Genomic DNA, 85,721 nt, shown 5'->3' with positions numbered 1-85,721 from the left:
GGGATTCAGACCCATTCAAAAGAGATGGATTGTGGAAAGAACATTCTCATGGATGGATTACAATAGAAGGCTCTGCCGAAACTATGAACTAACATTCGACTCGGCAGAGGAAATGGTCAAATTAGCCACTATAAGATTATTATTGAGGAATATTTAAACAGGCTCTAAAAAAACAGAATAATACAGATATTTATCAGTGTCCTGACCAGCACTTTCATTCTTTTCGTCCATCCTACTGCAAGTCTTCAATAATATTCGGCTTCAAAAGAAGACAATTAAAGGGATTTTTTGTACTTTTGCGCCTCAATAATAGTAATTTGTAATTTTGTAATTGTAAATTGTAATTAGATACTATGTTCGATAATTTAAGCGAGAGACTTGAAAGGTCGTTTAAAATTTTGAAAGGTGAGGGAAAAATCACCGAAATCAATGTTGCGGAAACCTTGAAAGACGTACGTAAGGCACTTTTGGATGCCGACGTGAACTATAAGGTTGCCAAAAATTTCACCGATACCGTTAAGGAAAAAGCCTTGGGACAAAACGTGCTGACAGCCGTCAAGCCCAGCCAGCTGATGGTAAAAATCGTGCATGATGAACTGACTCAGCTCATGGGTGGCGAGACTTCTGAAATAAACATCGATTCCAAGCCTGCCGTTATTTTGATGTCTGGTTTGCAAGGCTCCGGTAAAACAACTTTCTCCGGAAAGCTGGCTCGTATGCTGAAGAGCAAGAAAAACAAAAGACCGTTATTGGTGGCTTGTGACGTATACCGTCCTGCTGCCATCGAGCAGTTACGCGTACTGGCTGAACAAATTGACGTACCGATGTACTCGGAACCGGACAGCAAAAATCCGGTAGTCATTGCCCAAAATGCCATCCAAGAAGCCAAAGCCAAAGGCTATGATCTTGTAATCGTCGATACCGCCGGGCGCCTGGCTGTAGACGAAGAAATGATGAACGAGATTGCCGCTATTAAGCAAGCCATCAATCCGAACGAAATTCTGTTCGTAGTGGATTCGATGACCGGTCAGGATGCTGTAAACACCGCCAAAGAATTCAATGAACGACTTGATTTCAATGGTGTAGTATTGACCAAGTTGGATGGTGATACCCGTGGTGGTGCCGCCCTTTCTATCCGTTCGGTGGTTGACAAGCCCATCAAGTTTGTAGGTACTGGTGAAAAGTTGGATGCCATAGACCAATTTCACCCCTCACGCATGGCTGACCGTATCCTCGGTATGGGTGACATCGTATCTTTGGTGGAACGTGCGCAGGAACAATATGACGAGGAAGAAGCCAAACGCCTGCAAAAGAAGATTGCCAAAAACCAGTTCGACTTCAATGATTTCCTAAGCCAGATTGCACAAATCAAGAAAATGGGAAACTTAAAGGAACTCGCCTCCATGATACCAGGTGTAGGCAAAGCCATCAAGGATATAGACATTGACGACAATGCCTTTAAGAGTATTGAAGCCATCATTTACTCCATGACTCCGGAAGAACGCAGCAATCCGGCCATTCTGAACGGTTCACGTCGCCAGCGCATTGCCAAAGGTAGCGGTACGAATATTCAGGAAGTAAACCGCCTGCTGAAACAGTTTGACCAGACCCGCAAGATGATGAAGATGGTCACCGGCAATAAAATGGGCAAGATGATGCCGAAATTAAAAAGATAAGATAATAGCCTATGACACTGATTGATGGAAAAGCAATTTCAGAGCAAGTAAAGCAAGAGATTGCAGCAGAAGTAGCCGAGATAGTGGCTCATGGGGGGAAACGCCCACATCTGGCCGCTATTCTTGTAGGACACGATGGAGGTAGCGAAACCTACGTCGCTGCCAAAGTGAAAGCATGCGAAGTTTGCGGATTCAAATCCTCCCTTATCCGTTACGAAGTAGATGTTACAGAAGAAGAGCTACTTGCCAAAGTACGCGAATTAAATGAGGACGCAAATGTGGATGGTTTTATTGTACAGCTTCCCTTGCCCAAACATATCTCCGAGCAAAAGGTTATTGAAACCATCGATTACCGCAAGGACGTAGACGGTTTCCATCCCATCAATGTGGGACGGATGTCTATTGGTCTTCCCTGCTATGTATCCGCTACCCCCAACGGTATCCTTGAACTGCTGAAGCGTTATCAGATAGAAACTTCAGGTAAGAAATGCGTGGTATTGGGCCGCAGTAACATTGTCGGCAAACCCATGGCTGCCCTAATGATGCAGAAAGCTTATCCCGGTGATGCCACAGTAACCGTATGCCACAGCCGCAGCAAAGATTTGATAAAGGAATGCCAAGAAGCAGACATCATCATTGCTGCATTGGGACAACCGAACTTTGTTAAGACAGAAATGGTCAAGGAAGGTGCTGTCGTTATTGATGTAGGTACTACCCGTATACCCGATGCTTCCAAGAAATCCGGATTCAAGTTGACCGGTGATGTGAAATTTGATGAAGTAGCTCCTAAATGTTCATTCATCACTCCCGTACCGGGAGGCGTAGGTCCGATGACCATCGTTTCCCTTATGAAAAATACATTGCTCGCCGGCAAAAAAGTAATCTATCAATAATAAGGTAATGAAAATGCTTGCCATTTTAATTGCTGCTTTACATAGCATGGGGATGTGTCAAAACTAAGACACATCCCCTTCTTTTTTTGTCTATGCGACTATTTTTTTAGCAATTAGGTAATAAGGCTTAATATTCGTCGTATTTTGAGTCACACGTGGTCTGATAAAGATAAATATAGTGTGTGCACTCCTTCTCTTTCCTGCTTTTAGTAGTTTTGTACACATTTTTTTGACATTAAAAGCTATAGCAAAGAAGGTAAAGTCCATTGTAACCTTGTCTTCTCCCACATGCCGGAACCTTTTGTATGCCATGTTGTGTTTCATTTGTCCAAAAACTGCTTCCGGTTCTATACATCGCCTTCCCCTCTGCCTGATGCCTTCTTCCGGGAGTAACCTTTCCCGTGCCTGCCGTTTGTATTGGTTTAACTGGTGGTTGACTTCTATAATATGGTTCTCCCGAGCTTTAAAGTAACTGCCACGCAAAGGACACCCTTCACGTCTTTGTGCTTTATACCGGGCACTTTCGGTGATGTATCCGCTCTCTGTTTTGTCACGTCCAGTTCCTATACGGTTCATGTGCTGCCCCATAGGACAAACTTAATAATCCCCCCCGCATTGTAATGGAGACTCTCCGCATGGAATGGATTGGGGGTATAACGGGGAGGCTGTTCTTTATGGAAGTGGTTGTACTTGACAAAGGCTTCTATCCCATTATCTTGCATGAACCGATAATTTTCTTCCGATCCGTAACCGGAGTCTGCCACACCGACAGTTAGTAAGCGGTTATAGCGTTGCTCAAAGGAGTGGAAGAAAGGCATGAGGGTCAGTGTATCGGTTAGGAAACAGTCGGAAGTCTATGAGGAATTGGTTCCCGGTACCTATTTGCAGATTATATCCGGGTTTGGTCTGCCCATTTCTCATGGCGTCTTCTTTCATGCGCATGAAGGTGGCATCAGGATCGGTCTTGGAGTAGGAATTGCGTTCTCCAAGAGTATCAAAATGGTTGTCGTATTCCATCAACTTGTCACGGTACTGCTCAAGTTCCCGGACCTGTTTCTTCTTTTCCCGGATGACTTTCTTTTGTTCCTTGTCCTTTGTTACAGGCTGGTGTTCCAGCACCTCTTTAAGTCCATTCACTATATCTGAGAGCATGGCGGGAGTGAACTCTACGGGTGTTTCTTGCATGGAGTTCTCTTGGGCTATGACTTCATCCACCTGCTCCAGGAGAATGCGGATCTTATCCATCAGCTTTGTACGGTTCTTTTCGACTGTCTTGCGCCAGACAAAAGTATATTTGTTGGCTTTGGACTCAATCTTGGTTCCGTCGATATACTCTACATCAAGGCTGATGAAACCTTTGTCGGCAAGGACAAGAACCAACTGCGTGAATACGTTGTTTATCTCCTCCTTTACACGGTTACGGAAACGGTTGATGGTTATGAAATCCGGATGCTCATGACCGGCAAGCCAGATATAATGAATGTCACGCAAAAGAAGCTTCTCTATTTTACGACAGGAATAGATATTATTCATGTAAGCGTAGATAATTACCTTGAGCATCATTTTAGGATGATAAGCTGAGCGCCCCGTTTCTTTATAAAGCTTCTTGAAATTATCAAGATTGAGATTATCAACAACTGCATTGACTATGCGGACAGGGTCGTCCGCAGCTATGTTTTCATCAATTCTTCCAGGAAAAAGAACTGTTGGGTTGGGAATGTAAGGACGAAAATGTAACTTTGCCATAACGAAAAATTTTATGCCTAAAGACACAAAAACTTTGGGTAATAACAAAGCCCGGGCTTGTGAAAGTCAGGTCTTTGTGCATAAAAAGAGGTTGTGCCAGCGTTTTGACACTCCTCATGCTATTATTCGTAGATGACATGATGCAGCATCAGGTACAAATAAATGCAGTATATGTATCTGAAGGAAAATATGACTACTTCTCCGGTATTCGTTCGCAGGCACCTACTAGAATCTGTCAAATCGCAGACAATACTATCCTCTGTTCATCTGCAGAAACGACTTTCGCATTACTCTGTTCCATTATACTTACGGCATCAAGGTTACCTCTTCCAATATCGTAACTATATTAATAAGAATACCATCCTGCAAGATATCCAAAGTGCCAAAGTACGCCAACCAGATGCCATCATTATCTGCATACATTGAGAAGAGGAATATCAGTCCCTTCCCAACCGTGAACAACGCGAGCCAGCCAATTGGTTGCTCCAACAAGGCATAACACATACTATCGGTTTACCCCCTCACGTCATTTAATCGACGGAACTACGTACCAACAGTACTGAACAGCACATCATAGTCTACTCCTTGGGAAATTTCATCTCCAATATGAGTAAGACTAGCACTGACAGCGGCCTCATTATCACTTTGCAGTTGGAAAAACATCCTCTCTCCCTACCCACCTGTCCCTCTTACATCGGTCAGAGTCAGACACCCCTGCCATTTTTCCCGCAAAACATTTAACACCGGAAACCCGTAAATACCTGGAAATCTTCATTAAAAGTTCCCTATAGCTGCTCTAGCAGCACAATGTAGATATTTACGAGAAGAAAAAATAATGCAGAAATCTCAAAAAAAAACGTTTCATTCTTTGCATTATTAAAAATTATCCCTACCTTTGCACCGCATTTAAGAAATGCACTAACATGGTGGCTGTAGTTCAGTTGGTTAGAGCGTCAGATTGTGGTTCTGAATGTCGTGGGTTCGAGTCCCATCTGCCACCCGCAAAAGAGGAAATTCAAAAGAATATTCCTCTTTTTTTGCTATTACCCTCACCCCGCCAGAGAACGGGTCAGTAGAAAATTGTTCCAAAACAATGCATTATCCGGATTATTGATGTTGATTGGAATCTTTTTGAATTCATGGCAAATGGGGCTATTGGCTGTAAGTAGCAACATAATAAGTACGTTGACAGCCCTTATCTCAGGACTTCACTACCCCTTTTATCCTTTCTGTATGGATGCTGTTGGGATTGTGCAGTTGGCTGATGCCTGACATGCTACTCGTCTCTGATACAGAAACACCCGCTTCTTCCTCCATAAATTACTTACAATGTTTCAATATGGGTATAGGCCAGGTGATGTTTCAAGGAAACATGATGACCGGACTATTTTTCCTTGCAGGCATTCTCGTGAATTCCCGGAATGCAGCAGTATATACCATATTGGGAGCACTTCCCCCTCCTCCTAGCCATATTATTGGGAGTGGATTCCAAAGCTTTGAATATGGGTCTGATGGGATATAATGGCGCATTGTGTGCCCTTGCTTTAGGAGGTAAAAGCTGGATGAGCTGTATATGGGCTGTATGTTCCGTTTTACTCTCTGTTGTATTGCAAATTGTGGGAATGAATTGGGGAATTATTACATTGACCGCACCTTTCGTTCTCTCCGTATGGCTGACAATGGGAATAAAAATCTCTATCTCTTTTTCAAATTAGGCAGAAAGCAAGCCACTAACCCCAACAAAGGCATAAAAGCGCATACATTATAAACAGCCTCGATACCATATTTATCAGCCATACCTCCCAACACAGCCGAAGCGATACCGGCAATTCCAAAAGCGAAACCAAAGAACAATCCGGAAATCAAACCCAACTTATTGGGTAGCAATTCCTGGGCGTACAGCAATATGGCAGGAAAAGCGGAAGAAAGCATCAGACCGACACAGAAACTCAGCACTACCGTCCATGCAAGCCCTACATGAGGCATCATCATACTGAATGGAGCCGTTCCAGGAATGGAAGCCCAGATAACATACTTACGTCCGACCCTATCACCTACGGGACCTCCCACCAATGTTCCGATGGCAGTGGCCACCAGAAAGACAAACAAAAAGAACTGTGAGTCTTGAACAGTGACACCAAATTTATGAATCAGATAGAATGTATAGTAGCTCGTCAAACTTGCCATATAGATATATTTGGAGAAGATAAGTATCAGCAAAATACTTATGGACAACACCGTCATCCTTGAAGAAAGGGGACGTTCTATCTTTCCTGCCACAAACATCGGGCTTTTCTTGATGTGGTTCAAGTAGGAACGAAACCAACGGCATATAGGAATCATTACCACGATAGCAATCAAGGCAAAAGCCGTGAAAAAGGCAATGTATCTCCTCCCGTAAGGAGCTACCAGCAAAGCCACCAGCAACGGTCCAAGTGAGCCTCCCAAATTCCCACCCACCTGAAACAGAGACTGCGCCAGTCCGCGTTTTCCGCCGGAAGCCAGAAAGGCAATGCGCGATGCCTCTGGATGGAGTACAGACGAACCGATACCCACAATGAATACCGAAGCCAGCAACCAATACAGATTAGTAGCAAAAGCCAGATTCATGATACCGACCAAAGTAAAGCCCATACCTATCGGCAATGACCAGGCAATGGGGCGCTTATCAAAGAACAATCCCATTAGAGGCTGAAACACGGACGCCGACATCTGATACACTAACGTAATCAGACCAATCTGGACAAAACTCAAGGATAAATCCTCCTTGAACAAAGGGTATACCGCCGAAATGACTGATTGCAGCATATCGTTCAAGCAATGCGAAATACTCAATGCTATAAGAATTGGAAAAGCAATTCTACGGATAGTAGGCCTCTGATTCTGTATCATCTTATATTGTCTATTACAAAAACGGTGCAAAGGTACGTAAAAAACACATATCCAATCCACATTTAGACAAAACTCCCCGATTCCCTGCGCAGTTCAGCCGAGAATCGGGGAGTTTTATCTTTACCGGTTATCTTTATCAGTTCAGCAATCCCGGATTGGCTTCTGTCGCCTCTTTCGGAATGGCCAATGTATAACGAGCATCATCTTCTTCGAGTACATAACGCGTACCGCCAAGCACTTTCTCCAAACGCGGACGGGTGGAACGACGAAGGTCAAACCAGCGATGTCCTTCAAAAGCAAGTTCACGGGCACGTTCATCTAATATTTCCTGTACCAACGCTTCCTTATTCATGGCATTGACAACAACGATTTTCGCTTCGTAGGCCTCCGGTGCATAACGTTTCCGCATCAGTTCCAGCAGGCGGGTACGTGCCTGAGGCAGTTGTCCAAGTTGGGCGGCAGCCTCGGCAGCCGTCAGATATATTTCACCTACACGGAAAGTACACAAGTAGTTATTGCTTCCCGCCTTCTTATTCTTCCGAAAACCTTTTTCATCCGTTTCAGCAAAATATTTGTCCAGCCGAAGGTCGTTCTCAGCATAAAGGGAGAGAAAAACCGGAGTAGCTAGAGCAGCCCCATTGATTGTACTGCTCAGAGGTGTCTCCAGTGGAGTAATATTTTCCACGGAATTATAACTGTTAGGAAGAGTTGCAGCGGCATCATTCAAATCTACCAATACAGACTTCACGGCAAGCACTGCCTCAGCAGCATCCCAAGCCGCCTGCCACTCGCCCTTGTAAAGAGACACGCGTGACTGAAACGCCTCTACCGAAGCCGCATTGAAACGATATGAATATCTCTGTTCCCATTCTGCCTTCGTGACCAGTTTGCGTGCCTCGTCAATATCTGCTTGGATGGAAGTATAAACTTCTTCCACCGTATTGCGTTTCAGGACTTTCTCCAAATCCGTATCCAATTTCAGCGGTACCGATTTGGCATCCAAAGCTCCCTCCTTAGTATAGGGCTGTCCATAAAGATTTACCAATAAGAAATGTACATAAGCACGGAGCATATACGCTTCTCCTACAAGCTGATTTATCTCTTCCTCAGTGGCTTCCTTAATATCACTTCTGCTCTCAATAACATGATTGGCAATAAAAAGCACATTGTAATACTTGGCCCATTCAAACGATGAGGTATAGGCATTGGGAGCAAGGTCGTTCCAGCGCTCTATATCCATATAATAGTTCTGGTCGTATTCATTGTCACGCACCTGCATCTCGTCGGAACGGAAACAAGCCATTCCCCGGTCACTGAATTTACTCACGTCCTTATAAGAACGGGCAAGCAACGCTCTGTACTCAGCCAAAGAATTGGGAATGACACTACCGGTAGGCTGTATATCCAGGTAGTTGTCGCATGCCGCAAGCAGAAGCATGCAGGCCATTATCATCAGACTTATTGTTTTCTTCATTTTCTTTCTGCTTTTGAAGTTAGAAATTCAAGTTCAAACTGAATGTAACCGATTTGGGTACGGGAGTCGCATAAGGGTTGTACATCGACTCCGGATCCATGTAGTTATTATATCCCGAACCGAATACAAAGAGATTACGTCCCTCTACCGATACTGTTGCCGAGTTCATCCCCAGACGCTTTGTCAGGAGTTCAGGGATACGGTAGCCCAGACGCAGATTCTGCAAACGCACGTAGTTCAGCTTCTTCACCCAAATGTCCAAGTCCCTCCAGATGGGTTTGGCATCATACCAGGAATACTCCTCCGGGTTGGAAGCGCTTGTCATAAACGCCGGGAACTCAGTATCCGGATTCTCCGGTGTCCAGCGGTTCAAGACATCGCGGTTATAGTTCTTACCATAGTCAGGATTGATGATTTGATACGTAGGCTGTGTGCGTACATACCCGCCAAATGTCAAAGAGAAATTGACATTCAGTTCCCAGTTCTTATAGCTGAAGGTATTAATCAAACCTCCCGTATAAGGAGCATCGCTACTCCCGATATACGAGTAGAAGGTTCTCTCTTCGGCTGCAGTGACATCGGAAGAGGCAATGCCTATCCCCCACTCGTCCTTCAGGCGGTAGAGTTCCTTCAAGGTCACTTTCTCCCCTTCCGGGTTATAGAACATCATGTTACCGGTTTCCTTATCCACACCCGCAGTCTTCAAGGCGAAGATTGCTCCTACGGGATAGCCTTCACGACCCGGAGTGGTCTGCTGCTCCGGTATGTTTTCCTGTAGCACCTTATTGCCGTTATAAGCAAAATTGAAATTCGTGTACCAGGAGAAGTTCTTCGTCGTTATGTTACGGGTAGACAAACTGATTTCCACACCTTTGTTTTCCATACTTGCCCAGTTGACGTTCATGGAAGTAAAGCCCGTCTCTAAAGGAAGCATGCGCAGAGCTATCAAGTCGGTACCCTTACGGTAATAATAGTCCACGCTCAGGTTGATGGCTTGGTTCAATACAGAAAAATCAAAGCCGGCATTAACCGATTGCGTCTTTTCCCAACGTAATTTCTTGTTAGGAGCGGAATTAATGACAATCATGTCTTCCGACACACCGGGCAGAATGCTTTCCGACCGGTAGGTGCCCAACAGGAACGGAGAGGTATTCTTGTCAATGTTCCCCTGCAAACCGTAGGATGCACGGAACACCAAGTTATCCACCCACTTGGCCTGCTGCATAAACGGTTCTTGTGACAGACGCCACAAGGCACTGACAGAATAAAGAGGAAGATAGCGGTACTTCTTATCCACACCGAAAAGATCGGAACCGTCAAAACGGATACTTCCTCCCACCGTGTAGCGATTCAATAAAGAGTAAGAGGCCGTAGAGTAGAAAGATACATAAGCATTCTCCTTATACGTCGTCTGATGGAGCGGAAAAGACGTGGCGTAACTTTCGTTGGGAAAAATCACCGGTTTGGTCGTCAACGTCTTGCGGTCGAAGCCATACCCTGCCGAGAACAAGGTTTCATACCAGGTCTTGCGCAGCTCGGTACCCGCCATCACTTCCAGTTCATGAATATCATTGAAGCTGTCGCGATATTCTCCCATCGCCTTCCAAGTAATCTGTGAATTGGAGTTCTCATAAGACTTCTGCATACCTCCTTCGGGCAGGAAGTGTTTGGTTTCTCCGCCCTGGGAGTATTCGCTCAACTTATAGTAATAGCGCATAGCATAGCTTTCCCAGTCCGCTATTTCTTCTCTGGAAGTCTTTTCCAACTGATAGCCAAACTGGGAAGTCAGTTTCCACTTGTCATTGAACCGTAGCTCTGCATCAAATATAGATGAAAAAGAATTCACCACGCTTTCATTGGACGTGTTCTGCCGTTCTTCAAAGATGTTGAATCCTAAATCCTTATCAGTGTTGTTCTGAATATCGTAGTCGTAATTATAGTTGCCATTCTTGTCATAAAGTTCAAAATACGGATTAGCCTTGCGTGAATAGAACACGGGATTCGACATACCGTATGCATCTGTCAAGTAATTGGTATTTTTGCGACGGTTGGCAAACATGGAGGCATCCACTTTCAGTATACTGTTCACCTTATAGGAAGTCTTTCCTACCAAGTTGAAACGGTCCATACCCACACCGTCCACATTTCCATCCTCTTTATAATAACCGAAAGAGGTATAATACGTAACCCTTTCCGTACCGCCGGAAAGGCTCAAGTTATATTCCTGGCTGAAAGCATCGCGGAAAAGGATATCTCCCCAGTTTGTATTAACACTCTTCAAACGGTTGATGGCAGCTTGTGTATCACTGCTCAAGGCATCCCATCCTCCATTCTGAAAAGCAGACAACTCATTGTAATTGGAAAGAATATTATATACGCCTCCTTTATGATTGTCCGGAGAATAGTTATCACGGATTATATCCATTTCCAATCCTACTTTCTCCGCTGAGTTCAGCAAGTTCAACCGGTCAAGGCTCAATGTAGGAGTATAGGCAAACCGGGACGAGAAACTGATAACCGGTTTACCGACCTTCCCTTTCTTTGTTGTAATCACAATGACGCCATTGGCTGCCCTCGCACCATAGATGGCAGTGGCTGCCGCATCCTTCAGGATGGTGATATTCTCAATATCTGCCGGATTCAAGCCTGCAATGGAAGATTGCTTCATGTTGGTGATGTCATTCAGCTCATCCGGTTCGGGAACATCCGTTCCCTCCAAAGGAATGCCGTCCAGCACCCACAAAGGGTCTTGTGTACCATTCAATGAAGCGGTACCGCGAATGCGTATCTTTGCCGGAGCACCCGGAGCACCGGAAGTCGGGCTGACAGAAAGTCCGGCAATTTGTCCGGCAAGTGCCTGGTCGATACTTTTTACCGCACCGATGGTCTCGTCCGATATATCCAGTTTGGATACCGCTGCCGTCAGCTTGCGGCGCTCCACTGTCTGGTAACCCGTCACAACAACGGCATCGAGCATTTGGGAAGATGCATGAAGTGTTATTTCATAATGTTCCTTTCCCGGAACAAGCTTCACTTCCAATACGTCATATCCCACGTAGCTACAAAAGAAACGGGTTATCCCCGCAGGTATAGCGATAGAGAACTGACCATCCACATCAGTGATGACCCCCATTGTAGTCTGAGCACTCCCCGCTTTTTTCAAGTCTTCCGCAGTCACATAAACGGAAGCACCGATAAGCGGTAGGTTATCCTCTGAAGATATTACTACGCCCCGGACTTTTTTCTCTGCAGCAAAAGCAGATGACAAAGCTCCTACAAGGCATAGCAAAACGATTAATACACGTTTTTTCATGCGTTACATATAAAATAAATTAATACTCTATTGAAAAGATAAATCACTTTACTCCTAATGCTGTATTGATACGCAAAATCAAATCCTTATAATGATATTTAATGGCTATATCCGATGTACTCAAACGGCTCTGAAGCAGTTCCTTGATGCGGAGCAACTCACCACGCTTCACAGAAATGACATCAGATACGCGGTTTATCTGCGAACCGTAGAAGTTCAGTTCGCGGTGGGCACCCATACGGTCGGCATCCAAGGTCTTACCGGCATGCTCGTCACAACTGCAAAGGGCAGTCTGATGGTCTAGCAAGAAGTGGTTGTCCATCAGTTTTTTGTTTATTTTCACTCCTTCGCTTTCGGCAGCTGCTGTAATCAGTGCATCTACGAAGTTCTTCTGCAAGGCGCGTGTCATGACGTCCGGCAAGGCACCGCGTTCCGTAGTGGCAAAGATGTTGCGATGCAGGCCATCCATCAGCTCTACTACCGTGAAAGCCTTTTTGCCGTTCACCGATTCGTTCTCCAACATACGCATCAGGCGGTTGTTGCCCAGCAAATCCCAAAGGATATAGGATTGGGCATTCTTCAGCACTTGTGTCGGTGCATTCTCCACTACGCCCAGCGGAGTGTTGCGCAGCAAGTAGGTGTACTCTCCCACTTCCGTGTCGAACAGCCATTTGGGATAGGTCAGCACTTCGTCCAGCAGGAACTTCAAGGCTGCTTGCTGCTTCTCTTTTTCTACGAAGGTATAGGTTTTCTGTCCGTCGCCCACAACGGTGTTTTCTATATAGATACCGCCAATGTTTGCCAATACATGATAAAGATAATTGTTCCATTGGTTGATAACCGCATAGTATAGGCGGGAAGCTTCTTCATAAGTCTGTCCCTTCTCGCCGGTAGTAGTCCATTGGATGATTTGAGGAACAATACGCTTCAAGTTCTCAATGCCCAGCAGAGACGAGCGGACAGCATCATCTCCCAAATCTTCATTCTGCGCACGCGGGTCTACTGCATCACGTACATCCTGCGCCTCACTATATTTATATAAACGGTCTGCATGACGGCTCAGGAAGTCGGCAAGCAAATCCTTCTCTGCCTCTGGGGTTTCTTTACCATACCAACGATAGCCGTATTCTATGGCAAACATATCATACGGACCGATATGGGGAGAAAGCGCCGTAACACCGTCACCCGGCTGTGCCACATAGTTGAAACGTGCATAGTCCATGATAGAGGAGGAAGTGGTATTCATACAGTCCGTAAATGTTCTGGAACGCAGGGAATCTGTCGGAAAAGTCCAGGAAGCAATCATATTGTGACGCAAGCCCAGCGAGTGACCCACTTCATGGCATGCCACAAAACGCATGGCATCACCCATCAGTTCATCCGGCAGCCTTACTCCTCTTGCTTCGGGACGTACGACACCGGTTTGCACTGTAATCCATTCCTGAAGCATGCCCAGCACATTATGCCACCACATGATGTCCGCTTCCAATATCTCACCCGAACGGGGGTCGAGGATAGAGGGACCCATGGCATTGGCTTTGGTGGAGGCGGCATAGGTCAGCACGGAGTAGTTCACGTCATCCTTATCCACATTCATGCTGTCCGTCAACTCCCTTGCAACGATGGCATTCTTGAATCCGGCACGTTCAAAAGCAGCCTGCCAATCCTCGATTCCCTGCTTGATATATTTCCGCCAACGATAGGGAGTGGAGTTCTCAATGTAGAACACAATCGGTTTGGCCGGTTCCACCAATTCACCGCGAAGGTAACGCTCCCGGTCTTCTGGTTTCGGTTCCAGACGCCAGCGAGTGATGAACGGTTTCTTGTCTACACGCTGCTGACCGTCACTGTAATTCAATAACGGATTGGTAAAATAACCTACACGCGGACTATCCAGACGTCCCATCATCGGTTTCTCCGGCAACAGCAACAGAGAGGAACTGACTTCGACCGTAACAAACACAGTCGTTGTTCCCTCGGTCACCTTAGTAGTCAGTTCGGAAGTAGCTACCACATTGTTCTCAAAAGCTTTGATAGATAAAATGCGGGAGAGATTCTTGATGGCTGAAGTTCCCAGGTTGATATTCGTAAAGACATTATTGATACTCGTCTCCGTACCATCATAAATATCGTTGACCTTGACCACTATCATGGTAGAGTCGTTATTGAATGCCTCTATCTTGAAGCCAGCTATCAGCGGAGAAATATAATTATCTAGTACAGAATGCCGTATGGCATCCTCATCCGGTGCCAACGGAAGCGGACGACTCTGACGTACCAACAGTTTGTTGGCAGCCTTATCCAATTCAAAACGCACCATCTGATTTTCGTAATTCGTACCACGGTTTACACCCGCCTCATTCAGTTCGGAAGGAACACGCTGTAATTTATTTACTACCAGCATATCACGTCCCAGCAGCCTTGCCGGCACTTCAAAGTAATAATCGCTCTTCTTCTGGTAAACATTGAACATTCCCTTGCAGGCAATAGCACCGGAACCTGTCAATTTCTCATAGTCGCTCTTGGATTGAACGCTGTCCTTGGCTTCACTCTTCTTTTTCTTACGGAACCATCCCATAGCTTCGGGAGAAGCAAAATCAGATGTACCGGCATACAACAATACGGCAGGCTCACACATGAGTACTCCCGCAACTGCCACGACTGGCAGGATTGTCTTCAATTTCATCAATTCAAACTCTAACTTTAATGCAACAATAGTCCGTTAACTCTCTCTGACGTATGTTAATAAATACCAACCGCCAGTCTGTTCCACCTCCATAGAACGGTAAACGGGGCGCAAAGATAGTAAAAGTATATTTTAAAAGTCACTAAACAACGCTCATTTATGTTTTTCCATAAACAATATGAAGACTTTTACATATATATCACTTTTTCTCCTATCCTCTATCATTTCTTCTTCACATAAGATTTTGTACCATTGATACCAAATTATCTTCCCCAAGTGGAGGCAAAACAATGATAATATTGTATCTTTGCACCGTTTTTAACTTAGAAAATAAATAAGATAACAACAATATGATAGCTAAAATCAATCAGCTTCTGCAGGAAGTAGAGGCGCTGAAAGCCGCTAACGCCGAGGAATTAGAGGCACTCCGCATCAAGTACCTCAGTAAAAAAGGAGCCATTAATGACTTGATGGCAGATTTTCGCAATGTAACCGCCGAACAGAAAAAAGAGGTGGGTATGCGCTTGAACGAACTGAAAAACAAAGCACAAGAAAAGATTGCCGCTTTGAAAGAACAGTTCGAAAGCCAAGATACCGGCTGTGACGATATTGACTTGACCCGTTCAGCCTACCCGGTAGAATTAGGAACCCGCCATCCGCTCTCCATCGTGAGAAACGAAATCATCGATATATTTGCCCGTATGGGATTTAACATTGCCGATGGACCGGAAATGGAAGACGACTGGCACGTATTCTCCTCCATGAATTTTGCCGAAGACCATCCGGCACGCGACATGCAGGATACATTCTTCATCGAAAATGATACAGAAAACGTATCACACAGCATCATTCTTCGTACACACACTTCCAGCGTGCAAAGCCGTGTTATGGAGACTACACAGCCTCCTATCCGCGTACTTTGTCCGGGACGTGTATACCGTAATGAAGCCATCAGCTACCGCGCACACGCATTCTTCCACCAAGTAGAAGCCTTATACGTAGATTGCAATGTGTCTTTCACTGACTTGAAGCAGGCCTTATTGCTCTTTGCTCAAGAGATGTTCGGCAGTGACACCAAGATTCGTCTACGTCCTTCCTATTTCCCCTTCACAGAGCCGAGTGCCGAAATGGATATCAGCTGCAACATCTGCGGCGGCAAGGGCTGTCCTTTCTGCAAGCATACGGGTTGGGTAGAAATTCTGGGATGCGGTATGGTAGATCCGAATGTATTGGAGCTGAACGGAATAGACAGCAAAGTGTATAGCGGATATGCCCTGGGTATGGGTATCGAACGCATCACCAACTTAAAATACCAGGTGAAAGATCTTCGTATGTTCTCTGAAAATGACACACGCTTCTTGAAAGAATTCGAGAGTGCTTACTAAATATAGTGAATAACGGTTAGTGATTAGTGATTAATAAGTTGCGCATTCTCAGCATATCATTAATCATTAATCATTAATCACCCATCACTAACCACTCATCGCTAACCACTATTTTTCGCTATGGCAAAAGACAAACTTGTAACCTCCGGCTATTGCCTTATCCTGGCTGCCAATTTCCTTTTGTATTTTGCCTTTTATCTGATACTACCGGTTCTTCCATTCTACTTGACTGAGGTATTCCATACCGGAAATGCAGCAGTAGGTGTCATCTTGTCATGCTATACCATTGCCTCACTCTGTATACGCCCGTTTTCGGGATACCTGCTCGACACACTGGCCCGCAAGCCTCTTTATCTGGTGGCATATTTCATCTTTATCACCATTTTCGCAGGTTACATGTTGGCGGGAGTCCTATCCATATTCATTATGTTGCGGGTTGTCCACGGCCTTGCATTTGGAATGGTTACTGTAGCAGGAAATACAATTGTGATTGACATTACCCCTTCATCCCGTCGCGGCGAAGCCGTAGGATATTATGGACTGATGAACAATACAGCCATGAGCTTCGGTCCAATGATTGGCCTTTTCATGCATGACATATATTCTTTTGAAACGATTTTCACCTGCTCGCTCATATCGGGAACTATCGGTTTTGTTGCCGCATGCCTCGTCAAGACCCCACCCAAACAACCCGTCAAACGAGAACCTATCTCATTGGACCGCTTTGTGCTACTGAAAGGTATCCCGGCAGGAATCGCACTTCTCTTGCTTTCCATACCATATGGCATGACAAGTACTTATGTAGCCATGTATGCCAAAGAAATAGGAATTACCTTGAATTCCGGATTGTTCTTTACTTTTATGGCCGTCGGCATGGCAGTGTCCCGTATGTTCTCCGGCAGACAAGTGGATAAGGGACGTATCACCCAAGTCATAACTTTAGGGTTGTATCTAGTATGTAGCTGTTTCTTCATATTGTCCACCTGCGGACTATTGATGAAGACCGTCCCGGAACTGACAAACATATTGTTTTTTATGGTTGCCCTCCTATTAGGAGTAGGCTTCGGAACAATGTTCCCCGCCTTCAATACGCTGTTCGTAAACCTGGCTCCCAACAACCAGCGCGGAACAGCAACCTCTACCTACCTGACTTCATGGGATGTAGGCATTGGCATAGGTCTGACAGCAGGAGGTTATATCGCACAGATTACCTCCTTCGATATGGCATATTTTTTCGGAGCTTGCCTCACGGTTATCTCCATCTTCTATTTCAATCTGAAAGTATCTCCTCACTATCATAAAAACAAATTAAGATGAGAAAGAAAGAGCGTTATGAAAAAATCCTTGCTTGGTTTAGGGAGAACGTTCCTATAGCCGAAACAGAGTTGCATTATGACAATCCGTTCGAACTGTTGATAGCGGTTATTCTCTCTGCACAGTGTACGGACAAACGCGTCAATATGATTACCCCTGCCCTTTACCGGGACTTTCCTACTCCCGAAGCACTCGCTGCTACTACTCCCGACGTGGTATACGAGTATATCCGCAGCGTGTCCTATCCAAACAACAAGGCCAAACACCTTGTAGGCATGGCTCAAATGCTGGTGAAAGACTTTCACAGTGAGGTCCCCGATACTCTTGAAGAACTGGTAAAACTACCCGGTGTAGGCCGCAAAACAGCCAATGTCATCCAATCTGTCGTTTTCAATAAAGCGGCTATGGCAGTAGATACACACGTGTTCCGGGTCAGCCATCGCCTAGGTCTCGTATCTGATAAATGTACAACTCCGTTCAGTGTCGAAAAAGAATTGGTAAAACATATACCGGAAACAGACATCCCCATAGCTCACCATTGGCTTATCCTGCACGGTCGATATGTATGCCAAGCGCGTACTCCCCAATGTGATAACTGCGGTTTGCAATTAATGTGCAAATATTACTGCCAGAAATATAAAGTTAGCAAAGAGAGCGGCAAAGATAAAGAATAAACAACGGTTTAATAGCAAAAAAAAGAAATAAATACTAACTTTGCGCTCACAAAAAAGAAATTAATAACACTTTTAAATAATATAGAATATTATGACAATTGATCAATTTAACTTTGCCGGGAAAAAGGCATTTGTCCGTGTGGACTTCAACGTGCCCTTGGACGAAAACTTCAACATTACAGATGATACCCGTATGCGTGCCGCTCTTCCTACATTGAAGAAGATTTTGGCCGATAACGGTAGTGTAATTATCGGTTCTCACCTCGGTCGTCCGAAAGGTCCTGCTGACAAGTTCTCTTTGAAGCACATTCTGAAGCATCTCGAAGAGTTGTTGGGTGTTGAGGTGCAATTTGCTAACGATTGCATGGGTGAAGAAGCTGCAGTAAAGGCTGCTGCTCTGCAACCGGGTGAAGTGTTGTTACTTGAGAACCTCCGTTTCTACGCTGAAGAGGAAGGCAAACCCCGCGGTTTGGCTGAAGATGCAACAGACGAAGAAAAGAAGGCGGCCAAAGCAGCTGTTAAAGAAAGCCAGAAAGAATTCACCAAGAAATTGGCTTCCTATGCAGATTGCTATGTAAACGACGCATTCGGTACCGCTCACCGTGCACATGCTTCTACTGCATTGATTGCTAAACATTTCGACAAGGACAACAAGATGTTCGGTTACTTGATGGAAAAAGAAGTAAAAGCTGTTGATAAAGTTTTGAACGATATCCAACGTCCGTTTACTGCCATCATGGGTGGTTCCAAGGTTTCTTCTAAGATTGAAATCATTGAAAACCTGCTGAACAAGGTAGACAACCTGATTATTGCCGGTGGTATGACTTATACTTTCACCAAAGCTATGGGTGGCAAGATTGGTATTTCTATCTGCGAAGATGACAAACTGGATTTAGCTCTTGACCTGATGAAGAAAGCAAAAGAAAAAGGTGTAAACCTTGTTTTAGCTGTTGATGCCAAGATTGCCGATTCTTTCTCCAACGATGCCAACACCAAGTTCTGCCCGGTTAACGAAATTCCTGATGGATGGGAAGGTCTTGATATCGGTTCTGAGACTGAAAAGATTTTTGCAGATGTCATCAAGAACTCCAAGACTATCCTTTGGAACGGCCCGACGGGGGTATTCGAATTCGAGAACTTTACTCACGGTTCACGTGCTGTAGGCGAAGCTATCGTAGAAGCTACCAAAAACGGTGCTTTCTCACTCGTAGGCGGCGGTGACTCTGTTGCTTGTGTCAACAAGTTCGGCTTGGCAAGCGGTGTATCTTACGTATCTACTGGTGGTGGTGCATTGCTCGAAGCAATCGAAGGAAAAGTTCTTCCTGGTATCGCTGCAATCAACGAATAAAAATAAGTAAAGCACATATAAAGCTGCACTTAATTTTCGGAAAACACAAACCGAACATTTGAGTGCAGCTCTTCTTTTTGTCTTATTATATCTATTAATAATGAAAATCACAAAGAAAAACATCATACTACTATTAGCCTTGATGCTGACTACACTTGCCCATGCACAGGCTTCCATTGGAGAAAAAGCAAAGAAAGACTTGATACAAAAAACGTCCTTCGGTGGCTACGTCATAGGAAAAGCAACAATCACCGACCAAGACTTGGATGCAAGCACCAAAAGCCATACAGACTTTGACATAAGATTAGTACGCGCCTATGTGGACGGTAAAGTTCTGGATTTTAAATATAAACTACAATTAGAGCTGAACGGCAAACCGGGAGACTACGCTAACGAAAAAGGTGTGCGCATTGTGGATGCCTGGGCGGAATGGCAAAAGTACAAATTCTTTTATGTACGCTTCGGACAATTCAAACGCGCCTTCACCTTCGAGAACCCCATGAACCCGTGGGACATTGGTTTCGGTGCCTATTCCCAACTCATCACCAAACTGGCAGGCATGAGCGACCGCGTAGGCGAGCATTCCAGCAACGGACGTGACTTGGGGCTTCAATTCCAAGGCGACTTTCTGCCCATAGGTAATAACAGGCACAACTTCGTCCACTATCAGGTAGGTGTCTACAACGGGCAAGGCATCAACCATAAGGACGAGAACCGTTCCAAGGATATCATCGGAGGAGTCTATGTCCATCCCGTCAAGGAGCTTGCCGTCGGAGTATTCGGCTGGACAGGCGACTATACGAAAAACGGAATCACCGTCGACCGCAACCGCATGGCATTCGGTCTGAAGTATGAGTCGGCATGGACCGTACGCGCCGAATATGCCACTAGTGAAGGACACAAAATAACCGACTATGACAGTAACGGCATCCTGAAAGAGGGCACCTCGGACAAAGCAGACGCCTGGTACGTAATGATAGGCGCTCCACTCAGTCCTAAATTGAAAGTTTATGCAAAATGGGATGTATACAGAGACAAGAAAGAGTGGAGTTCGCAAAAGGCACTTTATTGCCTTGCCGCCAACTACTATTTCTATAAAAACCTAAAAATACAGGCAAACTACACTTACACGAACAACAGAAGTACCGCCAATGACGGCCATTACAACACTTTTGACTTGCAGCTCTACTGGCGTTTCTAAACAGAGTTTCACGTATAAAATAAATAATCATTCAATAACCATTTAACCCCAATACCATGTATAAAATATTCAAAGGTTTTCATTTAGTGGAAGCCTATCAAGAACTTAAGAAAGCTAAGCGTTTGGCAGAAGACCGAACTGTATCCAGAATTATCAAGCTCATTATCGCCAGCTCAATAGCTCTGGTGCTGTGGATTCTTCCCATCAGCGCCTTTGGAGTGGAAGGCCTGACCTTAATTGAACAACGACTGATTTCCATATTCGTCTTTGCCACCTTGATGTGGGTATTCGAAGCTGTACCGGCATGGACTACTTCCGTACTGATTGTGGTGTTACTGCTGTTAACCGTTTCCGACAGCAGCTTATGGTTCTTCAGGCAAGGCTACTCTCCCGAAGAATTGGGACAGACAGTAAAGTACAAATCCATCATGCACTGTTTTGCCGACCCCATCATCATGCTGTTCATCGGCGGATTCATTCTGGCGATTGCCGCCACGAAGAGTGGTCTGGACGTGCTGTTGGCGCGAGTAATGCTAAAACCCTTCGGTACACAGTCGCGCTACGTACTGTTAGGCTTTATCTTAGTGACTGCCTTCTTCTCCATGTTCCTCAGCAACACAGCCACCGCTGCTATGATGCTTACCTTCCTCACCCCGGTATTGAAAGCGCTTCCCGCTGACGGAAAAGGGAAAATAGGCCTGGCACTCGCCATTCCGGTAGCAGCCAACGTGGGTGGTATGGGAACCCCTATCGGCACACCGCCCAATGCCATTGCCTTGAAATACCTGAACGACCCCGAAGGTTTGAACATGAATATCGGCTTCGGTGAATGGATGAGCTTTATGATGCCTTATACCATCATCGTGCTGTTTATCGCCTGGTTCATTCTTCTACGCCTGTTCCCTTTCAAGCAGAAGACCATTCAACTGCAGATAGAAGGCGAAGCCCAAAAAGACTGGCGCTCTATCGTGGTCTATATCACCTTTGCCATTACCGTACTGTTATGGATGTCCGACAAGTTTACCGGCGTCAATTCCAATGTAGTAGCCATGATTCCGGTAGCGGTATTTTGTATTACTGGAGTCATTACGAAACGAGACCTTGAAGAAATCAGTTGGAGCGTACTCTGGATGGTTGCCGGCGGATTCGCTTTAGGCGTGGCATTGAATGAAACCGGACTGGCCAAACACATGATTGAGGCTATCCCCTTCAACACATGGTCGCCTATCGTAATGATTGTAGGTTCAGGGCTTATCTGCTATGCCATGGCAAACTTCATCTCGCACACGGCTACTGCCGCCTTGCTCGTCCCCATCCTTGCCATTGCCGGTATCAGTATGCGCGATACGCTTCAACCCATGGGAGGAGTACTCACCTTATTGGTAGGCGTGGCTCTCGGTTCATCCCTTGCAATGGTGTTACCCATCAGTACCCCGCCCAATGCACTGGCGCATGCCACAGGCATGATTAAACAAAAAGACATGGAAAAAGTAGGTCTCATTATGGGAGCCATCGGCTTGATACTGGGATATGCCATGCTGATTTTACTGGGCTCAAGCGGACTGCTGTAAGGTAGCTTTTTGAATGGTTTCTCAAAAAGGAATTCTATTTTTGGTATTCTTTTTGTACTTTTGTGAAGTATACCTTCTTAAAGATACAAATTTATGAACGAGAAAACCATACAAGAGCAATATCTGCATATCATTGCCCTGCTAAAGCAACAACGGTTGAAAGAGGCTCAGTCGCAACTGGAATCCTTCTTATGGAACAGTGGAAACTGGGCTCTCCGCAACCGCTTGGAACAAGTGCAAACATCCTACCGGTATATGCTGCAATACATGCGCCAAGGAATAAACGACCCTGCACGGCAGAAACTCTACTGCCAAATACAGACCGAGACTTGGGAAATCGCTGACCAAGCCCGTCTATCCCTGCTTGACAGGGTTTCCACACACTACTACCATTCCCTGCGCAATAACCGCGAACGCCTTCCAAAAGAATACAACATTGCCACCCTACAGAAGGTATTGGAGTCTTTCCCCGATGACTTAGCCGTCTGCCAGCTGATGCCAGACAACCAAGGCCTGGATGCCATACTGCAACGGCACGAACAAACCGCCCAAGTCCTTTTCCTCTCCACATGGAGTAACAGCAACTGGTCTACAGAAGCAGAACAGCAGGCCAAAGGATTATTGGAATCAGAAATGCTTCCCGTCAATGACTTATGCTTGTTTACCGGCGCTGTCATGCTCAGTCTGATAGAATGCTTTGACGCCCACAAATTCTCATGGTTGCTGGATGCCTTCACACATGCCAATACGCAAGTAAACCAACGGGCTCTGGTGGGAATTGCTTTCACTCTTCTTGTTCATCCTACCCGCTTGCAGCTCTATCCCGAACTGACAGCCCGCCTTTCCCTGCTCAATGAGGACGGCAGTTTCGGCAAGCAACTGAACCGCATTTACATCGAACTGCTCCGCAGTCAGGAAACAGAAAAGATAAACAAGAAAATGCGTGAGGAAATCATACCGGAGATGATGAGGAACGTGAACATCATGCGCAATATGAAATTCGGCTTCGAAGAGAATCCCGATGAGAATGACCTTAACCCGGATTGGGAGAAAGCCTTTGAAAGTTCCGGGCTGGAAGATAAGATAAGGGAAATGAACGAACTGCAACTGGAAGGCGCCGATGTCTACATGAGTACGTTTTCCCAGCTCAAGACTTATCCGTTCTTCAAGGAGCCACACAACTGGTTCTATCCGTTCGACATGCACCACTCCAGCATCATCAAGGAATTCGGATTCAAGCCTACCGGAGACAATGCCATACTCTCCCTCATCCTCCAATCCGGTTTCTTCTGCAATAGCGACAAGTATTCCCTCTGCTTCATAATGGCACATATACCGCAATCACAGCGTACGATGATGCTCAGCCAGATGACTTCCCAAAATTTGGATGCGCTCATGGACGAAAGCAAATCCTCTGCCCTGCAACAATATGCCGAACGGCCGGATGTCATCAGCAACCAGTATATCCACGACTTATACCGTTTCTTCAAGTTGAGCCAACGCAGACACGAGTTCCGCGACATCTTCAAAGAAGAGATAGCCCTACACCGCATCCCGGTACTCAAAGAGACTCTGTGCAAACCGGGTTTGCTGGTTGCCATTGCCGACTTCCACTTCCGCAAAGAGCATCCGACAGAAGCATTGGAACTTTACAAAGAATTGATAGCCCTGAAGCAGGCAGATGCCAACATTTATCAAAAAGCAGGCTATTGCCTGCAAAAAGAAAAGCGGTACAAGGAGGCGATAGCCGCTTACCTGAAAGCCGATGTCCTGAAACCCGACCATGTCTGGACAATCCGCCATCTCGCTACTTGCTACCGACAGACAAAAGACTTTACATCCGCATTGGAATACTACAAGAAGGTAGAGGAAATCCAGCCTGAAAACCATAATGTCCTTTTCTATGCCGGAAGCTGCCTTGCCGAACTGGAAAGATATGAAGAGGCTCTGCAATATTTCTTCAAGCTTGATTTCATCGAAAGCAATTGCATCAAGGCATGGCGTGCTATAGGTTGGTGCTCGTTTGTCAACGGCAAATATGAACAAGCGATGAAGTATTATGAAAAGATACTTACCTCCAAGCCGCTTGCAGCAGACTATCTCAATGCCGGGCATGTTTCCTGGAGAACGGGCAACATAGAAAAGGCCGCCGAACTTTACAGTAAAGCAGCCTTGGAATATGGCGGACAGGAGATTTTCAGAGAAATGTTCAGTAAAGACAAAGAAATGCTCATCAAGCAGGGGCTCGATGAAAAGGACTTTCCTTTGATAATGGACTTGATTTAAATAGTCAGCAACTCCCTGTACAGCCTTTGTACGGGGAGTCCCATTATGTTATAGTAACTTCCGGATATATTCTCCACTCCGATGAACCCAATCCACTCTTGCACGCCATAGGCTCCTGCCTTATCCATAGGATGATATTTATCCACATAGTAGGCAATTTCTTCTTCACTCAATTCGGCAAAACGCACTTCGGTGGTTGCTGCAAAGCTACGCTGCCACCCGGCAGTAGTGATACAAACACCGGTAAACACTTTATGGGTACGTCCGGACATATCGCGCAACATCTGCATGGCGTCTTCCCTATCCCCGGGCTTCCCAAGCACCCGTCCATCCAGCCAGACAATGGTATCTGCTGTAATCATCAGCTCACCCGGCTGCATCATGTTCCGATAGGCATCCGCTTTTTTCTTAGATATGTAGAGGGGAATTTCTGCCCCTTTCAATGCCTCCGGATAGGACTCGTCCACATCCGGCAAAGTCCTTACTTCATATTCCACTCCCAACCCTGCCAGCAATTCTTTCCTTCGCGGAGAGTTAGAAGCAAGAATCACCTTATATTTCTTCAGATTATCTAACATATTACCAATTATTTGACAAATACAGAGACACATTTAAAACAGGAGAGACACGTGCTTCGAATAGTGAAAACTCTGTATCTCTGTGCCTCTGCATACAATTATTACCAGCCGAAAGCCTTTTCATCAGCCATCCAGAGCCCTTGCACCTTCAAGACCTGCTCCACGATGTCGCGACCACAACCATACCCGCCTTCTGCATACGAAATATAGCGGGCCACCGCCTTCACCTCAGGAACAGCATCCTTCGGGCAACACGGCAAACCGCACTCACGCATCACTTCAATGTCTGGAATATCATCGCCTACATACAATATTTCCTCGTCCTTCAGACCATGACGGTCACGAAAATCACAGTAATCATGTATTTTAACAGACGACCCCATGTAAATATTTTCATCAGCAAAGCCCAAAGCCGTAAAACGTTTGCGAACAGCTTCCGTACGTCCACCGGTGATGATGCCCAACAACACACCTTGCTTGGCTGCCAGATGCAAAGAATAGCCATCCTTTATGTTGACCGTACGCAGAGGTTCTCCTTCCGAGCTCATGGGAATGACATTGGCACTCAGCACGCCGTCCACATCAAAAACGAGAGCCTTTATCTTTTTCAAATCATAGTTTATAGTACTCATTGCACTTTTTTATTATTTCGTTATAACACTTATACACAATAGGATACGAGTTTCACAATCTTTCAAGCGCCGGCACTTATGGTTTCAATACAAGAAACTGTCAGTGCCAATATAAGAAACTGCCGATATCAATACAAGAAACTGTTGGTGTCAAGTATTGAAACCGACGGTGTCAATGTGGCACACTTCTCCCACTCTGTAGACGACGGACTACTTCGTTACCATCCGATGTATATTCTCGCTAATCTCCCGATACAATTCCTGCATTTGCGGCTCGTCGGCAAGCATCCGCAAATGCTCGTTGATGACATTCTTGTCGTAGCGTACAGCCGGTCCTGTCTGTGCAACAAGCGGTTCCAGCTCATGCACCTTGCGGGCTGTCTCGTCTATCAAGGGGAGCATTGCCTCAAAAGGCAGTTCATATTTTTTCAACAGTTCGGCTGCCAGAGCATACATGTGGTTAGTAAAATTGCACGTAAATACAGCTGCCAGATGCAGGCTCTTGCGTTGCTCAGAATTTGCTTCATACACTTTTTCCGATAGGGCCGAAGCAATATCCTTCAGAAGCTGCATATCCTCTTCCGAGTTGCTTTCCACAAAAAACGGTATCTGACCAAAATCCACTTCACGCTGCTTACTGAAAGTCTGCATCGGATAAAGCACTCCATAACGTGCAATATGTCCCTGCCAAATATTCATAGGAATACTGCCGGCTGTATGCACCCATAAAGCATTCTCCTTTCCGGAAACAATTGCGGACAATAATTCTACAAAAGCCGCGTCCTTCAGCGAAACGATATAAAGTTGCGCCTCCTTCGTAACCGTCTGCAGTTCCGTGGTATATGCCGCCTCCACCGTCTGTGCCAACTCCTGCGCAGATTCTTTTGTACGGCTGTAGACCTGCACAATACGGAACCCTTTCCGATAAAAAGCCTTTGCCAGATTAGTAGCCAGATTCCCGGCACCGATAAAGGCAATAGACGTATCTTCTATACTTCTTCCCGCCATACGCTTATCTTGTTGCCAACCAATATAGAATAGCCCCTAATACCAGTAGTGCCAATGGCAACAGATAAGCCGACATCGTACCGAGTAAAGCCGTTATCAATCCGAAATTCAATATCAGCCATAAGCCAGTCAATACCAATCCCACCGACTTGTCATGCTTGAACAGCAAAAAAACCACTGCGGTATACAGCAGAAAATTATCCTTATTCATCACCCACGGCAAACCGATTGCGGAGAAATGCACCAATTTGTCTATCAAATAAAGAATGCCGAATACAATCAGTGTGATGGCAGTGGCCTTATATGTATCACGATTATTGTTTGCTTTTGCTGCACTCACTATTACTTTCCTCCATATTTATTGATATGTATCTTTTCCCACTGCAGATTGTCTTCGTTGAAAGGCTTGCGCTCCATCCCTTTATGGCCGATAGCAATGACACTGAGCACCTGCAGTTGCAAAGGAATATCCAGCATCTCGTGCACATACTCGCCAGAAGGCATACCAGAAGCCGTAAAACGTTCGCGCACCTGCACCCAGCAGCTTCCCAATCCCATATCTTCAGCCTGAAGTTGCAGGTAAATAGAGGCAATGGAAGCATCCTCTATCCACACATCGCTTGCCAGTGGGTCGGCAACGACCACTACTGCCAGTGCCGCGTCGGCAATGAACTGCGATGCTTGCTCCTTGCAATATGACAGTTCCTTCAATTTATCCTTCTCGTCCACCACTATGAACTGCCATGCATTGCTGCGTTTCGACGTGGGTGCCATCAGGGCTGCTTTCATCAAAGTAACGACTTGTTCTTGTGTCAATTCTTCTTCTGTAAACTTCCGCATGCTGCGGCGGGCTTTTATCAATTCACTGAAACTTTCCATAACATATTCGTGTTTAGCGAAGGCAAATTTAGATAAAATATCCGGGAATGGCGAATAAAAGCCCTTACAATCTTCTCCCCGCTTCCTTTTGTATCAGACAAGCAGATAGGCGGTATCCGGAGCAACCGAAAATTCCTCTAAATAGATTATCCAGTCGGTCACATCCTCTACCGTAAACCACCCTTCATCACCCTCGTGCATGTGGCTGACGTCGTAAGGTTCTTGTATAAGCTGTCCCTTGAAACGCTCTCCATCAAACTCCAACAGCTTAAACCAAATATGTTCGCGGTCGTCAGCCTGCTCGGCACTGTCTGTCTTCAAGCCAATTTTAAGCAAGATAGAGTCTTCGTCCTTCTTTGCCATGTATTTCACAAGACCGAAACGCTCGCGAGCCAACGCACTCATGCGATTGGTTTCACGGGTACTAATAAAGAATAGCGGATTCTCACCCCACATGCTATCGTATTCGGACACCTTCCGCAGTCTGCCTTTCTTCTCGTCGTCCTCACTCGTATAGATGAACACGGGTGCCGTGCGGCCGTTGTGTCCCTCCTCACGGTCGTCCGCACTGCCAAGAACGAGGCTTCGGTACTCATCCAGCGCCTTTGTCCACGAAACGTAGGTGGCCACTATCGGCAAACGGTCATTCAACATCCCGATATATACGCCAACACCAGGTTCGGAAGTCCTATCGTCTTTATCGAGCAGATGACTAGCAAGGGCGGAAATCAAGTAATAATGGTTGTTGTAATTCTCCTTGTCTGATTTCAGAATCTCAAGTTCATACAAACCGCAACGGTTCAATCCGTGCGTATGCAACCACACCTCGCCTCCTTCATCGGTCACAGCATGTACCGTGAACAAAACACTCGTTCCGGGAACTACCGCCGAGTCGGCAGCCAGAGTGGCCCACCGAGCACAAACCAGTTTCTCGGCACTTTCGTCCACAATGGCAAGCAGGTCGGGCACCATAGCTACAGCAATCTTCAGTTGCAGATGGTAGGACTTCTGCCCGTCAACGCCGAACTTCATGAACACCGTAAGTGCCCTATCGGCTCTGCCAATAGCATATAGTTCTTCGTCAGTGAAATAATAATCCCGACGATTAAACATATCAGGCATTGAAAAATCACCTTCATAGAAACCTATTTCATACACTTCGCCATCATATCCTACTTCCATATATCCCGGTTCGTCTTCATCAGGCAAACGTTTTTTCAACAATTCCACTCCAGAGATAGCAGCCACGCGCTCAAAAAGCCGTACCGACAAATCCATTCCACCCCCCTTAGGCACTGCCATCATATAAGAGGACTCTTCCCAGTAGCACAGCGGCTGTTCTTCGAGAACCGTTTTCTTTTTCTTAAAAATCATATCCATTCTTTTTATGTAAGACTTCAGCTATAGTGACAAATTTAATAAAAAAGCCTACCCATGCCAACCGAAATTTCAGTTTTTTTGTTAAGTTTGCAAGCAATGCCCCTCAAACTCACTACATATTACCGTGGGAGCAAGGTTCCTGTTCTGCCAGGCACCAACACCTTCCATTCCACAGAGTTGTTCCGAATCTACGAGGCAACTCCGGGGTATACCCCCATACTCATTGTAGCATCCGAAGATGACAAGCCCGTTGCGAAACTGCTTGCCGCCATACGTAAAAGTGTCCGCATGTTTCCCCCCGGCATCATCAAAAGATGTGAGGTGTACGGTACGGGAGAATATTTCAATAACGAGGCAGACAAAGAGATTATCTTCAGTGACATGCTGCAAAGGCTTACCAATGAAGCATTGCGCGATTCTTTTCTCATCGAGTTCCGCAACCTGGAAAATGCCATGTTCGGATACAAATCTTTCCGGGACAACCAATACATCGCCATCAATTGGCTGCGGGTACGCAACTCGCTGCACAGCGTCGAAAAGGTGGAAGAGCGTTTCAGCCCGTCACGTATCCGGCAAATAAAGAAAGGGCTCAAAAACGGCGCCCAAGTACGGGAAGCACGTACCAAAGAGGAGATTCTCTGTTTTGCCCAGATGTTGCGCCACGTATATTCTTCCAAGATACGGCGCCACTTCCCCAGCATCAAGTTCTTTCAGCATCTCGAAAACCAGTTGACAAAAGGGCAGCAAAGCAAAATCTTCATCGTCATTTATAAGGAGAAGATTATCGGTGGCAGCGCATGCATTTATTCAGATGATAGCGCCTATCTATGGTTCTCAGGTGGCATGCGCAAGACTTATGCCCTGCAATATCCGGGGATTCTTGCCGTATGGAAAGCACTGGATGATGCCAAACAACGCGGATACCGCCACTTAGAGTTCATGGACGTGGGACTTCCCTTCCGTAAACATGGCTACCGTGAGTTCGTTCTCCGCTTTGGAGGAAAACAAAGCAGCACCCGACGCTGGTTCCGTTTCCGTTGGAACTGGCTGAATCGGGTGCTGATAAAGATGTATGAATGATTCTTACCGAAATCAGAAATTAGTGTAGACCACATATCCATGAGCCGGTACATTAACCTGTTTATTTACGGTTTCACTTTTTCCTGTAAAGTAATTGGTCCAGTTACCAGGAGTGGCAGGGAAAACAATATCAGTAGCGGTATGTGTAAAGTTACCCACCACCACCAGTTGCTTACCTGTTATACTTTTTACCAATAATGTACGACCGTTGTCCCAATCAGAAGTTTCCACCTTCCATGTCAAAGTTGCATTTGCATCAAACAACTCCGGATGAGCATTGCGCAGCTTCATCAAACCTGCATAAACATCGTGCAGCCCTTTACGATCGGCGTTATCTAAATATTCCCAATGCAAAGGCTTCCTACCGGTACGGCCATTCTCTTCAATAGAGATGTCATATCCCATCTCTCCGAACTGCCAAACCATCTTAGGACCAGGAACGGTAAGGAAGAAAGTTGTATTTAGTGCCAACAGATTCATACGGGCATCAAGGTCGGTTTTCAGCACACCATCACCCCATTGCGACTGTTTGTAAGCTGTGCGTTCTTCATCATGGCTTTCCATAAAACCTACCCATGCAGTGTTTTTCTCATAAAGGCTACTAAAAGAACTATTTTCAGCATACCCCATAGCCGACTGACAATAGGCATTATTCAAGTTACGCCATAAGTGCATACCATCAGCTGCCAGTTCATTTTCTTCCTTTGAATCACAGAAATGCTCCAAGATAACATAAGAGTCCTTTTTCACTTCCTTGATGGCCGCATTATAATCCTTTAGGACGGCAATGCGACCCGCATCGTAATTGGATGCTGTACTTTCAGTGCAAGAGGTTTGTGTGAACCCTTTCGTCAAATCAAAACGAAAGCCATCCACCTTATATTCCTTCAACAAGAATTGCAGATTACGCTTCACAAACTTACGCACCAATGGGCTTTCATGATTGAAATCATGGAACACGCTATAAGGATGAGGTGCTTCCACATTGAAGTATGGATTATTCTTTGCAGTCTTATCACCATCCCAATAGAGTTTAGCCAGCGGATTATTTCCTGTAGCATGATTATAAACCACATCCAGAATAACTGCCATACCAGCCTCATGACAAGCATCAATGAACTGCTTATACATTGTTTTTGTCCCATAAGCTTTATCCATCGCAAAGAAAAAACAAGGATTATACCCCCAACTGTCATTGCCGTCAAACTCCTGCACCGGCATCAACTCAATAGCGTTGACACCCATTTCTTTCAAGTAAGAAAGCTTTCCCATCGCACCGTTAATGTCACTCGTAGCCGTAAAGTCGCGCAAGTGCAATTCATATATCACTAATTGCTCAGGATTTGCTATTTTAAAATCATTATACTTCCAGTTATAACTATCTTTCTGTATCTTGAAGGTCGAAACGATTCCTACCCCTCCCTTAGGATAAACCAGGTTTTCATTATAGGTAGAAGCTGAAATATCTTTATCATTATCAGGATCCAGTATTTTTTCAGTATAAGCATCTGCCAAATGAATTACTTCACCTTCCTTTGTACCCACATAGTATTGGAAAGCATACTCTTTACCAGCATCTAACCCCGCCAACGTAATCCACCAACATCCGGAAGCATCATCACGATACATCTGCGACTTTTCGTCATTACTTAAAGTCCAATTGTTAAAGTCACCCACAACATGTGCAAAATCCTTATGATTTCCATTCACATCTTTATCATAAAGTACCAGTGTCACTGTAGAATTATCCATTATGTTGATACCTTCGACCATATCAGCCGGTACAGCGGCAGTTTTAATCTCACCGGGTGCAAATCCTTCATATTTTGTATCAGTTACCGCTATAAAGGAATCAGTATCTATTCCTTTTTTACTACCATCCGCACTACGAATCACTATTCCAAGTTGGTTCACCGGTGTCTTTCCACTCCCAAACCACTCCCGGATATTCGGACTCAATGTAATACTCCAAATATTAGCCTCAGATAAAGTCATCTTACATTTATCTTTGTTTTCTGCCCACTCTGCAGGCACGAATTGCCAACGACCTTCACTGACAACACCAATATGTACATACACATCTCCTTTATACTCATAGAGGGCAGACTTTGTATCCGCTTTAAACGTAATGACAAGAGGCTGATCAGCATCTGGTACCACCGGTGTATAACTCAGACCAGCAGGAATTGCAATTGCATTGGCAGCTTGAGTGACGGATATTTCTTCCCTTTTTGAACCGGATATAATATTCAATTGTGCTGTACGCGCTATTCCAGTTTCATTTTTAGCAACAGAAACCATAATCGTAGCTTTTCCTGACAAGCCTTTTGCCGGATTGATACTGCACCAGCCAATATCCTCACCACTCAGCTCAGCAGTCCATTGATATCCGGCCTCAAAACTGACACTTTGTGAAGAAGCAGCTTCAGCAAAGCTAAAACCTTGTTCAAAAATAGCTTCACTACCGGAGGCAGGAGTCAAATATTCCTGAAACTCCTCTTTGTTGTCACTACATGCCGTGAATGCCAGTAGCACGCTGAAGCATATCAAATGCCATAAAACAAGATTCTCACGTTGAACGATAATTTTCATAATATGAAGTATTTAAAGTTATCACTTCACAAATATAACCGGAAAAGAAAGGGCAAATCAATTAACGTAAAGGAAAACGAGAACAATATCACGAAAACGTTTGCATATCAAACAAAAAGAGGAGACCTTACACAATATAATAGTATAGGGTCTCCTCTTTTATTAAAATCCAGCCGTCAGAATCTAATTATTCTATACTCTAATGCATTCAGTTTAATTTCATTCATCAATTCCAGAGGTTTATTTTCGTAAATATCAGTAGCTACATGATGCTTCCAACCCTCCGGTAAGATAACAGAAACATCTCTATTACGCACATTAACCAATATCATAAAAGCATCTTTACCATCACTTTTCTGATACATCAAGACGTCTGAAGCAGGATACCCAGTTAATATTCCTTTCCGAAGTGCAGGATATTTATTATACAATCCCATTAAACACCCATATTCTTGATAAATATCCGAACATTCGGACCAATCCACGGATGTATATGCAAAAAAATTAATAGGAGCCTCATGTCCAATTTCTTGTGAACTATAAATCAATGCTCCACCATGCAAAAAAACTGTTCCAACAAAAGCAGCCATAGCTGCCCTTTCACTTCCTAACTCCACAATTGGCGACATTTTAGAAGCCTCATCATGATTGGTAATAAAACGTAATTTCATTTTTCCTGCCGGAATTGAGTCATACTCGCTCCAATCCACCTCCAACAAGCGTGCCGCACTACTATCATTAACGAAAACATCCCGCATCGCCTCCATCAAATCCCAAGCATAGTTCATATCAAATCCTGCATCAAAATGATCTTTGCGCTTACCTTCTGCCAACATTAACAATTTCCGATTTGGAATAGCCCTCAGAGAATCAACAGCTTGCTTCCAGAAAGTATATGGAACATAATCAGCAGCATCACAGCGAAAACCATCTACACCAACTTCTTGTATCCAATATTTCATAGCATCAATCATTGCAAGGCACATATCTGCATTATCGTAGTTCAAATCTGCCACATCATTCCATCCCGTTCCTGCAGGAGAAATTATATTTCCGATACTATCCTGAGTATACCACTCTTTATGTTCTTTAATCCAAGCATGGTCCCAAGATGTATGATTAGCAACCCAATCTAAAATTACACTTATTCCTTTTTCATGGCATAATTCCACTAAACGCTTAAATTCTTCTACTGTTCCAAATTCAGGATTTATTCTTTTATAATCTTTGATACAATAAGGAGAATTCACCGTATTTACCTCACCAATCTCATAGATTGGCATAAACCAAACAACATTAACACCCAAAAACTGAATAGAATCAAGATGTTTTGATATGACATTAAATGCATTCTTCAGAGCAAAAACACGTGGATTGATTTCGTACATCACAACGTCTTCTACAGCAGGTAATACTTGCTTTTGTTCAGTAACTATCTCGCGTTTTCCGGCACAAGCATACACTGTCAATAATACAAGTATAGTATAAAATAAATTCCTCATCTATTTACAATTCATTGGTCTGACAAATAAAAAAGGATTAAAGGTCCCCCCTTAATCCTTTTTCTATAAATAAGAGAGCCTTAATTGGCTGTCATTGTAGCATTCTTAGCTTCTGGATCCAATACAATCGTGTATGTTCCAGCTGAAACTTTAATATTTCCACCATCCTGCGTCAGCGCACCTAAACTACCACCAAAGTTTATAGTCCAAGCTGCATCCCATCTGAATTTCATTTCACCATCACCTAATGTAACAGTCACCGACCACTTTTGCGTTTCAGCATCATAATCCATTAAAGTGCCTTTATCCCATCCACCAGGAGTAGCATCACCAATAATCTCCCAACCTGTCTTATCCAAAGTAGCAACCATCTTCTTAGTATCGGCACCTACTCGATAATAACCGGCAGCCTCAATCTTAACATTACCGCCATCACCGATAACAAACGTAGTTGATGTCTTAGCCTCATTCCAAGTAATATCTCCAACAACACCAATCCACGTACCAGAATCATAGAACTTGAATTCTGTATCGGCAGGGAAATAGTGAGTGCCAGTATATTTGAAATCACGAGCTGCAGATTCTACCTTATAGCAATCATCAGCTTCCGGCTTCCAACCATCACCACTCTGATAGCTACCAGGCAATGTCATTGCAGAGCTAGAAAGCTCAATCGTTGTTTCTTCCATACTATAAGTATATTTTCCTGCATTAGTCAAATTTAAAGTAATAATATAGGGACTTGCCTTTACCACTTTGAAATTTTGACCTCCAGCAACCAAGTTACCGGCCAACTCAGAAAGTTTACCTTCTTCTGCTCCATAATTGAATCCCCAGTCATTATTGGCTCTAAATTTGAATTCCTTATCGAGCAACGGAGTAACCACTGTCCAAAGACGAGTAGTGGTATCGTATTCCATCTGGGTATCTTTGTCCCAACCACTAGACGTAGCATCTCCAATTACTCCCCAAACCAGCCCTTTCTCTGATTGGGTTACCTTACCTTCTGCATCTAAAGTAATTTCAATGAAACCTTTACCATCAGCAGTAACTTGCTGGTCTTTAGCCAATACTTTCGTAAGGTCTGCACCATCAATGATTGCATAAGAAGCAGCACCATCAAAATTGGCATAACCACTATAAATGCCATCACCGTCAGGGTCACCTATCAAATAGGCAGTAGTGTAGTCCCAATCAGGATAGCCAACAGCTACATAAGCATACTTCCATGTAATATTATCTACATTAGGGTCATAAGGTGTAGCCTTAAAAGTTATTGAGTTACTAGCTGCATCAGTATAAGCATCATATGCCTCAGAAACCAAAGAAACAGTAAAATCATACGTTTGCCCCGGATATGCTCCTACCTTAGCCAATAAAGAATTCATTTCACTATTTGTAAATGCCAGTTTTGCATCCCCTGTTTCTCCTATTACAATACTCTTATTGGTAGAAGTATTTGTTAGAGTTACAACATAATTAACTACTGCAGAAACTCCATAATCTGCCTTATCCCAAGCTATTTCCGGAAATTGCGCATCCTTATTGTCTTTAGTAATAGTAATGTCTGTTTGGGAAAGCGCATGCAATGCAGCAGCAGTCTTCAATTCCAATATGGGGGTAGCATCCTCCTCACAAGACATCAATGCGAAGATTCCAGCCAAAAGTAAATAAATATATTTTGTCTTCATATCATTCATGTTTAATCATTAATATTAGTATCCTTCATTCTGTACCAGGTTCTGATTAGAACCAACATCGTCTGAAGGCAAGGGGAACACTTGATAAAAGCTTTCAACAGATTTTCCTGCCGCAACTCCACCCTTCCATGGCCAAACATAATCAGCAGAAGTATATTTACCGAAGCGAATCAAATCTGTACGTCTTTGAGCTTCGTAGAATAGCTCACGTGCGCGTTCATCCATCATAAAGTCCAAAGTAAAATCACTATCGGAAATAGGTGCGGACGCCTTGTCTGAATATGCACGTTTACGCAAATCATTTACATATCCCAAAGCCTCTGTTTTTGTTGCTCCTTGTCCGCCACGAAGAACAGCTTCTGCTAAATTCAAATAGATTTCACCTAAACGGAATAATGGATAATCTGTCCAAGCTTCCGCAGATGCAGGTTTACTTCCATCTTTATTCACATTATAAAACTTGGTAACGGGAATGCCATTATTGACAAAATCAGCCTCATTTGTGATCTCAATATTTGTGGTAGCTTCTGTACGCAACATTGCTTTACGAGTATCCTTATCACTGCTATCCTCTTTTTCAAAGATATTATATAAAGACGACTTAGCTCTAACACCTTGCCAACCTCCCTTTGCATTCGTTTCTTCTTGAAAATCAGCAGAACCCCAGCATAACAAAGCTGTCATACCTCCCCAGGTCATTGTATCTTCACCTTCATATCTCAATGGGAAAATCATCTCTTTGGATTGGTCATTATCAGCTTTGAACATATCGCCATAAACCGGTTCCAATTGGTAACCTGCTGAAATAATCTTTTTAGAATAAGTCACACATTCAGTATATTTATTTACACCTACATACGTGTCTGCATTCAAATACAAGCGAGACAATGCAGCCCACAGAGCAGCTTTATTAGCATGTCCATAATTATCATTAAATCCAACTACAGGATCAAGCATATCACTTTCACATGCCAACATTTCACTTTCAATGTATTCAAATAATTGATCTTTCATAATTTGTTGTGGACGAACGCTACCAATAGGGCTGTTTTCATCTACAAACGGAACATTACGATACAAATCCAAAGCATACAGATACATCAAAGCACGCATAAAACGAGCTTCTGCACGGAAAGTTTTAATAGAAGCCTTTACTTGCTCTGAACAACCTCGTGAGGCAAGTTTATCATCAGTTGTTTCACGTAAAAACGCATTTGACAAGTTAATCTGATAATACAAACGATAATATGATCCTTTGATCCATGGACTTGAAGCAGCCCAAGAAATATGATTGAAGTCTGGAATACCAGGATCATTCCAGCAACAATGAGCGATATCAGAAGCCAATTCCTGCATATTCCACAATACGCGAATAAATGAAGCCTGAGAACCACCGTCAATGCCGACAACATCCTGGTCTGAGTCTCCACCTGCATTACCACCTATTACCAAACCTGCATATATTTTAGCCAAACTTTGTTCATAAGCTCCTATCTCCTTTCCAAAAACGACATCCGAAACCAATTCATCCTTATCCAATGGAACCGTATCCAAATCGTTCACACAAGAGGTAACCCCTAACATCGTACTCAAAAGGGCTGCCGACAATATATATTTATATTTTAATATTTTCATAACTTCATTGATTAAAAATTAAGATTCAAGCCTAACATAAATACACGAGGGCGAGGATAGATATTATTATCAACTCCACTACCGCTAATTTCAGGATCCAAACCATCATATTTGGTAATAACAAACGGATTCTGTACCGTGACATAAACACGTGCACTTTGTTTATCATTGAACAGCTTGTTAAAAGTGTATCCTAATGAAATATTGTCCATCCGTACAAAAGAAGCATTCTGAACATAGTAACTAGAACGATATTGCCCTGTCTTGAAATTTGTTTTCCATGCAGAAGTCAAACGATTTTTCAAGAAACCAGTTTGGTCATACATTTGTGAACCATCCCAAGCCTCACGATTGGATTGTACATTGTTATAAGCATAGTTTCCAATACTTGCACGCAAAGCAAATGACAAATCCCAATTCTTATAAGACAATTGAGAAGTTAATCCCATAAATACGTCAGGAGCAGACTTTTTGTAAGCGACCAAATCTTCTTCGTCTATTTTATTATCCCCATTTTGATCAACATAAGCACCTTCTATCGGATTTCCAGCCTTATCATAAAGTTGTTCCCATACATAGAATGAATTATAAGGATGATCAACAGCATTTATCATGATATTATAACCGGTTGCTCCATCAATACCAGTATGAATCACACCTTTATAAGCCGGGTCATCATTAAATGTCAATTTGGTAATTTCATTTTTATTATAAGAGATGTTATAACTCAATGTCCAGTCCCAATCTTTTGTCGTGATAGGATGAGCCGTCAAAGTAAGTTCAATACCTTTATTCTCCAATGTACCTACATTCGTCAACAACTGGTTACTAAAGTTTGTACCGGCAGGAGCTGTAACTGTATTCAGCAAATCATCAGTTTTACGATAATACAAATCAAGAGTACCTGTCAATTTGTTGTTCAATACACCGAAATCCAATCCAATATTGTAAGTTGTAGTTTCTTCCCATTTCAAGTTTTCATCATAAGCTTGAGGAGCAATCAATGAATACTTGTTATTACCAAAATAATAATTTGCTCCAGCTTTGGAATACATATAGCGAGCCATATAAGGATAGTCACCATTATTCAGGTTTTGCTGACCAGTAATACCATAGCCCAAACGCAACTTCAAATCAGAAAGCCAATCCACTCCCTTCAAGAAATTCTCTTCTTTCATCTTCCATGCCAAAGCAACTGAAGGAAATAATCCCCAACGATTGTCTTTATTGAAACGTGAAGAACCATCATTACGCAAGGTAAATGTCACCAAATAACGATTCAATAATGTATAATTCAAACGCCCAAAGAAAGAAACAAGATAGTTTTCAGTTGAATAATCTTCCATATCCTTATAGAATTCCTTACCAGTTTCTTCAGCTTTTACTGTAGAATAAGGATATTTGGTCCATGTAGAATTATAGAAATGCTGCCAAGAATAACCGCCCATAACATCGACATGATGTGCACCAAACTCTTTAGCATAATTCAAATAGAAATCCAGCAATGTATTCCGCTTCAATTGATAATAGCTGCTATTTTCCCCAAACCCAGTTTTATAGTTACCTTGGCACCAAGTCATAGGAGCATTATCTTCTATAATAACATCACCTTCACTCTTAGACACGTCGTAACCTAAATTCAAGTTTGCTCTCAATTCGGGCAGGAAATGAAACTTATAGTCAATTTGTGCATTACCAATACTTCTATAAACAGTTGATTCGTCATGCTTTGAATCTAAAATAGAAACGGGATTAGCCAAACCAATATCAACCGGTGTAGGATTATTGCCACTTTTCATATACATAAAGTAGCCGTTACCATAGGGATTTCCATCCATGTAAATAGGCTGTGTCGGATCATATTGCGTCGCCATACCTATCGCACCAGTATCTGCAAAACGGTTTGTATTATAAATACCTTTCACATTCAACTGAATATTCAATTTCTTATCAAAGAAATTAGGATTCAAGCTAATAGCACCAGTCAAACGCTCCATATTAGAAGTCTTCAATATACCATTTTCATTGGTATAAGAAACTGATACACGATAGGGCATGTGTGGTATAGCACCAGAAACATTAACATTGTGGTCTGTACTGAAAGAGGTTTTGAATATTTCATCCTGCCAATCAGTATTTGCCTGACCTAATGCTTTAAACTGAGCACTTGATTCACCGAATTTAGAAGTCACAAATTCTCTAAATTCATTTGCAGACATTACATCTACTTTATTGGGTCTTGTATTAATAGAGAATGTACCGCTATAACCAACTTGTACACGCCCAGACTTTCCTTTTTTAGTATTAATAATAATAACACCGTTAGATGCACGAGAACCATAAATGGCTGTTGCAGAAGCATCTTTCAAAATAGTAAAAGTCTCAATATCATTGGGATGGACAGTAGCCAAAGGATTTGACATACCATTAATACCACCGTCATCTACAGGCACACCGTCAATAACAATCAACGGATTATTGGATGCAGACATAGAAGAACCGCCACGCACACGAATTGTAGCACCAGCTCCCGGAGCACCACCGTCAGTAATCACACTTACACCGGCAGCTTTACCAACCAACATATCAGTAGCAGATGTAACAGCACCTTTTACCATTTTATCTGCACTAATAGCCGTAACAGACCCAGTCAAATCATTCTTTTTGGCTGTACCGTAACCAATTACGACCACCTCGCCCAACAATTCCGCATCATCTTGTAATGTAATAATTACTGAAGGAGCAGCAGCTACTTCTTGCGTCTTGTATCCGATAAAAGACACGACCAACGTAGCTCCCTGAGGAACTGTCAATGTAAAATTACCATCAAGGTCAGTGATTGTACCATTCGTGGAATTTCCTTTTTCCACTACATTTGCGCCTATCACTCCTCCCAAAGCATCTTTTACATGCCCTTTCACGGTGATGTTCTGTGCATAAGCGCCTACAGACAAGAATAACCCTAACATTAGGGTAAGAATCGTTTGACAGATTCTAAGATTAACTTGCTTCATGCATTTAATAAATTAAAGTTAACAATATTAATTACCTATATAATTATTCGAAAAATAATTTTCGTACTTTTGTTTTCTAACGTCTTTCAAGTACCCAAAACATGACGCAACAAAAATATGCTTTATTACTTTAGTAAAGTATAAAGAGAGTGTAAAATGTGGGAAACGAACAGTGCAAACGATTGCATATTTCATCTTTCAGCACCTTCACCTTTTTCTCCCAAACTCCCTATTCATCGGATTTTCCGGTGAAACCTCTTTCTTTCGTGCCGCCGCATCTCACAAGTAACTTTCCCGACTATCATACGAATCGCATATCCACCTTTGATTCCGCATTTTTCCCTCCTAACATAACTTGTTATGATTCAACAGACAACTACTGCAAAAATCCGCAACAGCTTTGCAGTAATACTGCAACAGCTTTGCAGTGTCGCTGCAACCAGCTTTGCAGTAGCGCTGCAACAGCTTTGCAGTAGCGCTGCAACAGCTTTGCAGTAGCGCTGCAACAGCTTTGCAGTGTCGCTGCAACCAGCTTTGCAGTGTCGCTGCAACAGCTTTGCAGTAACTTTGCAACAAGTTTGCAATGACACCGCATTCCCATGCAGTGAAGCAGACAACAAGCAATTGCCAATCTGCGCGCCCTTAACCGAGGGCGGGTACAAGATAAAACAAGTTTCACCGAAAAAGCCGATGAATAGGGAGTTTGAGAGAAAAGGTGAAAGGGCTGTCTGCCGGACAAAGGTTGCCGTCCTTATCTACGACGCGGACAGTGATATACGCCAAGTCTTTACCGAAGCTTGCTTTTCAAGGTCTTGCACAACCGCTACCTCCAGCAAATCGTTGTTGCGGTCGAATAGACCAAAGATGTCCTAATCATGAGAAGCGCAGCAGGAAAAGATAAGTATGGTCTTTCTCATTCTTCTTTAAAAGATTTTGTTAATATAATTATTTAAAAGCATCCATTATCACAGTAGGGCGGCCGTCTTCAGTGAATGCCCCCAGCCGATATTGGTTCGGCCTGCATTCCGGTTCCCAGTAGAACACGCCCTTGCAGCGTCCGCCGGTATTCTCCTTGCACTCTTTCAGGATACGTGCCAGTTGGCGTTTCCCTTCTGCCAGCACGGAAGCACTTGCCAGATTCCCTTTGTCGTCGGCACACTCCATGCCGGTTTCCACCACCATCACATCACAGTTGTATTTCCGGGCTACGCTATTAATATTGGCAATACACTCGGTGATAGTTTTATCAGCTGTATATTCCTTATGCTCGAGCATCGTCCAGTAAGGATAGAGCGACATGCCTATCATATCCCACTTACCGCCATTGGCTTTCAGTTCATCAAAAAACCAGGTATACAATTCGTTGTCATATCCATTGTCCAGATGGACGATGACAATGGCATCGTTGAAGACGGACTTTACCGCATCGTATCCTACATTGATAAAAGCAGCCAGGTTGGCAAAGTTCTTACGGTATTTCACTTCCTCGGAAGTGCTATTGGAACCCTTTACATCACATTCCCTCACATCATAGGACGCACCACTCAATGCAGCATTCTCATCCCAAAGCATCCCCGGACGGATTTCATTGCCTACCTGAACCCACTTGGGAGTAACTCCTGCCGCTTTCAGCGCATTAAGTACATCGGCAGTATGGCCGGCGATGACTTTCTTCAAGTCGGCCAAGTTCAGTCCTTTCCATGCAGCAGGCTTATGCTGCTGTCCAGGGTCGGCCCACCAGTCACTGTAATGGAAGTCTACCATTACATCCATACCCAGCCCTGCGGCACGCTTGGCTTTCGTCACCAAATCGGCCGTATTGCACCAGTTATCATGTTCTTTGGGATTGAACCATACTCTGAGTCGAACCGCATTCAGGCCCAAATCCTTCATCAGCTGAAAACAATCGGTCTCCACACCGGAGGTATTGTAGAATTTCATACCCTTATGTTCCATCTCCGTCACCCAACTGATGTCGGCACCTTTAGCAAAGTCCGTAGCCAGAGATTCCTCCTTATCGGGAAGTCCGCCGACGCTGGAATCTGTTTCATTACTGCTGCTGCATGCAAATACGGCAAAGGCAATACAAAAAAAGAAAGTCAAGAATTTCATGTGTTTCATGGCAATATCATCATTTATTGTATACCGCAAATATAAGCATTTAGGGAATACAGAACCGTAATTCGCCTTAATTTGTCAAAGCATAAGAAACCGCAATCGTTTGCACAAACTTACAACCCGATAAACCTCAACGGATAAGCACAATTTACCTTATTACGTTATTTTTGCAATCGGATTAAGGAAGTTTACCTTATCTTTGTCCTCAAAACTATACCATGAATAAACCGCAAATTACCATCAAGGATATTGCCCGGGCGCTGAATGTCTCCCCTTCCACCGTGTCAAGGGCGCTGAAAGACAATCCGGACATCAGCAAGGAAACTCGTGACCTTGTACATGCCTATGCGCGCGAACATAATTATAAGCCCAATGTACTGGCTGTAAACCTCCGCGCAAGCCGCAGCAACACCATCGGCGTCATTGTTCCCCAACTGGTACACCACTTCTTTTCCTGCGTATTGAGCGGAATTGAGAAAGCGGCGGCGGATGCCGGTTATAATATCATAGTAGCACAAAGCAACGAATCGTATGAGCAGGAAGTGAAGATTGTGCATTCTTTCCTTGCCGCCCGTGTCTGCGGAGTCATCGCTTCACTTGCCAAGGACACTTCGCGATACGACCATTACCAAGAATTGCTGAACAATGACATCCCCGTCGTCTTTTACGACCGCATCTGCACGGGACTGAAAACCGAACGAGTAGTGGTAGACGACTATGCCGGCTCTTTTGCCGCAGTGGAATACATGATACAGACCGGATGCAAGCGTATCCTTTTCTATGGTGCGGCTCCCCACCTGGAGATTACCAAAAACCGCCGGAACGGCTATCTGGATGCCATGAAGAAGTATAAGATTCCGGTGGACGACAGCATGATTCTGTTGTGCGACACCCGCGAACGCGCCATCTCCATCACTCCCGACCTGCTGGAAAGCAAAAAACGCCCTGACGGCTTCTTTGCCATCAACGACGAGACAGCCTCGGGCATACTGTATGCCTGCAAACTGGTCGGCGTAAAAGTTCCCGATGAAGTATCCATCTGCGGATTCACTGACGGAGCCATTGCCCAAAGCACCGACCCGAAGCTGACTACCGTGGAACAGCATGGCGAGGAAGTGGGTAAAAGCGCTTTCAGCATTCTGACCGGAAAGCTGGAAGGAGAAGAGAAAAGCAGCAACAAGATAGTACGTACCAATCTGGTGATAAGAGGAACTACGAAATAATAAAACATATTAAACCATCATGAAAGTAAAACCCGATTTAAGTTTCTGGAAGCTGTGGAACATCAGCTTTGGTTTTTTCGGCGTACAGATTGCATATGCTTTGCAGAGTGCAAACATCAGCCGTATCTTTTCCACTTTGGGTGCAGACCCGCATAATTTGAGTTATTTCTGGATATTACCGCCGTTGGCAGGTATCATTGTACAACCCATTGTGGGAGCCGCCAGTGACAAGACCTGGACACGCTTCGGACGGCGCATCCCTTATCTGTTTATAGGTTCGTTGGTAGCCGTACTCGTCATGTGCCTGCTGCCCAATGCCGGAAGCTTCGGCATGGCAGTAAGCACGGCCATGATTTTCGGACTGGTATCGCTGATGTTCCTCGACACCTCCATCAATATGGCCATGCAACCCTTCAAAATGATGGTGGGCGACATGGTGAACGAGAAACAAAAAGGACTCGCCTACTCCATCCAGAGTTTTCTCTGCAATGCAGGCAGCCTGGTGGGCTATCTCTTCCCGTTCATCTTTGCATGGATTGGAATCAGCAATACAGCTCCCCAAGGCGTAATCCCCGACTCGGTGATTTACTCGTTCTACATCGGAGCGGCCATCCTTATCTTCTGCGTCATCTACACTTCGATTAAAGTAAAAGAGATGCCGCCTGCCGAATATGCAGAGTATCATGGCATCACCGAAGAAGAAGAACACGAAAAGACCAACATGCTGAAGCTGCTCATAAAGGCTCCGAAAGCATTCTGGACTGTCGGACTGGTACAGTTCTTCTGCTGGTTTGCCTTCATGTTCATGTGGACTTATACCAACGGCAGTATCGCTGCCAATGCCTTTGATGCTCCTACAGTAGAGCATCTGGTGGATGGCGTTACCAAAGTTGTGCTCGACACCAAGAGCCTGCAATACCAGAATGCCGCTGACTGGGTAGGCGTGCTGTTTGCCGTGCAAGCCATCGGCTCCGTGCTTTGGGCCATCTGCATACCGATGTTCAAAGACCGCCGCCGGGTCTACTCACTCAGCCTTGTTCTGGGAGGTATAGGCTTCATTTCCACCTACTTCATGCACGACCCTTATATGCTGTTCATTTCCTTCCTGCTGATAGGTTGCGCATGGGCTGCCATGCTGGCACTGCCGTTCACCATCCTGACCAACGCACTGAGCGGAGGACACATGGGTACTTATCTTGGACTTTTCAACGGAACTATCTGTATCCCGCAGATTATAGCGGCAGCCTTGGGCGGCACCATCCTTGCCTTGTTTACTCCCAAAGGAGCACTACCTCCCGAAATCAATATGCTTGTGCTGGCAGGAATCATGCTGATAATCGGTGCCGCCTGCGTATACCTCATCAAAGAGAACCAAGGAGAAAAAAGCAAGTAAGCACACACCTCCGAGACATAACGCACAAAGAACCGAGACCGGCACACCGTACAAAGGACAGCCATTATCTTTGTAATAAAGACATGAATCATACCGTATAATTATGGCAATCATACGGTATGATTCATGTCTTTATTACATACCGTATGATTGTTACCTCTTCTCCTAACCGTACATAGCACCTATTACTGACGAGACTACCAGCCCTCCGGCAAGAAAGCAGGTGAAAAAAGCCTGCCGCACGCTTGTTTTTTTCCTTTTCATTTCTTCTTTATTTCCGCATATTGCTTAACTTTACGGCGATAACTACAGAAAACACGTCGCCATGAAGAAATACCTCAAGACCGATGAATGGAATATCATCGAAGACCAGTTCCACCCCGACTGTCAACGGATGTCGGAAAGTATATTCAGCCTCGGAAACGGACGTTTCGGGCAACGGGGGTATTTTGAGGAGCCTTACAGCAGTGACAGTTACCGTGGTTCATTTGTGGCCGGCATCACTTTTCTGGACAAGACCCGCGTAGGATGGTGGAAGAACGGATTTCCCCCATATTACACCCGCATACCCAAGGCTGCCGACTGGAGCCGCATCAACCTGCGCCTCATCGATGAGGAACTCGATTTGGCAGATTGGGATGTTGACAGCTTCAACCGCCGCCTGGATATGAAGGAAGGTATCTCTTACCGGGACATGGAGGTGACATCTCCTCGCGGAAACCAGCTCCGCATCCATGTAGAACATATCACAAATATGGCAAGACCCAACCTCTGCCTCATCAAGTACAGCGTATCTTCCATCAACTATACCGGCAGAATCTCGCTCGTGCCCATCCTTGACGGAAATATGGTAGACAATGCCGACCTGCCAAGCCTGAAAATATGGAACATCCTGCGTTCCGGTTCTACCAGTGACTGTGCCTATCTTTGGACACAGACCCGCCGGGAAGACGCACAAGTGTGCTACGCCATGACTTACCACTTCTTCAAAAACAACAAAGAAACCACTGCCAACCCCATACGGATAGAAAAGGAAAAGCAGACCGGTTTCAGCGTAGGTGCCGACGTGAAACCCGGAGACAACGTGACTCTCATCAAATACACCGCCATCGCTTCTTCTCTCTATCACGAACGGAGTGAATTGGTAGAGCACTCCGTGGCCGAGGCACTCGAAGCCAAGAGCATAGGCTGGAATACGCTGGTAGAAGAGCATCGAAGGGCCTGGCAGGAAATCTGGGACGAAACGGATGTCGTCATCGAAGGGGACCCGGAAGCTCAGCAAGGTATCCGGTACAACATATTCCAGCTGTATCAGACTTACCGGGGAGATGACCCACGCCTGAACATCGGCCCCAAAGGATTCACCGGAGAAAAATATGGAGGTAATACTTACTGGAACACGGAATTGTGCTGTGTACCGTTTTTTCTGTTATCCACTCCTAAAGAGATTGCAAAGAACTTACTGGCATATCGGCACCACCAGCTTTCCAAAGCCATAGAAAATGCCCGAAAACTGGGTTTTAAGGAGGGTGCTGCGTTGTTTCCGCAGGTAACCAACAACGGAGAGGAATGCCACAGCGAATGGGAAATAACCTTCGAGGAAATCCATCGTAACAATATCATTGTCTATGCCATCGTTCAGCATGCAGTGTTGACGGGCAATATGGACTATATTGCCAAAGATGGTCTGGAAGTAATGATTGCCGTCAGCCGTTTCTGGAGCCAACGGGTATCCTTCTCACAACCCAAACAAAAATATGTCATACTGGGAGTTACCGGCCCGAATGAATATGAAAATAATGTGGACAACAACTGGTACACCAACTATTCCTGTATACAGTGCCTCAAGATGACCCTCCGTTTTCTGGAAATGGTGGCACAGCAATATCCGGATGAATATGCCCACATACGCCGTATCACCAATCTCGACCAAGTGGAGGAAAGCGCCCGGTGGAGAGACATCATCGAACACATGTACCTGCCGGAAAACAAGGAGCGGGGCATTTTCATCCAGAATGACGGCTATATGGATAAAGTACTGGAAAGTACAGACAACATTCCTGCCGAAGAACGCCCCATCAACCAACATTGGTCATGGGATCGCATTCTGCGCTCTTGCTACATCAAGCAGAGCGACGTATTGCTCGGACTTTACCTTTATTATTTCTATTTCGACACGGAAACCGTCCGCCGCAATTTCGAGTTCTATGAGCCGATGACCGTACACGAATCCTCCCTTTCTCCCCACATCCATTCCATCTTGGCTGCACGCATCGGTAAAGTGGAAAAAGCTTACCAACTTTTCCTGCATGCCACACGACTTGACTTGGATGACTACAACAACGAAGCAGACCAAGGTCTGCACATTACCAGTATGCCCGGCAGCTGGCTGGCCATCGTACGCGGATTCGCAGGCATGCAGGTATTGAAAGGGACATTGTGTTTCTCCCCCGTCATACCACAAAAATGGGACAGCTATTCATTCAAGGTAAATTATTTAAGGAACACGCTTCACATACGGGTAGGAAAAGAAATAGAAATCTCGCTTACAGCAGGCAGCAAAGTGGATATACAAGTCTACGGACACCAATATACGCTGGAACGGGGAACGGAATTGAAAATCAATGTGCCAATATGCTAATGTGCCAATAACCTGCGGCGTGATAGCGCGGTATGAACATTGCGCAGCCAATTAGCACATTGGCACATTAAATCATCATTTATCATATAACTGGGAGAACATTTGGTTGTTTTCCCGGTTTTATGTTTTATATACTTGAACGAATAACCATACACTTGTTTACCAATGAAAAAAATGTTTCTTTTCGCCCTGGTTACAACGTTGCTCATCACGTCATGCGGGCAAAAACAAAAGGGTAGCAATACCCTTATCCGACCGGTGAAGACTGCGCAAGTCAGCTCACAGACGATTATCCGCAAAGACTTCTCCGGAATGGTAGAAGCCGTGGAATATGTGAGGCTTGCCTTCCGCGTCAGCGGACAAGTCGTCAGCCTTCCGGTTGTAGAGGGACAGCGGGTAAAGAAGGGGCAACAGATTGCCGCCATCGACCCGCGTGACATCTCCCTGCAATATGCAGCTGACAAGGCTGCCTACGAAACAGCCGCCGCACAAGTGGAACGCAACAAACGGCTGCTTGACCGCCAGGCTATCTCCGTGCAGGAATACGAAATCAGCGTAGCCAACTATCAGAAAGCAAAATCCGCCTACGAGCTCTCCGGCAACAATATGCGGGATACGCGGCTGACAGCCCCTTTCGACGGTTCCATCGAAAAAAGGCTGGTAGAGAACTACCAGCGTGTCAATGCGGGAGAAGGGATTGTGCAGCTGGTAAATACACAGAAGCTACGAATCAAGTTCACCGTACCGGATGACTATCTCTATCTGCTTCGTGCCAAGGACGTAAAGTTCAAGGTGGTGTTCGACAGCTACCCCGCGGAGGCTTTCGACTCCAGACTGGAAGAGTATCTTGACATCTCCACGGCAGGGACGGGCATTCCGGTGACAATAGCAATTGACGACCCGCACTTTGACCGTGCACGTTATGACGTAAAACCGGGATTCACATGCAAAATAAAGCTGGCATCGGATGTCGCTCCTTTTCTTGAAGAAAAGCTGATGAATATACCGTTAAGTGCCGTGTTCGGTGACAGTGAAAACCAAAAAACGTATGTATGGGTGGTGGAGGACAATAAAGTCAGCCGCCGCGAAGTGAGCGTTTATTCTCCAACAGGAGAGGAAAACCTGCTTATCTCCAAAGGGCTGGAACCGGGAGAAACCGTTGTGACGGCCGGAGTATACCAGCTGACAGAAGGAGAAGCAATAAAGGTACTAATGTGATTAATCACATTGGCGCATCAGATTCCCATTTATCTAAAAAATATTCATTATGAATCTAGCCAAATATTCATTAGACAACACGAAGATTGTGTACTTCTTTCTGGCTGTGCTGCTTGTCGGCGGCATACTGTCGTTCGGCAGGTTGGGAAAGAAGGAAGACGCACCTTTCGTCATCAAGTCGGCAGTCATCACGACACGCTATCCGGGAGCGGAGCCGGCAGAAGTGGAACGGCTCGTCACCGAACCCATCTCCCGCGAAATACAGTCGATGAGCGGCGTCTACAAGATAAAGTCAGAGTCCATGTACGGACTCTCCAAGATAACCTTCGAGCTGCAACCGTCACTCTCTGCCGCATCCATTCCGCAGAAGTGGGACGAGTTGCGGCGCAAAGTACTCAACATACAGCCCCAACTGCCCGCAGGAGCTTCTGTGCCGACCGTCTCGGATGATTTTGGAGACGTTTTCGGCATCTATTACGGTCTGGTGGGTGACGAAGGTTTCTCTTACGAAGAAATGAGAAACTGGGCGGAACGAATCAAGACACAAGTCATCACGGCAGACGGTGTGATGAAGGTAGCCCTTTTCGGTACACAAACAGAGGTCATCCATATATTCATCTCCGTAAACAAGCTGGCCGGAACGGGCATCGACCCCAAACAGCTGGCCGGCCTGCTGCAATCGCAGAACCAGATTATCAATACGGGTGAAATCAGTACCGGAGAACAACAATTACGCATCGTGGCCAACGGTACCTACACGACTGTCGATGATATCCGCAACCAGATCATCACCACCTCCGGCGGACAAATCAGATTGGGCGACATCGCCATCATTGAAAAAGGGTACATGGAACCTCCCGGCAATATCATGCACGTCAACGGGAAGCGCGCCATCGGTATCGGCATCTCCACCGACCCGACAAAGGATGTGGTAAAAACCGGTGAACTGGTAGACCGGAGGCTTGCCGAACTCATGCCCCTCATCCCCGTGGGGCTGGAACTGGAAAGTCTGTATCCCGAAAATGTGATTGCCCAAGAAGCCAACAACGGGTTCATCATCAATCTGATAGAATCCATCCTGATTGTGATTGTAATCATCATGCTGGTGATGGGCATGCGTGCAGGAGTACTGATTGGCTCTTCCCTTATATTCTCTATCGGAGGCACACTGCTCATCATGTCGTTTCTTGGCGCAGGTCTGAACCGGACCTCCCTCGCCGGATTCATCATAGCCATGGGAATGCTGGTGGACAATGCCATCGTGGTGACAGACAATGCCCAGATTGCCATTGCCCGCGGCATCGACCGCCGGAAAGCGCTGATGGACGGTGCCACCGGTCCCCAATGGGGATTGCTGGGAGCAACGTTCATTGCCATCTGTTCGTTCCTGCCACTGTATCTGGCTCCCTCTTCTGTAGCCGAAATCGTGAAACCACTATTCGTAGTGCTGGCCATTTCCTTGGGATTAAGTTGGGTGCTGGCGTTGACACAAACCACTACATTCGGCAACTTCATACTGAAAGCAAAGGCTAAAGATGGTGGTAAGGACCCATACGACAAGCCTTTCTACCATAAATTTGCCTTCATCCTCGGCACACTGATACGCAAGAAGGCGTTGACCCTTGGAAGCATTACAGCACTGTTCATCCTCTCCCTTATCGTCATGGGACTGATGCCCCAGAACTTCTTCCCTTCTTTGGACAAACCCTACTTTCGGGCAGATGTATTCTATCCGGACGGGTACAGCATCCGTGAAGTAGAAACCGAGATGAAAAAGGTGGAAGCGCATCTGATGCAGCAGCCGGAAGTGAAACGGGTGTCCGTCACATTCGGCAGCACGCCGCTGCGTTACTATCTGGCCTCCACTTCCGTCGGTCCCAAACCTAACTTCGCCAATATCCTGGTGGAAGTAACGGACAGCAAATATACCAAAGAGTACGAAGAGAGGCTTGATGCCTACATGAAAGCCAACTATCCCAACGCCATCACCCGTACCATGTTGTTCAAACTCTCCCCTGCCGTAGATGCCGCCATCGAAATCGGGTTCATCGGCAATAATGCGGACACGCTGGTCATGCTGACCAACAAGGCTCTGGACATCATGCACCGTGACGGCGAACTTATCAACGTACGCAACTCCTGGGGCAATAAGATACCAGTATGGCATCCCGTTTACAGTCAGGAGCGCGCACAACCGTTGGGTATCTCCCGTCAAAGCATGGCACAGAGCATCCAGATCGGTACGAACGGCATGACACTTGGGGAATATAGGGAAGGAGACCAAGTACTTCCCGTTCTGTTGAAGAATAAAACCATCGACTCTTTCCGCATCAACGACTTGCGTACACTCCCCGTATTCGGCACTGCACGCGAAACAACCACTCTGGAACAAGTCGTCAGCCGGTTCGACCTCCAGTACAAGTTCTCCAATGTGAAAGACTACAACCGGCAGATGGTGATGATGGCGCAGGCCGACCCACGCCGCGGTGTGAATGCCATTGCCGCCTTCAACCGTATATGGAAGCAAGTGCAAGAGGAGATTGAAGTGCCCGAAGGTTACACCATGAAATACTTCGGAGAGCAGGAAAGCCAGGCAGAAAGCAATGCCGCACTGGCAGCTAACCTGCCGCTGACATTCTTCCTTATGTTCGTCACCTTGCTGTTTCTGTTCCGCAGCTACCGGAAGCCGATTGTTATCCTGCTGATGCTGCCGCTTATCTTTATAGGTATTGTACTGGGACTGGTGGTATTGGGGAAATCATTCGACTTCTTCTCCATCCTCGGCTTGCTGGGGCTGATTGGAATGAATATCAAGAATGCCATCGTGCTGGTGGACCAGATTGATACGGAAACCGCTGCCGGAAAAGCACCGCGTGATGCTGTTATCAGTGCAACGACCACCCGTATTGTCCCGGTGGCCATGGCATCGGGTACCACTATCCTGGGAATGTTGCCGTTATTGTTCGATGCCATGTTCGGCGGCATGGCGGCAACCATCATGGGTGGTTTGCTGGTAGCCTCGGCATTGACTCTATTCGTGCTGCCGGTGGCTTATTGCGCCATTCATAAAATCAAATGAGAGAACATTCAACAATTTACAGTTTACCAATTGAATGATGAAAACAAATATACTTATCCTATCATTACTGTGCTTCGGACTGAATGCCGGGGCGCAACAAACCTATCTGAGCCGCGAAGAATACCGCGACAAGGTAGAAGCATACAGCCAGATTCTAAAACAACAGCATCTGAAAACATTCGCCAGTACCGAGGCACGCAAGATTGCCTCCACCGGTTTCCTGCCCCAGATTGACATCACCGCCGAGGGTACCGCCAATCTCAATCATCTGGACCAATGGAACAGTCCGAAAGGAGACTACCGCCCTTATACCTATCAGGCACTTGCCACCCTGACCCAACCGCTTTATGCCGGAGGTTCCCTGATAGCTCAAAAGAAAATGGCCCAAGCCGACGAGGCACTGGAGCAACTTACCACAGAACTGACCCTCGACCAGATACACTACCAAAGTGATGCCATCTATTGGAATGCCTCTGCCGCCCGTGCCGGCCTGACGGCAGCAACCACCTTTCTAAACATTGTACAACAGCAGTACGACATCATCCAAGACCGCTTCGACGAGGGTGCCATCAGCCGCACAGACTTGCTGATGATCTCCACCCGGCGTAAGGAGGCCGAATTGCAGTACATCAAGGCACGCCAGAAACATACCCTTGCTCTGCAACAGCTGAACATTCTGATGGGCTCGGAACCGAACGCTCCCATAGACAGCATAGCCGAAATAGATATACCGACTACCCCCATCATTCCTTTGGGCCTGGATGATGTACTGCCCCGCCGGGCAGAATATGCCAGTACCTCCGTGAACATCGCCCGCAGTGAAGCGCAACGGCATGCCGCCCTCAGCCGCTACAACCCACAAGTCAGCATGTTCCTCGCTACCGGTTGGGATACGGGAATCGCCTATATGGGGCAGGATGTACCTCATACTCCCGTCGTAGGGGTCAATGTCAGCATCCCCATCTTCCGTTGGGGAGCCCGCTTCAAGACAAACCGCCAACAGAAAGCCTATATCGGCATACAGAAGCTGCAACAAAGCTATGTAACGGACAATATCCTGGAAGAGCTCTCCGCAGCCACCACAAAACTGACGGAAACTGAACAGCAAGTCAGGACTGCCCGGGAGAATATGACACTCGCCGAAGAGAATCTGGACCTTGTCACTTTCTCCTATAATGAAGGAAAAGCCAGCATGGCAGATGTATTGTCCGCACAACTCTCGTGGACGCAGGCACACACCAACCTGATTGATGCGTATCTGGCAGAGAAAATGGCGGTAGCTGAATATAGGAAGGTGATTAGTGAATGAAATGCTCCTTAAAAAACATACAAAAAACTCCGGCATAGCTTTACAAAGCCATACCGGAGTTTCTTTATATTTTTCCTACAGACTGTTTATCCCAGGAACGAAATCAGCACACCCGCCGCAACAGCCGACCCGATTACACCGGAGATATTACTGGACATACAGTAATTCAGCACATGGTTCTTAGGGTCATATTTCGTTGCAATATCATTGCAGACACGGCTTGCCATGGGCACGGCACTCAATCCGGTTGCACCAATCAACGGATTAATCTTCTTTTTGCTGAACAAGTTGAACAGCTTTACAAAAAAGATACCGCCGGTAATGGACAGTGCAAACGCCAGGAAGCCGCCGATTACGATACCAATGGTCGTCCAGTTCAAGAAAGCCTCACTGGTCATGGTGGCACCCACGCTCAGTCCAAGGAAAATAGTAGCCGCATTCATAATACTGTTGGCTGCCGCATCGAACAGACGGCTCGTATCAGAACCTATTTCCTTAATCAGGTTACCAAACATCAACATACCAATCAAAGGCACTGCCGTGGGCACAAACAAGGCGACAACCGTAGTCACAGCAATCGGGAAGATAATCTTCAATACACGCAGATTCTTAATCTCGATTTTCGAAGGATACAGTTTCTCCTGCTCCTTCATGTTAATCATCAATTCCTTCTTGGTACAGAACAGCTTCACCACCATCGGAATGATGACCGGTACCAGCGCCATATAAGAATAAGCAGCAATGGCAATAGGACCCAGCAAATGAGGAGCCAGCTTAATGGTAGTAAAGATAGCGGTAGGACCATCGGCACCACCGATAATACCTAACGCACCCGCTTCCTGCGGAGTAAAACCCATCAACACGGCACAAAGCAGCACGGTAAAGATACCCAACTGGGCCGCTGCACCGAATATGGAGAGACGCAAGTTACGAAGCATCGGACCGAAATCAGTCATCGCACCCACACCCATAAAGATGACAGGAGGCAGGAAACCGGTCTTAATCAGCATGTAATAGATGAAGTTCATCAGTCCGAGGTCATGCGCGATTTCGTGCAACGGCATCTCCCAGATATTCTTCATTACCCCGCCTACCATGACCATTCCGTTCTCGTCCGCCTGAACCACACCCATGTCACCACCGGGAAAGTTGGCAATGAGCACACCGAAAGCGATGGGCACCAGCAACAGCGGTTCATAGTGTTTCTTGATACCTAAATAAAGCAGGATGAAAGCGATGGCATACATCACGAGGAACGACGGATCGGCAATGATGTTGCTGAAGGCCGTCATGTCATAGAGTTTTGCAAATATATCTTCCATTATCCTATCTTCATTAATACATCATCTTCAGAAACAGAATCGCCGGGGTTGACACAGATAGCCGTCACCGTTCCATCAAAATCCGCACGGATGGCATTGTATGTCTTCATGGCTTCGATATAGCAAAGCAGGTCGCCTTTCTTCACCTTATCGCCTACCTTCAACGAAGTTTCCTGCGTGTTCTTGGTCAGGAAGAACTTGCCTTCCAACGGAGCAGGCACATCCTGTCCTTCGCCTACGGAAGCAGAAACCTTGTCTGTGGCCGAGGCGGGCAGGTCGATATCGCCATAGGCTACCGTCACGCGGTAAGCCTGACCGTCCACCTGCACGGTGAGCGTCTTGGGTTTGGCATCGTCCAGCGGAGACTTGTCACGTTCGGCACGACGTTTTTCCACGTCTTCCAGGAAGTCTTGTTTTGCCTTGCCGCTCTTATAGGCCTCGTATTGAGCCGGGTGCATGGCGTACTCGAAGAGTTCTTCGTCGTCCTCGCCCAATTCCCATTTGTTTTCCTTCATCAGCTTGCGGTACTTGTCCAAAGCATCGGGGTAGTTGTCTTGCGGATTGCCGGTGAAAAACTTGCGTCCTTCGCGCTCCGCTTTTTCGATAAGTTCAGGAGCCAATTCACCCGGCAACTTACCGGCTTTGCCCAACAGCATATCCCAGATATCATCGGCAATCATGCCCCAGCGTTCCTTGCCCTTCTCCATAGCAATGACGTTCATCATGGAGAGGTTCTTGACGTACTGGCTGAACGGAGTCACCAATGGAGGATAACCTACGCGCGGCCAAACGTATGCCACTTCATTGAACAACTTAATGAGCAATTCGTCCTGCTTCATGAAAGGCAGGTTGCGTTTTGCCTTGTATTTGTTGATGGATTCCAAGTTGGACTCCAAGTCGGCCATCAGACTGCCCATCATGCCGCCCGGCAGTCCGGGACCAATCAGCAGGGAGTTCATCAAGCGGTTGCGTGGACTGATATACAAGCCGAGGAAGTCGTCCATAAACTCCTGGATGAGGGCACGTACCTTCATATATGCCTCCATATTGATTTCGGGCACCTGGAAGCCTGCATCTTTCAGCATAGCCTGCACGCTGAGCAAGTCTGCATGTCCCGTACCCCATGACAGCGGTTCCATGCCTACGTCGATATAGTCGCAACCCGCCTCGCACACTTCAAGAATGCTTGCCATATTGAAACCGGGACCTGCATGGCTATGGTACTGGATAGGAATATCGGGATGTGCCGCCTTGATGTTGGCCACAATCTTACCTAGAGAAACCGGACGTCCGATACCTGCCATATCCTTGATGCAGATTTCGTCGGCACCTGCCTTGATAAGCTGCAAAGCCATGTTCGTGTAGTATTCTACTGTATGGATAGGTGAATGGGTGATACAGAGCGAACATTGGGAAATCATTCCGGCATCGTGTGCATAACCGATGGAAGGGATGATATTGCGGGTATCGTTCAGACCGCAGAAGGTACGCGTGATGTCCGTACCCTGCGCTTTCTTCACCTTATAGAACAACTTACGCACATCAGCGGGCACAGGACTCATGCGGAGGCCATTGAGGGCACGGTCTAACATGTGGGTCTGGATACCGGCTTCATGGAACGGCTTCGTCCACTCGCGCACGGCTTTATTCGGATTCTCCCCAAACAGCAGATTTACTTGTTCAAAACCTCCGCCATTGGTTTCCACGCGCGCAAAACAACCCATCTCGATGATGGCGGGAGCTACTTTCACCAGCTGGTCAACGCGGGGTACATATTTTCCGGCACTCTGCCACATGTCCCTGAATACCAAGCTGAATTTAATTTCCTTTTTCATACTAATTTATTCGGTGTGTTTTTATTTTTATAATTGATTCAGATTTTTTCTACCTTAGCAACTTTACCCTTACCTTGTGTCACTACTGTTACGGCAGCACTGATAGCTGCCAGAATATTACCGGGGACAGGTGCGGGACCATTTGCCGCTGCTTTAGCCGGTGCCACCTCTTCGGGCGCATATTTATTCACCAATGCAATAAGAGCTTTTCCTAAGTTAATAACAATCAGCAGGATAGCGAAGACTGTTGCCATACCTACCACCATCAGCAAAAGTGCTGTATTCAAGTTCTCCATATTATAAATTATTAGTTATTCAGCCACATTTACGAAAAATCGCTCGAAATTAGCGATAATCCATTAAAGAAAGGCAGAAAAAAATGATAAAAGATGCTAAAAAGTAAAGCTTCCCGCACAACCAAGAGATTGTACGGGAAGCTTTTAGCATAGAAACTGTGTCGGTCATCAGTTACTTTCAAAGAAGGAGAATCAGCCCAACGGGTTCTCGCCTTGGTCACCGTCGTTGCCGCCGGGATTGCCGCCCGTAGAGGTAGAGGTCTTGCCCCATTCTTCCCAAACAATCTTCGTATTCACCATGCTGCGGGTAGTCACCTGACGGCCACTATTGCGCTCCACTTCGGGCAGGAAACGAACGCGCACTCCGTTAATCAGCGAAGCGCTTACCTCCGCAGCAGTCAGCACTCCTCTTTTGGTAGAGGTGGCAGTATAGTAGAAGGTGCCTACACCATCTATCTTCACAGTACGTCCCTGTCCCATGAAATTACTCAATACACGTCCCAAATTCTCCATCACTGCATATGTGTCACCACGGGTCACGGTAGAAATGACAGACAGTTCATCTGCCACTTCACGGGTAGTAACCGCCTTACCCCAGGTTACAGATTGAGGGTACCACAAATTGTTTACTTTCTTCTGAATTCTTCTAAAAAATGCCATAATCGTAATGTTTTAAATGATTAATTAATAATGATACGGGTTCTCTTGTCTCACCCGAGAAGCAGAAGTTTTCATCGTGAGGCCTCAACGATTCAGCCGTCTGCTTTTCTCAAATTCGATGTTGCAAAGTTAGGGCGGGAAACAAGGGAAAACAAGAAAATGGCATCTACAACCATTTTTCATAAATCATTTAAAAACAAAGGATTACAAAAACGCCGTCTCTACAAGGAGAGGGGAAAATAAAGCGGAAATAAGAAGAATAAGGTGGTAATCTCTACAAGCTATACACGCAAACCTCTGATAATGAATACGCCTATATCTTCCGGTCTCTACAGAATAGTTGTTATAAGCTATTCTTTGCAATATGATATCATTTAGAGTTTATGCCAGTGAAAAGAAAGAATGCACACATAGAGAGAATGTACCTCTCTACGTGTTTGGCTGATTTTATTTTGTTACTGCATTATACAAATCCTGATAGGTCTTCACCACACTATACACCATATCACCTGTACTGATAGCTGCAAAGTGGCGACGAGCACATTCTATCTTGGCATCCTCGGAATGACGAAGTTGTGATACTTCGATGTCGTTACCTTTGGTTTCCGCTACGAAATATACGTGCTTCACAGTGCCTTCTCGGAAAGCTACAGCCCAGTCGGGATTGTATTTGCCCATTGGGGTGTTGATGTAGAAACCTCCCGGCAGTTTGCTATATACCACTACATCATCCTCGGCTTCCAGTGATTCGGTAAAGCTCTTTTCGATTCTCCCGCTATCCACTACCACAAGGTCGTAGAGAGACTTGGTGCTTTCGATGGCGTCCCTACCGAGAGTACCGCGCAGCGTGGCTTCCTCAAAGATGTCTGTGCCAAAAGTACCGGTACGTTTTTCGTATTGTATATGTTGGATGAGGGAAATTGCTTTACAGTCATTGATAATGCGACCTGCCTTGATGATGAACTCCTCTGGATTCAGCTTGAACTGATGAAAAGTCGCATGATTAACGCCTTTCAGCATTTCTACAATGGTGCGGCGAGTTAGACCGGTGGATTGCACGAGTTCACCTACCAAGTCGTAAGTTACCTCTGCACCAATGGCTTCCGTCACACGGATAGTCTTCACAGTGGCTGCGCTCATAGCAGTTCCGGCTTCCAACTCCTTTCGGTCACGGATGCTTTCCATGCCGCCACTTTCCACAACGATACGAACCTCTGTCACATTCAGATGCTTGTCGAGTGCATCAATGGCAGCCTTTATGAGCTTTGGAGTTTCAAAGCGCACATTGTAATAGGTACGTGTATTGATACGCTTCCACAACTCTTGCCACTCTTTTTTGTTGAAGTTGTCTTTCACGAAATGAGCCTCCGTCTTGTTGCGTCTGTTAGCTGGTTTGAACGCATCGGGATTGAATACCTTATCCAACTGCTTGACGATAAACGAGCGTAGATTTTCCATTTCACCAAAGTTGAGCGTTCCGGCTTTCTTTTCATCAAAATACTTCTGCGTTAGCTTACCCTTTCTGATGTAACCTTGCCCAATCAGTTCCTCGTGGATTTCCACAGCCTGCTCAGTGGTTATCTTTATGTTATGTCCGTCCTCGGTTTGCGTCAGCTGGTCGATAAACAACGTAGGTGGTACAACCACCGGACGGTTACTGCAGGCTTCCGCCATGTCTGTTTGCAGCTTCTTGGCAAAGTCGTCATAGCTCTCGCTGGCAATAACGGTCAAGATATTGGTGTCGAACACATGGTCGCCCAATACGTCGGCATCTTGACGTTCGCCCTTATCGTTGACGCATAGGCGCATACCACGCCCCACCTCCTGACGTTTCTTGATTTCGTTGGAGGTGTCTTTCAACGTACAAATCTGGAACACATTAGGATTGTCCCAACCTTCCTTCAAGGCCGAGTGAGAGAAGATGAAGCGAACGGGACAACTTTGGCTAAGTAAACGCTCCTTATCCTTCATGATAAGGTCGAAACCACGTTCTTCGTTTTCGCCTTCCTTATTCTTCGATTCCACGCTCTTCCCTTTTTTATCGATAGAGAAGTAACCATCGTGAATGTTTTCGGGCGCATTCTCCGGATTGGAAAGGAAGCAAGAGTAGGCAGCATCCGTAAAGGTAGGCATAAACTCTTGCAAGGCACGTTGGTACTCCTCTTCAAACATCTTTGCGAACTTACCCTTTTCCATGTTGTCTTTACCATAGATGCGATAACTGTCCACATGGTCGATAAAGAACAATGACAGCACTTTGATGCCGCGAGCGAAAAGTTGGCGTTCACGTTCCAAATGAGTCTTGATGGTTTCACGTATCTGGTGGCGACGGAGAATATCCTCATTCACGCTGCCCACCACCTCACCGGGATGAAGCGTCAGTCCGTTGAGGAAATGCACGGTGTTGGTCAATCCGTCTATACGTTCCACTTTAAAGTTATCGGCATATTCCTGCAAACCGCCGCTTTGCTCTTTGAGGTCGAAGCCCTCATTCACCAAGCGAATGGTCTGGCGTGTGCCATTGACAGTCTTGACATCGAAGCCCAATCGAGCTCGTGGATTGCCTTTACTAATAACGATTTCATCTAGATAAACATAACCATTGGTGGCTGTAGACCCCACTTGATGCACACTGCGTACCTCTATTTTCTTCACCAGTTTCTTGTTGTAAGCGTCGATGGCATCGAGGCGATATACTTGGTTGAATATTTCACGGTGCGTGGCACTATAAAGTAGGGTAAAGAGCGGGTTAAACAGTTTGATACCTTTTCGTGTAGCATTACTTTTATCCGTTCCCAACACGCTTTGCGGTTCGTCAATGATTAGGATGGGATTCATTTTTGCCAAGATGTCAATCGGCTTTCGCGAGCCGAACTCATCACGGCGTGAGAAGATGATACGGGCGGCTGCATCACCGGCACGTCCTTCTTTGTTTTTATCTTCGTTGAGCGAAGCATTAAAAGCCTGCGTGTTGATAATCATTACATGAATGCCGTTATCCGAAGCAAAGGCATCAATCTTAGCGAGCTGCTTGGAGTTATAGATGAAGTATTGCATACGCTTACCATATTCTCCAGCAAAGTGCTCTGCCATACTCTCAAAACTCTTGAACACACCTTCGCGGATGGCAATACTTGGCACTACAATCACAAATTTCGACCAGCCATAGCGGGCGTTCAGCTCGTACATGGTCTTGATGTAGGTATAGGTCTTACCCGTACCTGTTTCCATCTCGATGGTAAAGGTACGTCCGTCTCCCTCCAGATGCTCCACGGGCTTTAATCCTTCTGCCATCTGTATGCCACGCACATTCTCGCAAATACTTTCATTGTCAAGCACAAGGGGAAGATTGCCGAATCCGTCGAAGTTGAGCGCACCAAACTTGTTCAAGAAGGTGCGGCTGCCATCGTGTTTGGGTTGCCCCTGAAACACATCACTCACACATTTGGTAGCTTCCGCTTGAAAGCGTTGATGTTTATACTTGATTCTCATAAGCTACTATTCCTCCATACCATCTATGATGTTATTTAATTGCGCCTGCAACTCTTCTTTCTTAGGTAAGTATAATTGATAACGTGCAGCAAACAACTGATTGCTGATACCTTCAAGCGCATACTCCATCAAGAGTTCGTCTTTCTTTGCGCCCAATACGATTCCAATAGGTAGATTGTCGTCTGGTTGGCAAATTTCTGCCTTAAAGTAATTCAGATATAAATTCATCTGCCCGATGTCTCCGTGTTTGATTTCAGCACGTTTCAAGTCTATCAGTACATAACATTTCAGTATGGCATGATAGAACACCATATCTACCTTAAATCTACGACTCCCAATAGGTATGACATATTGACGACCAATGAAAGCAAAACCTCTACCTAACTCCAGCAGGAAAGTTTCCATATTTGCTTTCAGAGCTGTTTCCAACTCACTTTCTTTGTATCTCTTGCGAACAGGCAGACCGGTAAATTCAAGCACGTAAGGGTCTTTTATGATGTCCTCCGGCTTTTGAACTATGTGCCCCTCGTTCGCCAAAGCCAGTATTCCTGCCTTATCCGTGCTCAGTGCAAGCCGTTCATACAAAGAACTGTTCATCTGTCTTTTCAATTCCCGCACTTTCCAACCTTCCTTGATAGCTTCGGTCATATAGAATTGCATTTCCAACGGATCTTCGCACTTCAACAACTCAAAGTAATGACTCCACGTTAAAATGTGAGACACTGTCTCACATTTTGGAAACTTAAGGTAAAACATACGCATGTATGTTAAGTTGGAGCGACTGAAGCCCCTGCCTCTCAACCGTGTCAAGTCCTTGGAGAGGTTCACCAATAGGCGGTCTCCATAGCGAGCTTTGGCGTTACCTTTTTGCTCAAATTCTATAATATATTGTCCTGTCGCCCAATTCGCCATCAGTAACGAATGGTTCACTGCCTTGATAGCTTTACCACGAGCATCATTCCAAAGTTCTAAAATATGTGAGACAAGTTTCACATATTCAGAATCGCCTTCTTCAGTGTGCTGTATGATGATATTCTTTTCCATTGAAAATGTCGTTTTATTATATTACCCTGATATTATTAAACGCATCATTATCCGCCCAATCCAAGGCTTGCTTGAACTGCTCATAGATGTTGATTTTCTGAGCATCTTCTTTGAAACAGGCATCGCGGAAGAGTACACGTAAAGGACTTTTGTCTGCCATCGCAGCTACTACCTTATCGGTAATATCTGGAGAAAAACAAGCCACGAGGTCGCCTTCATTGACGGTGTAGATGGTGCAGCCATCCACGGTTTCTGTCAACAAGGGTAAGTCCAAACGAACACCCCATGCCAACATAGAGCCATAGAGCAGGTCGAGGTCGGTACGGTCATCCTTGATATTATTGGCAAAGAGGTCGAGCTGGTCTTGCTTGTATTCCTTAGGTGAAAGCGATACTTTCTCGTAGTTACTTTCATCGAGGCGATAGACACGGAAACCGGTGTCGAGATTTTGTGTAGTAAGCGGAGAATCAGTTTTGATTTTTGCACCGGCACGACGGATGCGTTCTTTAGCTATCTCAGGGATAGTGGCGTAGCCTGCCTTACGTGCTTCGCTATCTTCTGGCGTTTCTTCGGGAAGCTGAACGCAGATATATCTTCTGTTACCTCCGTCTTCGGCGTTGAGTTGCATTACAGCATGAGCAGTGGTGGCAGAGCCTGAGAAGAAATCGAGGATAAGTGCATCTTTATCAAAATGAGTCATCATCTTGAGCATCCTTATCAAGAGATTTATACTTTTAGGATTGTCGAATGCTTTGCAGCCCATTAATTTCTGAAGATATGAAGTTGCGGAAGAAGTTAAGAAATCTGCATCCCACCAAGTCGTAACTTTTTTTCTTGATTGCCGAGCCTGATCTTCGTAATACTTCTTCTGGAGATTGTTCTCTGTGACAATAAGCAGTCCATTATCATACAGTTTCTGCATGGTCTCTTTTGAATATCTCCAATATCCTTCAACGCCCATAAATTCGTAAAAAGGATTACCTTTCTTTGCTCCACCAGGACCATCCACAGGTGCCAATTTATATTTTCCCTTATCGTCTTCTCGATTAAATCCGTCTAATACTGGGTCTTCTCCTATATTCTTTTGTTGAGCAAACACCTCATTTATTTCTTTTGCATAAAACGCAATGTGATTGTGATTCTCAGATATTATTCTATCATTAGAAACAGAAGCTCTATGCTTATGGCAAATATCAGCAATGAAATTATGCTCACCAAAGACTTCATCGCATATTTTGATGAGATTTGCATTCTCATCATCACCTATCGAAATAAAGATAACTCCATCCTCCGTGAGCAGAGAACGAGCCACCAGCAAACGACTATAAATCATACTACACCAATCCGAATGAAACTTACCATTCGTATCGGTATTCTTCCTGAAGCGATAGCCCAACTCGTCCACATTGCCGGCTTTGAAATCCTCTTCGGCAGCAGTGCGAGCAAAGTCGTCGTGATACACAAAGTCATTGCCAGTATTATAGGGTGGGTCGATATAAATCATCTTCACCTTACCCATATATGAGCGTTGCAAGAGTTTGAGCACTTCCAGGTTATCACCTTCGATATAGATATTCTTCGTATTGTCCCAATCCAAGGAATCTTCCACCACCGGGCGTAATGTCTTATCGGTTGGTTTGGCAGCCTCCATACGAGCGGCGTTCTTGCCTACCCATGTAAACTGATACATCTCGCCACCGCCGTCTGTGACATGGTCGCCAAGCAACCGGCGAAGCACCTCGAAGTTTACCTTTCGGGAGATTTCACCAGTCTTGTCATCACGTACTTCGGTAAATGCCGAAGGTGCTATCTGATAGAGCGCATCAAGATTGAGTTGCGTTCCGTCTGCGGAGTTCAAATCCAAATGTTTTAATATGTCAGTCATATATCTTGTTTCTTAATTGTTTTCTAATGTTTTAAGTTTCTCTTTCTTTGATTCATCCTTGATGAAAGTAGGAGACGTGAAAATAAAACGCAATTCCGCGGCACTTTACAAAAACAATTATTTAAAGTACTGAGCAATAAAATATTGCCCAGTACTTTGCCATGTCAGAAGATTCACTTAAATTAGTGTTGCAAAAAAGCACAAGAAATCTTCAACAAGCATGACAAAAATAAGCATAAAATCCGGTAAACTCACTTCTTTTGGAGGGATATTTTTAATTATGGAACAATTTGATTCTATGCTCTCATCCGTAATCAATTCAACACTTTAGCAGTCTGATAGAAAGCGAACTGTTGAAATAACAAGGAATAACAATATTTTTAAGTCACCAATCAGTTTCTCATTTCATTTTGTAACAACATTTCAAAGTCCAAAGACATCCGTTTCAAGCCATCAATCCGTCACACTCCATCCCCTCACAGAACGCCTTCTGAAGTGGGGGTAATTCAGTATACGACTGAATAGGATTCAATATACGACTGAATGGCATTCAGTATACGACTGAATAGGGTTCAGTATAAGACCGAGGTTATATTATAGCAAAACAGAATTGAGAACAAGGGGGAAATCACCGACTTTTTGTCCTAATAAATCAACACAAACTGACTATATCCCTAAAATAATCATATAAAAATATCGGAAATGAGTTCAAGACAGATACTCTGCAACTTTCTGTATTTACATATTTAGCCAGTTGATTTTCATATATGTTGCTCTGAGCTAGATTTTCTTTTAAAGCAGGTATAGCATCAACACTTACACAAATGAAGTTTGCCTTCCGAACATTCATATCGGTCAAATGCAGCCAATTTTCTTTAGCAGTCTGTTGTTTCAGCAACTTCTTTTCCTCTTTCTCATTTTTATTACCTGATATAAGCAGATGCTCAAAAGAATTATAAAAAGAAAAATCACGAGCCAAGGCTTTAAAATTATGACATTTCTCACGAGTAACGTCATAACTCAGATAATCCTTATCCGGCAGTTGCTTGGTATAGAACACAGACTCCACCATCGGATAATTGATATACAATTTCCCATTTTCGGTTTCATCGTCAAAATACTCCAGCATTTCACCGATATGTCGGTTGTTCTCTTCCAATGTCAATCGGGATTCTTGAAAATCATAATCAAAAAACAAGAATATTTCAGAAACATCCACTTCCAGAATATCAGCAAGAGTATCATCCCCTTTCTTTTGCAATATATCATTAAGTATAGTTACCGTATTTCCGCTTGCTGTAACATTTTCAAAGACATCATACCCCTTTAACTTTGAATATAAAGAATAAATATTACTGTTATAAGTACATACAAACGGCTCTGTTTCTTTGGCGAAAAACAAATGTTTCAAAGTCTCAAAAAGACGAGGCTCACATTTCTTACCTTCAAAAATAAATAGTATCATACCTTGAAAGTATTACCCCGGAAAAGTTTTTCGATATTGTGTCCAAACCTCAACTCTTTATCCGTACAGTCACACAAAGGTTTAATCTTATTTTCATTCAAGATGAAATTACAGTCCGGACGCAGCAGGTCATTGGTCATTAAATACGTGTTATGTGAAGAAGTAAATATCTGGCAATCCATATTGAACAGCATTTTGCACACTTCAAAGGCTAAACGGAAATGGTAGAACGCATCAAATTCGTCAATAAAGACAAATGACGCCTCACTCATTCGTTTCATCCAAAAATAAAGTAATTGCAGCGACCTCGTTCCCGTAGATGCAACCAAGTAGAAAGGTATTTCCGAACCGCCTATATCACAAAGTATTTGTTTATCGGCAGGCGTATGTGCGACAAGCCGGAACGTTTGTCCACTGACTCTCCGCAGGAAATTTGAGAAGTCTTCGAGCAATCCGTTTGCAATGATAAACTCATCAAGATTCATTGCAGTTGTTTCCAGTCCGATAAATTCCCTTGTATCAAGATTCCGAAACCAAAGCATCGAGTTGACAAACTTACTGAGTTTTATCAAGTAGTGTTCTTTGCCCAACGGGTAGGAAGTCAATAAGAAATTGACTATCGACACATTATTTGCATTGCTTCCGAGGTTATTCTCTATGGTTTCTTCCATAGGAAACTGTTGCTTGTCTATGCAAAAAGAACCATTCTTCCGTTCAAAAACCAAATTATCGTCCACCCTAAGCGATTCGGACACTAATATACCACCGGCATTTTTAGAATAGGCATAGACAACTATCTCGTTCTCAAACCTAAATATATATTCGAACTCGACTACTCCCTCTTTATTTCCGGTATAAATAAAATTCACATAATAATCTATCTTCTTCCATTTGGGCGACAAATGGTTCTCAATATCGAATAAGGCTAAACTGAAGTTTGTTTTACCCGATCCGTTCGGTCCATATACAATACCATTTTTTATGATACCGTCTTTGATAGCGTTTTTATTGAACTCATAATTAGCCGGACTTGACAAATCCCACTCAATGCGGTCTGCAAATCCACGATAGTTGGTAACAGCAAATTTTACTAACATATTTCTATTGGCTTAACTTTCAGAAGACAAAGATACGGAAAAGGATTTCCGTAAAAAAATTACGGGCTTAATTTATCTTAATGCCACCTAATAGTTTCATACCCTTGTTACTGTTGTCTTGCAATCCGAAATTTCAGACATGACACACTACTGTATCCAGCGTCTCCCCATCGGCAAACAGCCTGCCATCCGCCTGCGTCATCCGTTTCTTCAGGCGAAACTTCTGTTGCGAAACCGTGGCAGGAGAGACTGCCGTGAATGTAGCAATCTGCACATTCGTAAAGCGCAAGCGGATAAGCAGGCACAACTGGCGGTCGGCAGGCGTAAGGCGAGGGAAACGCGCCAAGAGGCGGTCGTTGAAGCCATCGTACATTTTATCGGCAAGGTTGTTCAGGTACTTCCAACGGTCGTCCATAAGGAATTTGGGCTGGTTGCGCAGTTGTTGCACCACCTCGTCGCCGTCTATCAAAGCAGAAGTGAGCGCCTGCATCTGCCCGTCCAGCTGACGGACACGCTCACCCTCCTTTTGCAGCATTTCCACTTCGCGGGGCACTGGACGATTCTCGTACTCCTTAAGGCGAAGGCGAAGGGATTCGTTCTCCGTGCAGAGGCGACCGCTTTGCTCCATCAGATTGGTCAGCGACTGGCGCACCTCTTCCCGCTCCTCGTTCGTGAGCGACATTTCGTCCAAGCACGCTTCCAGTTCTTCACGTTCGCGCTCGTAGTCCTGCAAACGCTGTTCGTTCTCGCTCAATTCAATCAGATAACTGCGATGCTTGCGCTCCCTGAAAAAATTGAAATCGACCACAGAGAGCCAAGCGTTCAGCCCCAACATCAAGACACCGAAAGTGCCCCACCCTATCTGCTTCCAACGGTTGGCAGGCACCATACGGACGGCACGCCCACCGGAAAGTTCCTTTGCCTGCTCATACTCTTGGTGCAGACTGGAGAGCAGCCCCACGGCACGGGCACTGTCGGCATCACCGGCCTGCGCCAGCGAATCGGCATAGACAAGGGATTGTTCGTAACGCAGCAGCACATCTCGGTTGGAATGAGAACAGGAAGTCAGACCAAAGAGGGAAATCAGTAGGAATAGGAGGATAAATAGATTTCTCATACGCAAACACCATTCAAGGTGGAAAATGATTTTAATATTGGGGGGTGAAGGTACGATTTTTTCTTCTTTACTCACCCGATTATGGCCCAATATTTCACCATTTCGTCCAACAATGCCGTTTCTATCTTATCCAGGCACTCACCCGCTCGCGAATAGCCACCGACTCGTTCAGCAACCGGATAAACTCTCGCATAGAGCGTTTGCGATAGGCATCTCGCAAGGTATGCACGCAGCCCACCATATCGTTCTGCGGCACGTCAATGGGAATGGCCTTCACACCCGTTTCGTTGTGAATGGAAGCCTCGGCAAGCACGGTGATGAGGTTGCCTTGCCGCACCAGTTCGAGCAAGATATTGGGGTCGTTTAGTTCGACGTGAATCTTCAGCGGACAAGAGCAACGTTCGAGCATACGGTCGAGGGCATTGCGTGCCTGCAAACCTTTGGAGGGAAGGGCGAGGTTGAATTGCGACAGCCGCTCCAGGCTGACCTTCTCCTCCCTTGCCAACGAATGGAGAGGGCTGACGATGGCTGCCAGGTAATTCTGGAAGAGAATGTGCGACTCGATGTCCTCCATCGCCACACACGGTCTGAAGGCCAATACGAAATCCACCTCGCGCTGGCGAAGCAGTTCCATCAGTTCGGCCATCGGCTTATAGCAGACGTTGAGCTTGATGCGAGGGTATTGCTTCATAAAGGTAAAGATGGTTTCCGTCAGCATAGGAGCGAAGGAGTAAGTGACACCGATGTTCAAGGTGCCCGCCAACACGTCGCGCAGGTCGTGCAGACGCTCCACGCACACTTCGGCATCGCGCAGGGTGGTTCGGGCGTATGGCAACAATTCGATGCCTGCTTCGGTGAGGCTCACACCGTGGCTGTTGCGTTGGAAAAGACAGGCGTCCAGCTCCTGTTCGAGCTGCTTGACCTGTTGCGAGAGGGTGCTTTGCGTGATGCACAGCTCCTTGGCCGCTTCCGAGAAGTTCAAGGTTTCGGCCACTTTGGCGAAATATCTTAATTGTCGTAGTTCCATATAACAAGTTTGCGGGGACAAAATTACAATTTTCTATGGAAAGAACGCCGGGTGGCGCGGAAGGATATTTTTTTCAATAGGAAGATGGGTGAATTGGCGCCTATCACCAACCCCAAAAGTATGAACAGGCAAGTCAGTCCATTGTCGGCAAAGAGGTAGAGGGCGTGAAGGAACTCCGCCTCATTGCTTCCATAAAGGCACATCACCAACCCGCCAAAGGTTTTATAGGCATAGATGCCGGGAATCATAGGCAGCAGCGAGGGGAAAAGGAAGGTTTCGGCAGGCATCTTGGCACGCGTGGAAAAAAGCACGGCTACCATACCGGTGACAAACGAAGCCAGCGCTGTGGCCGCCACAATGTGCATCTCCACCCCGCCGGACAGCATCAGCAGGAAACGAATGGAGTGGCCCACAGCCGCAATAAGGGCGCAATAGCGATAGGCCTTGCTGGGCGGATTGCTGATAGAGGCAAATCCGATGGCCGCTATAGAAGCAAACAATGCGTCTTGAAAAAAATCAATAATCATAATCATCAAGGAATTTCAAGTTAAAACATACGGACATTCATCAGCCACATTCCTGCGTAGAGGCCGATAGACAGGCAGCAGGTCAGTATCACGGAATTCGTCATTCTACTAAAGGAACAGACATAGTGCCCGTCGAGCATATCGCTGAAGGCATTGAGAAGAGGAATACCCGGAACCATATACAGCACACTGGTTCCCAACGCAACGGAAGGTGTAGTGCCCAGCGCGAACAACCCGTCGGTAGCCCCCAAAACCGATGATACGAACGCGCACAGAATAAATACCACACGCACGTCCATTTTTCGCTCCAGCAACATCTGTTTGAGGCAGTATCCCGCCACGGTGGCGACAAACACGACGCCCATCGCCACAAAATCTCCTCCGAAAAGGCGACAGAACGAGGCATTCGCCAGCGAAGCCGCCAACAGTACCCACAACGTATGGGCAGGCGGTGTACGGCATATCCGGTGGAACTCTTCGTAAGCCTCGTCCACACCGGTACCACGGTCGGCTATATCCCAACTAAGGCGGCTAAGGCGGGTATTGATGTCGTAGCTGACCATACCGTTGCGAATGGGTGCGATAAAGGTGAAGGTATCCAGTCCCAGTTTGTCGCTGACGGTGAGGTGAATGTGGCGCGGCATAATGGCCATCGTGGCCTCCATCCGCCAAGCCTCTGCCATACGGGCCACATTCTTTTCAAGACGCACACAAGTGGCACCGCACCCCAGCAGGTAAGCGGCATACGCAGATAAGAAACGACCGACGTCTCTGATGTGTTCCTGCCTGCACGACGGCACGGGGTCAAAGGTCTTCAAACTCCTCATAATCATCGAGTTCATAGTCGTTCGACATCCGTTCCTTATCCGAGGGTTTGAAACCCGGCAGCGGGCGGTCACCCGGAATCCAGAATTCTTCCCGTTCGCGGGAAAGTTCAATGACAGGCCGTCTGTCGTGTGTGTATCTCTGCACGGCGCGGACAAGGCGAACCAGGATAATGACAAGCATAGCAACCGCCACACCGGTCCAAATGAAATAAGGAGTAATCATCTCTTTACACGATTTAGTTCAACAACGTTTCAACTGCGATTAAACACGACTTGACAAGCCGTTCAACGCAGTTTTTAAATGCGGTGCAAAGAAACAACCGCCGGAAAGGATATCCGACGGTTGGCTATGGAAAGAATAGATAAGGGATATCGGCTATGCCGTATCCTGCATACTTTAAAACTCTGAAGTAAAGTGGAAACGAATGTGCTTGAAGTCCATCTGCGCCATCTGCAACACATATCCGCTATCGGCCAGGAACACATCCCTGCCCTCGCGGTCTTTGGCCATGTACTGGTATTTGCGCTTCTTGAAGGCTTCCAGCTCCGCCGCATCATCGCTCTCAATCCAACAGGCCTTATACAGACTGAGCGGCTCCCAACGGCACTTCGCACTGTATTCGTTCTCCAGACGATACTGGATGACCTCGAACTGCAACTGTCCCACCGTACCGATAATCTTACGCCCGTTGAACTGGTTGACGAACAACTGCGCCACACCTTCGTCCATCAACTGGTCGATACCCTTGGCAAGCTGTTTCTGCTTCATCGGGTCGGCATTCTCAATGTACTTGAACATCTCCGGCGAGAAGCTTGGAAGTCCCTTGAAGTGAAGCGCCTCGCCTTCGGTCAGCGTATCGCCAATCTTGAACGTACCGTTATCCGGCAGGCCGATAATATCTCCTGCCCAAGCCTCATCGACAGTCGTCTTGCGCTGCGCCATGAACTGCGTAGGCGACGAGAAACGCATCGTCTTGCCATGACGTACATGCAAGTACGGGGCATTGCGTACAAACTTCCCGGAGCAGATTTTGCAGAAAGCGATACATGAACGGTGATTCGGGTCGATGTTGGCAGTTATCTTAAAGACGAATCCGGTAAATTTGGGTTCTTCCGGCTCCACCTCACGCTCTTCCGCCTTCACGGGACGGGGACTGGGAGCAATCTCCACAAAGCAGTCCAGCAGTTCCTGCACACCAAAGTTATTCAGTGCCGAACCGAAGAATACGGGAGCAAGTTCCCCTTTCAAATATTCCTCCTTATCGAATTCAGGGTAAACACCGTCTATCAGTTCCAGTTCTCCGCGCAGCTTGTCGGCCAGCTGGGCGCCAATCCAGTTGTCCAGCTCCTCTGTATGGATGTCCACTTCCACCTTCTCCGTCACTACCTGCTTGCTGGGCTGGTAGAGGTTGAGGTTATGCTCGTAGATATTGTAGACACCCTTGAAACGGACACCGCTCTCGATAGGCCACGTCAAGGGACGCACGTGGATGTGCAGTTCCTCCTCCAGTTCGTCCAGCAGGTCGAACGGGTCTTTGGCTTCACGGTCCATCTTGTTGATGAAGATAATCACCGGCGTATTACGCATACGGCACACCTCCATCAGCTTGCGTGTCTGCGTCTCTACACCTTTCGCACCGTCCACCACGATGATAACGCTGTCTACAGCCGTCAGCGTGCGGTAGGTATCTTCGGCAAAGTCCTGGTGACCCGGAGTATCGAGGATGTTGACCTTGTAGTCATGGTAGTCGAACTCCATTACAGAAGTGGTGACGGAAATACCACGCTGTTTTTCAATATCCATCCAGTCCGACGTTGCCGTCTTCTTTATCTTGTTGCTCTTTACGGCACCCGCCACCTGGATTTGTCCACCAAAAAGCAACAGCTTCTCGGTCAATGATGTCTTACCGGCATCCGGATGCGCGATAATCGCAAACGTTCTCCGTCTCTCTATTTCGTTGTTATTGGCCATATCTCAATTAGTCAGTAATAATCACTCTTCCAAATTCTTCATGCAGACGGCAAGGCTCGCCTCCCAATGGGGTATATCGATGCCGAATGTCTTCTTTATCTTTGTCTTGTCCAACACGGAATAATGCGGACGCGGCGCCTTGGCAGGAAACTCATCCGTATGCAGCGGGCTTACCTTGCAGGTCTTTATGCCGGCCAGGCGATGGATAGCCAACGTGAAATCATACCACGAGCACACCCCCTCGTTGCTGAAATGATAGACTCCGGGAACAATCCCCCGGTTGACAGCCGCAAAAATGGCACGTGCCAAATCATTGGCGTATGTCGGCGTGCCTATCTGGTCGAAGACAACCCCCAGCGTCTCTCGCTCACGTCCCAAGCGAAGCATCGTCTTCACAAAATTATTCCCGTAAATGGAATAGAGCCATGCCGTACGGATAACCATGGCACGGCTGCAATGCTTCATCACCGCCTGCTCACCCGCCAGTTTAGTAGAGCCATATACCGAATTAGGGCAAGTAGCCGCCTCTTCCGTATAGGGGGTGTATCCGGTTCCGTCGAAGACATAATCGGTGGACACTTGTATCAATGTGGCACCGCAAGCTTCGGCAGCGGCAGCCAGATAGCCCGGAGCGACATGATTCAGCTTGTCACAAAGTTCCTGATTGTCCTCCGCCTTGTCTACCGCCGTATAAGCTGCGCAATTCACAATCACATCTATCCGGTTATCCTCCACAAACCCGTGCACAGCTTGTTCGTCGCAAATGTCCAGTTCCTGCACGTCAGTGAAAAAATAAGTGTGCTGCCTGTTTTCTTTCGACAACACTTGCATTTCATTGCCAAGTTGACCGTTGGCACCGGTTATCAGAATATTCATTTAATAAAGTTACACTTATATATAGAATGTTACGATGAACAATATTTTCCTCCATAATTATCAATCATCCACTATCAGTTATCCATCAACTCCAGTTCTCCCCGCTTCTCCTTGTCATAATAGTTGGCAAGCAACGAGATGAAACTGCTGATAACCTCCATAGCCTTCGCCGTGCCCTGACTGATTTCCTTCTTCTGCAAGCGCAACAGCAGCACTCCATAAAGCGCCTCGAAACAAGTATCTATCTCAGACTCCTCTTTCCGGCCGTTTTTCTGACGCAGCTCCACTATAAAAGGCAGTGCCTTGAAATAAGCCGCATTATAGAACGGATATTTCGTAGAGGCCAGTAGTTCGCCATGCAGTTCCGTCAGATTCAGAATGACATTCCGGTTGATTTGAAGATGTCCTTTTTCCGTTACTCCCTCCGCACGCATCATATCCGCCAGGTTTCCATACCATTCTTCCAGCGCAGGCCGTTCCTCCTCCGGATAGTGCAAGATGATGTTCTGGCGTATCCGGTCTATGTCACAGCCGTTGGCACGGAGCAAATCCTCTACCTGCCACATATATATAATGTATTCGGCTATATTCTTCTCTTTCAGTAGTTGCGCAATCTTCACGATAAAATGTATGATTTATGACCTTAGATTTATAATCTCATTATCAACTTATCCACTATCGATTATCCATTAATACAGCGATTCACCCATCAGCGTAAACACCAATCCTATCACGGACACCACAATGACAATGCTCCCGATAATACGGTTCAGCATCCAGATACCGCGCAAGTTGAATTGTGTACGGACCTTGTTGACAAAAAAGGTTATGCCAAACCACCAAGCCAAAGCACCCAATGCGATGGCCAGGTATCCGGTGACAGCCTCAAACACCAGCACACCCTCACTTACAAAAGCAAAGCGGGCGAAAAGACCTACAAAAAGAAAAATAATCAATGGGTTGGAAAGTGTGACGGCAAACGCCGTTATGAAGTTATGGAAATAAGAGCCCTTATTGGTAGATACCGGCCGGATGGACTGTACCGGATTGCTGCGGAACGTATAAATGCCAAATGCCAGCAGAAGAATGCTTCCGAAAAGCTGCAGGTAAAAGATGTTCTTGTTGACATAATCAAAGACAAAACTCATCCCGTAGCCCGTCAGCAAGGCATAGGCAATGTCGCTCAGGGAGGCTCCTATCCCCGTCACAAAACCATACCACCGTCCTTTATTCAAAGTACGCTGAATGCATAATACCCCTACAGGACCCAATGGCGCAGACACAATGACGCCGATAATGAACCCCTTCCACAATATGTCAAATATGGTCTCTATCTGAATCATGACTGCAAATATCGGACTTTTTTATGAGACGAACGAATAGTGTTAACGTTTTTTCGACGGAAAAGGATTTTAAGAAGTAAAGATTATCCATTTTGCATATTATTCCGTATACTTACCTCCGAACTTAACTATATCCCAAGTGACCGCTGTACACCGGGCCGCAGCCAACTTCATATCCCGCCGGACAGTGATACTTGCAGCGAGGAAGAGACCGGGAAAAACGCGACTTTCAAAGGCTTCGGCTGAACCGGCAACCCTGCTGAAGCACGGTATGGCATACATCAGACTTTATAAAACAGAACAAAAAAACACATACAAGTAAAATTGCATGCGTTTTTTGTTTTCCTTTTTTTCTCCTCCCCACCGATTTTGCGTATCTTTGTCCCCAAGAAGAAAAGATGAAGATATTCAAAGCAGTAGCTTCAATCGTAAATCATAAAATCGTAAATCATAAAATCGTAAATATAACTATGATTCTTTTTTTCAGAACCCCATCCAAGAGCGTGATTGCCGTAGAATGCAATCACGAACTCCCCCAGGCAGACAGCGACAAACTCTGCTGGCTTTTTGGAGAAGCCACCCCCGAAAGTGAAGACAACCTGAAAGGACATTTCGTCGGCCCGCGCCGCGAAATGATTACCCCTTGGAGTACAAACGCCGTAGAAATCACCCAAAACATGGGACTGGACGGCATTATCCGCATCGAGGAATACTTTCCCGTAAAAGATGAGACTGCAGATTATGACCCGATGCTGCAACGCATGTACAAGGGGCTGAACCAGGATGTGTTTACAACCAACCGGCAGCCGGAACCGATTGTACATATCGAAGATCTGGAAGCATATAATGAAAAGGAAGGCCTGGCACTTTCCAAAGAGGAGATGGACTACCTCAAGAAAGTAGAGAAAGACCTCGGACGCCCTCTGACCGACTCCGAAGTATTCGGCTTCGCACAAATCAACTCCGAACACTGCCGCCACAAAATCTTCGGCGGGACGTTCATCATTGATGGAGTGGAACAGGAATCTTCGCTCTTCCAGATGATAAAGAAGACTACACAAGAAAATCCCAACAAGATTATCTCCGCCTACAAAGACAATGTGGCCTTTGCCGAAGGTCCGGTCATCGAGCAATTTGCCCCCGCAGACCACTCCAAGCCCGACTATTTCCAGGTAAAGGACATCAAAAGTGTCATCTCCCTGAAAGCGGAAACCCATAACTTCCCCACCACAGTAGAACCGTTCAACGGCGCGTCTACCGGTACGGGCGGTGAAATCCGCGACCGTATGGGTGGCGGTAAGGGCTCTTGGCCGATTGCCGGAACAGCCGTTTACATGACCTCCTACCCCCGTACGGAAGAAGGACGTCCCTGGGAAGAGATTTTACCGGTACGCAAATGGCTGTATCAGACTCCCGAACAAATACTAATCAAGGCCTCTAATGGAGCCAGTGATTTCGGAAACAAATTCGGACAACCGCTGATTTGCGGTTCCGTACTTACTTTCGAACATAAAGAAAAAGAAGAAGTTTACGGCTACGACAAGGTGATTATGCTTGCCGGAGGCGTAGGCTACGGCACCCAGCGCGACTGTCTGAAAGGTACCCCGGAAGCCGGCAACAAGGTGGTTGTCATCGGTGGAGACAATTACCGCATCGGTCTGGGCGGCGGCTCCGTATCTTCCGTAGATACCGGACGCTACAGCAGTGGCATCGAGCTGAATGCCGTGCAACGCGCCAACGCTGAAATGCAGAAACGCGCCTACAACGTGGTACGCGCACTTTGTGAGGAAGAGACCAATCCGGTGGTTTCCATCCACGACCACGGCTCTGCCGGACATGTAAACTGTCTGTCCGAATTGGTAGAGGAATGTGGCGGCCTAATCGACATGAGCAAGCTGCCCATCGGCGACACCACGCTGTCTGCCAAGGAAATCATTGCCAACGAAAGCCAGGAACGCATGGGCTTGCTGATTCAGGAAGAGGCCATCGAACATGTGCGCAAGGTAGCCGAACGCGAACGCGCTCCAATGTACGTAGTAGGTGAAACCACCGGTGACCATCGCTTTGCCTTCCAGCAAGCTGACGATGTACGTCCGTTCGACCTCGCCGTAGAGCAGATGTTCGGCTCTTCTCCCAAAACCTATATGGTGGATAAGAACGTGGAACGTCACTACGAAATGCCCCAATACGAACTTTCCCAGCTACACGAATATCTCACTAATGTGCTCCAACTGGAAGCTGTGGCTTGCAAAGACTGGTTAACCAACAAGGTGGACCGTTCCGTAACAGGCAAGATTGCCCGCCAGCAGTGCCAAGGCGAATTACAGTTACCTTTGAGCGATTGCGGTGTAGTAGCTTTGGATTATCGCGGTGAGAAGGGTATCGCCACTTCCTTGGGACATGCTCCCCAAGCAGCACTTGCCGACCCGGCAGCAGGTTCTGTGCTTTCCGTCAGCGAAGCATTGACCAACCTCGTCTGGGCACCGCTTGCCGAAGGTCTGGACAGCGTTTCCCTTTCTGCCAACTGGATGTGGCCTTGCCGTTCGCAAGAAGGCGAAGATGCCCGTCTATACACAGCCGTAAAGGCATTGAGCGACTTCTGCTGTGCGCTGCAAATCAATGTGCCGACCGGTAAGGACTCTCTTTCCATGACACAAAAATACCCCGACGGCAGCAAAGTAATTTCTCCGGGCACAGTAATTGTTTCTGCCGGTGGAGAAGTGTCCGACGTTAAAAAAGTAGTTTCTCCAGTATTGGTCAACAACGAAAAGACTACCATTTATCATATAGACTTCAGTTTCGACAACCTGAAACTCGGCGGTTCTGCCTTTGCTCAAACTCTGGGTAAGGTGGGCGATGAAGTTCCCTGCGTGCAGGATGCCGAATACTTCCGCGATGCTTTTCTTGCCGTGCAAGAGCTGGTCAGCAAGGGACTGATTCTTGCCGGACATGACATTTCTGCCGGTGGTCTTATCACTACCCTGCTCGAAATGTGCTTCTCCAATGTGGAAGGCGGTATGGAAATCAATCTGGATAAAATCAAGGAACAAGACCTCATCAAGATTCTGTTTGCAGAGAATCCGGGTATCGTTATCCAAGTGAGCGATAAGAATAAGGAAGCAGTGAAGCAGATTCTGGAAGATGCGGGCGTAGGCTACGTGAAGCTTGGCAAACCGACAGACGAACGTCATATTCTTGTATCGAAAGGCGATGCTACTTATCAGTTTGGCATCGACTATATGCGTGATGTGTGGTACTCTACTTCTTATCTCCTCGACCGCAAGCAGTCCATGAACGGCTGTGCCAAGAAACGTTTCGAGAACTACAAGATGCAACCGGTGGAATTCGCCTTCATGCCGGATTTCAAAGGCAAGTTCTCACAATACGGCATCGACCCGAACCGCCGTACACCGTCAGGCATCCGCGCCGCCATCATCCGTGAGAAAGGAACTAATGGTGAACGTGAAATGGCCTACTCGCTCTATCTGGCGGGCTTCGATGTGAAGGACGTTACCATGACCGACCTTATCAGCGGCCGCGAGACTCTGGAAGATGTAAACATGATTGTTTACTGCGGCGGTTTCTCCAATTCCGACGTTCTTGGTTCCGCCAAAGGTTGGGCCGGTGCCTTCCTGTTCAATCCGAAAGCGAAAGAAGCACTCGACAAATATTATGCACGTAAGGATACTCTTTCGCTGGGCGTTTGCAACGGTTGCCAGCTGATGATGGAACTCAACCTCATCAATCCCGAGCTTGACAAGAAAGGCAAGATGCTACACAACGACTCTCACAAGTTCGAATCCAGACACCTGGGTGTTACCGTTCCTGCCAACCGCAGTGTAATGCTCGGCTCCTTAAGCGGCAGCAAACTGGGTATCTGGGTGGCCCACGGTGAGGGAAAATTCTCTTTGCCGTATGATGAGGACAAGTACAACGTTGTGCTGAAATACTCATACGACGAATACCCTGGCAACCCCAACGGTTCGGATTACTCCATAGCCGGATTAGCAAGTGCCGACGGACGTCATCTGGCCATGATGCCCCACTTGGAACGTGCCATCTTCCCCTGGCAGAACGGTTGCTACCCCGCCGACCGCGTGAACAGCGACCAAATCACTCCTTGGATAGAAGCATTTGTCAATGCACGCAAGTGGGTGGAAGCCAATAAGAAATGAACTGAACTTCCTTCTTTGTAGAAATGTAGCAAGCGCGGATTGACAGATAAATCCGCGCTTGTTCATTTTTCCATTCTCTGCCTTCTTTTTGCTTTTCTCGAACAAAAGCATTACTTTTGTATTTACATTCGGCTCGCTCTCAGTACAACATTCAAAAAGAAACGTTTGCCAATTATGAGAAAGTACTTCTTTTTCCACACACTGCTATTATTGCCGCTTATAAGTATTGCACAAACATACAAATACATCGGCGTCAACCGCATCCGTACCTTCAACGACAATGAGAGAGAAGGAAGCGAACGATGATAAGGAAGAGAACGAAGAGAAAGAAATAAAGTAAATTACAACATTTTGAATATGAATATATATCTTGAAGCATTCTCCATTTTCTTTAAGATAGGAGCCTTTACCATCGGCGGCGGCTATGCCATGGTACCGCTGATAGAAAATGAAATCGTAACCAAGCGAAACTGGATAGCCAAAGAAGATTTCATCGACTTGCTTGCCATATCACAATCCGCTCCGGGCATCCTTGCCGTCAACATATCCATTTTCATAGGCTACCGGCTGCGGGGAATACGAGGGAGCATAATCACTGCATTGGGAACCATACTTCCTTCGCTTCTCATCATCCTCACCATAGCGCTGTTCTTTCACAACTTCAAGGACAACGCCGTTGTGGAGCGTATATTCAAAGGCATCCGCCCGGCAGTGGTTGCGCTGATTGCCGCCCCTACGTTCAGCATGGCGAAATCGGCCCGGATAAACCGATATAACCTATGGATACCGGTGGTTTCAGCATTGCTCATCTGGCTGGCGGGCTTCTCCCCCATCTGGATTATCATTGCAGCGGGCGTGGGAGGCTACTTCTTTCACAGTACAAGTATCACCAAGCATTAATTACTGATTATGATTTTCTTACAGTTGTTCTACACGTTCTTCAAAATCGGCCTTTTCGGCTTTGGCGGCGGATATGCCATGCTGTCCATGATACAAGGCGAAGTAGTCACCCGTTATGGCTGGCTTTCTCCTCAGGAATTTACCGATATCGTAGCAATCAGCCAGATGACCCCCGGCCCGATAGGCATTAATTCGGCAACTTACGTAGGCTTTACGGCCACGGGCAGCGTATGGGGATCTGTTGTCGCCACTTTTGCCGTGGTGCTCCCCTCTTTCCTACTGATGCTGACCATCAGCAAGTTCTTTCTGAAATACCAGAAACATCCCTCGGTAGAAGCCATATTCGGCGGACTCCGTCCGGCAGTGGTAGGCCTGCTGGCCTCGGCGGCACTGGTGCTGATGAACCGGGAGAACTTCGGTTCTCCGCAGGATGACGTGCATTCTTTCGCCATCAGCTGCCTCATCTTCCTGGTAGCATTTGTAGGCACAAAAAAATATAAGCTGAACCCGATAGGAATGATTGTGGCCTGCGGAATGGCCGGACTCGTGCTGTATTGAGACGATTCACGAAAACCGGTTATAAGGTTAACAAAACTATCATAATTTCTTCCCGAAAACGCCGTTCCGCCTTCACTCTGCCTTCGCTTTACCTTCGTTTCTAGGAATCGAAATAAAATGAGGCCCGATTTTTAACGCATCGACCCGATTATCGGGCATTAATTGGCGGTCTGGGGCGTGCGTTATACCGATATTATCGCGCAGTGCATTCTTCGGACAGGCTTGGCTCTCGCGTATTTCCTTCGTGCCGCCTGCCCTTACGGGCAAGAAGGCCGGAGGGAACAGAAAGGGCTTGGCAGCCGCCGTCTCCTAGAGTTTGATTTTTTTTCCTACGGATTTCGACTCATTGTGCAGACGGTCAAGGGCGGTCACCACGTAGCGATACTTCGTCTTTCCGTCTTCATAAGGAAGCTTATAGAAATTATCACGCGTGATGGCTACGATGTGTGAAGGGTCGTCTATATCCACTGCCTCTTTGGCGCCGAAGCGATAGACCACGTATCGGACGGCGCGGTTCATTTCTTCTTCGTACTTGGGAGCTGTCCAGAAGAGGATGTAGCCGTCTTCCGTCCACACCGGTTTCAGCCTGCGTACCTTTGCCGGAGCTTCGTTGTCCATAAAATCGAAAACGGGAGGCAATGCCGGATATTTATGATATTCGGCAATCAAAGCATCGCGATACTTGCCGACATTCTCGATAACGGCGCTGGCAGGCCATTGGCAACTGCCGCCGATGGTTTGATAGGCGCGCTGCAGGGCCATCTTGCGGGGAAGTTGATTCATCGAGGGGTTCTTGGGATCGGCATTCTGCACAGTGTTCATCACGGACTGGCCGATAAACAAAGGGCGATTTTCCGTATTCTTGGCCCACCACTTCACCAAAGCCTCATAATCGGCAACTGGATGTCCTATATGCCAATAAATCTGAGGAATATTATAGTCTATCCAACCTTCGCGGGCCCACAACAACACATCCGCATAAAGATCATCGTAGTTTTGCAGGCCTTTGGTCTTACTACCAAGCGGGTCACTACTCTCGTTCCGGTAAATGCCAAACGGAGAAACCCCGAACTTCACCCACGGCTTGATTTCACGAATCGTCTCATGCAGTTTCTTAATCAGCACATTCACGTTGTTCCGACGCCAGTCTCCCTTATTGCCGAATCCTCCGCCCAAACGTGCAAAACTTGCATCGTCGGGGAAGTCCTTTCCCTTAAGGGGATAAGGATAAAAATAATCGTCCATATGGATGGCATCCACATCATAGCGAGAAACGATGTCGCTCACCACCATGCAGATATGCCGGCGGCTCTCGGGCAGTGCCGGGTCGAAATACAACTGGTCTCCGTAAGCCACAAACCATTCCGGATGGATATTGTACACATGATTGGGGGCCAGCTCACTCTTCAAGGTTGTCTTCGTGCGATACGGATTAATCCATGCATGAAATTCCATGCCACGCTTATGGCATTCATCAATCATAAACTGCATAGGATCCCAATAGGGTTCGGGTGCTTTGCCCTGCACTCCGGTAAGGAAGCGGCTCCACGGCTCCAGCCTGGAGGCATACAGAGCATCCGCTTCGGGACGTACCTGGAAAATTATGGCGTTGATTCCCGCCTCCTGCAGGGAATTCAGCTGCCCTGTCAGATTCTGTTTCAGCTTTTCGGCAGGCATTCCGCGGAACTGTCCGTTAACCGACTGTATCCATGCCGCACGAAATTCACGTTTAGGATAGGCCCCCTTCGTCTGTACTTGAGCAAACACTCCGCCTGCCGTCAGCAGCGACAAAAGACATAGGCATAAAATGGATTTTATTCTCATACTTACGGTCAATAAATTTTCAATATCTTTTATATTTAAGAAGCGAAATTAATTCTTTTGTCCTAAGTATACCGGTAGAGAGCGGAAAGTATAACAAATCTTAACCAAGAGTGTCTTTCCTCTCCAACAAATCCACTTTTTGCCTTGTCCGATTGTTACAATTCAACTAGCAAACATTATCTTTGCACCTTGTAAACCACCGAACCAACCTACAGATATGGCAGAAAATACATCAATTATCATAAAGGGAGCCCGTGTCAATAACCTCAAGAACATTGACGTAGAGATTCCCCGCAACAAACTCGTAGTCATCACCGGACTGTCTGGTTCCGGAAAATCCTCACTGGCTTTCGATACATTATACGCCGAGGGGCAACGCCGCTACGTGGAGAGCCTGAGCAGTTATGCCCGTCAGTTTCTGGGGCGTATGAGCAAGCCCGAATGCGATTTCATCAAAGGAATTCCACCTGCCATTGCCATTGAGCAGAAGGTAAGCAGCCGTAACCCGCGCTCCACCGTGGGCACCTCCACCGAAATATACGAATACCTGCGGCTACTCTACGCACGTGTCGGGAAGACCTTCAGCCCGGTTGGCGGACAAGAAGTGAAGAAACACTCGGCCGAAGACATCGTGAAGTGCATGCTGGAATATCCGGAAGGAACCAGATATACCGTACTCGCCCCGATATTGCTACGCGAAGACCGCACGCTGCAACAGCAACTGGAGATAGACATGAAGCAAGGTTTCACCCGCCTGGAAGTAAATGGTGAAATGATGCGCATCGACGAATACCAGCCGAAAACCGGAGATACCGTTTTTCTGCTGATTGACCGTATGACAGCCTCCTCGGAAAAGGATTCCGTCAGCCGCCTCACCGACTCGGCCGAAACAGCCATGTACGAGGGAGACGGCTCCTGCCTGCTGCGCTTCTACCGGCCCGACGGAGGTACCAGCCTCTATCGTTTCAGCACCAAATTCGAAGCAGACGGCATCGTCTTCGAAGAACCGAACGACCAGATGTTCTCCTTCAACTCTCCCATCGGCGCATGCCCCGTGTGCGAGGGATTCGGACGGGTCGTCGGCATCGACGAGCATCTCGTGATACCCGACCGTTCCTTGTCCGTCTACGACGGCGCTGTAGTATGCTGGCGGGGCGAGAAGATGGGCGAATGGAGGGATATGGTGATACACGGAGCCGAGAAAGCCGGCTTCCCCATATTCACTCCCTATTACGAACTGACCGACGAGCAACGCCGGATGCTGTGGGAAGGGACACGCTACTTTGAAGGTATCAACGCCTTCTTCAAGATGGTACAGGAAAACCAGTACAAGATACAATATCGCGTGATGCTGGCACGATATCGCGGAAAGACGCTCTGCCCCAAATGCCACGGCACCCGCCTGAAACCCGAAGCGAACTACGTACGCGTGGGAGGACGCAACATCTCTGAACTGGTAGATTTGCCCATCACCGAGCTGAAGCTCTTCTTCGACAACCTGAAGCTGGACTCGCATGACACCGACATAGCCCGACGCATCCTGACAGAAATCAACAGCCGCATACGCTTCTTATTGGATGTCGGTCTGGGATACCTCACGCTGAACCGCCTCAGCAACTCGCTCTCCGGTGGCGAAAGCCAGCGAATCAACCTCGCCACCTCGCTGGGCAGCAGCCTGGTGGGCAGCCTATATATTCTTGACGAACCGAGCATCGGCTTGCATAGCCGCGACACGGACAGACTGATACATGTGCTCCGCCAGCTGCAACAGTTGGGCAATACGGTAGTGGTAGTGGAACACGACGAAGAGATTATCCGCGCTGCCGACTATATCATCGACATCGGTCCCCGGGCAGGCCGCTTGGGAGGAGAAATCGTCTACCAAGGAGACATGAAAGACCTTCGGAAAGACAGCGACAGCTATACCGTGCGCTATCTGCTGGGAGAAGAAACAATCCCCCTGCCGGAACACCGTCGACCATGGAACAACTACATAGAGATAAAAGGTGCCCGCGAAAACAATCTGAAGGGCGTAGAGGCACGCTTCCCGCTGAACGTAATGACCGTAGTCACCGGAGTCAGCGGTTCGGGCAAGAGCACGCTAGTACGCGACATCTTCTACCGCGCCCTGAAACGAGAGTTGGATGAATGCAGCGAACGCCCGGGCGAGTTCACCTCCATCGGAGGAGATTTGCAGAACCTGCGCAATGTAGAGTTTGTTGACCAGAATCCTATCGGGAAGTCATCGCGAAGCAATCCCGTGACCTACATCAAGGCCTACGACGAAATCCGTAAACTATGGGCAGACCAGCCACTTGCCAAGCAGATGGGATACAGTGCCGGATACTTCAGCTTCAACAGCGAAGGCGGCCGTTGCGAAGAATGCAAGGGTGAAGGTACCATCACTGTGGAAATGCAATTCATGGCAGACCTTGTACTGGAATGCGAATCCTGCCACGGCAAACGCTTCAAGGCGGACACTTTGGAAGTGAAGTTCCACGACATGAATATCTACGACGTATTGGAGATGACCGTAAACCAAGCCGTCGAATTCTTTACGCAACACGGACAGAAAAAGATTGTAAAGAAACTGCAACCCCTGCAGGATGTAGGGTTGGGATATATCAAACTGGGGCAGGCCTCCTCCACCCTCTCCGGTGGAGAGAACCAGCGCGTGAAGCTCGCTTTCTACCTCAGCCAGGAGAAAGCGGACCCGACCATGTTCATCTTCGATGAACCGACTACCGGACTACACTTCCATGACATCAAGAAACTGCTCGAAGCCTTCGACGCCCTGATACGCCGCGGGCACAGCATTGTCATCATCGAGCATAATCTGGATGTGGTGAAGTGTGCGGACCATGTGATAGACCTGGGGCCCGAAGGAGGAGACAAAGGAGGAAACATCGTAGCTACCGGTACACCGGAGGAAGTGGCGAAGTGTGCGGCAAGCTATACGGGGCAGTTCTTGCAAGAGAAATTACACCCCTCGCTTCCTTAAATAGAACACAGAGGCACGGAGACACAGAGATATTAAATTCAAGGAAAAAGAATAAAACTCCATGCCTCCGTGTCTTTGTGCTTAATCAGCAGGATTTAACATGTTAAGAATTTTCTTTACCTACTCACACTACACACTGACAACCTATTAACTATATAAAATAAAAATTACATAAAACCACATATAGCATATTTACTCTATAAAAACACTCACAAATAACTCTGTATTACGACAAATCCACACAGCCTAGCTAAAATGTCTATACATTATACATAAAAGCAAACTTTTTAAGCCGATTAATCAGAATTTGCAGAAGCAATAGATAACAAACAACGGTGCCTTCCATTGAAAGTACCTCATAAAAACCATGTGGGAAATGGCAATATATATCAAATTTAAAAAGGCTGAATAATCAAGCTTTTGCAGCAATTTTTATACCAAAAGCACAATACGTCAGATATAAAACACAAGCTAATGTAACTATAGCTCCACCAATGACACCTACAGTACCAATAGCAAAGCCTATAACCGGGGCAACAACTCCACCACCAGCGACCGCCGTTATCATCAGACCGGAAATTTGATTCGCTTTCTCTGGACAAGCCTGCAAAGCCATTGAATAAATAATAGAGAAAACTGATGAAGCAAAAAAGCCTACTGCACCAATACAAACTACATTCACCACATCCTTTTCCACTCTTATTAAAACTAACAGCGCAACAACACAAGCTACAATATTTATACGGAAATATTTCATTTCTGCAATACGGGTCAACAAGAACGCCCCCAACAAAGCACCAATTGTACGACTGAGGAAATAGGCTTGAGGAGCAAATTTTACTTGCTCATCAGACCATCCAAAACGGATAGACATAAGTTTCGAACTAATAAAGTTTATCGCCACATCCACGGTAACTATTCAGCGAATCGAATACAATCAGGTTGGTCAGCAACAATTTTAGAATAATCCTCTGATTATCATCAAAATAACAGTGATTCTATTTGTGAATGTCAGATAAAATCGCTATCTTTGTATCT

At 46.1% G+C, this 85,721-nt stretch carries 57 protein-coding genes, 1 tRNA gene and 3 pseudogenes; 24 read left to right on the top strand and 37 right to left on the bottom strand.

Annotated elements, in window-relative coordinates:
* Positions 1–353: 353 nt before the first annotated feature.
* Both ffh and folD read left to right on the top strand, forming a co-directional pair.
* On the top strand, positions 354–1,676 hold the full coding sequence (gene ffh / locus HU824_RS05680) for a signal recognition particle protein (RefSeq protein ID WP_136010770.1): 1,323 nt from the start codon (positions 354–356) through the stop codon (positions 1,674–1,676).
* An 11-nt stretch (positions 1,677–1,687) separates the two neighbouring features.
* Entirely contained in the window at positions 1,688–2,569 is an 882-nt protein-coding gene (folD, locus tag HU824_RS05675; RefSeq protein ID WP_136010771.1) for a bifunctional methylenetetrahydrofolate dehydrogenase/methenyltetrahydrofolate cyclohydrolase FolD, read from the top strand.
* A gap of 90 nt (positions 2,570–2,659) precedes the next feature.
* Here the strand turns inward: folD and HU824_RS05670 are convergent.
* Positions 2,660–4,315, bottom strand: a pseudogene (locus HU824_RS05670) (IS1182 family transposase).
* Between the two features lie 926 nt (positions 4,316–5,241).
* Here HU824_RS05670 and HU824_RS05665 point away from each other — a divergent pair.
* Positions 5,242–5,315, top strand: a tRNA-His gene (locus tag HU824_RS05665).
* Positions 5,316–5,428: 113 nt separating this feature from the next.
* A pseudogene (locus HU824_RS05660) lies at positions 5,429–6,030 on the top strand (urea transporter).
* Here HU824_RS05660 and HU824_RS05655 read toward each other — a convergent pair.
* From HU824_RS05655 to HU824_RS05640, 4 genes are all read right to left on the bottom strand, one after another.
* Entirely contained in the window at positions 6,011–7,207 is a 1,197-nt protein-coding gene (locus tag HU824_RS05655; protein WP_176468342.1) for an MFS transporter, read from the bottom strand. The pseudogene HU824_RS05660 and the gene HU824_RS05655 sit on opposite strands and share 20 nt — an antisense overlap.
* 136 nt (positions 7,208–7,343) lie before the next feature.
* Positions 7,344–8,681 carry a RagB/SusD family nutrient uptake outer membrane protein gene (locus HU824_RS05650; RefSeq protein WP_176468341.1) on the bottom strand — a complete coding sequence of 446 codons (1,338 nt, stop codon included), beginning with the start codon at positions 8,679–8,681 and terminating at the stop codon, positions 7,344–7,346.
* A gap of 19 nt (positions 8,682–8,700) precedes the next feature.
* Positions 8,701–11,994, bottom strand: a complete 3,294-nt coding sequence (locus HU824_RS05645; protein ID WP_176468340.1) for a SusC/RagA family TonB-linked outer membrane protein — start codon at positions 11,992–11,994, stop codon at positions 8,701–8,703.
* 43 nt (positions 11,995–12,037) lie between these two features.
* Positions 12,038–14,680 carry a zinc-dependent metalloprotease gene (locus HU824_RS05640; protein ID WP_176468339.1) on the bottom strand — a complete coding sequence of 881 codons (2,643 nt, stop codon included), beginning with the start codon at positions 14,678–14,680 and terminating at the stop codon, positions 12,038–12,040.
* Positions 14,681–15,030: 350 nt separating this feature from the next.
* Between HU824_RS05640 and pheS the strand changes: the two genes are divergently transcribed.
* The 7 genes from pheS to HU824_RS05605 all read left to right on the top strand — a co-directional run bounded on the left by pheS (position 15,031) and on the right by HU824_RS05605 (position 24,459).
* A complete protein-coding gene (gene pheS, locus HU824_RS05635) occupies positions 15,031–16,065 on the top strand; it encodes a phenylalanine--tRNA ligase subunit alpha (protein ID WP_176468338.1) in 1,035 nt (344 codons plus the stop codon).
* Positions 16,066–16,185: 120 nt separating this feature from the next.
* Positions 16,186–17,382 carry an MFS transporter gene (locus HU824_RS05630; protein ID WP_136010775.1) on the top strand — a complete coding sequence of 399 codons (1,197 nt, stop codon included), beginning with the start codon at positions 16,186–16,188 and terminating at the stop codon, positions 17,380–17,382.
* On the top strand, positions 17,379–18,053 hold the full coding sequence (gene nth / locus HU824_RS05625) for an endonuclease III (protein ID WP_176468337.1): 675 nt from the start codon (positions 17,379–17,381) through the stop codon (positions 18,051–18,053). Before HU824_RS05630 ends, nth begins: the two co-directional genes overlap by 4 nt.
* An 88-nt stretch (positions 18,054–18,141) precedes the next feature.
* Positions 18,142–19,401, top strand: a complete 1,260-nt coding sequence (gene pgk, locus HU824_RS05620) for a phosphoglycerate kinase (protein WP_176468344.1) — start codon at positions 18,142–18,144, stop codon at positions 19,399–19,401.
* 100 nt (positions 19,402–19,501) lie between these two features.
* Positions 19,502–20,602 carry a porin gene (locus HU824_RS05615; protein ID WP_136010778.1) on the top strand — a complete coding sequence of 367 codons (1,101 nt, stop codon included), beginning with the start codon at positions 19,502–19,504 and terminating at the stop codon, positions 20,600–20,602.
* Between the two features lie 56 nt (positions 20,603–20,658).
* A complete protein-coding gene (locus HU824_RS05610; RefSeq protein ID WP_176468336.1) occupies positions 20,659–22,173 on the top strand; it encodes an SLC13 family permease in 1,515 nt (504 codons plus the stop codon).
* Between the two features lie 93 nt (positions 22,174–22,266).
* The gene (locus HU824_RS05605; protein ID WP_176468335.1) at positions 22,267–24,459 is read left to right on the top strand and encodes a tetratricopeptide repeat protein; all 2,193 of its coding nucleotides are present in this window, start codon (positions 22,267–22,269) and stop codon (positions 24,457–24,459) included.
* Here the strand turns inward: HU824_RS05605 and HU824_RS05600 are convergent.
* The 6 genes from HU824_RS05600 to HU824_RS05575 form a co-directional block, all read right to left on the bottom strand.
* The gene (locus HU824_RS05600; protein WP_176468334.1) at positions 24,456–25,037 is read right to left on the bottom strand and encodes a Maf-like protein; all 582 of its coding nucleotides are present in this window, start codon (positions 25,035–25,037) and stop codon (positions 24,456–24,458) included. The two genes, HU824_RS05605 and HU824_RS05600, sit on opposite strands and share 4 nt — an antisense overlap.
* 101 nt (positions 25,038–25,138) lie before the next feature.
* Positions 25,139–25,669 (bottom strand): HAD family hydrolase, encoded by a 531-nt coding sequence (locus HU824_RS05595; RefSeq protein ID WP_176468333.1) that lies wholly within the window; start codon positions 25,667–25,669, stop codon positions 25,139–25,141.
* A gap of 210 nt (positions 25,670–25,879) precedes the next feature.
* A complete protein-coding gene (locus HU824_RS05590) occupies positions 25,880–26,677 on the bottom strand; it encodes a Rossmann-like and DUF2520 domain-containing protein (protein WP_176468332.1) in 798 nt (265 codons plus the stop codon).
* 4 nt (positions 26,678–26,681) lie between these two features.
* Positions 26,682–27,017: a hypothetical protein gene (locus HU824_RS05585; protein ID WP_136010784.1), complete on the bottom strand. Its 336-nt coding sequence runs from the start codon at positions 27,015–27,017 to the stop codon at positions 26,682–26,684.
* Between the two features lie 2 nt (positions 27,018–27,019).
* Complete coding sequence (locus tag HU824_RS05580) at positions 27,020–27,556, bottom strand: nitroreductase family protein (protein ID WP_136010785.1); 537 nt, start codon at positions 27,554–27,556, stop codon at positions 27,020–27,022.
* Positions 27,557–27,649: 93 nt separating this feature from the next.
* On the bottom strand, positions 27,650–28,930 hold the full coding sequence (locus HU824_RS05575) for a DUF4026 domain-containing protein (RefSeq protein ID WP_158573896.1): 1,281 nt from the start codon (positions 28,928–28,930) through the stop codon (positions 27,650–27,652).
* Between the two features lie 102 nt (positions 28,931–29,032).
* Between HU824_RS05575 and HU824_RS05570 the strand changes: the two genes are divergently transcribed.
* Entirely contained in the window at positions 29,033–30,016 is a 984-nt protein-coding gene (locus HU824_RS05570; RefSeq protein WP_176468331.1) for a GNAT family N-acetyltransferase, read from the top strand.
* A gap of 12 nt (positions 30,017–30,028) precedes the next feature.
* On the opposite strand, the gene HU824_RS05565 is transcribed toward HU824_RS05570, so the two are convergent.
* The 5 genes from HU824_RS05565 to HU824_RS05545 all read right to left on the bottom strand — a co-directional run bounded on the left by HU824_RS05565 (position 30,029) and on the right by HU824_RS05545 (position 40,459).
* Positions 30,029–32,608, bottom strand: a complete 2,580-nt coding sequence (locus HU824_RS05565) for an alpha-amylase family glycosyl hydrolase (protein WP_176468330.1) — start codon at positions 32,606–32,608, stop codon at positions 30,029–30,031.
* A 176-nt stretch (positions 32,609–32,784) separates the two neighbouring features.
* Entirely contained in the window at positions 32,785–34,110 is a 1,326-nt protein-coding gene (locus HU824_RS05560; protein ID WP_005826350.1) for an alpha-amylase family glycosyl hydrolase, read from the bottom strand.
* A gap of 80 nt (positions 34,111–34,190) precedes the next feature.
* Positions 34,191–35,801 carry a SusF/SusE family outer membrane protein gene (locus HU824_RS05555; RefSeq protein ID WP_008663879.1) on the bottom strand — a complete coding sequence of 537 codons (1,611 nt, stop codon included), beginning with the start codon at positions 35,799–35,801 and terminating at the stop codon, positions 34,191–34,193.
* Between the two features lie 24 nt (positions 35,802–35,825).
* Positions 35,826–37,445 (bottom strand): RagB/SusD family nutrient uptake outer membrane protein, encoded by a 1,620-nt coding sequence (locus HU824_RS05550; protein ID WP_005826347.1) that lies wholly within the window; start codon positions 37,443–37,445, stop codon positions 35,826–35,828.
* 11 nt (positions 37,446–37,456) lie between these two features.
* On the bottom strand, positions 37,457–40,459 hold the full coding sequence (locus HU824_RS05545) for a TonB-dependent receptor (RefSeq protein ID WP_057256366.1): 3,003 nt from the start codon (positions 40,457–40,459) through the stop codon (positions 37,457–37,459).
* A gap of 360 nt (positions 40,460–40,819) precedes the next feature.
* Here HU824_RS05545 and HU824_RS05540 point away from each other — a divergent pair, with 360 nt between their 5' ends.
* Positions 40,820–40,957, top strand: a complete 138-nt coding sequence (locus HU824_RS05540; protein WP_176468329.1) for a hypothetical protein — start codon at positions 40,820–40,822, stop codon at positions 40,955–40,957.
* A 447-nt stretch (positions 40,958–41,404) separates the two neighbouring features.
* Here the strand turns inward: HU824_RS05540 and HU824_RS05535 are convergent, their stop codons facing one another.
* Positions 41,405–42,580 carry a glycosyl hydrolase 53 family protein gene (locus HU824_RS05535; protein ID WP_176468328.1) on the bottom strand — a complete coding sequence of 392 codons (1,176 nt, stop codon included), beginning with the start codon at positions 42,578–42,580 and terminating at the stop codon, positions 41,405–41,407.
* A gap of 215 nt (positions 42,581–42,795) precedes the next feature.
* On the opposite strand from HU824_RS05535, the gene HU824_RS05530 reads away from it, so the two are divergent.
* The 6 genes from HU824_RS05530 (at position 42,796) to HU824_RS05505 (ending at position 53,440) form a co-directional block, all read left to right on the top strand.
* Complete coding sequence (locus tag HU824_RS05530) at positions 42,796–43,800, top strand: LacI family DNA-binding transcriptional regulator (RefSeq protein WP_176468327.1); 1,005 nt, start codon at positions 42,796–42,798, stop codon at positions 43,798–43,800.
* Positions 43,801–43,819: 19 nt separating this feature from the next.
* On the top strand, positions 43,820–45,193 hold the full coding sequence (locus HU824_RS05525; RefSeq protein WP_176468326.1) for an MFS transporter: 1,374 nt from the start codon (positions 43,820–43,822) through the stop codon (positions 45,191–45,193).
* 325 nt (positions 45,194–45,518) lie between these two features.
* Positions 45,519–47,834: a family 65 glycosyl hydrolase domain-containing protein gene (locus HU824_RS05520; RefSeq protein ID WP_176468325.1), complete on the top strand. Its 2,316-nt coding sequence runs from the start codon at positions 45,519–45,521 to the stop codon at positions 47,832–47,834.
* A 165-nt stretch (positions 47,835–47,999) separates the two neighbouring features.
* Positions 48,000–49,052, top strand: a complete 1,053-nt coding sequence (locus HU824_RS05515; RefSeq protein ID WP_176468324.1) for an efflux RND transporter periplasmic adaptor subunit — start codon at positions 48,000–48,002, stop codon at positions 49,050–49,052.
* Between the two features lie 49 nt (positions 49,053–49,101).
* Positions 49,102–52,131, top strand: a complete 3,030-nt coding sequence (locus tag HU824_RS05510) for an efflux RND transporter permease subunit (RefSeq protein WP_176468323.1) — start codon at positions 49,102–49,104, stop codon at positions 52,129–52,131.
* Positions 52,132–52,165: 34 nt separating this feature from the next.
* Positions 52,166–53,440 (top strand): TolC family protein, encoded by a 1,275-nt coding sequence (locus HU824_RS05505; protein WP_176468322.1) that lies wholly within the window; start codon positions 52,166–52,168, stop codon positions 53,438–53,440.
* Between the two features lie 86 nt (positions 53,441–53,526).
* On the opposite strand, the gene HU824_RS05500 is transcribed toward HU824_RS05505, so the two are convergent.
* The 18 genes from HU824_RS05500 to HU824_RS05415 all read right to left on the bottom strand — a co-directional run bounded on the left by HU824_RS05500 (position 53,527) and on the right by HU824_RS05415 (position 74,225).
* Positions 53,527–54,762, bottom strand: a complete 1,236-nt coding sequence (locus HU824_RS05500; RefSeq protein ID WP_136011304.1) for a sodium ion-translocating decarboxylase subunit beta — start codon at positions 54,760–54,762, stop codon at positions 53,527–53,529.
* Positions 54,762–56,597: a biotin/lipoyl-containing protein gene (locus HU824_RS05495; RefSeq protein WP_136011303.1), complete on the bottom strand. Its 1,836-nt coding sequence runs from the start codon at positions 56,595–56,597 to the stop codon at positions 54,762–54,764. Before HU824_RS05495 ends, HU824_RS05500 begins: the two co-directional genes overlap by 1 nt.
* A 38-nt stretch (positions 56,598–56,635) precedes the next feature.
* Positions 56,636–56,893, bottom strand: coding sequence for an OadG family protein (locus tag HU824_RS05490; RefSeq protein WP_136011302.1), 258 nt, complete (start codon positions 56,891–56,893; stop codon positions 56,636–56,638).
* A gap of 192 nt (positions 56,894–57,085) precedes the next feature.
* Positions 57,086–57,553, bottom strand: coding sequence for an HU family DNA-binding protein (locus HU824_RS05485; RefSeq protein WP_176468321.1), 468 nt, complete (start codon positions 57,551–57,553; stop codon positions 57,086–57,088).
* A gap of 447 nt (positions 57,554–58,000) precedes the next feature.
* Positions 58,001–61,045 carry a DEAD/DEAH box helicase family protein gene (locus HU824_RS05480; protein WP_176468320.1) on the bottom strand — a complete coding sequence of 1,015 codons (3,045 nt, stop codon included), beginning with the start codon at positions 61,043–61,045 and terminating at the stop codon, positions 58,001–58,003.
* 6 nt (positions 61,046–61,051) lie between these two features.
* Positions 61,052–62,089 (bottom strand): YhcG family protein, encoded by a 1,038-nt coding sequence (locus HU824_RS05475; RefSeq protein WP_176468319.1) that lies wholly within the window; start codon positions 62,087–62,089, stop codon positions 61,052–61,054.
* 16 nt (positions 62,090–62,105) lie between these two features.
* Positions 62,106–63,974: a site-specific DNA-methyltransferase gene (locus HU824_RS05470; RefSeq protein ID WP_176468318.1), complete on the bottom strand. Its 1,869-nt coding sequence runs from the start codon at positions 63,972–63,974 to the stop codon at positions 62,106–62,108.
* Positions 63,975–64,626: 652 nt separating this feature from the next.
* Positions 64,627–65,439, bottom strand: a complete 813-nt coding sequence (locus HU824_RS05465; RefSeq protein WP_176468317.1) for a hypothetical protein — start codon at positions 65,437–65,439, stop codon at positions 64,627–64,629.
* On the bottom strand, positions 65,436–66,536 hold the full coding sequence (locus HU824_RS05460; protein ID WP_176468316.1) for an ATP/GTP-binding protein: 1,101 nt from the start codon (positions 66,534–66,536) through the stop codon (positions 65,436–65,438). The genes HU824_RS05465 and HU824_RS05460 overlap by 4 nt, the downstream gene beginning before the upstream one ends.
* Positions 66,537–66,669: 133 nt before the next feature.
* The gene (locus HU824_RS05455; RefSeq protein WP_136011185.1) at positions 66,670–67,653 is read right to left on the bottom strand and encodes a hypothetical protein; all 984 of its coding nucleotides are present in this window, start codon (positions 67,651–67,653) and stop codon (positions 66,670–66,672) included.
* A 121-nt stretch (positions 67,654–67,774) separates the two neighbouring features.
* The gene (locus HU824_RS05450) at positions 67,775–68,680 is read right to left on the bottom strand and encodes a LysR family transcriptional regulator (protein ID WP_136011186.1); all 906 of its coding nucleotides are present in this window, start codon (positions 68,678–68,680) and stop codon (positions 67,775–67,777) included.
* 23 nt (positions 68,681–68,703) lie between these two features.
* Positions 68,704–69,207, bottom strand: a complete 504-nt coding sequence (locus HU824_RS05445) for a threonine/serine exporter family protein (protein ID WP_347282840.1) — start codon at positions 69,205–69,207, stop codon at positions 68,704–68,706.
* Positions 69,208–69,227: 20 nt separating this feature from the next.
* Positions 69,228–70,034, bottom strand: a complete 807-nt coding sequence (locus tag HU824_RS05440) for a threonine/serine exporter ThrE family protein (RefSeq protein WP_176468314.1) — start codon at positions 70,032–70,034, stop codon at positions 69,228–69,230.
* Positions 70,012–70,257 carry a hypothetical protein gene (locus HU824_RS05435; protein ID WP_136011189.1) on the bottom strand — a complete coding sequence of 82 codons (246 nt, stop codon included), beginning with the start codon at positions 70,255–70,257 and terminating at the stop codon, positions 70,012–70,014. The genes HU824_RS05440 and HU824_RS05435 overlap by 23 nt, the downstream gene beginning before the upstream one ends.
* A 174-nt stretch (positions 70,258–70,431) precedes the next feature.
* On the bottom strand, positions 70,432–72,006 hold the full coding sequence (locus HU824_RS05430) for a peptide chain release factor 3 (protein ID WP_176468313.1): 1,575 nt from the start codon (positions 72,004–72,006) through the stop codon (positions 70,432–70,434).
* Positions 72,007–72,027: 21 nt separating this feature from the next.
* Entirely contained in the window at positions 72,028–72,882 is an 855-nt protein-coding gene (gene rfbD / locus HU824_RS05425) for a dTDP-4-dehydrorhamnose reductase (protein WP_176468312.1), read from the bottom strand.
* Between the two features lie 74 nt (positions 72,883–72,956).
* Positions 72,957–73,502: a DUF4924 family protein gene (locus HU824_RS05420; RefSeq protein ID WP_176468311.1), complete on the bottom strand. Its 546-nt coding sequence runs from the start codon at positions 73,500–73,502 to the stop codon at positions 72,957–72,959.
* Between the two features lie 69 nt (positions 73,503–73,571).
* Entirely contained in the window at positions 73,572–74,225 is a 654-nt protein-coding gene (locus HU824_RS05415) for a LysE family translocator (protein WP_176468310.1), read from the bottom strand.
* Between the two features lie 470 nt (positions 74,226–74,695).
* Between HU824_RS05415 and purL the strand changes: the two genes are divergently transcribed.
* The 4 genes from purL (at position 74,696) to HU824_RS05400 (ending at position 79,858) form a co-directional block, all read left to right on the top strand.
* Positions 74,696–78,400 (top strand): phosphoribosylformylglycinamidine synthase, encoded by a 3,705-nt coding sequence (gene purL / locus HU824_RS05410; RefSeq protein WP_176468309.1) that lies wholly within the window; start codon positions 74,696–74,698, stop codon positions 78,398–78,400.
* A gap of 174 nt (positions 78,401–78,574) precedes the next feature.
* Positions 78,575–78,706 (top strand): hypothetical protein, encoded by a 132-nt coding sequence (locus tag HU824_RS19690; protein WP_255260473.1) that lies wholly within the window; start codon positions 78,575–78,577, stop codon positions 78,704–78,706.
* 51 nt (positions 78,707–78,757) lie between these two features.
* The gene (locus HU824_RS05405) at positions 78,758–79,300 is read left to right on the top strand and encodes a chromate transporter (protein ID WP_136011195.1); all 543 of its coding nucleotides are present in this window, start codon (positions 78,758–78,760) and stop codon (positions 79,298–79,300) included.
* A gap of 9 nt (positions 79,301–79,309) precedes the next feature.
* Positions 79,310–79,858 (top strand): chromate transporter, encoded by a 549-nt coding sequence (locus HU824_RS05400; RefSeq protein WP_136011196.1) that lies wholly within the window; start codon positions 79,310–79,312, stop codon positions 79,856–79,858.
* 309 nt (positions 79,859–80,167) lie between these two features.
* Here the strand turns inward: HU824_RS05400 and HU824_RS05395 are convergent, their stop codons facing one another.
* Positions 80,168–81,682, bottom strand: coding sequence for a glycoside hydrolase family 10 protein (locus tag HU824_RS05395; RefSeq protein WP_176468308.1), 1,515 nt, complete (start codon positions 81,680–81,682; stop codon positions 80,168–80,170).
* Between the two features lie 217 nt (positions 81,683–81,899).
* On the opposite strand from HU824_RS05395, the gene uvrA reads away from it, so the two are divergent.
* The gene (uvrA, locus tag HU824_RS05390; RefSeq protein ID WP_176468307.1) at positions 81,900–84,683 is read left to right on the top strand and encodes an excinuclease ABC subunit UvrA; all 2,784 of its coding nucleotides are present in this window, start codon (positions 81,900–81,902) and stop codon (positions 84,681–84,683) included.
* 412 nt (positions 84,684–85,095) lie between these two features.
* On the opposite strand, the pseudogene HU824_RS05385 reads toward uvrA, so the two are convergent.
* Positions 85,096–85,602 (bottom strand): annotated as a pseudogene (locus HU824_RS05385) (MFS transporter); the annotation flags it as partial.
* Between the last annotated feature and the right edge of the window lie 119 nt (positions 85,603–85,721).

This window comes from Bacteroides sp. L10-4, from assembly GCF_013373675.1.
In the GTDB taxonomy this organism is placed as follows: Bacteria; Bacteroidota; Bacteroidia; order Bacteroidales; family Bacteroidaceae; genus Bacteroides; species Bacteroides muris.
This window is presented reverse-complemented; position numbering and strand designations above follow the sequence as displayed.

What these genes read in the sequence shown, in the direction of transcription:
- ffh (WP_136010770.1), top strand. Translation starts at nt 354, where the DNA reads ATGTTCGATAATTTAAGCGAGAGACTTGAAAGGTCGTTTAAAATTTTG.
- folD (WP_136010771.1), top strand. Translation starts at nt 1,688, where the DNA reads ATGACACTGATTGATGGAAAAGCAATTTCAGAGCAAGTAAAGCAAGAG.
- HU824_RS05655 (WP_176468342.1), bottom strand. Translation starts at nt 7,207, where the DNA reads ATGATACAGAATCAGAGGCCTACTATCCGTAGAATTGCTTTTCCAATT.
- HU824_RS05650 (WP_176468341.1), bottom strand. Translation starts at nt 8,681, where the DNA reads ATGAAGAAAACAATAAGTCTGATGATAATGGCCTGCATGCTTCTGCTT.
- HU824_RS05645 (WP_176468340.1), bottom strand. Translation starts at nt 11,994, where the DNA reads ATGAAAAAACGTGTATTAATCGTTTTGCTATGCCTTGTAGGAGCTTTG.
- HU824_RS05640 (WP_176468339.1), bottom strand. Translation starts at nt 14,680, where the DNA reads ATGAAATTGAAGACAATCCTGCCAGTCGTGGCAGTTGCGGGAGTACTC.
- pheS (WP_176468338.1), top strand. Translation starts at nt 15,031, where the DNA reads ATGATAGCTAAAATCAATCAGCTTCTGCAGGAAGTAGAGGCGCTGAAA.
- HU824_RS05630 (WP_136010775.1), top strand. Translation starts at nt 16,186, where the DNA reads ATGGCAAAAGACAAACTTGTAACCTCCGGCTATTGCCTTATCCTGGCT.
- nth (WP_176468337.1), top strand. Translation starts at nt 17,379, where the DNA reads ATGAGAAAGAAAGAGCGTTATGAAAAAATCCTTGCTTGGTTTAGGGAG.
- HU824_RS05615 (WP_136010778.1), top strand. Translation starts at nt 19,502, where the DNA reads ATGAAAATCACAAAGAAAAACATCATACTACTATTAGCCTTGATGCTG.
- HU824_RS05610 (WP_176468336.1), top strand. Translation starts at nt 20,659, where the DNA reads ATGTATAAAATATTCAAAGGTTTTCATTTAGTGGAAGCCTATCAAGAA.
- HU824_RS05605 (WP_176468335.1), top strand. Translation starts at nt 22,267, where the DNA reads ATGAACGAGAAAACCATACAAGAGCAATATCTGCATATCATTGCCCTG.
- HU824_RS05600 (WP_176468334.1), bottom strand. Translation starts at nt 25,037, where the DNA reads ATGTTAGATAATCTGAAGAAATATAAGGTGATTCTTGCTTCTAACTCT.
- HU824_RS05595 (WP_176468333.1), bottom strand. Translation starts at nt 25,669, where the DNA reads ATGAGTACTATAAACTATGATTTGAAAAAGATAAAGGCTCTCGTTTTT.
- HU824_RS05590 (WP_176468332.1), bottom strand. Translation starts at nt 26,677, where the DNA reads ATGGCGGGAAGAAGTATAGAAGATACGTCTATTGCCTTTATCGGTGCC.
- HU824_RS05580 (WP_136010785.1), bottom strand. Translation starts at nt 27,556, where the DNA reads ATGGAAAGTTTCAGTGAATTGATAAAAGCCCGCCGCAGCATGCGGAAG.
- HU824_RS05575 (WP_158573896.1), bottom strand. Translation starts at nt 28,930, where the DNA reads ATGATTTTTAAGAAAAAGAAAACGGTTCTCGAAGAACAGCCGCTGTGC.
- HU824_RS05570 (WP_176468331.1), top strand. Translation starts at nt 29,033, where the DNA reads ATGCCCCTCAAACTCACTACATATTACCGTGGGAGCAAGGTTCCTGTT.
- HU824_RS05565 (WP_176468330.1), bottom strand. Translation starts at nt 32,608, where the DNA reads ATGAAAATTATCGTTCAACGTGAGAATCTTGTTTTATGGCATTTGATA.
- HU824_RS05560 (WP_005826350.1), bottom strand. Translation starts at nt 34,110, where the DNA reads ATGAGGAATTTATTTTATACTATACTTGTATTATTGACAGTGTATGCT.
- HU824_RS05555 (WP_008663879.1), bottom strand. Translation starts at nt 35,801, where the DNA reads ATGAAGACAAAATATATTTATTTACTTTTGGCTGGAATCTTCGCATTG.
- HU824_RS05550 (WP_005826347.1), bottom strand. Translation starts at nt 37,445, where the DNA reads ATGAAAATATTAAAATATAAATATATATTGTCGGCAGCCCTTTTGAGT.
- HU824_RS05545 (WP_057256366.1), bottom strand. Translation starts at nt 40,459, where the DNA reads ATGAAGCAAGTTAATCTTAGAATCTGTCAAACGATTCTTACCCTAATG.
- HU824_RS05540 (WP_176468329.1), top strand. Translation starts at nt 40,820, where the DNA reads ATGATTCAACAGACAACTACTGCAAAAATCCGCAACAGCTTTGCAGTA.
- HU824_RS05535 (WP_176468328.1), bottom strand. Translation starts at nt 42,580, where the DNA reads ATGAAACACATGAAATTCTTGACTTTCTTTTTTTGTATTGCCTTTGCC.
- HU824_RS05530 (WP_176468327.1), top strand. Translation starts at nt 42,796, where the DNA reads ATGAATAAACCGCAAATTACCATCAAGGATATTGCCCGGGCGCTGAAT.
- HU824_RS05525 (WP_176468326.1), top strand. Translation starts at nt 43,820, where the DNA reads ATGAAAGTAAAACCCGATTTAAGTTTCTGGAAGCTGTGGAACATCAGC.
- HU824_RS05520 (WP_176468325.1), top strand. Translation starts at nt 45,519, where the DNA reads ATGAAGAAATACCTCAAGACCGATGAATGGAATATCATCGAAGACCAG.
- HU824_RS05515 (WP_176468324.1), top strand. Translation starts at nt 48,000, where the DNA reads ATGAAAAAAATGTTTCTTTTCGCCCTGGTTACAACGTTGCTCATCACG.
- HU824_RS05510 (WP_176468323.1), top strand. Translation starts at nt 49,102, where the DNA reads ATGAATCTAGCCAAATATTCATTAGACAACACGAAGATTGTGTACTTC.
- HU824_RS05505 (WP_176468322.1), top strand. Translation starts at nt 52,166, where the DNA reads ATGATGAAAACAAATATACTTATCCTATCATTACTGTGCTTCGGACTG.
- HU824_RS05500 (WP_136011304.1), bottom strand. Translation starts at nt 54,762, where the DNA reads ATGGAAGATATATTTGCAAAACTCTATGACATGACGGCCTTCAGCAAC.
- HU824_RS05495 (WP_136011303.1), bottom strand. Translation starts at nt 56,597, where the DNA reads ATGAAAAAGGAAATTAAATTCAGCTTGGTATTCAGGGACATGTGGCAG.
- HU824_RS05490 (WP_136011302.1), bottom strand. Translation starts at nt 56,893, where the DNA reads ATGGAGAACTTGAATACAGCACTTTTGCTGATGGTGGTAGGTATGGCA.
- HU824_RS05485 (WP_176468321.1), bottom strand. Translation starts at nt 57,553, where the DNA reads ATGGCATTTTTTAGAAGAATTCAGAAGAAAGTAAACAATTTGTGGTAC.
- HU824_RS05480 (WP_176468320.1), bottom strand. Translation starts at nt 61,045, where the DNA reads ATGAGAATCAAGTATAAACATCAACGCTTTCAAGCGGAAGCTACCAAA.
- HU824_RS05475 (WP_176468319.1), bottom strand. Translation starts at nt 62,089, where the DNA reads ATGGAAAAGAATATCATCATACAGCACACTGAAGAAGGCGATTCTGAA.
- HU824_RS05470 (WP_176468318.1), bottom strand. Translation starts at nt 63,974, where the DNA reads ATGACTGACATATTAAAACATTTGGATTTGAACTCCGCAGACGGAACG.
- HU824_RS05465 (WP_176468317.1), bottom strand. Translation starts at nt 65,439, where the DNA reads ATGATACTATTTATTTTTGAAGGTAAGAAATGTGAGCCTCGTCTTTTT.
- HU824_RS05460 (WP_176468316.1), bottom strand. Translation starts at nt 66,536, where the DNA reads ATGTTAGTAAAATTTGCTGTTACCAACTATCGTGGATTTGCAGACCGC.
- HU824_RS05455 (WP_136011185.1), bottom strand. Translation starts at nt 67,653, where the DNA reads ATGAGAAATCTATTTATCCTCCTATTCCTACTGATTTCCCTCTTTGGT.
- HU824_RS05450 (WP_136011186.1), bottom strand. Translation starts at nt 68,680, where the DNA reads ATGGAACTACGACAATTAAGATATTTCGCCAAAGTGGCCGAAACCTTG.
- HU824_RS05445 (WP_347282840.1), bottom strand. Translation starts at nt 69,207, where the DNA reads ATGATTATTGATTTTTTTCAAGACGCATTGTTTGCTTCTATAGCGGCC.
- HU824_RS05440 (WP_176468314.1), bottom strand. Translation starts at nt 70,034, where the DNA reads ATGAGGAGTTTGAAGACCTTTGACCCCGTGCCGTCGTGCAGGCAGGAA.
- HU824_RS05435 (WP_136011189.1), bottom strand. Translation starts at nt 70,257, where the DNA reads ATGATTACTCCTTATTTCATTTGGACCGGTGTGGCGGTTGCTATGCTT.
- HU824_RS05430 (WP_176468313.1), bottom strand. Translation starts at nt 72,006, where the DNA reads ATGGCCAATAACAACGAAATAGAGAGACGGAGAACGTTTGCGATTATC.
- rfbD (WP_176468312.1), bottom strand. Translation starts at nt 72,882, where the DNA reads ATGAATATTCTGATAACCGGTGCCAACGGTCAACTTGGCAATGAAATG.
- HU824_RS05415 (WP_176468310.1), bottom strand. Translation starts at nt 74,225, where the DNA reads ATGATTCAGATAGAGACCATATTTGACATATTGTGGAAGGGGTTCATT.
- purL (WP_176468309.1), top strand. Translation starts at nt 74,696, where the DNA reads ATGATTCTTTTTTTCAGAACCCCATCCAAGAGCGTGATTGCCGTAGAA.
- HU824_RS19690 (WP_255260473.1), top strand. Translation starts at nt 78,575, where the DNA reads ATGAGAAAGTACTTCTTTTTCCACACACTGCTATTATTGCCGCTTATA.
- HU824_RS05405 (WP_136011195.1), top strand. Translation starts at nt 78,758, where the DNA reads ATGAATATATATCTTGAAGCATTCTCCATTTTCTTTAAGATAGGAGCC.
- HU824_RS05400 (WP_136011196.1), top strand. Translation starts at nt 79,310, where the DNA reads ATGATTTTCTTACAGTTGTTCTACACGTTCTTCAAAATCGGCCTTTTC.
- HU824_RS05395 (WP_176468308.1), bottom strand. Translation starts at nt 81,682, where the DNA reads ATGAGAATAAAATCCATTTTATGCCTATGTCTTTTGTCGCTGCTGACG.
- uvrA (WP_176468307.1), top strand. Translation starts at nt 81,900, where the DNA reads ATGGCAGAAAATACATCAATTATCATAAAGGGAGCCCGTGTCAATAAC.